Source organism: Klebsiella sp. BIGb0407, assembly GCF_024807845.1.
GTDB lineage: Bacteria > Pseudomonadota > Gammaproteobacteria > Enterobacterales > Enterobacteriaceae > JGM124.
In genome coordinates, this window is the sequence record NZ_JANUEQ010000004.1 from 403,700 (window position 1) to 519,042 (window position 115,343).

The 115,343-nt window shown below is 47.8% G+C and carries 97 protein-coding genes, 6 tRNA genes, 1 rRNA gene and 1 pseudogene; 49 read left to right on the forward strand and 56 right to left on the reverse strand.

Translation table 11 applies throughout. The features are described 5' to 3' along the window. The first annotated feature begins 216 nt into the window (after window positions 1-216). The 4 genes from mprA to leuA all read left to right on the forward strand — a co-directional run bounded on the left by mprA (window position 217) and on the right by leuA (window position 6,105). Window positions 217-738 (forward strand): transcriptional repressor MprA, encoded by a 522-nt coding sequence (mprA, locus tag M2387_RS14755; RefSeq protein WP_259050423.1) that lies wholly within the window; start codon window positions 217-219, stop codon window positions 736-738. Window positions 739-871: 133 nt separating this feature from the next. Further along, window positions 872-2,041, forward strand: a complete 1,170-nt coding sequence (gene emrA, locus M2387_RS14760; RefSeq protein WP_259050424.1) for a multidrug efflux MFS transporter periplasmic adaptor subunit EmrA — start codon at window positions 872-874, stop codon at window positions 2,039-2,041. Between the two features lie 15 nt (window positions 2,042-2,056). Continuing rightward, window positions 2,057-3,592, forward strand: coding sequence for a multidrug efflux MFS transporter permease subunit EmrB (gene emrB / locus M2387_RS14765; RefSeq protein ID WP_259050425.1), 1,536 nt, complete (start codon window positions 2,057-2,059; stop codon window positions 3,590-3,592). Between the two features lie 842 nt (window positions 3,593-4,434). Further along, window positions 4,435-6,105: a 2-isopropylmalate synthase gene (gene leuA / locus M2387_RS14770; protein WP_259050426.1), complete on the forward strand. Its 1,671-nt coding sequence runs from the start codon at window positions 4,435-4,437 to the stop codon at window positions 6,103-6,105. Here leuA and M2387_RS14775 read toward each other — a convergent pair. After that, window positions 6,092-6,856 (reverse strand): AraC family transcriptional regulator, encoded by a 765-nt coding sequence (locus tag M2387_RS14775; protein ID WP_259050427.1) that lies wholly within the window; start codon window positions 6,854-6,856, stop codon window positions 6,092-6,094. The genes leuA and M2387_RS14775 overlap by 14 nt on opposite strands. Before the next feature lie 89 nt (window positions 6,857-6,945). On the opposite strand from M2387_RS14775, the gene M2387_RS14780 reads away from it, so the two are divergent. Then, window positions 6,946-7,497, forward strand: a complete 552-nt coding sequence (locus M2387_RS14780; RefSeq protein ID WP_259050428.1) for a GNAT family N-acetyltransferase — start codon at window positions 6,946-6,948, stop codon at window positions 7,495-7,497. A 75-nt stretch (window positions 7,498-7,572) separates the two neighbouring features. On the opposite strand, the gene luxS is transcribed toward M2387_RS14780, so the two are convergent. The 8 genes from luxS to M2387_RS14820 form a co-directional block, all read right to left on the reverse strand. Continuing rightward, the gene (luxS, locus tag M2387_RS14785; RefSeq protein ID WP_259050429.1) at window positions 7,573-8,088 is read right to left on the reverse strand and encodes an S-ribosylhomocysteine lyase; all 516 of its coding nucleotides are present in this window, start codon (window positions 8,086-8,088) and stop codon (window positions 7,573-7,575) included. Window positions 8,089-8,241: 153 nt separating this feature from the next. Further along, window positions 8,242-9,798 (reverse strand): glutamate--cysteine ligase, encoded by a 1,557-nt coding sequence (gene gshA / locus M2387_RS14790; protein WP_259050430.1) that lies wholly within the window; start codon window positions 9,796-9,798, stop codon window positions 8,242-8,244. Window positions 9,799-9,872: 74 nt separating this feature from the next. Next, the gene (locus tag M2387_RS14795; protein WP_259050431.1) at window positions 9,873-10,301 is read right to left on the reverse strand and encodes a YqaA family protein; all 429 of its coding nucleotides are present in this window, start codon (window positions 10,299-10,301) and stop codon (window positions 9,873-9,875) included. After that, a complete protein-coding gene (gene yqaB, locus M2387_RS14800) occupies window positions 10,298-10,864 on the reverse strand; it encodes a fructose-1-phosphate/6-phosphogluconate phosphatase (RefSeq protein WP_259050432.1) in 567 nt (188 codons plus the stop codon). The genes M2387_RS14795 and yqaB overlap by 4 nt, the downstream gene beginning before the upstream one ends. A 259-nt stretch (window positions 10,865-11,123) precedes the next feature. Next, window positions 11,124-11,200 (reverse strand) — tRNA-Arg (locus tag M2387_RS14805). Between the two features lie 62 nt (window positions 11,201-11,262). Then, window positions 11,263-11,339: transfer RNA gene (locus M2387_RS14810), tRNA-Arg, on the reverse strand. A 62-nt stretch (window positions 11,340-11,401) separates the two neighbouring features. Continuing rightward, window positions 11,402-11,478: transfer RNA gene (locus M2387_RS14815), tRNA-Arg, on the reverse strand. A gap of 4 nt (window positions 11,479-11,482) precedes the next feature. Then, window positions 11,483-11,575, reverse strand: a tRNA-Ser gene (locus M2387_RS14820). Between the two features lie 232 nt (window positions 11,576-11,807). On the opposite strand from M2387_RS14820, the gene M2387_RS14825 reads away from it, so the two are divergent. Further along, a complete protein-coding gene (locus M2387_RS14825; protein WP_259050433.1) occupies window positions 11,808-11,966 on the forward strand; it encodes a hypothetical protein in 159 nt (52 codons plus the stop codon). 55 nt (window positions 11,967-12,021) lie between these two features. Here the strand turns inward: M2387_RS14825 and csrA are convergent, their stop codons facing one another. The 7 genes from csrA to M2387_RS14860 all read right to left on the reverse strand — a co-directional run bounded on the left by csrA (window position 12,022) and on the right by M2387_RS14860 (window position 19,419). Beyond that, on the reverse strand, window positions 12,022-12,207 hold the full coding sequence (gene csrA / locus M2387_RS14830) for a carbon storage regulator CsrA (protein ID WP_008458257.1): 186 nt from the start codon (window positions 12,205-12,207) through the stop codon (window positions 12,022-12,024). Between the two features lie 239 nt (window positions 12,208-12,446). Next, window positions 12,447-15,074 carry an alanine--tRNA ligase gene (gene alaS, locus M2387_RS14835; RefSeq protein WP_259050434.1) on the reverse strand — a complete coding sequence of 876 codons (2,628 nt, stop codon included), beginning with the start codon at window positions 15,072-15,074 and terminating at the stop codon, window positions 12,447-12,449. 152 nt (window positions 15,075-15,226) lie between these two features. After that, window positions 15,227-15,727, reverse strand: coding sequence for a regulatory protein RecX (locus tag M2387_RS14840; protein WP_259050597.1), 501 nt, complete (start codon window positions 15,725-15,727; stop codon window positions 15,227-15,229). A 119-nt stretch (window positions 15,728-15,846) separates the two neighbouring features. Next, window positions 15,847-16,911, reverse strand: a complete 1,065-nt coding sequence (gene recA / locus M2387_RS14845) for a recombinase RecA (RefSeq protein WP_259050435.1) — start codon at window positions 16,909-16,911, stop codon at window positions 15,847-15,849. 100 nt (window positions 16,912-17,011) lie between these two features. Beyond that, window positions 17,012-17,506, reverse strand: coding sequence for a nicotinamide-nucleotide amidase (gene pncC, locus M2387_RS14850; RefSeq protein ID WP_259050436.1), 495 nt, complete (start codon window positions 17,504-17,506; stop codon window positions 17,012-17,014). A 199-nt stretch (window positions 17,507-17,705) separates the two neighbouring features. Beyond that, on the reverse strand, window positions 17,706-18,761 hold the full coding sequence (gene mltB, locus M2387_RS14855; protein ID WP_259050437.1) for a lytic murein transglycosylase B: 1,056 nt from the start codon (window positions 18,759-18,761) through the stop codon (window positions 17,706-17,708). A gap of 115 nt (window positions 18,762-18,876) precedes the next feature. After that, entirely contained in the window at window positions 18,877-19,419 is a 543-nt protein-coding gene (locus tag M2387_RS14860; RefSeq protein WP_259050438.1) for a TetR/AcrR family transcriptional regulator, read from the reverse strand. A gap of 93 nt (window positions 19,420-19,512) precedes the next feature. Here M2387_RS14860 and M2387_RS14865 point away from each other — a divergent pair, with 93 nt between their 5' ends. Beyond that, window positions 19,513-21,024, forward strand: a complete 1,512-nt coding sequence (locus M2387_RS14865) for an MFS transporter (RefSeq protein ID WP_259050439.1) — start codon at window positions 19,513-19,515, stop codon at window positions 21,022-21,024. A gap of 96 nt (window positions 21,025-21,120) precedes the next feature. Here M2387_RS14865 and uxaC read toward each other — a convergent pair whose 3' ends face one another. The 3 genes from uxaC to M2387_RS14880 all read right to left on the reverse strand — a co-directional run bounded on the left by uxaC (window position 21,121) and on the right by M2387_RS14880 (window position 24,673). Continuing rightward, a complete protein-coding gene (gene uxaC, locus M2387_RS14870) occupies window positions 21,121-22,548 on the reverse strand; it encodes a glucuronate isomerase (RefSeq protein WP_259050440.1) in 1,428 nt (475 codons plus the stop codon). Between the two features lie 491 nt (window positions 22,549-23,039). Beyond that, complete coding sequence (locus M2387_RS14875; protein ID WP_259050441.1) at window positions 23,040-24,008, reverse strand: hypothetical protein; 969 nt, start codon at window positions 24,006-24,008, stop codon at window positions 23,040-23,042. After that, on the reverse strand, window positions 24,005-24,673 hold the full coding sequence (locus M2387_RS14880) for a YaaW family protein (RefSeq protein WP_259050442.1): 669 nt from the start codon (window positions 24,671-24,673) through the stop codon (window positions 24,005-24,007). The genes M2387_RS14875 and M2387_RS14880 overlap by 4 nt, the downstream gene beginning before the upstream one ends. Before the next feature lie 282 nt (window positions 24,674-24,955). Here M2387_RS14880 and tnaC point away from each other — a divergent pair, with 282 nt between their 5' ends. The 3 genes from tnaC (at window position 24,956) to tnaB (ending at window position 28,250) form a co-directional block, all read left to right on the forward strand. Continuing rightward, the gene (tnaC, locus tag M2387_RS25930) at window positions 24,956-25,033 is read left to right on the forward strand and encodes a tryptophanase leader peptide (protein WP_367275767.1); all 78 of its coding nucleotides are present in this window, start codon (window positions 24,956-24,958) and stop codon (window positions 25,031-25,033) included. Window positions 25,034-25,299: 266 nt separating this feature from the next. Then, window positions 25,300-26,718 (forward strand): tryptophanase, encoded by a 1,419-nt coding sequence (tnaA, locus tag M2387_RS14885; protein ID WP_259050443.1) that lies wholly within the window; start codon window positions 25,300-25,302, stop codon window positions 26,716-26,718. 281 nt (window positions 26,719-26,999) lie between these two features. Further along, a complete protein-coding gene (gene tnaB / locus M2387_RS14890) occupies window positions 27,000-28,250 on the forward strand; it encodes a low affinity tryptophan permease TnaB (protein ID WP_259050444.1) in 1,251 nt (416 codons plus the stop codon). Between the two features lie 71 nt (window positions 28,251-28,321). Here tnaB and M2387_RS14895 read toward each other — a convergent pair whose 3' ends face one another. The 3 genes from M2387_RS14895 to M2387_RS14905 form a co-directional block, all read right to left on the reverse strand. Then, window positions 28,322-28,942, reverse strand: coding sequence for a GNAT family N-acetyltransferase (locus M2387_RS14895; protein ID WP_259050445.1), 621 nt, complete (start codon window positions 28,940-28,942; stop codon window positions 28,322-28,324). 198 nt (window positions 28,943-29,140) lie between these two features. Further along, complete coding sequence (locus M2387_RS14900) at window positions 29,141-30,517, reverse strand: GntP family permease (RefSeq protein ID WP_259050446.1); 1,377 nt, start codon at window positions 30,515-30,517, stop codon at window positions 29,141-29,143. Between the two features lie 306 nt (window positions 30,518-30,823). After that, a complete protein-coding gene (locus M2387_RS14905) occupies window positions 30,824-31,603 on the reverse strand; it encodes an acetoin reductase (protein ID WP_259050447.1) in 780 nt (259 codons plus the stop codon). 188 nt (window positions 31,604-31,791) lie between these two features. Between M2387_RS14905 and M2387_RS14910 the strand changes: the two genes are divergently transcribed. Beyond that, on the forward strand, window positions 31,792-34,542 hold the full coding sequence (locus M2387_RS14910) for a LuxR C-terminal-related transcriptional regulator (RefSeq protein ID WP_259050448.1): 2,751 nt from the start codon (window positions 31,792-31,794) through the stop codon (window positions 34,540-34,542). Between the two features lie 209 nt (window positions 34,543-34,751). Next, window positions 34,752-34,961: a YdgH/BhsA/McbA-like domain containing protein gene (locus M2387_RS14915; protein WP_259050449.1), complete on the forward strand. Its 210-nt coding sequence runs from the start codon at window positions 34,752-34,754 to the stop codon at window positions 34,959-34,961. Window positions 34,962-35,090: 129 nt separating this feature from the next. Here the strand turns inward: M2387_RS14915 and M2387_RS14920 are convergent, their stop codons facing one another. Further along, window positions 35,091-35,810, reverse strand: coding sequence for a GntR family transcriptional regulator (locus tag M2387_RS14920; protein WP_259050450.1), 720 nt, complete (start codon window positions 35,808-35,810; stop codon window positions 35,091-35,093). Window positions 35,811-36,150: 340 nt separating this feature from the next. Between M2387_RS14920 and M2387_RS14925 the strand changes: the two genes are divergently transcribed. Continuing rightward, window positions 36,151-37,776: an alpha-glucoside-specific PTS transporter subunit IIBC gene (locus tag M2387_RS14925; protein WP_259050451.1), complete on the forward strand. Its 1,626-nt coding sequence runs from the start codon at window positions 36,151-36,153 to the stop codon at window positions 37,774-37,776. Beyond that, complete coding sequence (locus M2387_RS14930) at window positions 37,773-39,095, forward strand: 6-phospho-alpha-glucosidase (protein WP_259050452.1); 1,323 nt, start codon at window positions 37,773-37,775, stop codon at window positions 39,093-39,095. The genes M2387_RS14925 and M2387_RS14930 overlap by 4 nt, the downstream gene beginning before the upstream one ends. Window positions 39,096-39,169: 74 nt before the next feature. Here the strand turns inward: M2387_RS14930 and M2387_RS14935 are convergent, their stop codons facing one another. After that, on the reverse strand, window positions 39,170-39,556 hold the full coding sequence (locus M2387_RS14935; RefSeq protein WP_259050453.1) for a winged helix-turn-helix transcriptional regulator: 387 nt from the start codon (window positions 39,554-39,556) through the stop codon (window positions 39,170-39,172). A gap of 102 nt (window positions 39,557-39,658) precedes the next feature. On the opposite strand from M2387_RS14935, the gene M2387_RS14940 reads away from it, so the two are divergent. Continuing rightward, the gene (locus tag M2387_RS14940) at window positions 39,659-40,708 is read left to right on the forward strand and encodes an NAD(P)-dependent alcohol dehydrogenase (protein ID WP_259050454.1); all 1,050 of its coding nucleotides are present in this window, start codon (window positions 39,659-39,661) and stop codon (window positions 40,706-40,708) included. Between the two features lie 70 nt (window positions 40,709-40,778). On the opposite strand, the gene M2387_RS14945 is transcribed toward M2387_RS14940, so the two are convergent. Further along, window positions 40,779-45,002 (reverse strand): bifunctional nitrate reductase/sulfite reductase flavoprotein subunit alpha, encoded by a 4,224-nt coding sequence (locus M2387_RS14945; RefSeq protein ID WP_259050455.1) that lies wholly within the window; start codon window positions 45,000-45,002, stop codon window positions 40,779-40,781. A 611-nt stretch (window positions 45,003-45,613) separates the two neighbouring features. Here M2387_RS14945 and M2387_RS14950 point away from each other — a divergent pair. After that, on the forward strand, window positions 45,614-46,927 hold the full coding sequence (locus tag M2387_RS14950) for a CitMHS family transporter (RefSeq protein ID WP_259050456.1): 1,314 nt from the start codon (window positions 45,614-45,616) through the stop codon (window positions 46,925-46,927). Between the two features lie 72 nt (window positions 46,928-46,999). On the opposite strand, the gene proA is transcribed toward M2387_RS14950, so the two are convergent. Next, on the reverse strand, window positions 47,000-48,253 hold the full coding sequence (proA, locus tag M2387_RS14955) for a glutamate-5-semialdehyde dehydrogenase (RefSeq protein WP_259050457.1): 1,254 nt from the start codon (window positions 48,251-48,253) through the stop codon (window positions 47,000-47,002). A 10-nt stretch (window positions 48,254-48,263) separates the two neighbouring features. Next, complete coding sequence (gene proB / locus M2387_RS14960) at window positions 48,264-49,367, reverse strand: glutamate 5-kinase (RefSeq protein ID WP_259050458.1); 1,104 nt, start codon at window positions 49,365-49,367, stop codon at window positions 48,264-48,266. A gap of 294 nt (window positions 49,368-49,661) precedes the next feature. Here proB and M2387_RS14965 point away from each other — a divergent pair, with 294 nt between their 5' ends. After that, window positions 49,662-50,756, forward strand: a complete 1,095-nt coding sequence (locus M2387_RS14965; protein WP_259050459.1) for a porin — start codon at window positions 49,662-49,664, stop codon at window positions 50,754-50,756. 71 nt (window positions 50,757-50,827) lie between these two features. Here the strand turns inward: M2387_RS14965 and crl are convergent, their stop codons facing one another. Both crl and frsA read right to left on the reverse strand, forming a co-directional pair. Further along, window positions 50,828-51,229 carry a sigma factor-binding protein Crl gene (gene crl, locus M2387_RS14970; protein WP_259050460.1) on the reverse strand — a complete coding sequence of 134 codons (402 nt, stop codon included), beginning with the start codon at window positions 51,227-51,229 and terminating at the stop codon, window positions 50,828-50,830. A 44-nt stretch (window positions 51,230-51,273) separates the two neighbouring features. After that, on the reverse strand, window positions 51,274-52,521 hold the full coding sequence (gene frsA, locus M2387_RS14975) for an esterase FrsA (protein WP_259050461.1): 1,248 nt from the start codon (window positions 52,519-52,521) through the stop codon (window positions 51,274-51,276). Between the two features lie 370 nt (window positions 52,522-52,891). Between frsA and M2387_RS14980 the strand changes: the two genes are divergently transcribed. Then, window positions 52,892-53,491: a hypothetical protein gene (locus M2387_RS14980; protein ID WP_259050462.1), complete on the forward strand. Its 600-nt coding sequence runs from the start codon at window positions 52,892-52,894 to the stop codon at window positions 53,489-53,491. A gap of 178 nt (window positions 53,492-53,669) precedes the next feature. Beyond that, window positions 53,670-54,008, forward strand: a complete 339-nt coding sequence (locus M2387_RS14985) for a hypothetical protein (protein ID WP_259050463.1) — start codon at window positions 53,670-53,672, stop codon at window positions 54,006-54,008. Window positions 54,009-54,133: 125 nt separating this feature from the next. Here the strand turns inward: M2387_RS14985 and M2387_RS14990 are convergent, their stop codons facing one another. The 4 genes from M2387_RS14990 to gpt form a co-directional block, all read right to left on the reverse strand. Next, window positions 54,134-54,907, reverse strand: a complete 774-nt coding sequence (locus tag M2387_RS14990; protein WP_259050598.1) for an amino acid ABC transporter substrate-binding protein — start codon at window positions 54,905-54,907, stop codon at window positions 54,134-54,136. A gap of 35 nt (window positions 54,908-54,942) precedes the next feature. Next, window positions 54,943-55,710: an amino acid ABC transporter ATP-binding protein gene (locus M2387_RS14995; RefSeq protein WP_259050464.1), complete on the reverse strand. Its 768-nt coding sequence runs from the start codon at window positions 55,708-55,710 to the stop codon at window positions 54,943-54,945. Beyond that, window positions 55,688-56,344: an amino acid ABC transporter permease gene (locus M2387_RS15000; protein WP_409040068.1), complete on the reverse strand. Its 657-nt coding sequence runs from the start codon at window positions 56,342-56,344 to the stop codon at window positions 55,688-55,690. Before M2387_RS15000 ends, M2387_RS14995 begins: the two co-directional genes overlap by 23 nt. Window positions 56,345-56,702: 358 nt before the next feature. After that, window positions 56,703-57,164 carry a xanthine phosphoribosyltransferase gene (gene gpt / locus M2387_RS15005; protein WP_259050466.1) on the reverse strand — a complete coding sequence of 154 codons (462 nt, stop codon included), beginning with the start codon at window positions 57,162-57,164 and terminating at the stop codon, window positions 56,703-56,705. A 253-nt stretch (window positions 57,165-57,417) separates the two neighbouring features. Between gpt and pepD the strand changes: the two genes are divergently transcribed. Together pepD and M2387_RS15015 are read left to right on the forward strand one after the other, a co-directional pair. After that, window positions 57,418-58,875 carry a beta-Ala-His dipeptidase gene (pepD, locus tag M2387_RS15010; protein ID WP_259050467.1) on the forward strand — a complete coding sequence of 486 codons (1,458 nt, stop codon included), beginning with the start codon at window positions 57,418-57,420 and terminating at the stop codon, window positions 58,873-58,875. Between the two features lie 103 nt (window positions 58,876-58,978). After that, the gene (locus M2387_RS15015) at window positions 58,979-59,119 is read left to right on the forward strand and encodes a hypothetical protein (protein ID WP_259050468.1); all 141 of its coding nucleotides are present in this window, start codon (window positions 58,979-58,981) and stop codon (window positions 59,117-59,119) included. A 119-nt stretch (window positions 59,120-59,238) separates the two neighbouring features. Here M2387_RS15015 and M2387_RS15020 read toward each other — a convergent pair whose 3' ends face one another. From M2387_RS15020 to dinB, 4 genes are all read right to left on the reverse strand, one after another. Further along, complete coding sequence (locus M2387_RS15020) at window positions 59,239-60,678, reverse strand: glycosyltransferase family protein (RefSeq protein ID WP_259050469.1); 1,440 nt, start codon at window positions 60,676-60,678, stop codon at window positions 59,239-59,241. Window positions 60,679-60,883: 205 nt separating this feature from the next. Beyond that, the gene (locus M2387_RS15025) at window positions 60,884-61,846 is read right to left on the reverse strand and encodes a M29 family metallopeptidase (RefSeq protein WP_259050470.1); all 963 of its coding nucleotides are present in this window, start codon (window positions 61,844-61,846) and stop codon (window positions 60,884-60,886) included. 67 nt (window positions 61,847-61,913) lie between these two features. Beyond that, window positions 61,914-62,084 (reverse strand): hypothetical protein, encoded by a 171-nt coding sequence (locus tag M2387_RS15030; RefSeq protein ID WP_259050472.1) that lies wholly within the window; start codon window positions 62,082-62,084, stop codon window positions 61,914-61,916. A gap of 974 nt (window positions 62,085-63,058) precedes the next feature. Further along, window positions 63,059-64,114 carry a DNA polymerase IV gene (gene dinB / locus M2387_RS15035; protein WP_259050476.1) on the reverse strand — a complete coding sequence of 352 codons (1,056 nt, stop codon included), beginning with the start codon at window positions 64,112-64,114 and terminating at the stop codon, window positions 63,059-63,061. 178 nt (window positions 64,115-64,292) lie between these two features. Here dinB and dpaA point away from each other — a divergent pair, with 178 nt between their 5' ends. Beyond that, entirely contained in the window at window positions 64,293-65,033 is a 741-nt protein-coding gene (dpaA, locus tag M2387_RS15040; protein WP_259050478.1) for a peptidoglycan meso-diaminopimelic acid protein amidase, read from the forward strand. Here the strand turns inward: dpaA and M2387_RS15045 are convergent. Next, window positions 65,004-65,771 carry a class II glutamine amidotransferase gene (locus M2387_RS15045; RefSeq protein ID WP_259050480.1) on the reverse strand — a complete coding sequence of 256 codons (768 nt, stop codon included), beginning with the start codon at window positions 65,769-65,771 and terminating at the stop codon, window positions 65,004-65,006. The genes dpaA and M2387_RS15045 overlap by 30 nt on opposite strands. A 110-nt stretch (window positions 65,772-65,881) precedes the next feature. Then, window positions 65,882-66,463: a D-sedoheptulose 7-phosphate isomerase gene (gene lpcA / locus M2387_RS15050; RefSeq protein ID WP_259050482.1), complete on the reverse strand. Its 582-nt coding sequence runs from the start codon at window positions 66,461-66,463 to the stop codon at window positions 65,882-65,884. A gap of 227 nt (window positions 66,464-66,690) precedes the next feature. Between lpcA and fadE the strand changes: the two genes are divergently transcribed. Both fadE and M2387_RS15060 read left to right on the forward strand, forming a co-directional pair. Further along, complete coding sequence (gene fadE / locus M2387_RS15055) at window positions 66,691-69,135, forward strand: acyl-CoA dehydrogenase FadE (RefSeq protein ID WP_259050484.1); 2,445 nt, start codon at window positions 66,691-66,693, stop codon at window positions 69,133-69,135. Window positions 69,136-69,782: 647 nt separating this feature from the next. After that, on the forward strand, window positions 69,783-71,357 hold the full coding sequence (locus M2387_RS15060) for an ATP-binding cassette domain-containing protein (protein WP_259050599.1): 1,575 nt from the start codon (window positions 69,783-69,785) through the stop codon (window positions 71,355-71,357). 65 nt (window positions 71,358-71,422) lie between these two features. Here the strand turns inward: M2387_RS15060 and M2387_RS15065 are convergent, their stop codons facing one another. Beyond that, window positions 71,423-72,787, reverse strand: coding sequence for an LLM class flavin-dependent oxidoreductase (locus M2387_RS15065; protein WP_259050487.1), 1,365 nt, complete (start codon window positions 72,785-72,787; stop codon window positions 71,423-71,425). A gap of 268 nt (window positions 72,788-73,055) precedes the next feature. Between M2387_RS15065 and M2387_RS15070 the strand changes: the two genes are divergently transcribed. The 13 genes from M2387_RS15070 (at window position 73,056) to M2387_RS15130 (ending at window position 89,442) form a co-directional block, all read left to right on the forward strand. After that, on the forward strand, window positions 73,056-74,678 hold the full coding sequence (locus M2387_RS15070) for an ABC transporter substrate-binding protein (protein WP_259050488.1): 1,623 nt from the start codon (window positions 73,056-73,058) through the stop codon (window positions 74,676-74,678). Then, window positions 74,675-75,634 carry an ABC transporter permease gene (locus M2387_RS15075; protein ID WP_259050490.1) on the forward strand — a complete coding sequence of 320 codons (960 nt, stop codon included), beginning with the start codon at window positions 74,675-74,677 and terminating at the stop codon, window positions 75,632-75,634. The genes M2387_RS15070 and M2387_RS15075 overlap by 4 nt, the downstream gene beginning before the upstream one ends. After that, complete coding sequence (locus M2387_RS15080) at window positions 75,631-76,467, forward strand: ABC transporter permease (RefSeq protein WP_259050492.1); 837 nt, start codon at window positions 75,631-75,633, stop codon at window positions 76,465-76,467. The genes M2387_RS15075 and M2387_RS15080 overlap by 4 nt, the downstream gene beginning before the upstream one ends. Window positions 76,468-76,477: 10 nt before the next feature. Next, entirely contained in the window at window positions 76,478-78,121 is a 1,644-nt protein-coding gene (locus tag M2387_RS15085; protein ID WP_259050493.1) for a dipeptide ABC transporter ATP-binding protein, read from the forward strand. Window positions 78,122-78,150: 29 nt separating this feature from the next. Then, entirely contained in the window at window positions 78,151-79,569 is a 1,419-nt protein-coding gene (locus M2387_RS15090) for an LLM class flavin-dependent oxidoreductase (protein ID WP_259050494.1), read from the forward strand. Further along, the gene (locus M2387_RS15095; protein ID WP_259050495.1) at window positions 79,566-80,702 is read left to right on the forward strand and encodes an LLM class flavin-dependent oxidoreductase; all 1,137 of its coding nucleotides are present in this window, start codon (window positions 79,566-79,568) and stop codon (window positions 80,700-80,702) included. Before M2387_RS15090 ends, M2387_RS15095 begins: the two co-directional genes overlap by 4 nt. A gap of 26 nt (window positions 80,703-80,728) precedes the next feature. Next, entirely contained in the window at window positions 80,729-81,949 is a 1,221-nt protein-coding gene (locus M2387_RS15100) for an acyl-CoA dehydrogenase family protein (RefSeq protein WP_259050496.1), read from the forward strand. An 11-nt stretch (window positions 81,950-81,960) separates the two neighbouring features. Then, a complete protein-coding gene (locus M2387_RS15105) occupies window positions 81,961-83,169 on the forward strand; it encodes a GNAT family N-acetyltransferase (protein WP_259050497.1) in 1,209 nt (402 codons plus the stop codon). Between the two features lie 18 nt (window positions 83,170-83,187). After that, on the forward strand, window positions 83,188-84,942 hold the full coding sequence (locus tag M2387_RS15110) for an ABC transporter substrate-binding protein (RefSeq protein ID WP_259050498.1): 1,755 nt from the start codon (window positions 83,188-83,190) through the stop codon (window positions 84,940-84,942). 10 nt (window positions 84,943-84,952) lie between these two features. Further along, window positions 84,953-86,602 (forward strand): dipeptide ABC transporter ATP-binding protein, encoded by a 1,650-nt coding sequence (locus M2387_RS15115; RefSeq protein WP_259050499.1) that lies wholly within the window; start codon window positions 84,953-84,955, stop codon window positions 86,600-86,602. Then, window positions 86,583-87,524 carry an ABC transporter permease gene (locus M2387_RS15120; RefSeq protein ID WP_259050501.1) on the forward strand — a complete coding sequence of 314 codons (942 nt, stop codon included), beginning with the start codon at window positions 86,583-86,585 and terminating at the stop codon, window positions 87,522-87,524. The genes M2387_RS15115 and M2387_RS15120 overlap by 20 nt, the downstream gene beginning before the upstream one ends. Further along, window positions 87,521-88,516, forward strand: a complete 996-nt coding sequence (locus tag M2387_RS15125) for an ABC transporter permease (RefSeq protein ID WP_259050503.1) — start codon at window positions 87,521-87,523, stop codon at window positions 88,514-88,516. Before M2387_RS15120 ends, M2387_RS15125 begins: the two co-directional genes overlap by 4 nt. Window positions 88,517-88,674: 158 nt before the next feature. Further along, a complete protein-coding gene (locus M2387_RS15130; RefSeq protein ID WP_259050601.1) occupies window positions 88,675-89,442 on the forward strand; it encodes an amidohydrolase in 768 nt (255 codons plus the stop codon). A 58-nt stretch (window positions 89,443-89,500) separates the two neighbouring features. Here M2387_RS15130 and ptsP read toward each other — a convergent pair whose 3' ends face one another. The 5 genes from ptsP to M2387_RS15155 form a co-directional block, all read right to left on the reverse strand. Further along, entirely contained in the window at window positions 89,501-91,993 is a 2,493-nt protein-coding gene (ptsP, locus tag M2387_RS15135) for a phosphoenolpyruvate--protein phosphotransferase (RefSeq protein WP_259050505.1), read from the reverse strand. A gap of 4 nt (window positions 91,994-91,997) precedes the next feature. Beyond that, window positions 91,998-94,583 (reverse strand): glycoside hydrolase family 38 N-terminal domain-containing protein, encoded by a 2,586-nt coding sequence (locus tag M2387_RS15140; protein WP_259050506.1) that lies wholly within the window; start codon window positions 94,581-94,583, stop codon window positions 91,998-92,000. A 95-nt stretch (window positions 94,584-94,678) separates the two neighbouring features. Continuing rightward, window positions 94,679-95,794, reverse strand: coding sequence for a PTS fructose transporter subunit IIC (locus M2387_RS15145; RefSeq protein WP_259050508.1), 1,116 nt, complete (start codon window positions 95,792-95,794; stop codon window positions 94,679-94,681). Further along, window positions 95,787-96,101, reverse strand: a complete 315-nt coding sequence (locus tag M2387_RS15150) for a PTS fructose transporter subunit IIB (protein WP_259050510.1) — start codon at window positions 96,099-96,101, stop codon at window positions 95,787-95,789. Before M2387_RS15150 ends, M2387_RS15145 begins: the two co-directional genes overlap by 8 nt. Continuing rightward, window positions 96,040-96,498 (reverse strand): hypothetical protein, encoded by a 459-nt coding sequence (locus tag M2387_RS15155; protein ID WP_259050512.1) that lies wholly within the window; start codon window positions 96,496-96,498, stop codon window positions 96,040-96,042. Before M2387_RS15155 ends, M2387_RS15150 begins: the two co-directional genes overlap by 62 nt. A 532-nt stretch (window positions 96,499-97,030) precedes the next feature. Here M2387_RS15155 and M2387_RS15160 point away from each other — a divergent pair. Next, window positions 97,031-97,180: pseudogene (locus tag M2387_RS15160) on the forward strand (DUF5431 family protein); the annotation flags it as partial. Next, window positions 97,128-97,247, forward strand: coding sequence for a type I toxin-antitoxin system Hok family toxin (locus M2387_RS15165; protein ID WP_310572781.1), 120 nt, complete (start codon window positions 97,128-97,130; stop codon window positions 97,245-97,247). The pseudogene M2387_RS15160 and the gene M2387_RS15165, both read left to right, overlap by 53 nt. 179 nt (window positions 97,248-97,426) lie before the next feature. Here M2387_RS15165 and M2387_RS15170 read toward each other — a convergent pair. The 4 genes from M2387_RS15170 to ulaR form a co-directional block, all read right to left on the reverse strand. Continuing rightward, window positions 97,427-97,503: transfer RNA gene (locus M2387_RS15170), tRNA-Asp, on the reverse strand. A 131-nt stretch (window positions 97,504-97,634) separates the two neighbouring features. Next, complete coding sequence (dnaQ, locus tag M2387_RS15175) at window positions 97,635-98,381, reverse strand: DNA polymerase III subunit epsilon (protein WP_259050516.1); 747 nt, start codon at window positions 98,379-98,381, stop codon at window positions 97,635-97,637. Window positions 98,382-98,651: 270 nt separating this feature from the next. Continuing rightward, window positions 98,652-99,719, reverse strand: coding sequence for an L-ascorbate 6-phosphate lactonase (gene ulaG / locus M2387_RS15180; protein ID WP_259050519.1), 1,068 nt, complete (start codon window positions 99,717-99,719; stop codon window positions 98,652-98,654). A 239-nt stretch (window positions 99,720-99,958) separates the two neighbouring features. Next, complete coding sequence (gene ulaR / locus M2387_RS15185) at window positions 99,959-100,714, reverse strand: HTH-type transcriptional regulator UlaR (RefSeq protein WP_259050520.1); 756 nt, start codon at window positions 100,712-100,714, stop codon at window positions 99,959-99,961. A 401-nt stretch (window positions 100,715-101,115) separates the two neighbouring features. Here ulaR and M2387_RS15190 point away from each other — a divergent pair, with 401 nt between their 5' ends. The 7 genes from M2387_RS15190 (at window position 101,116) to rnhA (ending at window position 107,080) form a co-directional block, all read left to right on the forward strand. Next, window positions 101,116-102,876, forward strand: a complete 1,761-nt coding sequence (locus M2387_RS15190) for a PTS ascorbate-specific subunit IIBC (protein ID WP_259050522.1) — start codon at window positions 101,116-101,118, stop codon at window positions 102,874-102,876. A gap of 67 nt (window positions 102,877-102,943) precedes the next feature. Further along, window positions 102,944-103,411 carry a PTS sugar transporter subunit IIA gene (locus M2387_RS15195; protein ID WP_259050524.1) on the forward strand — a complete coding sequence of 156 codons (468 nt, stop codon included), beginning with the start codon at window positions 102,944-102,946 and terminating at the stop codon, window positions 103,409-103,411. A gap of 16 nt (window positions 103,412-103,427) precedes the next feature. Next, window positions 103,428-104,120, forward strand: a complete 693-nt coding sequence (locus M2387_RS15200) for an L-ribulose-5-phosphate 4-epimerase (RefSeq protein ID WP_259050526.1) — start codon at window positions 103,428-103,430, stop codon at window positions 104,118-104,120. 5 nt (window positions 104,121-104,125) lie between these two features. Continuing rightward, the gene (locus tag M2387_RS15205) at window positions 104,126-104,947 is read left to right on the forward strand and encodes a Cof-type HAD-IIB family hydrolase (RefSeq protein ID WP_259050528.1); all 822 of its coding nucleotides are present in this window, start codon (window positions 104,126-104,128) and stop codon (window positions 104,945-104,947) included. A gap of 4 nt (window positions 104,948-104,951) precedes the next feature. Then, complete coding sequence (locus M2387_RS15210; RefSeq protein WP_259050530.1) at window positions 104,952-105,599, forward strand: 3-keto-L-gulonate-6-phosphate decarboxylase UlaD; 648 nt, start codon at window positions 104,952-104,954, stop codon at window positions 105,597-105,599. A gap of 9 nt (window positions 105,600-105,608) precedes the next feature. Beyond that, window positions 105,609-106,493 (forward strand): L-ribulose-5-phosphate 3-epimerase, encoded by an 885-nt coding sequence (locus M2387_RS15215; RefSeq protein ID WP_259050534.1) that lies wholly within the window; start codon window positions 105,609-105,611, stop codon window positions 106,491-106,493. Between the two features lie 110 nt (window positions 106,494-106,603). Then, a complete protein-coding gene (gene rnhA / locus M2387_RS15220) occupies window positions 106,604-107,080 on the forward strand; it encodes a ribonuclease HI (protein ID WP_259050536.1) in 477 nt (158 codons plus the stop codon). Here the strand turns inward: rnhA and M2387_RS15225 are convergent. Beyond that, window positions 107,028-107,795 (reverse strand): class I SAM-dependent methyltransferase, encoded by a 768-nt coding sequence (locus M2387_RS15225; RefSeq protein ID WP_259050537.1) that lies wholly within the window; start codon window positions 107,793-107,795, stop codon window positions 107,028-107,030. The two genes, rnhA and M2387_RS15225, sit on opposite strands and share 53 nt — an antisense overlap. 39 nt (window positions 107,796-107,834) lie before the next feature. Here M2387_RS15225 and gloB point away from each other — a divergent pair, with 39 nt between their 5' ends. Both gloB and mltD read left to right on the forward strand, forming a co-directional pair. Beyond that, window positions 107,835-108,590, forward strand: coding sequence for a hydroxyacylglutathione hydrolase (gene gloB, locus M2387_RS15230; RefSeq protein ID WP_259050544.1), 756 nt, complete (start codon window positions 107,835-107,837; stop codon window positions 108,588-108,590). 70 nt (window positions 108,591-108,660) lie between these two features. Next, the gene (gene mltD, locus M2387_RS15235) at window positions 108,661-110,070 is read left to right on the forward strand and encodes a murein transglycosylase D (RefSeq protein ID WP_259050546.1); all 1,410 of its coding nucleotides are present in this window, start codon (window positions 108,661-108,663) and stop codon (window positions 110,068-110,070) included. A gap of 39 nt (window positions 110,071-110,109) precedes the next feature. Here mltD and M2387_RS15240 read toward each other — a convergent pair whose 3' ends face one another. The 3 genes from M2387_RS15240 to M2387_RS15250 all read right to left on the reverse strand — a co-directional run bounded on the left by M2387_RS15240 (window position 110,110) and on the right by M2387_RS15250 (window position 113,015). After that, window positions 110,110-110,877, reverse strand: a complete 768-nt coding sequence (locus tag M2387_RS15240; RefSeq protein WP_259050547.1) for a class I SAM-dependent methyltransferase — start codon at window positions 110,875-110,877, stop codon at window positions 110,110-110,112. Window positions 110,878-110,927: 50 nt separating this feature from the next. Continuing rightward, window positions 110,928-111,710, reverse strand: a complete 783-nt coding sequence (locus M2387_RS15245) for an endonuclease/exonuclease/phosphatase family protein (RefSeq protein WP_409040048.1) — start codon at window positions 111,708-111,710, stop codon at window positions 110,928-110,930. 141 nt (window positions 111,711-111,851) lie between these two features. After that, window positions 111,852-113,015, reverse strand: a complete 1,164-nt coding sequence (locus M2387_RS15250; RefSeq protein WP_259050552.1) for an MFS transporter — start codon at window positions 113,013-113,015, stop codon at window positions 111,852-111,854. A gap of 104 nt (window positions 113,016-113,119) precedes the next feature. On the opposite strand from M2387_RS15250, the gene yafC reads away from it, so the two are divergent. Then, entirely contained in the window at window positions 113,120-114,016 is an 897-nt protein-coding gene (yafC, locus tag M2387_RS15255) for a DNA-binding transcriptional regulator YafC (protein WP_259050556.1), read from the forward strand. A gap of 50 nt (window positions 114,017-114,066) precedes the next feature. Here yafC and dkgB read toward each other — a convergent pair whose 3' ends face one another. The 3 genes from dkgB to rrf form a co-directional block, all read right to left on the reverse strand. Then, on the reverse strand, window positions 114,067-114,873 hold the full coding sequence (gene dkgB / locus M2387_RS15260) for a 2,5-didehydrogluconate reductase DkgB (RefSeq protein ID WP_259050558.1): 807 nt from the start codon (window positions 114,871-114,873) through the stop codon (window positions 114,067-114,069). Between the two features lie 169 nt (window positions 114,874-115,042). After that, window positions 115,043-115,119 (reverse strand) — tRNA-Asp (locus M2387_RS15265). A gap of 54 nt (window positions 115,120-115,173) precedes the next feature. Beyond that, window positions 115,174-115,289, reverse strand: a 5S ribosomal RNA gene (gene rrf, locus M2387_RS15270). Window positions 115,290-115,343 lie beyond the last annotated feature (54 nt).

Genomic DNA, 115,343 nt, shown 5'->3' on the forward strand with positions numbered 1-115,343 from the left:
AATAGTTTGAAGACGTTAAAGCGAACTATAATAATGGTATGACGTTTATCTTTTGTGCCACAGCTTAACGCTCAGTGGCTGAATTTCTCGTGGAAAAAATCCACGGAACGAGAAGATTCAAACGTATATAAATGTATATTTTTGTATAAGCCAGAGATTTACTTTATTTGTAACTATCGTTACTATACCGGATGAAACTAATGAGGTCATATTAAGATGGACAGTTCGTTCGCCCCTATTGAACAGATGCTTACAACACGCGCACAGCGCTGTAAGGATTTTCCGTTTCAGGAGATTCTCCTGACCCGACTGTGTATGCATATGCACGGTAAGCTTTTGGAAAATCGTAACAAAATGTTGAAAGCTCAAGGGATCAACGAAACCTTATTCATGGCGTTAATCACTTTAGAGGCTCAGGAAAATCACAGTATCCAGCCTTCTGAATTAAGCTGTGCTTTAGGTTCTTCTCGTACCAATGCAACGCGTATCGCCGATGAACTGGAGAAGCGTGGCTGGATTGAACGTCATGAAAGTGATAACGATCGTCGCTGCCTGCATTTACAGTTGACGAAGCAAGGACTCGAATTTTTAAGCCAGTTACTGCCTCCGCAACATAGTTGCCTGCATCAAATCTGGTCATCGCTCAATGAAGATGAACAAGTACAGCTTGAAACTATCACTCGCAAGCTGCTCACTCGTCTTGACCAAATGGATGAAGAGTCGCTCACTGGTCGATAAACCCTGACCCTGTAAGCGGCATTTGTCACCTTAGAGCACAAATTTCCTTAGAACCTATACTGACAGGTCTGATAAGACTGACCTGTCTTGCCAGACTATTTCGGCCAGAAATCATCAATAAGTGGAGATTAACATGAGCACAAATGCGGAGATGAATCCCCCGCAGCAACCGAGCAAGAAAGGAAAGCGTAAAAGTATTCTTCTTTTCTTAACCTTGCTTTTTGTTGCTATTGCCGTGGCATATGGCGTCTATTGGTTTTTAGTTTTAAGACACTATCAAGAAACCGATGATGCCTATGTATCAGGTAACCAAGTGCAAATCATGGCACAGGTCTCCGGCAGTGTGACTAAAATCTGGGCGGATAATACCGGGTTTGTGAAACAAGGGGATGTACTGGTCAGCCTTGATCCGGCAGATGCCGAACAGAGCTTTGAAAAAGCACAAACCCAGCTGGCTTCCAGCGTACGCCAGATACATCAGCTGATGATTAACAGCAAACAATATCAGGCGAATATTGAGCTACAAAAGACAGCCCTGGCTAAGGCTCAACACGATTTGAACCGACGTATTCCACTGGGTCAGGCGAATCTGATTGGTCGCGAAGAACTCCAGCACGCCCGTGATGCTGTGGCCAGTGCCCAGGCTGAACTGGATGTCGCTATTCAGCAATATAATGCTAATCAGGCTATGGTATTAGGTACGCGTCTTGAAGAACAGCCTGCTATCAAACAAGCCGCAGCTGAGGTACGTGATGCCTGGATGGCACTGCAACGCACACAAATTATCAGTCCAATGACCGGATATGTTTCCCAGCGAGCAGTCCAGGTGGGCTCACAAATCAGCCCGACGACGCCGTTAATGGCCATCGTCCCCGCTAACGGTATGTGGGTCGATGCTAACTATAAAGAAACTCAACTTGCCAATATCCGTATCGGCCAGCCCGCAACAGTGGTCACCGATATGTACGGTGACAAAGTCGTCTTTACCGGCAAAGTCGTTGGTCTCGATATGGGTACCGGTAGCGCATTTTCTTTACTGCCAGCCCAGAACGCAACCGGTAACTGGATCAAGGTCGTTCAGCGCCTGCCGGTCCGCATCGAACTTGATGAACAGCAGATAACCGAGCATCCCCTGCGTATTGGCCTTTCTGCTCTGGTGAATGTGGATACCACATCTCGTGAAGGTGCCGTTCTGTCAACACAGATCCGTACCACCCCGGTTTACGAAAGCAATGCTCGTGTACTTGATTTGGCTCCAGTTAATACTCTTATCGACCAGATTATTCAGGCCAATGCGGGTTAATCAATTGGAGGCTGTATGGCACAACGAAAGCCGCTAGAAGGTGCACCGCTGGTCATTATGACCATCGCACTTTCACTCGCGACCTTTATGCAAGTGCTGGACTCCACGATTGCTAACGTGGCGATTCCAACTATTGCCGGTAACCTTGGCTCATCAATGAGTCAGGGAACCTGGGTTATTACCTCTTTTGGGGTCGCAAATGCTATTTCCATTCCTATCACCGGCTGGCTGGCTAAGAGGATCGGTGAAGTAAAACTGTTCCTCTGGTCGATAGTCCTGTTTGTGGTTGCCTCCTGGGCATGCGGGATGTCAAATAGCCTGGAAATGCTGATCTTTTTCCGCGTTCTCCAGGGGCTGGTAGCGGGTCCGTTGATTCCGTTATCCCAGAGTTTGTTACTGAATAACTACCCACCGGCTAAGCGCAGTCTGGCGCTGGCATTATGGTCAATGACCGTGGTTGTGGCACCGATTTTTGGCCCTATTCTCGGGGGTTATATCAGTGATAATTACCACTGGGGCTGGATATTCTTTATTAACGTTCCGATCGGCGTCATCGTAGTCGCACTGACGCTGAGAACCTTGCGTGACCGGGAAACGAAGACCGAACAGCGTCGTATCGATGCGATTGGTCTTGGGCTGCTTGTCATTGGGGTAGGCAGTTTGCAGGTTATGCTGGACCGCGGAAAAGAGCTTAGCTGGTTCGACTCTACTGAAATCGTTGTGCTCGCCGCAGTGGCGGTCGTCACACTGACGTTTCTGGTGGTCTGGGAGCTTACCGATAAAGAACCCATTGTGGATTTATCGCTGTTTAAATCACGAAACTTCACCGTGGGCTGTATCTGTATCAGTCTCGCCTATTTGATTTACTTCGGTGCCATCGTCCTGCTGCCACTGCTATTGCAGGAGGTCTACGGATATACCGCAACCTGGGCTGGGCTGGCTTCAGCACCGGTTGGGCTGCTACCGGTACTGTTGTCACCGATCATTGGCCGTTTCTCCCATAAGATTGATATGCGTCTTTTGGTGACATTCAGCTTTATTGTCTATGCCGTGTGCTTCTACTGGCGCGCCTATACCTTTGAACCGGGTATAGATTTTGCGGGCGTAGCCTGGCCACAGTTTGTTCAAGGTTTTGCGGTAGCCTGCTTCTTTATGCCATTGACGGCTATCATTCTTTCCGGCTTACCGCCAGAAAGACTGGCTGCGGCATCGAGCCTGTCGAACTTCCTGCGTACGCTTGCAGGTTCTATCGGGACCTCGATAACCACCACCATGTGGAGTAATCGTGAATCATTGCACCATGCGCACCTGACTGAATCGATTACCCCTTATAATCAAAATGCCGTTGAGGCGTATCAGCAGCTGGAAAGTATAGGTATGAATCATCAGCAGGCGTCAGGCTATATTGCCCGACAGATAACCGAGCAAGGACTGATTATTTCAGCTAATGAGATTTTCTGGCTTTCTGGCGGTATCTTTATTCTGCTGATTGCCCTGGTGTGGTTTGCCAGACCTCCGTTTGGTGCCGGGAAAGGTGGCGGCGCTCATTAATTAATATGCTTTAATATCAGAATGAATAAAACGGGAAAGCTATCGCTTTCCCGTTTTATTTTTAGCTATGGTATTGGCAATATCTGCATAACCAAGAGAATAGATCCTAACATTATCACTTCGGTATCTCCTTATTCCGGAGAGCACCACAGGCTGCAAGTGCTTTTACATTTCCCCTTACAGCCTGTATCAATAGTTAGTAGATACAAGCAGCACTCTTTCGGGTGGAAGCAGGCAAGGCAGCAGCACCTGTGACTTGTCGGGGGAAAATTTGGCTAAATTCAGGCCCACATCAAACAGGCTACAGCAATGAATAACGACTAACTGTGGCGAGTATAGAGCGCATAAGCGAGTGACACAATGTTGACGATTTAGCCAATCAGCGTTAATATTGACCGCAGTTAGTAGGTACAAGTAGCATCGTAATGGAACAGAATGAAATTCTGACCACTACAGAAAATAAACTCGACTTACCAGGTCGGGTTTTTTTCGTCTATAAAATAGATAACCTGATAGTTTTTATTCACTCACAATAATAAAGATATTACGCTCATTATTCCCCAGGTGGTTTTACTCTTTTTTATTTAGCCATTACCCTCAAGAATATATATTATTTTCTCTTATCTCGTTATTTTAAATCAGATAAAGTTTTCAGAATTTTGCCAAATAATACTCCCTAGATATATTTCAGCCACGCATGTTAATCATCTGCAAGAAACTTCACTCCCGAGCATTCATCTTCGTAAAAATGGCGGTTTCTCACGCTATGTTGTCAGTTTTTCGTGAGTATCTGTCAAGGCTCTCAGTCAGGATAGAGACAGACCTAACTAAGGAGAGTCAGTATGTTGCAAGTTCCATCACAAAAGTATCGCCCGCATACCCCTATTTCATTACCCGATCGTCAATGGCCGGACAAAGTTCTGACTCAGGCGCCTCGCTGGCTCTCCACCGATCTCCGTGATGGTAATCAGTCCCTGGCCGAGCCAATGGATAGCGCACGTAAACTGCGTTTCTGGGATCTGTTAATCGCCTGTGGTTTCAAAGAGATTGAAGTTGCTTTCCCGGCAGCCTCTGAAACTGACTTCCAGTTTGTCCGTACACTGATCGAAGAAAAACGGATCCCGGACGATGTTACCATTCAGGTGCTGACCCAGGCGCGTAGCGATCTGATCGATCGTACTTTTGCGGCTCTCGAAGGTGCAAAGCGTGCCACAGTTCATGTCTATAATGCGACCGCACCTTTATTCCGTGAACTGGTCTTCCGCCAGACTAAGGAAGAGATAGTCCAGCTGGCGGTTAATGCCTCGCGTCAGGTCAGAGCTTTATGCGAAGCAAATCCCAATACGGAGTGGAGCTATGAATACTCCCCGGAAACCTTCTGTTTTACTGAACCTGATTTTGCCCTGCAAATTTGTGAAGCGGTTGCAGATGTCTGGGTGCCATCAGCGACCCGACCGATGATCCTTAATTTACCGGCAACGGTGGAAGTCAACACGCCGAATGTCTATGCGGATCAGATAGAATATTTCTGTCGTCATTTCTCCAGACGCAGTGATGTTTGTATCAGCGTTCACCCTCATAATGACCGAGGCTGTGGCATTGCCGCGGCTGAACTGGCTATTCTGGCCGGGGCTGACAGAGTTGAAGGCTGCTTATTCGGTAACGGTGAACGTACCGGTAATGTCTGTCTGGTAACGCTGGCAATGAATCTCTATAGCCAGGGCATCGATCCTGAGCTGGATTTTAGCGATATTAAAAGTGTGGTTGAATGTGTAGAGCAATGTAACCAATTACCGGTTCATCCTCGCCACCCTTATGCCGGAAAACTGGCCTTTACCGCCTTTTCTGGTTCGCACCAGGATGCGATTAAAAAAGGCTTTACCGCACGTCAGACATCCCCTTCCCCACTGTGGGAAATGCCTTATCTGCCGGTTGATCCTGAGGATATGGGCTGTACCTATGAAGCGGTTATTCGCGTCAACAGCCAGTCGGGTAAAAGTGGTGCCGCCTGGATCCTTGAACAAAATCATGGTCTGGTGTTACCGCGTGGCCTGCAACAGGACTTCAGCCACCATGTTCAGGTTCAAACTGACCGCCACGGGAATGAAATGACCCTGACAGCCCTGTGGCAGCTGTTCCGTGATCTGTACGGCCCGCACCAGCTTGCTTCACGCCAGTTGCTGGACTACCGCAGTGAAAGTCATGCAGACGGCACCTTACAGTTGGTTGCACGAATTCAAACACCTGAAGGAATTATTACCTTACAGGGTAAAGGAAACGGTTTGCTCTCTGCCGCGGCTGACGCCCTGAAAAGTCGATTCAATGTTGCTCTGGCGATTGATAACTACCACGAGCACACTCTGGGACGGCATAGCGAGAGTCGTTCTGCGGCCTATATTCGCTGTAACTTCACTAACGGTGAAAGTCGCTGGGGCGTAGGCATCGACAACGATATCTCACGCGCCTCTTTACAGGCATTGCTGAATACCCTGCCTCCTGCTACTGATGCGTAAAGTAATCGCTGGGTGAAACCCCCAGCGTGCGCCGAAACATCGCACTAAAAGCACCGGGACTCTCGTAACCTAATTCGAGAGCCACCCGGAGCACGGATTGTCCCTGAGCCAGCAGGCTAAGAGCCTCCATCAGTCGTGCCCGCCTGACCCACTCACTGAATGCCAGCCCGGTCTGTTGCTGAAAATGACGCAGTAAGGTCCTTTCACTGACAGAAATTTTTTGGGCGGCTTGTGCCGTCGTCCAGGGAATACCAGGTTGCGCCTGAATCTGGCGACACAGCGACAACAACGCTTCTGACTGAGGTTCCGGTAAGTTAAAAGGTAAGGTATCCATCACCCGGATCTCATCGAGAATTAACTCATAAATTCGCTCTTCTCTGCTCCCGGCACTGTACCGTTCCGGAAGAGTCAGAACATTAATAATCAGTTCACGTAACAAAGCTGAAATCTGTACCACCTGGCAAACCGAGGGAAGATCCGCCCTGGCAAAAGGATCGATAAACAGGGTTCTGGCGGCAACATCTCCGGTCGCCTGCAAACGATGTCGCGTACCTGCGGGCAGCCAGACACCACGACTTGGTGGCACAACCCAATGCCCCTGGTCAGTTTCCACACGAACTACACCGCTGAGCGTATGCAAGAGCTGCGCACAGTTATGGCTGTGCCAGGGTTCCTTTTGCCCATGCCGATAATCCTGGGCAAAAGGCACCATCGGGCGGGTAGAGAAATCAAACATAAGCTCAGTAGACATAGTTAACCGATTGAATGAAATGCTGTCTTAGTATAACAATTACCGACCTGAGAAAAACGCTGAGAGATAGCAATAACGAGGATTTTCAAATGATAGAAACAGAACGCTTGATCCTCCGGCAATGGCAGGAAAGTGATTTACAGCCATTCGCAGAGCTGAATGCCTGTCCTGATGTTATGCGTTATTTTCCGGCCCCCTTAAGCCGTGAAGAAAGTGACAATCTGGCGAAACGCTTTAAAAATATTATTGATACTAACCAGGGCTGGGGGTTTTGGGCAGTAGAGTTAAAAGCAACCAAGGAGTTTGTCGGGACTGTAGGATTACTGTATCAAGCCGATCGCTTCAGTTTCTCACCCTGCACCGAGATTGGCTGGCGTTTAGCAAAGACCTTCTGGCATCAGGGGATAGCCTTGGAAGCAGCAACCCGTTCGCTGAATTTTGCTTTTAATCAGCTACACCTTGATGAGGTTGTCTCGTTTACCTCTGTGCATAATGCTCCTTCAGAGGGGCTGATGAAGCGTCTGGGCATGGTGAAACAAGCCTCATTTATACATCCTGCCCTTCCCGCCTCTCATAAACTGGCTGAGCATGTATTATATAAAATCACCAGAATGAGCCTGACTTCAAAAATCAAACGATAAGACCCCAGTCAAAAAAAAGCCCATTGCATACGCTGCAACGGGCCTCTAAGAATATCGTCAGTCAGAAGAACTGTACTAGATATGCAGTTCCTTCAATGTCTCTTTTGGCAGCGCCAGAGCTTCGTTGCTGTTAACACCGACGCCATGTTCAATAATATGACGGGCAATATCCTGCGCTTCTTCAAGAGAGTGCATATGCCAGGTTCCGCACTGATACACGTTCAACTCGGGGATCTGCTTCTGCTCTTTAACTTTCAGCACGTCTTCCATTGCAGCAAGCCAGGCATCTGCAACGCGCTGCTCTTCTGGTACACCAATCAGGCTCATATAGAAACCGGTACGGCATCCCATTGGCGAGATATCGATAATCTCAACGCCATTACCATTGAGATGGTCACGCATAAAACCAGCAAACAGGTGTTCCAGCGTATGGATCCCTTTTTCTGGCATCACTTCTTTATTTGGAATACAGAAACGCAGGTCAAATACAGTAATGGTATCGCCGTGAGGCGTATGCATCGTTTTCGCTACACGAACAGCTGGAGCATCCATACGTGTATGATCTACGGTGAAGCTATCCAACAATGGCATCTCATTACCTCCGATAAGTGATTTTTTTTTAAAATAAATGAACTATTCTTTCCAGTGCGAGTCTTAGTATGTGAAAGACGCGCATTTATTATCATCATCACTGGATTCAGCGATGAATTTTTGGCCACAAGTATGTGGCCTTTTCTTTTTCTATCAGCTGTTTCTTTCCAGCCAGCTTTCAAACGGCTCAGAATCACTGGCTTCAATAGCCTGTTGACGCTGCCATGACGCATCGCGTTCATTCTGTAACATCTCAAGCGTCAAAATTTCTAATGGCTCTGAAACCAGTTCCTGCTGATACTTTGCAGACAACTCCATCCCTGTGCCATCGATACCTTTTTCAATCATCGATTGTAGTATACGTGCAGAATAGGTTTGTGATGGGTCATCAAAACAGTTAACTAACTCGGCGCAAACCTGCTGATAATCCTGGTTTCCAGCAATACCATCAAGAACCTCGGCCACTCGGGTCAGGTCAGCAAATAATCCATGCCCAACTTCAGACAGTGGGTGCTGGGCTGTTTCACAGCCAATGCCAAGCGTCAGGCCAGGTTTACGTCCTTCCAGAATAACGCGATTCCAGTTAACGCGCGTACAGAGCAGTTCGTCACTGCTCATCTCAGGCGCATCAGCCAGAGCACACCAGATCATAAACAAATCAAGGAAGCGAATTTGCTGCTCATCAACGCCAATCGCCGAGAAGGGGTTAATATCCAGCGAACGCACTTCGATATACTCAATACCGCCACGCAATAAAGCGTCAGACGGCGATTCACCGTCACGCGTAACACGCTTAGGACGAATCGGTGCGTACAGTTCGTTTTCAATCTGCAGCACGTTGGTATTAATCTGCAGATGTTTGCCGTCTTTCATTAAACCGACTTTGGCATAATCTTCAGAAGGCGTACGAATCGCTGCCTTCAAACCCTTTACGTAGGTCTCAAGATTATTGAAGGTGATACCCAATGCACTCTGTGATTTATTGGTATAACCCAAGTCGCTCAGGCGCAATGAAGTCGCATAAGGCAGGTAATACATGCCTCCTGGCGTTTTTTCAAAGGGTAGCGAACTCGGTTTACCCTGCAGGAAAGAGGAACAAATTGCCGGTGATGCCCCAAACAGATACGGAATAACCCAGCCAAAGCGATAATAGTTACGGATCAGACGGAAATAGCCTTCAGAGATGGTCTCTTTACCGCTCTGGATATCTTCAACACCACATTTAGCCTGCCAGAACGACAGCGGTAGTGAGAAGTTATAATGCACGCCAGAGATGGTCTGCATTAACGCGCCGTAACGGTTTTTTAATCCTTCGCGATAGAGTGTCTTAAAGCGTCCGATATTAGAACTGCCGTACTGGGCTAATTCTATGTTCTGTCCGTCACCGATGAAACACGGCATGCTGAGCGGCCACATGCGCTCATCGCCTAGCTCACGTGCCGTATAGCGATGAATATCGCGCAGGAACGTCAGCATATGATCAATATTGTTATCGACCGGAGTAATAAATTCCAGGAGGGCTTCTGCGAAATCAGTGGTTATCCACTTATGCGACAATGCTGAGCCCAGACTTTCTGGATGCCCGGTTGTTGCTAGTTTCCCCGCAGGTGTTACACGAAGGGTTTCGCGCTCCAGGCCACGACCAATACCTGTCACTGCTTCAGGGTGTTTTTCCAGCCAGGCTAACGCCTGTGATACGTCCGGGATCAAATTGACCTCCCGCCTGTTGAATTTATTGTAATAAGCATAATTATTTGCCGGTTATAAATGAACATACCAAGCCATTATTGCCACCATGCCATCCCTTGTAAGGTTACCACTGCGACGATGATATAACGCAGCGCTTTACCCAGACACAAGAAAAAGACCACCGGCCCCATACTCAGACGTAACCACCCTGCCAGCAGGCACAGTAGATCGCCAATAAGCGGTACCCAGCTTAATAAAAGTGTTGCCGGGCCAAAGCGAACCAACCAATCTTTGGCTTTCCCCTGCCAGCGTGACTGTATACGCTCGGGGAAAAAGCGCCCCAGAATAACGTTAGTCATACCGCCAAGGCTATTACCTATTGTTGCTATTAAGACAAGTACCCATACCGGCCCCACTCCAGCAACCAGTAAGGCTACCAGCACCGCTTCGGAACTGCCCGGAAGCAATGTGGCACTCAGAAAGCTACTGGTGAAGAGCGAAGCAAATGACAGTATGTCTGTCACAGCACACGCACATCTACAGCATCCATACCCGCCCGGTGAGCCGCCTGAATACCAAAATCTGCATCTTCAAATACCAGACATTTCTCAGGTGCAACGCCCATCAGTTCGGCACAACGCAGGAAAGTATCCGGTGCAGGTTTATGATGTTGTACATCATCGGCCGTAACCACTGCGACAAAGTACTTTCGTAAGTCCAGACTCTCAAGCAGAGCTAAAGCAAGGCTACTGTCACTTCCCGTACCTATTGCCATCGGTCGACGGCCATACCACTGTTTAACAACTTCAATCAGGGGTAACGGACGAACCGTCTCCAGCAAGATACTACGCAATATTTTAGTTTTTTCATCTGCAAGATGATGAGCATCGAGGTCACTATCATGGCGGTCAATAATCGCCTGAGCAATACGCCAGGTTGGCGAACCATTCAGAGCTACCATTGCATCTTCATCGTAATCCATACCGTAACGGTCAAGCGTGATACGCCAGGCTTTACGGTGTGTCGGTTCGGTATCCAGAAGGGTGCCGTCCATATCGAAGATTAGCCCATCGTAGCGTTCGTACATCTCATCTCTCACATTATAAAATGCCGGGGTGCTACTTTAGCCTAAACGGCTAATATTGTCGCTTATTGTAACGAGAGGATTCGTCATCATCGAAAGCGGATAATCAACGGGATAAGGGCAAAGAGAGGCGTTGCGGGATGATACAGACCACAGATATGATGAATTTTGATAAAAGATAAAAAAGAGGTTTTCTGGTTGATTATTTGAATCTGGGAGGGTTTTATAACTTGAGATAAAAAGAATTGCTGATAAATTAAGATGGTGCATCCGGGAGGATTCGAACCTCCGACCGCTCGGTTCGTAGCCGAGTACTCTATCCAGCTGAGCTACGGATGCATCAGTTTACTTCTTTACTTCCCAAACAATGCTAAAGCACTTAACTTTATCATTGTTAAATATGGTGCATCCGGGAGGATTCGAACCTCCGACCGCTCGGTTCGTAGCCGAGTACTCTATCCAGCTGAGCTACGGATGCATCAGTTTACTGCTTTACTTCCCCAACAATGCTGAAACACTAAATTTCAACGTTGTTAAATATGGTGCATCCGGGAGGATTCGAACCTCCGACCGCTCGGTTCGTAGCCGAGTACTCTATCCAGCTGAGCTACGGATGCAAAATGGCGGTGAGGCGGGGATTCGAACCCCGGATGCAGCTATTAACCGCATACTCCCTTAGCAGGGGAGCGCCTTCAGCCTCTCGGCCACCTCACCACACGCCTCTTGCGAGACACGCCTCTTTCGAGTTGCTCTGAAGAACTTGATGCTGCTCTTCGTTGCTGCGTTGGCGCACATATTACTTTCCCCGGTTTATAAGTCAAACATTTTTTCCAGAGTATTATCTGATTGAACGTTTCACAGTCAATTAGTGCGATATGACGGCAAAAAGAGTGTTTTATCAACAGGGATGTTTGCATATAGAGGCTTAGCTGCGGCAATAAAAATAATGGCTATCAGGCAAATCAGTAGCCCAGAGACAGTCGTCAATGCAAAAAACGCTCAAAAAGTAGCAGCAAACAAAGAGTCAGGGCAGAAAGAAAAGACTAAAGGAGTTATGCAGACAGGTAAAATGACAGAGAAAAAACGGCAAGAGAGAGAGAAATAACAATGAGGGGGGGAAAGACGCGCCTCGCGATGTAATCGGGCGAGACGCTTTATGCTTAGAAGTTTGTTTGCTGAGACTTTTCAGCCTGGATGCGCTGGTAGATTTCTTCACGGTGCACGGAAACTTCTTTCGGGGCATTCACACCAATGCGAACTTGGTTTCCTTTTACCCCAAGCACGGTCACGGTCACCTCATCGCCAATCATAAGGGTCTCACCAACTCGACGAGTCAGAATTAACATTCTTTGCTCCTTGAAAGATTAAAAGAGTCGGGTCTCTCTATATCCCGGCATTATCCATCATATAACGCCAAAAAGTAAGCAATAACAAACTTGTCATCACTGCCTTACATTCTGCTATGAGTAAGTTTAGCCGATATATTCTATTGTGACCTGACTTTATTTTTATGAGTACTCTGTATTTGTTACGAATATGCCACAACAATTGTCAGTTGTGGCATATATTTACACAGTCATGATGCTCAGAGCTTAGCTGCAACCCAGGCTTCAACCCCAGCTAAAGCAGCAGGAAGAGCAAGGCTGTCAGTGCCCCCTGCCTGCGCCATATCGGGACGACCACCGCCCTTCCCGCCAACTTGCTGGGCAATCATGCCAACCAGTTCGCCAGCTTTAACTCTGTCAGTCACGTCTTTAGACACCCCGGCAATCAACGAAACCTTGCCATCAACCACTGTCGCCAGCACGATAATGGCAGAGCCAAGCTGATTTTTCAGGTCATCAACCATGGTACGCAGTAGTTTAGGTTCAACATTACTGAGGGTACTGACCAGTAACTTAACACCTTTAATATCAACAGCCTGATTAGAGAGACTGGCACTTTCCTGAGAAGCCTGTTGCTCCTTCAGTTGTTGCAGTTCTTTTTCAAGCTGACGATTACGTTCCAGCACAGCACGAACTTTATCGTTAAGACCCTGGGTATCGCCTTTCAGCATCTGGGCAATATCATGCAGTCTGTCACTTTGTTCGTGCAGCGCAGCCAGCGCACCTTCGCCCGTTATGGCTTCGATACGACGGACACCCGCAGCGGTGCCTGACTCAGCACTGATACGGAACAGACCGATATCACCGGTACGTGAAGCATGCGTTCCGCCACAAAGTTCAGTGGAGAAATCGCCCATGCTGAGAACCCGGACATTATCGTCATACTTCTCGCCAAACAGAGCCATAGCCCCTTTTGCTTTCGCAGCTTCGAGATCCATAACCTGAGTCTCAATCGGCAGGTTACGACGAATTTGCGCATTGACGATATCTTCAACGGCACGAATTTCAGCAGGCTTCATTGCTTCAAAGTGAGAGAAGTCGAAACGCAGGCCTTTATCGTTAACCAGAGAGCCTTTCTGCGCAACATGCGTGCCGAGAACCTGGCGCAGTGCAGCATGCAGTAAGTGCGTGGCTGAGTGGTTCAGACGAATGCGATTGCGATTCTCTTGATCGACTTCAGCCTGAATATTTTGCCCCACTTTCAAGCTACCGCTTGCCAGTTTGCCCAGATGACCAATTGCCTGACCATATTTCTGCGTATCAGCAACAACAAACTGTGCGCCTTCAGCGTTCAGCGTTCCGGTGTCACCCACCTGGCCGCCAGACTCGCCATAGAACGGGGTTTTATCAAGAATAATAACTGCTTCATCACCCTGATTAACCTGTTCAACAGATTTGCCATCAACAAAAATAGCGCTGATGGTAGCGTTAAAGGACAGGTTATCGTATCCCTTAAATTCAGAAGCGCCATCAACACGGATCATCGCGTTGTAGTCAGCACCGAAACCGCTGGCATCACGAGCGCGACGGCGCTGCTCTTCCATTGCAGCTTCAAAGCCCGCTTCATCTACCCTGATGTTACGTTCACGGCAAACATCGGCGGTTAAATCAACCGGGAAGCCGTAGGTATCATAGAGACGGAAAGCTGTTTCACCATCAAGCACGTCGCCTTTCAGATTAGCCAGCTCTTCGTCGAGCAGAGTCAGACCGCGCTCAAGCGTGCGGGCAAATTGCTCTTCTTCGGTTTTCAGAACCTGCTCAACCAATGCTTGCTGCTGTGCGAGGGCTGAACCTGCGCTACCCATCACGGCAACCAGTGGACCGACTAATTTATAGAAGAAGGTCTCCTGCGCGCCCAGCATATTACCGTGGCGAACCGCACGACGGATGATACGGCGTAAAACATAACCCCGGTTCTCATTCGATGGCGTCACGCCGTCAGCAATCAGGAAGGCACAAGAACGAATATGGTCAGCAATAACGCGTAGTGATTTACTCGACAAGTCTGTCGCGCCAGTCACCTCGGCAACAGCCTGAATCAGGCGTTTAAACAAATCGATATCGTAGTTAGAGTTCACATGTTGCAATACCGCTGCAATACGCTCTAAGCCCATACCGGTATCAACCGAAGGTTTCGGTAACGGCTGCATAGTGCCGTCAGCCTGACGGTTGAACTGCATAAAGACGATATTCCAGATCTCGATATAGCGGTCGCCATCTTCTTCGGGAGAACCTGGAGGCCCGCCCCAGATATGGTCGCCATGATCGAAGAAAATTTCGGTGCAAGGACCACAAGGACCCGTGTCACCCATCTGCCAGAAGTTGTCAGAAGCAAAAGCAGCGCCTTTATTATCACCGATACGAATGATACGTTCGCGCGGCACGCCCACTTCTTTTTCCCAAATCTCAAAGGCTTCATCATCACTTTCGTAGACGGTTACCCAGAGACGTTCTTTTGGCAAATTAAACCATTGCTCGCCGGTCAGTAATTCCCATGCGAAGTTAATAGCATCATTTTTGAAATAGTCGCCAAAACTGAAGTTACCGAGCATTTCAAAAAAGGTATGGTGACGCGCGGTGTAACCGACGTTTTCCAGATCGTTATGCTTACCACCCGCACGCACACAACGCTGAGACGTGGTGGCTCGGGAGTAACTACGCTTGTCCTGACCCAGGAAAACATCCTTAAACTGGTTCATTCCGGCGTTAGTAAACAGCAAAGTCGGATCGTTGTGTGGAACCAGGGAGCTGCTCGCTACGACCTGGTGGCCTTTACTTTGGAAAAAATCGAGAAACGCCTGACGGATCTCAGCGGTGCTCTTGCTCATAAATATCCTGAAATCAAGCTAACGAAGAGTTATAAACCAGCGCTGATGGCCTTTTTTCGCTATCAGAACTCGTTTACCTGGGAAAAAGTGGGAATAAGATAAGATTTCTGGCGAGGGAAGTAAAATCCCGTCTGACACTAATCGACAAAAATTCAGTAGATATTCTGAATGTCTTCCATAAAAAAGCCACGATAAAGCAGAAATCGCTGTACCTTAACCCGTTTTTGCCACTCGTCGGGCAGTGGAGAACCAAATTTACGCTCGGCCGTTTCTTTCGCTAACTGGCCCCAGTCAATTTCACAAACATACAGCACCTCTTCCCTGGTCTCCCTGTCTATCCCTTTTTGTTGCAGCCCCTGGCGAATAGACTGCGGCCCATAGCCTTTACGACTGCGACTGGCAATAAATCGCATGGCAAACTGCCTGTCATCAAGCCAGTTCTGCTGGTAACACCAGGCAATCACTTTTTCGATATCGTCGGCTGAATACTCTGTTTTCTCTTGTTGCTGACCAAAAGAGGCGGAAGGAGCGGGAGTCGTGAGCTTACGCCTGAGTTCCTGTTCGCTATGATCGCGCATGGCAAGAATACGAACCGCACGGTCGCATAACCGGGAAAAAATACTGCGGGAAGATGGGGATAACGGTTCAGACATCATAAAGCAGACAACGCTGGGTAGGGGTGGCAGATAATAAAAAAGACCGAAAAGGCCTCTGGTGTTATAACGAACTTCAAGGGGCATTATAATGCCCCTTGAATAACCTTTAAGATATTTTAGAAATCTTCGGAGGCTTCAACTGCGTTGCTGTCATTTTCATCAACAGTAAAATCGGGTTTGCCATCCGGATTATTCAGCAATGTCTCACGCAGTAACTTTTCAATTTCCACAGACATTGGCTTGTTTTCTTTCAGGAAGTTGCTGGCATTAGCTTTACCCTGACCAATTTTTTCGCCTTTGTAGCTATACCAGGCACCGGCTTTTTCAATCAGTTTATGCTTAACGCCTAAATCAACCAGTTCACCGTAGAAGTTAATCCCTTCCCCGTAGAGGATCTGGAATTCAGCTTGTTTAAACGGTGCAGCAATTTTGTTTTTTACCACTTTAACGCGGGTTTCGCTGCCAATCACGTTATCACCGTCTTTCACCGCACCAATACGGCGGATGTCGAGACGCACAGAGGCATAGAATTTCAGCGCGTTACCACCAGTGGTGGTTTCCGGGTTACCAAACATCACGCCGATTTTCATACGGATCTGGTTAATGAAAATAAGCAGGGTATTAGACTGCTTCAGGTTACCCGCCAGTTTACGCATTGCCTGGCTCATCATACGTGCAGCAAGGCCCATATGAGAGTCACCGATTTCACCTTCAATTTCAGCTTTTGGTGTCAGAGCGGCAACGGAGTCAACGATGATAACGTCCACCGCACCAGAACGTGCCAGTGCGTCACAAATCTCTAATGCCTGCTCACCGGTATCTGGCTGGGAACACAGCAGGTTATCGATATCAACGCCTAATTTCTTGGCATAGACCGGGTCCAGAGCGTGTTCTGCATCGATAAACGCACAGGTTTTACCTTCACGCTGTGCCGCAGCAATAACTTGCAGGGTCAGCGTGGTTTTACCTGAGGATTCTGGTCCGTAGATTTCTACGATACGGCCCATCGGTAAACCACCTGCACCCAAGGCGATATCCAATGATAGGGAACCAGTAGAAATGGTTTCTACGTCCATAGAACGGTCTTCACCCAGACGCATGATGGAGCCTTTACCAAATTGCTTTTCAATTTGACCAAGTGCTGCCGCTAACGCCTTCTGTTTGTTTTCGTCGATAGCCATTTCTACTCCTGTCATGCAGTATCAAGCGGGGTTCGCTATTCTGCGTTTTCAATACGATTTTGTTGAATTAATTATACTGTACAATCATACAGTATCAAGCTTATTTTTTGAGAAAATCATTCAACAGCGTTTGCAGCGCAAATTCCGTTGCCTGACGACGAACCGCATCGCGGTCACCCTTAAAGCAGGTTGTGATCGCGAAAGTCTGTCCCTGCTTATCCGCAAAACCAAACCAGACTGTGCCAACTGGTTTTTCGTCACTACCGCCGTCAGGCCCGGCAATACCGCTAACCGAAACCGCATAATCGGCCCGGGCGGCTTGCAGTGCCCCCTGCGCCATTTCGCGCACCACCGCTTCACTCACTGCGCCGTTAGCTTCCAGAGTTTGAGGGTTGACGCCAATTAATTGCTCTTTCGCCTGATTACTGTAAGTTACAAACCCGCGTTCAAACCACGCGGAACTGCCAGGGACGTCGGTAATCACTTTTGCTATCCAGCCGCCAGTACAGGACTCTGCAGTAGTGAGGGTTGCGCCGCGAAATTCAAGGGCCAGACCAATCTGCTTACTTAATTCAAATAATGTGTTCTCTGTCATAGGGGTTCCAATTTTAGGCATATCATCGGACGACCTGGTAGTATTTTACTCAAGTCTCAGAGGGTTGCATCCGCTTATACGACGGAGATTCCAGAAGGAAAAGTTCAGCACCAGCCACTCCCGGTGAAGAGACCTGACAAGCCGCCTTGGCTTACAAAAACTCCCCGAATCTCACCAGCAGAGTCGGGGAAATTAAGACTTATCTGGCCAGGGCTACTGCCTGACCGAGCTGCCACACCGCCATCGCATAATGGGTGCTGTGGTTATAGCGAGTAATGGTGTAGAAATTCGGTAAGCCGTACCAGTACTGATAACGATCGCCCATATCAAAACGTAACAGGCTTGCTTCCTGGTGGTTACCCAGTGGGGCTTGCGGACTCAAACCTGACTGTGTCAAAGCTGAGACGCTATATTTGGTTTTAAAGCCATTTGCCAGCCCGGGAACTTGCCCGTTTGCAGGAACAGCAACCAGATCGCCCTTCTTCCAGCCATGGGCTTTGAAGTAGTTAGCAACACTCCCTATCGCATCTTCCGCATTCCACAGGTTCACATGACCATCACCGTTGAAATCAACCGCATACTCTTTAAAAGAGGATGGCATAAACTGGCCGTATCCCATTGCTCCGGCAAAAGATCCCTTCAGTGATAGCGGGTCAACCTGTTCTTTACGCGCCATGAGCAGGAAGGTTTCCAGCTCACCAGAAAAGTACTCGGCACGACGAGGATAAGCAAAGGAGAGGGTTGCGAGGGCATCAATAATGCGCGTTTTGCCCATTACCCGACCCCAGCGTGTTTCTACCCCGATAATACCGACAATAATTTCCGGTGGTACGCCATAAATTTGATAAGCCCGGTTCAGGGTCGATTCGTATTGATTCCAGAATTTCACGCCGTTTTGTACGTTATCCGGGGTAATAAATTTACCGCGATAACGTAACCATGCTCCGTTAGGGCCTGGTGCTGGAGCCACGGAAGGGGCCTGGTTGTCCATCAGTCGTAATACATAGTCGAGTTTTTTTGTTTGCGACAGAATTTCATGCATTTGCTGTCTGTCGAAACCATGTTCCTTGACCATTTTATCAATAAATTTTTCAGCTTCGGGGTTATAAGCAAAATCCCCGGTGGCCATAAAAACAGTCTCAGAGGGTTGCAGCAAGAAACCGCCCGTTTGTGGCGTGACTTCGGCTACCGGTTTGCTGCTACAAGCAGAAAGCAGCGCAATAAGGGGAAACATCGCAAGTGATGAGTAGCGCATCTGATCAGGTATCCGTATCGTTTTCCAGAAATGCCTCTAGGGTTATCCAATGTTACCCGTTTGCCCGCCTTGTTTACACCCTGTAGTGTCCACTAAACCATTAGCCTGAGAATATTCAGCTCAGCAGTATATGGATAATATCATCATGGATTTCCTGCCATTCCTGGTCGCTGAAGTTATAAAATCTGAACCCTCGCAAAGTAAAAGCCCCTTCCGTTGCCAGTAATGCCAGACGCAGGCGACGCCCTGTCACGCTTGAGGTATCGAACATGGCAAACAGGTCTTTATAAAAAAGAGTTGTTTCAGCCTGGAATGCCGGCGCCCGAATAAAGCTGGCCATCAGCGCGACGGCACGGGTGATCACTTCTGCATCCTCATTTCGGTTGGCCTCAACGTGAGCCTGGATCCGCGTTTTTGGACTGTCACCCCATTTTGCTAAAAACTCGTCCACCATCCTGTCGTAATTGGCGACAACCCGACGCAGCATCGCATCAATTAGCGTGTCCTTATTGGTAAAAGCATAAAGCACGCCGCCCTTACTGACCTGTGCCTCTTTAGCTACGGCTTCAAAAGTCAGATTAGCCGCACCTTCACGAAGTACCACTGCTTCAGCAGCATCGAGTAATGCATCCCGATTTATTGTTTTGTGTCGCCCCATCACCTTACCCTTTTCAATCCGTCTGGACGGATATATATTGCTCTCTGGTTTACTTCAATACAATTGCACCTTCAGGCGCAAAGAGGTTTTAAAATGTTGTTCCTTCAGAATCGGTGGTTCGTACTGCTGTCAGCCCTGCTGGCATTTTTACCTATCATAATCGATATGACCATTCTGCACATCGCCGTTCCTTCGATTACCCTGGCGTTAGGTGCCAGCGGAAATGAAGTGTTATGGATCATCGATATCTACCCGCTGATTATGGCAGGGCTACTGGTTCCAATGGGCACATTATCAGACCGGGTCGGACATCGACGTATGTTGCTGGCAGGGCTGGTGATATTTATGCTTGCCTCGCTGGCTGCCGCCTTCTCGCCCACAGCTGGTCTGTTAATCGCTGCCCGTGTCCTGCTTGCTATTGGCGGAGCCATGGTGATGCCGAATATTCTGGCAATTATCCGACATACCTTCGATGACCCCAAAGAACGAGGTGTTGCTCTGGGTCTCTGGGGAACTGTGGGCTCAGCCGGAGCGGCTCTCGGTCCGTTGAGTGGCGGAGCGCTGCTCGAACATTTCTGGTGGGGATCGGTGTTTCTGATCAACGTCCCGGTCATTCTGGTGGTTCTGCTAATGGCTTATCTCAGCCTGCCACGTAATACTTCGACCATGAAGGGAGACTGGGCGCCAGGACAATCCCTGGTTCTGATTGTCGGCCTGATAGCGACTGTTTACGCGGTAAAATCGGGCTTCAAGGTAGACAGTTCTCCGCTTATCAGCTGTCTGATACTCGCAATTGGACTGGGTCTGCTGACGTGGTTCATCCGTAAACAACTTTCCAGTGCCGACCCAATGTTAGATCTTTCCCTGTTTAGCCGGCCCGCTATTTGCATTGGTATCATCATGGCACTGGTTGTCAGTGGCGCACTGATGGGCGTGGAATTGACCCTGGCTCAGGAATTGCAATTTGTGATGGGGTATTCGCCGCTCCAGGCCGGTATTTTTATGATTCCACTGGCAGTGGGTTCAGCTCTGGGTGGCCCTGTCGCGGGTTATGCCACGGCTTTATGCGGGCTGAGGGTTGTGGCTGCAACCTCACTGCTGGCTGCGGCAGGATGCCTCGCAGGGCTTAGCATCAGCGATCTCAGTCACCCAAGTATCATGGTTATTACTTTACTGACCATACTGGGTATTTCACTGAGTATCGGTCTGACGGCATCTTCGATTGCCATTATGGATAGCTCACCCGCCGAAAAAGCGGGTGCCGCAGGGTCGCTTGAGGTCACGGGTTATGAACTTGGAGCCGGTCTGGGTATTACGTTTTTTGGTGTTCTGCTTTCAACAACCTACTCGAATACCATTATTTTGCCAGATGGACTATCCGCGGACATGCAATCCACTGCGGCCAGTTCAATCAGTGACACAATGGTCATCGCAGATCAATTAGGTGGGGCCGGAGCCGCTCTTGCAGAGGCCGGTCGTGTAGCATTTTCCGATGCACACAGTATTGTGCTGCTGACATCGGCAAGCATGATAGCCATTCTGGCCGTGGCGGTGTTCTTTATGCTACGAAACTATCAGGTTTCAGCTACGCAACAGTCGCATTAATACAATGACTGATTAAAAAACGGGCGCAGAATAGTGCGCCAATTTTATGTTTTAATACAATCAGTTATGGAAAATTTAAAAAGGATGATTTCCCTTTCAGCGTTTTAACAAGGGCTTTCTGTCAAAATAGCCTTTGGCATTGTTAAAACACACATCCTGAATCAGCTTGCTCAGCATAGCTTCGTCGTCAGGAATTTCCCCATCGGTTGCCCATTGTCCTACCAGGTTACAGAGCAGACGACGGAAATATTCGTGGCGAGTGTAAGACAGGAAGCTACGCGAATCCGTTAACATGCCGACAAACTGGCTGAGCAGCCCCATCTGTGACAGCTGTGTCAACTGGCGCAACATGCCATCTTGCTGATCGTTAAACCACCAGCCCGAACCAAACTGCACCTTCCCGCCAACACCACTGCCCTGGAAGTTACCGCACATGGTTGCGAGAACTTCGTTATCTTTAGGATTCAGGCAATAGAGAATTGTTTTGGGTAATTCGTGAGTGACATCCAGAGCATCAAGCAGACGAGCAAGCGTCCAGCCGATAGAACTATCACCAATCGAATCAAAACCGGTATCCGGCCCTAACTGCCGATACATACGGGTATTGTTATTACGAATAGCGCCAAGATGTAGCTGCATCACCCAGCCACGCGCAGCATACTGCTGGCCCAGCCATACCAGTACTGAGGTAGAAAATTGGGCAATTTCATCTTCAGTGAGTGATCCCCCTGCCAGACGTTTTCCGAGAATAGCATCCAGCTGACTATCTTCCGGAACGGGTGCAAAGCGCAGAATATCAATGCCATGGTCAGCAGAGCGACAGCCACAAGCATCAAAGTGGTCAAGGCGACGAGTCAGAGCCTGCCGTAAATCAGCAAAGCGGGTAATATTCACATCCGCAGCAGCCTGTAATTTACCGATATAGTCGGCAAAACCGTCCAGTTCGATTTTAAACACTTTGTCAGGACGCCAGCTTGGTGCAACTTCAATCTCAAACTCACTATCTGCGGCTATCTGCTGATGATATTCCAGAGAATCTACTGGATCATCGGTGGTACCGACCATATTCACATTCATCTGGCGCATAATACCGCGGGCAGAAAACTCTGCAGTAGCCAGTTTCTCATTACATTGGTTCCAGATAGCTTCCGCGCTTTGTGGCCCGAATAGCTGACCAGTAATACCAAACGGACGACGCAGCTCCAGATGAGTCCAGTGATAAAGTGGGTTACCTAAGGTTTTTGGCACCGTATCCGCCCAGGCCAGGTATTTTTCCCAGTCACTGGTTTGCTTGCCGGTGATTAAAGACTCATCCACTCCGGCACAACGCATCGCACGCCATTTATAGTGATCCCCTTCCAGCCAAATCTGTCCGAGATTATCGAACTGACGATTTTCAGCAATATCTCTGGGATTTAAATGACAGTGGTAATCATAAATCGGCATCTCTGCTGCGTAGTGATGATAGAGCCTGCGACCCATTTCATTTTTAAGTAAAAAATCGTCTGTCATAAATGCTGCCATTGTTTCTCTCCTGCACTGGCGAATATATCGATTCTCTGAGAGTGTCATTTTTCACCATATCCAGAGAAACCTTTGCCATATTAACTACCGAAATAATTTCAACCAGCCGGTACAGACAAGTTACTTGCAGGGGCAAAACTCCGGGTGTCAATAAGCACAGACTAACGAGAAAATTCGGTGATCTGCGCGTCGGCAATGCCCTGGCAACTTGAAGTATGACGGGTATGTTGACCAAAAAAGCTGATGGCAATAGGTATCACAAAAAAGTGTGAGGTAGCACAAGGATTGTGGGAGATCTTGTAGTGAGTTCAAAAAATACAACACCAGCAAACCAGTTTAGAGATATGCATCACATAACTGAGATTACAGCCATTGATTTGAAACTTAAATATTGATAACAAAACAACGTTATTTTTTTAATGAAACACAGTTTCTTTTATAAAGTTGTTTATTATCATTTTATTAAAATAGCCACAGGCCGTTATCAAGCATCAGTCAGAGGAAATAAACCTGTCATCAGACTCCAGTACCGGATCAAGCATCTGAATCTGTGAAAACGGATTATTCAGCAAACTGCTATTCGGCACTTTGAATGTCAATGCCAGCTGATTCTGACTGGTCAGTAACAGAGACTGAGATTCGAGCTGTTTAAAGTTGTCGATATCTGATTTAAGGACTTCCAGCGACTCACGCGTCAGAATATGCGGGCTGAATGCTCCGGTCGTTTTTAATGCGCTAAGCCGTTGGCGCAGCAGTTCGTTTGACGCCGTATTACGTGCAAAATACCCCCCGGCAATATCATCCTCTGCCAGATGAATATGCGTCTGCCCGAGGATAAACGCCGCTTTATTTTTCAGCTCGGCTATCAGCATGGTGAAGTGTATATTTTCAATCAATTGCTTATTTGTCAGGTCGGTAAGCAAGCTAGTCAGTAACATTTCCAGATCGCTAAAAGCACGACGTAAAGGCACGATATGCAAGCGAATAAAGCGCGGGTCGTCCTGTTTTTGATTAGCGTAGATAGCTTCTTCAATGGCAGCAAGCGCCTGACTTTTTATCTCACTGAACTTAATCAAGTGGCTGAATCTGGCCGCTTCTAAAAGTAAGGTCGCTTTTTGATCAAGCCCGTCTATTTTACTGCCCAACTCCTCCAGCTGCTGGCTCAGAACTTCAGTACTTTTGCGCGCAGAAAGGATATTGACCGCCGAGAGTAACGATGTCTGCTGAGTTAGCTGACTGACCACTTCAGTTTGTGCCTGAGTTAAGGTACGATTTAACTCCTGCTTTAACATCTCAGATACCCCAACATCCCCCTCACCTGGAAACACCAGATGTTTCACAATACGTCCGCCAGCATCACGAATTGTGCCGCCAAAAATCTGTAGCGTTCCCGTTGCAATTCCTTCCAGAATTTCTGGTGAAAGAGGTAATGCACGTTCCAGTAATGCAGAAATATTCATAGATCCACCTCAGCAGCAAACTGTTCTGCAGCCAGTCTGGCCCGAATACTGCCAATCACTAATACTGCCGGAACGGTGACACTATAGGCTGTGCCAGTAAAAGCAAAGATAATGCCTATCACCCCGGTTAAAATACCTAAAAACTGACCAGCCACAGGAATAGCGGCTATCGCGCCTCGCTGGAGGATAAAGCCCCCCACCGCCAGTAAAGCGGGTGTCACTCCGCCAACGCCACGGGCCGCTGCATGCTTCAGCCCCATACGGCGTTTCTGATCGGCAAGATTGTCACGTAAGATTTGTTCAAACTCGGCCCGTTCGCTATCAGACAGTTTATTTTTGTAATCTGTTATCACCTTTTCGGCAATCTTCTCTTCTGTCTTCATCAAATCATCGCGGCTATCGTTTTCAATGGACACTTTACTGGCCACATCCGCAACAACTTGTCGATAATGCACGCCACGTCTGCGGAACAGATTCATAACCGTGTCACCCCCCATACTCTGGAGTTCCATCGTCAGCTTTAACGGGCAACGCTCATCTTTGGTAATACCAGAGGAGTATTTACCCGAAATAATCTCAGCCAGAAATGCTTTCTCTTCATCTGTCGCCTGCTGCAATAGTGGATAGAGATCTCCATCATCACGGGCAAAATCGATATTTTTCATTGTGAGTTAACATTTTCCAGAAAGTTGATGCCGATAGATGTCAGTAAGTGTACCTCTTTGTAGCAGGCATTTTAACCATGTAAGTGCTTTCTGGCGCTGTCCACAGAGTGCTCAAACGAAGGTACCCTACCTGTCAGAAATGCCGATATGTCTATTAATTGATACAATTGATGCATATGAAATCATTCTACCGTGAACCGAATCACAATTGTTGCCATTCTCCATAGACAATTTTCTTAATTCTAATAATGTAGCGTCATCTTTAATGGGAGACTATATAAAATGTTCCTTTGCTGTCAGACATCTTATATCTCAAAATGGTTTAATATTGACAACCGCATTGTCAATCACATCCCTTAATAGCCCCTGTTAGTTCATCTCTATACTCCAGAACAGGTTTATACAAATCTGTTTTGTCTCATGCATCATAAATTATTTTTGTTTCTGCGAAACTACTATAGCTAGATTCTTTGTGCATTTTATTTACACAAAGACTTTATTGTTACAGTTATGTCACGAAAACCTTAATAATGATGCGAGTATTTATATTAATTAACTCTATCGATGACATATCAATATCGGTAACGGCATTGCTATGACTCAATTAAAATATTAAGGGCTGTATCATGAATAACTTTAAACACTTACCTGAACCATTCCGCATCCGTGTTATTGAACCAGTAAAACGTACAACTAAAGAACATCGCGAAGAAGCGATTATTAAATCAGGTATGAACCCATTCTTACTGGATAGCGAAGATGTGTTTATTGATTTATTAACCGACAGTGGTACTGGTGCTATTACACAAAATATGCAAGCGGCCATGTTCCGTGGAGATGAAGCCTACAGCGGTAGCCGTAGCTATTATGCTTTAGCAAATGCGGTTAAAGATATTTTTGATTATCAATATACTATTCCAACCCACCAGGGTCGTGGCGCTGAACAAATTTATATTCCGGTACTGATTAAAAAACGTGAGCAAGAAAAAGGCCTCGACCGTAAGAAAATGGTTGTATTATCCAACTATTTCTTTGATACCACTCAGGGTCATAGCCAAATCAATGGCTGTACTGTTCGCAACGTTTATACCAAAGAAGCTTTCGATACTTCAGTGCGTAATGACTTTAAAGGTAACTTTAACCTTGAAGAGTTAGAAAGAGTAATTCTGGATGTTGGTGCAGCACATATACCTTATATCGTCGCAACTATTACCTGTAACTCAGCCGGTGGACAACCTGTTGCCCTGGGAAATTTAAAAGCAGCCTATGAAATCGCTCGGAAATATGACATTCCAGTAGTAATGGACTCCGCTCGCTTTGCTGAAAATGCCTATTTTATTCAGCAGAGAGAAGCAGAATATAAAGACTGGAGCATTGAAGAAATCACCCGTGAAACCTACAAATATGCTGATATGTTAGCCATGTCAGCAAAAAAAGATGCCATGGTACAAATGGGCGGACTGTTATGTATTAAAAATGACAGCTTCTTTGATGTTTACACCGAATGTCGTACCCTTTGCGTGCTCCAGGAGGGCTTTCCAACCTATGGTGGCTTAGAAGGTGGTGCCATGGAACGTCTGGCAGTCGGCCTTTATGATGCAATGGGCCAGGACTGGCTGGCCTACCGTATTACCCAAGTGCAGTATCTGGTGGATGGACTCGAAGCTATCGGTATCTATTGCCAGCAAGCAGGTGGCCACGCAGCATTTGTTGATGCAGGCAGATTGCTTCCACATATCCCTTCCGATCAGTTCCCGGCCCAGGCGCTGGCCTGCGAACTCTATAAGGTTGCTGGTATCAGAGCCGTAGAAATCGGTTCATTCCTGTTAGGCCGTGATCCTAAAACCGGCGAGCAGTTACCTTGCCCGGCGGAATTACTGCGCTTAACCATTCCTCGTGCAACCTACACCCAAACGCATATGGACTTTATTATTGAGGCATTTGAGAAAGTGAAAGAAAATGCCAAAAATATTAAAGGGCTGACGTTCACCTATGAGCCTAAAGTACTGCGTCACTTTACTGCAAAACTAAAAGAAGTCGAATAATCGACATAATTAACGGCCATGTTTACCATGGCCGTTAATGTTTTTATTTCAATTTTTGATAGTTCATCATAAAAATATATATCTATAATAATTCAAATAACTTGCTGACATTGCACTCAGTCAATTTAATAAATATTAACTCTGTCATTTACTGAGTAGCTTAAATACGGTAGCTATATTCTGAATGATTCGGGTGATGTACAGTAGCCAGAACATGAAGAATATGAATAATTTGAAATATACAGATATAACCTCTCTTTATTGATCTGTAAGGAAGTGCGATGGAAGAAAATACAAATGCCAAACACTCCTCCATTTGGGGCATAATGGTTATTGCCGGAACCGTAATTGGAGGAGGAATGTTTGCATTACCCGTTGACCTCGCTGGGGCGTGGTTTTTCTGGGGCGCATTTATTTTAATTATCGCCTGGTTTTCAATGTTACACTCCGGGCTATTATTATTAGAAGCTAATTTAAACTATCCTGTCGGTTCCAGTTTCAATACCATCACCAAAGATTTAATCGGTAATAAATGGAATGTTTTTAGTGGTATTACCGTTGCTTTTGTACTCTATATATTAACCTATGCTTATATATCAGCGAACGGTGCTATCATCAGTGAAACGATAGCAATGAATTTTGGCAGTCACGTGAATCCGCGGATTGTGGGTATCAGTACAGCCATTTTTGTTGCTGCAGTATTATGGGTGAGTTCATTAGCTGCCAGTAGAATTACTTCGTTTTTCCTTGGCTTAAAAATCATCGCCTTTGTTGTGGTATTTGGTTCATTCTTCTTCAAGGTCGACTATTCTGTCCTGAGAGATATCGGTGCCGTTGATAGCGGGGAAAGCGTCTATTTCCCTTATATATTTATGGCTGTTCCCGTTTGTCTTGCTTCTTTTGGTTTTCATGGCAATATTCCTAGTCTGATCATTTGTTATGGCAAACGAAAAGAAAAACTGATCAAGAGTATTGTTTTTGGTTCCTTGCTCGCCCTGGGGATTTATCTGTTCTGGTTATATTGCACCATGGGCAATATTCCGCGCGAGAGCTTTAAAGAGATCATCGCTTCTGGCGGTAACGTCGATTCATTAGTGAAATCCTTCCTCGGTACCAATACCAGCGGAGTGATGGAATTCTTCCTGTTATTATTCTCGAACTTAGCCGTAGCCAGCTCCTTCTTTGGTGTGACCCTGGGACTGTTCGATTACCTGGCGGACTTGTTTAAAATAGACAATTCAAACTCAGGTCGCTTTAAAACTATTCTGTTAACTTTTATTCCCCCTGCACTACTCTATCTGTTATTCCCGAATGGCTTTATCTATGCCATCGGCGGTGCCGGACTCTGCGCCACTATCTGGGCCGTTATTGTGCCAGCGATCCTTGCCTTGAAATCAAGACAACGCTTCCCGAATCAAATCTTTACCGTATGGGGAGGTCGAGTCATTCCAGGATTGGTGATAGCCTTTGGTATTCTGGTTATTGTTTGCTGGTTCGGTAGCATGCTGAGCATTCTGCCACGATTTGGCTAAGCAACGGTCATAAGCTTCATCACGAGGTTAAAGCGGTTGTTTAACCTCGTGATAAGTGACTAAGGCACCTGTTATTCAACAGGAACGATAACCGGGACATGAGAGGCCACATCCATCGACAAAATGCCGAGTAAACGAGGATCTCTTTGTACTTCGACCTGGTAAGAATAGGGAACGAACCCTGAACGGATATAAAAACGCAGGGCGCCAGGGCTGTCAAAAGTACAAGTATGAACCCAAAAACGCTTAATTGGTCTTGACCATGCAAGCTCGGAGGCATGGGACATCAGCGCCCTGCCCAGCCCTTTACCTGTCAGGTTGCCCACCAGTCCAAAATATCCCAGCTCGCACTCATCAACCACGCTAAAGTCGAGTTCCAGCAAGCCTATATCCTCAGCTCCATGACGAACGACATAGATATCAACGTTCTCATTGTTGAGGATAGCTGCGAGCTCATCGTCAGGCATCAGGATCCGTGAGGACCATAACCACTCGGTACCCACCTTACGATATAAGTCCCGAAAAGATGCTGGAGTCAGAGGGACTAAAGCTTCCAGGGTAATGCCATCCGGCAATGAAATCAGTCCGGTTGAGGGTCTTTCAAGCATTTCAAGATTAGTGACCACCGTCGCTATCATGCCGGGGGCAAGGTCAGAATAACCGAGAGGTAGAACATCCTGCCGCTCACGCATATTTTATCGCCTTCTTATGATTGTTTTCTAAAGTATAGAATGCAGGAGTAGTAACATACTAGAAACTTATTTAACTGAAAATAAAGAATTTTTTATGATATGAAAATCTAATGACACCGATAAATACTTGCTTTTTTACCCATAAAAAACCCCATCCGTTACGATGGGGTGAGTTCTATAACGCTGAAGAAATCGTGATTAGAAAATCATGCTACCCGCACATGCCAGCAGGAAGGCAATAGTGCCTATCAGCGTTTCCATTACGGTCCAGGTTTTTAAGGTGGTTTTCTCATCCATTTCCAGGAAGCGGCCAACCAGCCAGAAACCGGAGTCATTCACGTGGGACAAGACGGTTGCACCGCCAGCAATGGAAATAACAATAAAGCACAGGTCTAATTGACTCAGCCCGGTCGTTGCTTCAACCATTGGAGCGACCAATGCTGCGGTAGTCGTCAAAGCAACTGTTGCAGACCCTTGAGCGACACGCAGGGCGGTCGAAATAACAAAGGCTGCGACAATGACCGGCATGCCTGTATCAGACAAGACTCCCGCCAGCGCATCGCCGATACCGCTGGCGCGTAGTACACCACCAAACATACCACCCGCACCCGTTACCAGGATGATGCCGCAGATAGGCCCGAGCGCGCCGTCACAGACTGTTTCCAGGTGCTTACGGCTGTGTTTGCCGCTAAATACTATCAGACAGAAGAATACGGTTATCAATAGTGCAATTGGCGTTTTACCAATCATTCTGAGGAAGTTTACCAGCGTATTATCAGCTGAAACTAATCCCATGACCCTGGCGGTATTCAGGCCGGTATCAAGGAAAATCAGTACCAGTGGCATCAGCAGGATAGTCATCACCATACGGAATGACGGTGGCTTATTATTCTCATCCACCTCAACATTGCCGAGGAATGTCGATGGCAGTGGAATATGGAATTTTTTACCGGCGTAAAGGCCGAACAGATAGGCACCTAAGTACCAGGTTGGAATCGCAATAACCAGACCGACCAGCACCAGTAACCCAATATTTGCACCCAGCAGTTCACTCGCTGCAACCGGACCCGGATGCGGAGGTAACAGGGCATGCATTACCGCAAATGCACCTGCGGCTGGAAAAGCGTAGGTTAACGTTGAGCCGCCAAACTGCTTAGCAACACTAAAAATGATCGGTAGCATAACCACCAGACCCGCATCAAAAAAGATTGGAAAACCAAATAACAGTGAGGCAATACCGAGTGCGAAGGGTGCTCGATTAGCACCAAAAGTGCTAATCAGCGTATCAGCAAGAACTTTAGCACCACCAGAAATTTCCAGCAGACGACCAATTATTGCCCCCAGTCCCACTAACAGCGCCACCCCCGCCAGGGTACCACCAAAACCACTCAAAAGCGTCGGGACAATTTTATCGAATGGTACGCCGGTCACCAGTGCAACCAGGACACTAACCAGCGTTAACGCAAGGAAAGCATGCACACGAAAACGCATGATAAGTACGAGCAGGAGTAGTACAGAGCACACGGCAATCCCCAGAAGGGTGCCTACTCCATGGGGTGTGATTATTTCGGTCATAAATTTTCCTTTGCGGCCTGATGTCAGCTGATGATGTCAACTGACGTCATTCAGCCTTTCTGATAGCTGCGTTTATGATACCGGTAACAACCAAGTAAAAGTAAACAAACGGTAGAATAAATGCTAACGATTTGGGACGAAGTTCAAACTATTGAAATAATTTCTACAGCAGATGGCGTGATCAAATTCGAGTCAGTGACAAACAGACAGAGTGTCAGGGCGTCAAAAAGAATGGCCTGCGAGATGACTACAGAGGAGGGGGAAATAAGCCACCTGATTAAAACAGGCGGCTTGAGTGTCAGACGATTAACGGTAAACCAGACCGCCATCAATCAGAATAGACTGGCCGGTAACATAATCTGAGTCAGGGCCTGCAAGGTAAGAAACCAGGCTGGCAACATCTTCAGGCGTCTCCGGACGACCCAGCGCGATACCTTCAACGAACTTCTTATAGGTTTCACCGATTGGCGCACCGGTAATTTCTGAGAAACGCTGGTCTATCTCAGTCCACATCCCTGTACCGACGATCCCCGGGCAGTAAGCATTTACCGTAATGCCACGACTGGCATACTCTTTTGCCGCAGACTGAGTCAGAGCGCGAACCGCGAATTTCGTTGCAGAGTAGATACCCAGCAGAGCAAAGCCATCGTGCCCGGCAATAGAACAGGCATTAATAATTTTGCCCTTATGGCCTCTGTCGATAAATTTTTTCGCTGCTGCCTGAATCCCCCACAGCGTACCCTGTACGTTAATCCGCATAATGCGGTCCACTTCTTCAGGCGTCACATCCGCCAGGGCTTGAACCTGGGCAATACCGGCATTATTGACAATAATATCAAAACCACCCAACTGTTTTTCAGCCTGATCGATAGCTTCATAAACCTGTGCGCGATCGGCAATATTGGCGACAAATGTTGCAGCCTGACGTCCCAGGGCTCTGACCTCTTTCGCTACCGATTCCAGCGCTTCGGGATTCAAATCCACCAGCATCAGAGAAGCACCATCTTTAGCCAGGCGTAATGCGATACCGCGACCAATTCCCTGTCCCGCCCCCGTTACTAAAGCCACTTTATTTTCGATAGCCATAAACTGTATCCACCTTATTTTTATTAAATATTGGGTCTTAACACCGGCCCTACTGTATAAATGCCGCCCGGCGTAGCCTACCCCCCTGATGGGGGGTATACTGTTTAGCCATAGCAAATCAGGGTGATACAGGTCACAACTTTATTTATTTGGGGTTGTTCAGTGGCATCAACCTAAGGAGTAGCAATATGGCGTTTTTGCCCACGACAAAGACGGCGCCAGTAACGCTAATAAAAAGCGCGCCTTTGCAGGATGAGCAGAAATACCCGTTATTATTGACTAAATTTACGCCGCCACGTCCACCGGAAATAGGGCTGTCACGTGAACGACTCCTGAAAAGACTGGCTCCTGCTGAAACAACCGCCCTGACGCTTATCTGTGCTGCCGCAGGCTCGGGAAAAACGACGTTATTAACTCAGTGGTACCATGAATGTCAGCGGCAAAATCATGCTATTGCCTGGCTCAGCCTTGAGAGCAGTGACAATACTCCGCAGCGATTTTCTCGCTATCTGCTGACCGCATTACGCCCGTTATATCAGGGCTTAAGTAGCATTTTTGATGATATTCAGGAAGAAGAACATCCTGGCGATTTTTTATTATTTCTGACTAAACTGATTAATCAATTACATCACTGCCCTCACCCGCTGTATCTGATACTCGATGACTACCAGAATATTCACCATCCAGATATTCATCAGGGTGTGGACTATCTTCTCAACCATGCTCCCGGCTGTTTGCATTTGCTGATTAGCTCCCGTTACCGGCCGCCAATAGGGCTGGGCCGCTTACAGATAGCAGAGCAACTGATAGAGATTGATGACAATGAGCTTCGTTTCACCGCTGATGAAGCAACCCACTATTTTTCTTCTGCTCTCTCCACGCCACTCCATAAATGGGATATTCAGCAGGTACTGACAGCCACAGAAGGCTGGATAGCCGGAATGAAAATAGCGACGTTACCGTTATACCCGCATTCTGGTACTGGCAGGCTTGTCCGGAATATCAACAGCGGTTCACGCATCCTGACGCGCTATCTTGAAGAAATTGTTTTTTCGCCTCTCCCGGCAGATGTTCACGTTTTCCTGATGCAGACTTCAATACTCACCCGCCTGCATCCAACACTCTGTAACGCGGTGACCGGAAAAAATAACGGCGCAGAAATGCTCGCCTGGATAGAGCAGAATAATTTGTTTCTTTCAGCTCTGGATGAGAACCGCACTTGGTTTCGTTATCAGCCATTAATGCGCGATGCCTTAATTCGTCGTTTACAGCAGAGCGCTCCCGATATCATTCATCAGTTACATGAACGGGCAGGCCACTGGTTTGCGGCTCAACAACAATGGGCTGAGGCAATACGTCACGGGCTGGCCTCGGGGCAGGCAGCACCGCTTCATGCAGAAGCCAGCGCTCAGTCACTCGCCGAAGAGGGAGATATCGAAACTATGGTGCGCTGGATGCACTCCCTTCCGGCTCATTTAGATAGCTCGCGGGTTGAATTACAACTTAATCTTGCCTGGGCGCTGGCTCACCGTTTTCACTTTAATCAGGCCCGACAATTACTGGACGCCATAGAAAACAAACTGACAGATAGCAGAGAATATCTGCAACACAGCACCCACGTTAAATTACGTGTAGTTCGGGGGATTTGCGAAGCCTTTGCCGGTAATATCCCGGGCAGTATTGAGATAGTTGAACCCTTGTTACAAGAGATCCCCTGTGGAGATATTTGGGTCGACGGACTGGTGTGTAACATTCTCAGTTACTGTCATCTGGCCGCATTGCGCCCACAGCAAGCTCTGGATGTTCAGCGACGAATAGTGGGCAACCGGGAAGATAATCGCAATCTCTTTGTAAAGGTTTATCGTACCTTTGTGGTGGCTCAAGGCCATTTTCGCCAGGCTGATTTACAGCGAGCACAGCAACTGGCTAGTCAGGCATTAGAGGATGCGGAACCCTGCCCTGGCGCGAATACCAGTAGTGGTGCCACGCTCGCGCCGCTGCTCGCCGCCATCGCCTGGGAGCAAGGAAAAACAGAAAAAATCGATGAACTGCTCAGATCCCGCCTGCAAATGATCGATAATTTCGCGCCTGCTGAAGGGCTGAGCGACTGTTATATTTCGCTTGCAAGACAGGCTGTACTGAAGGGGCAGATATCAGAGGCAGAATCATGGTTAGACCATGCCGAACAGCTGGCTACCCAGCGAGAATGGTCAGGTGCTCTGGCCCCCCTGCTCGCAGAACGTGTCAGGTTATCTCTTCAGTCGGGCAATATTGCTAAAGCTCATCAGTTACTGAATCCATTACAAGAGCTCACCCGACAATACAACTCCACGAAAAACAGGCGGATGGTCTGGTATCATGATTTAAGTCGTAGTCGCTTATTGCTGGCAAACAACCAGCCACGGGCAGCAGTAGAATATCTTTCCGCCCTGATGACCGAACAAGAGCTTTGTGGTGAATGGTTATCCGCTCTTCATTCCCGACTATTACTGACAACCGCGCTCTGGCGAATGGGCGAAACTGACCGGGCAATCAACGTCTGTAAGCCCGCACTACAACAAATATTATCGCAAAACTTGCTACGCAGCCTGATGGATGCCGATGCTGAACTCCTTCTGGTCATAAATTATTTACGCAAGCAACAGGATAGCGATAATGAATTCAGCCATGTTATCGACCCTCTTTGGTCGATTCTCAGGGTCACAAAAACAGGCTTTGAAAAAGTTGATACGCCTGCTTCGTACTTAAAACTAACCGAACGAGAACAGCAGATATTACAGCTAATAGCCGAAGGCTACCCTAATAAGACTATCGCCCGCACAATGGGAATTTCAGCGGAAACCGTTAAGTGGCATCTGAAACATTTATATGAAAAATTAGAGGCAAGTAACCGAACTCAGGCGGTTAATCAGGCCCGAAAATGGCATTTGCTAAGTTAAAAATATAAGAGCTAACGTGAAAATACAGCCAGATGTGTTTTTCAGATGGCCGAAATTGATTCATCTGAAAAACACCTCCATTTATATCAATTATTTTGAACAACAAAAGCAAATACTTCTGATTTCAATCAATGCTCACATTGCCTATCATTTATCACATCAGGCCAGTAGCGCCACTTAATGAATAATGAAGCATAAGGAATACGACCATGAAATCAATCAAAACTTTAGTTGCAGTTACTGCTCTTTCTATAATGTCTTTCGGTGCTTTCGCACAAAGCATCAGCGCCACCGCATCCACACTGGACGCCGCAGAAGCTAAAATCTCTGCGATGGCAGAGCAGCAAGGTTCTCATTACACCATTACCAGCGCCCGAGTCGGTGACCGGGTACACATGACAGCGAACCTGGACAAATAAGAATGGTCGCAGAAGGAGCTGCCGGAAAGACCGTCAGAAATGGCGGTCATATTTCGACAACCCGCTGCTAAACAAAAAAAACCTCTCAGGAGGTTTTTTTTGTTTAGCAGCTTTTGTCAGGGACGCATTTTATCTCATAGACGGAACCACACTACGCCGAAGATGGTAGTCCACCTGGTATTCGCAAGTATTGCGATACATAACGGAGTAGTTAAGATAATCACCATTATCGTTATAGGAAAGCGAGGTGATACGCAGCAGAGGCATTTGCTCCGGTATATTCATCGCCTGAGCGAGTTGTTTATCAGCCAGTACCGGGGTCAACATTTCGCGGTTACCGCTGATAGTTATACCGCACTCTTTCTCAATATAATCAAACTTCGACCCTTCCAAATGCGCGAGCGAAAGATTACGAAACAACTTCAGTGGCATATAACTATCTTCAAGCATCAGGGGTTTATCATCCGCATAACGAACCCGCCGTGAAAAATAGATCCGCTCGTCTATTTCTATACGCAATTGGCTGGCTATTGATGGCGCTGCCGGCTGCACTTCGAAAATTAGCACCTCACTCGTCACCTTAATACCCTGCCGGCCAAGCACTTCGGCAAGCCCCACCAGATTGCTGGTTTCATGATGAATATCTTTACGCGCGACATAAGTCCCGGCCCCCTGACGACGAACAACGAGCCCCCAGCCCACCAGCAGATCAATCGCTTTACGGATGGTCATGCGCGCAACGCCGAACTCTTCGGCTAGCTTTTTCTCACCAGGAAGTGGACTGCCAATATCGAAATTGGAGGAATTCAGGCGTAAACGCAATTTGTCGGCGATAGATTTATAGATCACTGATAGACCTCTGTTATCTAAACTACAGGTTGTACTATTCCAATTTAATTAAATAAATATCATTTAATTACATCTGGATATGAAAAATTATTTTTCCTGAATTTTTCAGCCTAATTCATCATGTCTAACTTTATATTTTAAATTAGACAACAATAGCAAAATTAAAACCATGAATTAGGTCACGAATTACAGCAGATATACATCATGCTGAGCCTGAACCTAATTATCCTCATATCCGACCAGCACAAATATTTACCCTCAATCATTCACCAAAATATGGGAAATGAGCCGGGTATCAATAAGGTCACTTATCCTACAAGTTGTTAAATGAGGATTTAAAATGCTCAGTCAAATACAACGCTTTGGTGGCGCCATGTTTACCCCAGTATTGCTGTTTCCTTTTGCTGGGATCGTGGTGGGTATCGCCATAATGTTACGCAATCCAATGTTCGTCGGTGAAGCACTCACTGACCCTAATAGTTTGTTTGCTCAGATAGTTCATATCATCGAAGAAGGTGGCTGGACGGTTTTCCGTAATATGCCACTCATTTTCGCTGCGGGTCTGCCGATTGGCCTGGCCAAACATGCTCAGGGCCGTGCCTGCTTAGCGGTACTGGTGAGTTTCCTGACGTGGAACTATTTCATCAATGCAATGGGTATGACCTGGGGAGATTACTTCGGCGTCGATTTCTCCGCTGAACCGACCTCAGGTAGCGGTCTGGCGATGATTGCCGGGATTAAAACTCTCGATACCAGCATTATCGGCGCGATAGTGATTGCCGGATTAGTGACTGCGCTACATAACCGCTACTTCGATAAGCCGTTACCGACTTTTTTGGGTATTTTCCAGGGTTCATCCTTTGTCGTCATCATCGCTTTCCTGGTCATGATCCCTTGTGCCTGGTTGACCCTGCTTGGCTGGCCCAAAGTTCAGATGGGTATTGAGTCGCTACAAGGATTTTTACGCTCGGCTGGTGCCTTAGGTGTCTGGGTCTATACCTTCCTTGAACGTATTCTGATCCCGACGGGCCTGCACCATTTCGTCTACGGACCATTTATCTACGGCCCTGCAGTGGTGGAAGGCGGTATTCAGGTGTATTGGGCACAGCATTTACAAGAGTTCAGCAACAGCACCGAGTCATTAAAAAACTTGTTCCCGGAAGGCGGGTTTGCTCTGCACGGTAACTCGAAGATTTTTGGGTCAATCGGTATTGCGCTGGCCATCTACTACACCGCGGCACATGAAAACCGGGTAAAAGTAGCCGGGTTATTGATCCCTGCCGCACTCACCGCCGTGCTGGTTGGGATAACTGAACCTCTTGAGTTTACCTTCCTGTTCATTTCTCCACTGCTATTTGCGGTACATGCCATTCTGGCGGCGACCATGGCAACAGTGATGTATGTCTTTGGTGTAGTCGGTAATTTTGGCGGTGGTCTGATAGATCAGTTCCTGCCGCAAAACTGGATCCCGATGTTTCACAATCACTCAGCGATGATGTTTATTCAGATAGGCGTAGGACTCTGTTTTACCGTCCTCTATTTCGTAGTCTTCCGTGCCCTTATCCTCTGGCTAAAACTGAAAACCCCGGGTCGTGAAGAGAGTGAGATCAAGCTCTATAGCAAAGCCGATTACCAGGCTGCCCGCGGGCAAACCAGTAACCCAGGTGCTGCGACAGAACCTAAGTTAAGCCAGGCTGCCGCTATCCTGCAGGCGCTGGGCGGTGCCAGCAATATCGAGAGTATTAATAACTGTGCCACCCGACTACGCATTGCCTTGGTCGATATGGCACAGACCCAAAGTGACGATGCTTTTAAAGCGCTGGGGGCGCACGGAGTGGTGCGTCGGGGCAACGGTATTCAGGTCATCGTTGGCCTGCATGTTCCTCAGGTTCGCGATCAGCTAGAAACTTTAATCAGTGATTCTATTCAGACCGATAAATCCAATATGACGGAGGCAGTATCATGAAAAAATTCTCAGTAGTTATCGCCGGTGGCGGCAGTACATTTACTCCAGGCATAGTTCTGATGCTACTGCAAAATCAGGATCGTTTCCCGCTACGGGCACTGAAATTCTACGATAACGATGGTGCCCGTCAGGAAGTTATTGCCGAGGCTTGCAAGGTTATTCTTCAGGAGCAGGCTCCGGAGATTGAATTCAGCTACACCACCGACCCAAAAGCGGCTTTTAGCGATGTTGACTTTGTGATGGCGCACATTCGGGTAGGTAAATATCCGATGCGTGAAAAAGATGAAAAAATCCCACTACATCATGGCGTTGTTGGTCAGGAAACCTGTGGTCCTGGCGGGATTGCTTACGGAATGCGCTCGATCGGCGGTGTATTGGAACTGGTTGATTATATGCAAAAATACTCACCGAATGCCTGGATGCTGAATTACTCTAACCCGGCGGCAATTGTCGCGGAAGCAACCCGCAGGCTGCGTCCAGAAGCTAAAATTCTTAATATCTGTGATATGCCTATTGGCATTGAAGGACGTATGGCGCAGATAGTCGGCCTGAAGGATCGCAAACAAATGCGAGTGCGTTACTATGGCCTGAATCACTTCGGCTGGTGGACCTCTATTGAGGACTTACAGGGTAACGATCTGATGCCAAAACTGCGCGAATATGTAGCAAAACACGGCTATGTACCCCCGTCTAACGACCCGCATACTGAAGCAAGCTGGAACGATACTTTCGCTAAGGCAAAAGATGTTCAGGCTCTGGATCCAGAGACCATGCCTAATACCTACCTTAAATATTACCTGTTCCCTGACTACGTCGTGGAGCATTCCAATCCTGAGCGCACACGTGCGAATGAGGTGATGGATCACCGTGAGAAAAATGTCTTTAGCGCCTGCCGGGCGATTATCGAGGCAGGGAAATCATCAGCTGGCGATCTGGAAATTGATGAACATGCCTCCTATATCGTCGATCTGGCGGCAGCGATTGCCTTTAATACCCAGGAACGCATGTTATTGATTGTGCCAAACAATGGCGCAATTCATAACTTCGACAGCGATGCGATGGTCGAGATCCCCTGTTTAGTCGGTCATAACGGACCTGAGCCGCTGACCGTGGGTGATATTCCTCACTTCCAGAAAGGGATGATGGGCCAGCAGGTGGCGGTAGAAAAACTGGTGGTTGATGCCTGGGAGCATGGCTCTTATCACAAACTCTGGCAGGCAATCACTCTGTCAAAAACCGTGCCGAGTGCCTCCGTCGCGAAAGCGATTCTTGATGACCTGATCGCCGCCAACAAAGACTACTGGCCAGAACTTGTCTAACCTTGCTGACCGGCACATCTCTTGTGCCGGTCGTTTACCCGGTAAACATCTGAGGTTCACAGCCTGGCTCAGGCTTATTTATCCTTCGTATCTTGATAGTGTTTTTCCATTTCATCCAGCGCCGCCTGGTTTTCCAGTCCCCACTGATATAGCTGCTCAATAGGTTGCGCAAAAGTGCGACCTAACTCGGTCAGTTCATATTCCACCTTCGGCGGAACCACGGGATAAACATGGCGGATAATCAGCCCGCGCATTTCCAGTTCACGCAAGGTCTGAAACAGCATTTTTTTCGAGATGCCCTGCAGGCTGCGCTGCAGCTCTGAAGTCCGGCAACGGTGATTGGGCCAGTGCCACAGGGCATGAAGCACCATTGATGACCATTTTCCGGAAAAAAGATCCATCAATCTGCGCGGGGGAGAATCTGAGTAAAAATAGAGTTTTCCATCGACAATAACCGGCATTTTTGTTTTTCCTTCATGGTGGTAACCAAATGGTAACTACTACCAATAAAGAAACCACTTGTCTATATTGGACCACTCTTTACAGCCTGACCGGAGACAAAAATGAATATTCGCGGACTAATGGCCTTAAGTGCCGAACAGCCTCTTAAAGTCGGGGAGATAACCCTGCGTGAAGTCCAGGATAATGATGTATTGATTGATATCCTCTACTGCGGTGTCTGCCATTCAGATCTTCATATGGCACGTAACGAGTGGGGCGTCAGTCACTACCCGCTGGTGCCGGGCCATGAAATAGTCGGGCGGGTTGCTCAGCGCGGAAAATCCGTAACGGCTTTTGCTGTGGGACAACTGGTCGGCGTTGGCGTGATGGTGGATTCCTGCGGGCATTGTACCTTTTGCCGGCAGCATGAAGAGCAATACTGTGAGGCTGGATTTACCCCGACTTATAACGGCAAAGACCGCTATACCGGTGATTTTACTCGCGGCGGTTATGCAAAAAATATCATTGTCGATCAGAATTTTGTCGTCAGTGTACCCGATAATCTTGACCCCGCAGGTGTTGCCCCCCTGCTATGTGCTGGCGTCACGGTCTGGTCTCCCCTGCGCTACTTTGAGGTAAAACCCGGTGATAAAGTGGGGGTTGTCGGGCTGGGTGGTCTGGGTCATATGGCCATCAAACTGGCCAGCGCAATGGGCGCCGAAGTGACCTTATTTACCACCTCTCAGGGAAAGGTTGAAGACGCCCGCCGTCTCGGAGCCCGTCACGTGGTGATATCCAGGGATGGGGGCGCAATGGCTGAGTGTGCCGCAACGCTTGATATCATCCTTGATTGTGTTGCCGCGCCGCATCCCCTTGATGCCTATCTGGCGACCTTAAAGACCAATGGCAGGCTGGTACTGGTTGGTATTCCTGATAGCCCGCACCCGTCACCTGATGTAACCCCATTAGTTTTTCGTCGCCTTAGTATTAGCGGCACATCTATCGGCAGCATTGCAGAGACCCAGGAAATGCTCGATTTCTGCGGGCAGCACAATATCACGGCCGACATAGAGATTATCCCTGGCGAAGAGATAGAACTGGCATTCAGCCGAATGCTACAGGGCGAGGTTAAATATCGCTTTGTGATAGATATCGCGGCGACGGCCCTATAGTTTGCAATGTGTCCGCAAGCGGACACATTAGCTTTTAACCAGCCAGTTGCAGGAAGAGCGTTATCCTGCGTTAATAGACATCACGCACATAGCGTTTGTCCTTTGACATCTGCACGACATAATCACTTGCCGCATCGGCACTCAGGCCGCCATGCTCCTGTATTACGGCTCTCAGTACGGTATCTACATCTTTGGCCATACGCGTGGCATCCCCGCAGACATAAAAATGTGCACCATCCTGTAACCATGACCAGAGCTGGGCTCCCTGTTCACGCATACGATCCTGAACATAGATTTTTTTCTCCTGATCCCGGGAAAAGGCCAGACTGAGCTGGCTCAGGAAACCGTCCTGATGCATCGCCAGCAACTCGTCGCGGTAATAAAAATCTGTTTCAGCATGCTGTTCGCCAAAGAATAGCCAGTTTCGACCAGTATCTCCTCGCGCACGACGCTCGTGCAGAAATCCTCGAAATGGCGCGACGCCAGTCCCCGGCCCCACCATTATCATTGGAACATCTTTGCCTGACGGAGGACGAAAATAGGCTGACTTCTGAACAAAAATAGGAATATCGACGCTCTCAGATCTGTCCGCGAGAAACGTTGAACAAACCCCTCCGCGAGGTCTGCCTTTGTGCTCGTAACGGACGGTTGATACTGTCAAATGCACTTCATCGGTCTGAACCCTGGGACTCGAAGAGATAGAATACAGTCTGGGCTGTAATCGCCGGAGTGCCGCTATCCATTGCTGGGCACTAACGCGGATCGGAAATTCTTCCAGCAGATCGCGTATTTGTTTTCCCCACAACCATTGTTTAAGTTCTGCCGCATGTTCAGGTTTCAGCAACCCGGCCAGTTCCTGACTTCCCGAATGTTCCTGAATAAACCCCAGTACTTCAGGCGTAATTCGGGTAATTTCATGGTGGTGCAACATCGCGTCCGTCACTGACATATCGTCGAGATCTTTCACCGTAACGCTCGCCGCAGCGGGAATATTTAACGCGGTTAGCATATCCCCCACCAGCGTAGAGCAATTCGTCGGCCATACCCCCAGGGCATCCCCCGCCTCATAGCTCAGCCCGGACCCTTTGAGATCAAAGACGAGCTGGCGAGTTTCTTTACTCGCACCCGCAGTATTAAGCTCCCGGTTCTGTAGCAGACGGGCGCGCAGGGGGTTCTGCTTGCTGTAGGGCAATGGGCCTGTCTGTTTAATATCAGTGTTAACTGCCGCCACAAGGCTATCGGCAACCTGATCGGGCCTGGAAAAAGATTTTAGCGCTTGCCGGACGCTCGCCATCCAATCTGATGCATGTCGATGGTATTCAGGCTCACAATCAACGCGCGGGACCAGCCGTGGTGCGCCTAATGCTTCCATTCTGGCATCCAGTTTACGACCAAAACCACAGAACTGGTCATAGCTTGAATCACCAAAAGCGAGCACCGAGAACGGATTGGCATTCAGGCTGTTTGCAGTATCTGATGTAAGAGTCTGCCAGAACGATAGCCCGTTATCAGGGGGATCGCCGTCGCCAAAAGTACTGGTTAACAGTAAAAGAGGAGAATGAGGAGGCAGTTCTTCCGGTCTGCAATTATCCATACTTTGCACGTTCACCTCCCAGCCATCACTTTCAAGCTGAGTGACACACTCGCTGGCATAGGCTTCAACATTACCTGTCTGAGAAGCCCATAATACCGTGATAACAGCCTGATTAGACTCTGGTAAAAGAGAAGATGATGCCCCCTCTGCTGTCAGTGCCGGGTAATGGGTTACCTCTCCAGGAAGCCCGGCTCGGGAGAATAACCCGGCCAGGATACCATCAATAAATACCCGTTTGTCAGGAGCAAGGGGCGCTGTCACAGGCAATGCAGGTACTGCTCCCCTGTTTTGTTCTTGCTCACTACTGTGCAAACCGGTCAAGAACCCCTGAAGATACAGCTGTTCATGAGGATCGAAGTCTGGAACAGGCTTCGTATCAATATTAAGTAGTCGGCCCAGCGTATTGATTTGCATCATATGGTGTTCCCTTGAATATATGCTTGCAGGATCAGTACCTTCACTCACCGCAACCGTATCCAATGACGTGGATCCGCCTTCAGGGTGAGAGGCTTCTGTATCAAAAATGGGGGCTGATTCAGATTCAAGTGGGAAAAGCGCCACAGCGCTATACTTGAATTCAGGTTGCTGTGATAGAGGATCGATGGCATCACTGGTAACAGCATTGATAGCAAGATCCTCACCAAAGAGATCATTCCAGTGGAATGGCGCAAAGCAGTTACCCGCGCGGACACGCTCGGTCACTACAGCAGGTAATATTGCGCGGCCCCGACGGGAGCGGATCTCAATACGCTGTTTATTTTTGACTCCCAGTGCAGCCGCATCTTCCGGATGAATTTCAATAAAAGGCCCGGAATTGAGTTTCACTAATGCTGGGATCTTGCCGGTTTTGGTCATGGTGTGCCATTGATGCTGAAGGCGACCTGTGTTCAGTACAAAGGGGAACTCCGCATCGGGCATCTCAGCGGGATTGCCGTGGGGACGAGGAAGGAATACGCCTTTGCCACTCGTGGTGGCAAAGGTTATTGTTTGCGCGCTGCCATCATCTCTGACCCTGAGTTTCTGGCTAATACCCTCATTGAGATAACGAATAGGGTGGCGATTTTCCTCATCACCCGGCGGGCTGGGCCACTGTAAAGGGTTCTCACGCAGACGGCTGTAACTTGCGCCACGAATGTCATACCCGGTCTTGGGATTCCAGAACTGTTTTATTTCCTCAAATATCTCTTCGGCACTCGCATAACTGAAGGCGTCAGCAAATCCCATTTCGCAGGCAATACGAGCGATAATCAGCCAGTCGGGTAGCGCCTGACCGGGAGGATCGATAGCTTTCTGCATCAGTGTGAGGTTACGTTCCGAATTGATCATCACACCTTCGGCCTCGGCCCAGAGTGCTGCCGGTAATAAAATATCAGCGTAACGGTTTGTTTCGGTGTCGAGAAAAGCATCCTGAGTGATAACGAGCTCAGCTTTTTTTAGCCCTGCAATGACATTCTTACGGTTGGGAACTGACGCCACAGGATTGGTGCAAACGACCCAGCAAGCCTTGATATCGCCCGCCATCATACGTTCAAACATGGCAACCGTTCCCCCCACCAGACGCGTGTGCAGCGTTCCGCGCGGGATCCCCCAGACATCCTCAACGAAATCTCGTTCCTCCTCGACCAGTACGGTACGCTGCCCGGGCAATCCCGGTCCCATATAACCCATCTCCCGCCCACCCATCGCATTCGGCTGGCCCGTCAGTGAGAACGGCCCGCTTCCAGGCTTACAGATAGCGCCGGTTGCCAGGTGAAGGTTACAGATGGCATTGGTGTTCCAGGTGCCATGGGTGCTTTGGTTGAGCCCCATTGTCCAGCAACTCATCCAGGCACCAGACTCTCCTATCATCTGAGCTGCCAGACGAATATCCTCTTCGGGTATTCCGGTAATGGTACTGACTTTATCCGGGGTGTAGTCAGCCAAAAAATCCGGCATGGCTTCCCATCCTTCGGTGTACTCCGCGATAAATTCTGGGTCAGTATGACCGTCGGTATGCAGCAGATATAACAGCCCGTTGAGCAAGGCCAGATCTGTTCCTGGTTTTATCTGCATAAAGAGATGAGACTTATCAGCCGTGGTATTCCGCCTCGGATCGACCACAATGAGTTTTGCGCCAGCCTTAACCCTGTCCATCATTCTGAGAAAAAGAATCGGATGACAATCTGCCATATTGGCGCCAATGACAAAAAATACCTCGGCCAAATCAAAGTCCTCGTATGAGCCTGGCGGGCCATCCGATCCCAAGGACAATTTGTAGCCGCTACCGGCACTCGCCATACAGAGTCGGGAATTAGACTCGATCTGATTGGTTCCGATATAGCCTTTGCAGAGTTTGTTAGCCAGGTATTGTGCTTCCAGCGACATTTGCCCGGAGACATACAGAGCTATGGCATCAGGTCCTTCCCTGTCGAGTATTTCTCTTAACCGCTGCGCTGTCTGCGTAATGGCAATATCCATTGATGTCTGGCCAGGATCCTTTTGCCTGTCATTTCTCAAGAAGGCTGATTCCATACGGCCAGAATCCCGGAGAGCCTGGGCACTGGTGGAACCCTTGGTACAGAGTCGGCCAAAGTTAGTAGGATGCGTCTTATCGCCTGACACCTTGATGACTTTTTCCCCTTGAACCCCCAGAGTCATACCACAACCTACCCCACAGTAGGGACAAACGGTTTTCACCGAAATTGTCGGTATAATATTCATCCCAGTTTCTCCTTAATCACTGCCATTTACCGGATAGAAATACTTTGATGGCCTGTTCTGTCCGACTAAATGATAAAAAAAAACGCCCGTACCTCCCTGTATCGTGAAATTAATCGATACAAAGAAGTGCAGACGCCATTGTCCAACCCATCTCACGCCCGCCGTTAGGAATGATTAAGGTCTTTATCAGGAACATGAGGGTAATTAAGCAAAAACCATGCCAGTGATATATGTAGATATAATAAGGCTATTTCTCAGATAGCCTAGAAAGATTGCACCAGGACGTGGCAACAGAATGAATATCTGTTCAGGTTTAGTGCAATTAACAGCAATAACAATATTAATGAGCTTTAAAACAGATATCCTGCTCTGCAATACCTGTAGCGCACCAGCGTAATAATAAAAAGCCACATTTTATATATAAACGTTAATTAACATAGTTAAATAAAATATAAGCATTTAAATTTCACTCCAATTTGATCAGCGATCGCAAATAGTGAATTCATTAGTCACTCACATCACATTTAACTCTATTTCCTCAGCATAACAGAAAGTCATTGATATACATTTAGCCTGATATCATCGGGATGATTTATAAAAAGGACTATTTGATGCTAACAATTATTGGCCTTCTCATTATTATAACTATTGTCACCCTGTTAATGACGGGAAAAACCAGCCCCATTATTGCCATGTCTGTCACACCACTTTTTGGTGCATTATTAGCAGGTTACTCAATTTCTGAGATCTCCGGTTTTGTTGACTATGGATTTCAGAAAGTGGGAAACGTTGCCGCCATGTTTATGTTCGGTATTTTATTTTTTAGTCTGATGAAAGATCTGCATATTTTTAACCCTTTTATTCGTCTGATGATTGGCATTACCCGTGGAAACGTGATTATTGTCGCTATGGTGACGGCTCTGGTCGCCGCGGCAGTACATCTCGATGGCTCCGGTGCAGCCACCTTTTTAATTATTATTCCGGCCTTCCTGCCGCTTTACCGCAGGCTGAATATGAGCCCTTATTTGATGCTTTTGATTATGTGTACCAGTATGGGAGTCATGAATATGGTGCCCTGGGGAGGGCCTCTCGGGCGTGCCTCTGCGGTCACCGGGATCCCAGCGACAGCTTTATGGCAGCCACTGATCCCGGTACAAATAATAGGTGTTATGGCATCAATACTGGTGGCAGGCCTGTTTGGCTGGCGTGAAACAAGACGTATTTCCCGGGCCTCATTAAAAGGAACAACCCCCTTCGAGCAGGATTCTCTACTCAAGCCATTTGACGAAGTCGATGAGGATACCGGCTCGGAGAAACCACAAAAATTTCTGATTAATATTTCACTGGTACTGGCTGTCGTTATCAGCCTGGCCTTTGGACTACTTTCTGCACCCTATGTTTTTATGCTGGCACTGTCAGCAGCGCTTATCATTAACTTCCCGAAAGTAAAAGATCAAGTCAGTACTATCAGTCATCATGCCCCGCAAGCATTAACCATGGCGGCGATTATTCTTTCCGCCGGAGTCTTTCTCGGTGTACTAGGGAAAGGAGGAATGCTGGAATCAATAGCTCGTGATTTATTAATACTTATCCCTGCCAGCATGGTGCATTACTTCCATATCGCCATTGGTATATCAGGAGTACCGCTGGATATTTTCACCAGTACTGATGCTTATTATTTTGCCCTTTTGCCGATTGTTCAGAATGTTGCGGCAAGCGTCGGGATATCTGCTCAGGATGTAGTTTATGCGATGGCAATTGGCAATAATGCGGGAACTTTTGTTAGCCCGTTTTCTCCTGCTGTCTGGCTTGCAGTCGGTCTTGCTGGCGTCGATATGGGACGCCATATACGCTACTCCTTTTTATGGATTTGGCTGTTTAGCTTTATCACTCTCGGTGTCGGTTACGGACTAGGATTATTTTAATCGCGCCACTTAAAACGATTAACGGCGTCCAAATGGGCGCCGTTAATCGTTAAGACAGTCGCAAGATAAATATTACTCGCGGATAGTATCATCCCCGAAGCCAATCCACTTGTAGGTGGTCAGTGCTTCCAGACCCATTGGGCCGCGGGCATGTAGCTTCTGGGTACTCACCGCCACTTCCGCACCGAGACCAAACTGTGCGCCATCGGTAAAGCGCGTGGAAGCATTAACATAGACCGCCGAGGAGTCCACTTCGTTAATAAAGCGGTTAGCATTGCTCAGTGTGCGCGTCAGAATCGCGTCAGAATGCTGGGTACCGTATTCGCGAATATGGCCGATAGCCTCATCCAGACCGGCGACAATTTTCACATTCAGGTGCAGAGATAACCACTCATCGCGGTAGTCAGCATCTTTCACCGCTTCTACCGCTGCAGGACCACTTTGCAGCGCAGGCAGTGATTTTTCATCCGCATGCAGGGTGACGCCGCTGTCAGCCATACGCTGGCTCAGTACCGGCAGGAAGCTGTCAGCAATCGCTTCATGTACCAGCAAGGTTTCTACGGTATTACAGGTACTTGGGCGCTGGGTTTTCGCATTAACAATGATATTCAGCGCAGGTTCAAATTCAGCAGTATCATCGACCAGAATATGGCAGACACCGATCCCACCGGTGATAACCGGGATCGTCGATTGTTCGCGACACAGCTTATGCAGGCCGGCACCACCGCGGGGAATAAGCATGTCGATGTAGCGATCCATACGCAGCATCTCAGTAACCAGCTGACGGTCAGGATTCTCAATCGCCTGAACGGCCCCTTTAGGTAAACCACAAGCTTCCAGAGCCTGCTGAATCACTTTTACCGTGGCATTATTGGTGCGCCAGGTCTCTTTACCTCCACGCAAAATCGCGGCATTACCGGTTTTCAGGCACAGGGCAGCAACATCGACGGTAACATTAGGGCGTGCTTCGTAAATTACCCCAATCACACCCAATGGCACGCGGCGGCGTTCGATACGTAAACCACTGTCCAGTAATCCGCCATCGATAACCTGCCCCACCGGGTCTGCGAGATTACAGACCTGGCGAACATCGTCGGCGATATTTTTTAACCGTGCGGGTGTCAGTTGTAGACGATCCAGTAACGCTTCGCTCAAACCATTTTTGCGGGCTTCATCGACATCCAGCTGGTTCACAGTCAGGATCTCGTCCGCCTGAGTTTCAAGCGCTTCGGCAATTTTTTCCAGTACGCGGTTTTTTTCACGCGCAGAGAGTAAAGCTAACTGGTAGGAGGCCTCTTTAGCCGCTTTGCCCATTTCGTCCAGCATGTTCTGCTCCTTATTTAACAATCATGTCATCGCGATGAACAGCAACCGGACCGTATTCATAGCCAAGAATGGCACCAATTCTCTGAGAATGGTGTCCGGCGATACGCCGCAGTGCATCACTATTATAACGGCTTACACCATGGGCAATATCACGTCCATTCAGGCTACGAATTCTAATCACTTCACCTCTGGAGAAGTTACCTTCGACCGTTTTAATACCTTTTGGCAGCAATGAACTGCCACGTTCCAGTAGTGCCGTGAGAGCACCGTCATCAATCGTGATTTCCCCAGCCGGGGGCGCGCCGAAGATCCAGCGTTTACGTGTTTCCAGCGGCGATGTTTCGGCATGGAAACGTGTCCCAACCGCATAGCCTTTAGCCACATCACTAATTACACCAGATTTAGAACCCGCGGCAATGATGACATCAATACCTGCCCGGCAGGCAACATCTGCCGCCTGGAGTTTGGTGCCCATTCCGCCGGTACCCAGCCCCGATACGCTATCGCCCGCAATCGCCCGCAGCGCATCGTCAATAACATGTACATCGGTTATCAGTTCAGCATGCGGGTTGTTACGCGGATCGGCGGTATACAGTCCCTGCTGGTCAGTCAGTAACAGGAGTTTGTCGGCATCGGCCAGAATCGCGACCAGAGCAGACAGGTTATCATTGTCGCCGACTTTAATTTCAGCAGTGGCAACCGCGTCATTTTCATTAATCACCGGGACAATATTGTTATTCAGCAGCGCACGCAGGGTGTCCTGAGCATTAAGAAAACGCTCACGATCTTCCATATCAGCACGCGTGAGGAGCATCTGTCCGACATGAATACCATAAATCGAAAACAGCTGTTCCCACAGCTGGATCAGGCGACTCTGCCCGACGGCTGCCAGCAGCTGCTTGGATGCAATCGTCGCCGGAAGTTCCGGGTAATTCAGGTGTTCACGTCCTGCGGCAATCGCTCCGGAGGTGACAATAACAATGCGGTGACCATCAGCATGCAGTTGTGCACACTGACGAACTAATTCAACAATATGGGCTCGATTCAGGCGGCGCGAGCCACCGGTTAATACGCTAGTGCCCAGTTTTACCACTAGCGTCTGGCTATTACTCATTTTTTTGCCGTCTCAACAAAATGGGAAAATTTAAAAAAACTAACTGACGTTTTAACAGGACTGGCAGAGCTTGCCAACAGGTGCAGGGAAAAACAGAAAGAAAAAACAGAAGATCTCCTACCCTGAACTTTTTTTATGACGTTTTGATGATTCATAAAATTTTTTTCATAGATTGGAACTTTTTTTCACCCTGTCATAAATCTTTAATCTCCACAGGCTAAAAACTCCCATGAATTTTACTGGAATGCCGCAATTTGAACCAAATTGTCGGTTTTAACCATCTTGGGACAAAAAATGAAAAAGAGCACACTGGCAATATTGGTAATGGGTTTAGTTGCATCGCAGGCTTCTCTGGCTGCTGAAATCTATAATAAAAACGGCAACAAACTTGATCTGACCGGACGCGTAAAAGCTTTACATTATTTCACTGATAATCAATCCGATCGTGGCGATAAAACCTATGCCCGTATCGGTTTTAAAGGTGAAACTCAGATTAATGACCAACTGACCGGTTTCGGTCGCTGGGAATATCAGGTATCAGGCAACAAAGCAGAAAGTGAAATTGACGCCGGTAAAACACGTTTTGCCTTCGCTGGTTTAAAATACGGTAATTACGGTTCATTCGATTACGGTCGTAACTACGGTATTCTGTACGATATCGCGGCAGGTACTGACGTATTACCCGAGTTCGGTGGCGACGGCCTGGTTAAGACTGACAACTTCATGACGGGTCGTACTACCGGTGTTGCTACTTACCGTACTAATAACTTCTTTGGTGTGGTTGATGGACTGAAATTCGGTCTGCAATACCAGGGTAAAAATGAAGGTCGTGCTACCAGCAAACAAAATGGCGACGGTTTTGGTACTTCTCTGAGCTATGACATCGGCGATACTGGTGTCAGCATGGGTGTTGCTTATGCGAGCTCCAACCGTACTGCGGCTCAAAAAGCAGCGTTCCTGGGCAACGGTAACAACAAAGCACGCGCCTGGGGCACCTCACTTAAATACAACCAGAACGATATCTACCTGGCTGCCATGTATGCTGAATCACGTTATATGACGCCAGTATCAGGTACTGCGGTGATTAATAACGTATCCACCAGCGTTAGCGGCGCAGCAACCAAGAACCAGGTTTTCGAAGCCGTTGCTCAATACCAGTTTGATTTTGGCCTGCGTCCATCCATTTCCTATGTTCAGTCAAAAGGTAAAGAGCTGAACGGTATTGGTAGCGCTGACCTGGTTAAATATATCGATGTAGGCGCAACTTATTACTTCAATAAGAACATGTCTACCTATGTTGATTACAAAATCAACCAGCTGAAAAGCGATAATAAACTGGGCCTGAACAGCGATGATACCGTTGGTGTTGGTATGGTTTACCAGTTCTAATTATTCATAGCAGATAGGTAACAAGAAGGGGCTCAATATTTGAGCCCCTTTGTTATATATTGCCATCAAACTTAAACCGTCAGAGCTTTTGCCTTTTCGGAGAGTTTTTCTGAAGGAACCAGTTCAATATCTAAGGTCACAAGTAAGGCTTTCAGGCGCTTGAAGAAAGCCTGCAAGGTCTTTTCTACTTGCTCATCAACTTCCTGGCTACCTGATGGAGACACTTTCCAGTGGCCATTTTTATCAAATAAACCAAAATGATAATTGTAATTCAGCTGGTTATTATGTGCTTCCAGCTCCAGCCACCATCCCCAGAATTCACGTTTTTCGGGGGCAGGTTTGGCATTAACACAGACAGCAAGGCAGTCGAAGAAAAAGCGAGAATCCTGGCACTGCTCCTCACGAATATAGGGGCCAAGATCGGTAAACTTTTTTAATAACCGGCCTCTCGGATGTCCGTTCACTAATGTCATTACTTTCTCCTTTGTATTGTCTTACTCTGGAATACTCATTTAAATTAGCTCAATCGCTGCTTTATCCATTCGACAATATCCAGTAATGCTTTGTCGAAATTCTTATACACTGGGCTAGCAGGTATCGACAATAACTTACCGTCTGCAGATGACGAAGTGATTAAGCGTGATTCCTCTTCCGGACTAAAGAAATCATTTTGCCAGTAACCTGAAAGCATCGGTGTCGGGCAACGACGTCCTAATAACCCCTGCGTTTTAAGTGAGTAACGATTAAGTTCAATACTCAGAGTAGCATCAGAAACGTTATTCATCCCTAAACGACTGGCAAATACATCAATAAGCATATCCGGCACTTTAGCCTGACGATTAGGATCGGTCAGTAAAGTGTGAACTATCGGCCCAAGGCAGGCTACAGCCTTAAGACGTGGTGATTCAAGGTAAGCTAAACGCACCGCGACATTGGCACCAAAGCGGAAGCCAAATGCAGCCACCCGGGTATGATCTATCCAAGGGATATTTGGCAGCGCTTTCAGCACTTGCTGGTGCAAATAACTGGAATCTTGCGTCAGTTTCCATTTTGAGGAAAAGCCGACAGACGGCATATCGAGGGTGAGCATCGCAATACCAAGAGGTGCCAGATACTCAGCAAACAGGTTGTAGTAATCACTCTGTAAGTTTTCCAGCCCGCCACACATCAGCACCGTCGGGAAAGGACCACTGCCTTGCTGTGGTATATGCAGGAACCCGGTTACCGTTCCGCCACCCTCAACAGGGAATGACAGTTCGCGTAGCCCGCCTGACAGGCGTGGAGCGGCTTCTTCATAGGCCCGGTTAGCCAGAACCTGGGCTTGTTCAGCCAGGACATCCCCTTTGATATGAGGATAAGCGGCAATGCTGTAAAGGTTAGCGGCCTTAAGCCAGTATTGACCGATTTTCTCTTCATCTTGTTCATTGCAGGCTCTTTGCTGCCAGAGCATCGCCTGTTTGGACCATTCAAAAATCCAGTTACCGCCCCGATAACCGATAACCGTATCCAGTAATTCTTCATTTGTACGTTCAGATTGAGTACAGGCGATACGCGCCTGTACATCCAGGATGTCACGAGGATCCACCCCACGCCAAATCCATAACAAGCGATTAATCATGCGATACCAGTGAGGAACGGTATCGCCATCCAGTGCAGAATGGACAGCAGAGGTGGTGTTCGAGTGGGCCCTACGCACCAGCGTTGAAGTTTCCGGATGTTTAAAACGGGGCTTGAATAAGGTTTCACTAAGGTTGGCTTGCGACATCTGCTGCTCTGCCTCTGCAAATGAAAGAAATTACAGTTATTGTACTCTGATAACGACCAAATAGCATAAAGGTCGCGGAAGATTCCTGGCGAGAAAAAGCCAGAGATGGTTTCCAGGGGGGAGTGATAACCGTTTTTTCGCTCCGCACGGAGGGCTGTTCTTCCTGAAGGGTTATGACACTATTCGATATAAAGGTCGTTAACAGAACCCACGGTTCCGTGACACCCAATAGATTTCGCCTCTTTTTAACGTATGATCGCATAGTTAGCGTCATTACTGATAACCTAATCCGAAAGAAATATTTGCCGCAGGAGTATAATGTAGGGACTTGTGAGAATAAAAAAACAGCATGTCATGAGGGAGTAAAAAAATGGGTTATGATTTAAGTCCCACTTGGGAGCCTGGCGCTGGCTCTATATATACATGGTTCGGTATGGATAAGTATGGCAAGTTGAGCATTTTTATTAATAATTGTTGGGGTGAATTGCCTCAATGCCTGTTGGAAACGGAAGAGATTAACGTATTATCGAGGGACTTGGCTGATTTTCTAAATGAAGAGTCCGCTATTTATACTTCTATTCCTATGGATAAAAATGGCGATTATATTATTGATATGATACCTGCATGGATAGGCCCGAAAACAATAAAAAAGACCATAAAACATCAAAATGAGATTTATAAGTATAAAAAAACAAACAGCGATTCAAACTACTCTATAAATAAAGGGTTATTTATTTACCAGGCAGTGGAGGGTAATGCTCCCGGTGACGATTACCCTGTAGGCTATGATGGTGAAACAGAAATGGGTGACTACTATCGCTATATGTTACCCACTATTTATGGGCAAGTAGAAGATTTCCCTGAAGAGCTAAGGAAATGTGTCGCGGTATCTGATAGTTTAGATTTTACTCAAGACAGGTTGATCCCCAACGAAAGTATTAATAGTCACTTCAGGAAAATGTATAAGTGACAAAACTGAAGAGCCGTTTTTCATACCTGTTCTCTTCAGGTAAAAAGGTTTCCCTATCGCTAACAGCATTCGATGCCGAGTGTGTCACGATAACAGAGCCTGTTAAACCAGTAAAATCAAGACGAAAGAAATAAGATTAATATTTTAGATCATAGACTTAATTACGGTGATATTTAGCATGACAAAAAATGAAATTTATCTTGATATACTGAGTTCATCCCTACCTTATTTACGTAACATTGCCACTCATAGTTTATTCAGGAGAATAAGGGATCGTTCTGTATACTATGAGACGCAGTTGATTCATTCATTTTACCGTCTTCTGGCTCATGATGATATTGATGATGGTGATATTCATTTTTTGAATTACCATTGCAAAGATTATTTTTATAATTCCAATAAAAATATCAGCATTCTTTATGATAGTAATATCAAAAATATTTCAAAGCTTTTTTCTATTGTTCCCGAGAATTTAAGATCTCAGCTGATCTGGAATGGTCCTGGCACTAATAACTGAATGGATGATAAATAATAATTTTGATATTTCAGATAAAATAGAAAATGACACCCTTGATTACTCTCAGGTTAATTCCCAGTCTGCTCTCGCAACAGACCGGGATAAAATCTGTAACCTGTATGCGGTTATTTCGACACGTCCGCACCGAAATATTCATTGGAAATCCGCTGATAGGTGCCGTCGGTTTTAATCTCAGCGATAGCCGAGTTAATCGCCTGACGTAATTCCGGATTTCCTTTACGAATCAGCACCGCTTCCTGTTCAGCATCGCCTCTTTCAGCGACAATTTTTACCGGAGCATCGGGCTTATGTTTCTTAAAGTCGAGGAATGACAGGTTACTATTGATAGTCGCATCCGCCCGTCCCTGCGACACCAAGGCAATTGACTGGTCAAAGCCGTCCGTGCCGACCACTTCCGCCCCGTTTTCACGTGCCACTTGCGCATAGTTACTGGTCAGCGTATGTGCCGATTTTTTGCCTTTCAGATCAGTAAAATTATGAATGTCGCTATTTTTTTCATTCACAATCAGCACTGCTTTCAGTGTGATATAAGGCTCGGAGAAGTCATATTTGGCCTGACGCTCAGGCGTAATTGAAACCTGGTTAATCACCGCATCGTAGCGATTAGCATCCAGGCCCGCCACCAGTCCGTCCCATTTCCCTTCGACAAACTCCGCTTTGACTCCAAGGCGTTTTGCGATTTCCTGTGCAATCTCAACGTCAAATCCCACCAAGTCGCCAGCCGTATTATGGTAAGTAAAAGGAGGAAACGTCCCTTCGGTACCGACTTTAAATACCCCTGCTGTTTTTATTTTGGCTAAATCATCTTCAGCCCAGGCGGCATGTGCAACGCTTAATTGAATCGCCGTCGCCAGTAATGCGGTCATTAATACTTTCATCATTAACTCCTGATAAGAATTGCTCTGTTATTTTTTTAAATTTCCCAGGAATCCGGGAATGTTTCTGTCAGCGTGGAAATAAATAGCTGCGTGCGCGTTTTCTTCGCCCGGGTAAAAATCTCTTTTGCGCTTCCGCTCTCAACAATATGACCCGCCTCAAGGAATACCACCTGACTGGCGATATTGGCCGCCAGACGCAAGTCATGAGTTGCCATTAGCATGGTGGTACCTTCCTGTGCTAACTGGCGTAAAACGGAGACCACTTCCAGCGACAGTTCGGGATCCAGCGCAGAAGTAGGTTCATCGCAGAGCAATACCTTCGGTGAGGGAGCCATTGCCCGGGCGATAGCAACCCGTTGCTGCTGCCCGCCCGAGAGCATTGCCGGCCAGGCATTACGCTTGTGCAGCAGACCGACTTTAATCAGTAGCTCTTCTGCCCGCGCCTTTGCGCGCGCAACGGGCCACTTCTGCACTACAATCAATCCTTGAGTAATATTGTCCAGTACCGATAAGTGCGGGAATAACTGGAAATTCTGAAAAACCATGCCGGTTTGCTGGCAAATGCGACGAATATCTTTTCTTTTTGGCAACGCGTCAGGTAAAAAAGATATTTCCTCACTACCGATGGTTAAGCTCCCTGCCTGTGGAATTTCCAGTAAATTAATGCAACGTAATAATGTACTTTTACCGCTTCCGGATGGACCAATAAGCGCAGTTACGCTCCCTTCAACAAGGTTCAGAGAAATATCATGTAAGACTTTCTGATTAGCGAAACTTTTTTCAAGACCGAACACTGTTATCATGATATTCATCCTTTACTACGGTATTTCTTTCTAATCTTATTTCCAGTCTGGATTGTAAATAGGATAAAACAGAACTGATTAATAAATAGAGTAGCGCCGCTTCGGTATATAAAATCAGTGGCTGATAAGTCACCGCGGCAATTCTCTGGGCAGCTAAAAACATCTCAGGCACGGTAATGACCGAAGCCAGAGAAGTATCTTTTACTAGCGAAATAAACGTATTCGATAGCGGGGGAACGGCAACTCTTGCCGCCTGCGGCAGAATAATATAACGCAGTGATTGCGCCCAGCTCATCCCGATAGAGTGCGCCGCTTCCCACTGGCCTTTCGCCACCGAGAGCAAGGTTGCACGAATGACCTCAGAGGTGAATGCCCCAACGTTAAGACTAAAGCCAATCACCGCCGCCGGGAACGCATCGAGTGTGATACCGACCCCGGGCAGCGCGTAAAAGATCAGAAACAGCTGGACCAGCAACGGAGTGCCGCGAATAATCCAGACATAGAAGCGCACCACTAATTTTAGTGGCGCAGGCCCGTATAAACGAATTAATGCCACAACAAAGCCTATTAACAGGCCAAGCGAAAATGAAATTAACGTTATGGGTATAGTAAAAACCATTCCGGCGTAAAACATCGGCCAGAATGAACTTATTGCTAATGAAATAAATTCAGGCACAGTTCACCTTTACACGTCATCTTTATTTATTATCGAACTTCTATTAACGTTCGACTTATAAATTCAGCTTATCATGCACAGGGGACTATCAGCATATATCAATATTAGAAATCAATAATCGAATTTGTTATTTAAGATGGCGAATCTAAATTTATTTAATTAAAAAATGCATTGATTATTTTGTATTATCTTTTGCTGAAATAGATATAAAGCTCCCCCATAAAATAAAACACCCTGTCAGCTTATCGCTCACAGGGTGCTGGTAACTATTCAGGAATCCGCCAAATGACTTGGGTAGTCTCTTTTATCCTGAAAATTAATCGCGTCCGGCCAATGGCGGAACAAAGACAACGCCCATATCCCAAGGCTGTTCAATCCAGGTATTCTGCGGGATATCGATAACATAGTCATCGACCAGCGGCTGGCCAGCTGGTTTAGCAAAGATAGTCACAAAATGGGCTTTCGGATACATTTCGCGGATAGCAACAGCAGTACCACCGGTATCAACCAAGTCATCAATAACGATAAAGCCTTCACCGTCGCCTTCTGCACGTTTAATCACGGTCAGTTCGCGTTGGTTATTATGGTCATAGCTTGAAATGCACACGGTATCAACATGACGAATTCCCAGCTCACGGGCCAGAAGTGCGCCAGGCACTAAACCACCACGGCTAACAGCAATAATGCCTTTCCATTGTTCAGCAGGTAGCAGACGTTGTGCCAGCTTACGGGCGTGAATCTGCAACATGTCCCAAGTGACGACGTATTTTTCGCTCATGTGTAGTGCCCCGGCCGCTCAATCACGGCTTAAAGATAGGTAAAGAATTTTTGGTTGCGCGAGATTATAGATAGCTGGCGGCCTAAAAACCAGCGCCACGGGTTATCTGCAACAGTTTTTTCTGGCATTCAATCCACACAGAACAGAATAAAATGATATTCTCGAACTATCGCGTAAGTACTGCTTACAGTGAAAATCAACCGGATAACACCTTTTCCGGTCTGCTAAAAAATTGAATCCTGGGAGAGCCAACGTGTCTGAATTGTCTCAATTATCTCCGCAGCCACTGTGGGATATTTTTGCCAAAATTTGTTCGATTCCGCATCCTTCTTACCATGAAGAGCAGCTGGCAGAACACATTCTGTCCTGGGCCAAAGAAAAAGGTCTTTATACTGACCGGGATGCCGTCGGCAATATCTTGCTGCGTAAACCTGCAACGCCGGGTATGGAAAACCGTAAAACGGTAGTGCTTCAAGCCCACCTGGATATGGTTCCGCAGAAAAATAACGATACCCTGCATGATTTTACAAAAGACCCTATCCAGCCTTATATCGACGGTGACTGGGTAAAAGCGCGTGGCACCACCCTGGGTGCGGACAACGGAATCGGTATGTCTTCCGCACTGGCGGTACTGGCTGATGACAGCGTTGAACACGGCCCGCTGGAAGTGCTGCTCACCATGACCGAAGAAGCCGGGATGGATGGCGCATTTGGTTTACAGGCTGGCTGGTTAAAAGCTGACATTATGATCAATACCGACTCAGAAGAAGAAGGTGAGATTTACATGGGCTGCGCCGGGGGCATTGACTTTATTACTACCCTGCCGGTATCCCGTGAAGCCGTTCCAGCTGATTTTGAAACCTTTAAATTAACCATTAAAGGTCTGAAAGGCGGGCACTCAGGCTGCGATATTCATGTAGGTCTGGGTAATGCCAACAAACTGCTGGGTCGTTTCTTAGCCGCCCATGCAGCAGCCCTGGATGCGCGTTTAATTGCCCTGAGCGGCGGTACACTGCGTAATGCTATCCCGCGTGAAGCCTATGCAACTCTGGCCGTACCTAAGGCACAAGCGGCGACGCTGAAAGCCCTGGCAAGCGAGTATCTGGCAATATTACAAAATGAACTGTCAGCGGTTGAAAAGAACCTGACGGTTCTGCTGGAGCCAGTCAGTGCAGAGCAGCCTGCCCTGACATCCGCCAGCCGGGATACCTTTATCCGTCTGTTAAACGCCATGCCTAATGGGGTCATACGGAATTCTGATGCCGTTAAAGGGGTAGTCGAAACTTCCCTGAATCTGGGTATTGTGAATTTACATGAAGATAATGCCGAAATTATCTGCCTGATCCGCTCGCTGATTGATTCAGGTAAAGACTATGTCGTTACTATGCTTGAATCACTGGGTCAGCTGGCTGGCGCTCATGTTGAGGCTAAAAGCAGCTACCCTGGCTGGCAGCCGGATGCAGATTCGCAGGTGATGCATCTGGTGCGTGAAACCTATCAGAAGCTGTTCAATAAAACTCCGAACATTATGGTGATCCACGCCGGACTGGAATGTGGCTTATTCAAGAAACCTTATCCTGATATGGATATGGTCTCTATTGGCCCGACCATCACTGGCCCTCACTCGCCTGATGAACGTGTCCATATTGAAAGCGTTGGCCATTACTGGACGCTGCTGACAGCACTACTGAAAGCAATTCCGGTTAAATAACCCGCTTGTAATACCCAAAATACTTCTCACGGATTACCGTGGGAGGTATTTCTATAATAGAATTGTAAATACTGGCAAAATACCGCCGCCCTACAATATAACCGTGGTTGCGGTTGCACAGATGGAAGGAATATCCGAAGCTAGCCTCTATAGCTGGCGCAATCAGGCTAAATCAGAGGAAAAATCGTTGCCAGGAACAGAGAAAACAACAGACCAGTGGTCAGCAGGAGTGGCTTTACCGTAATGTTTGAAAATTCATCATATTGAGAGTGAAAAATTAACTCGTTAATTATTTTCAACAAGCCACTTATGGTCATCAGCTCAATCAACACCCACACCGCCGTTAAAACTTTGCAACCGTTCTCATTCTTCCATTGAATCCGTACTACAAAAATTTAATAACCAGGAATTAAGATTTTGGATAACATCTTCCCATACCCCCTCATCCGTTTGCCGAAAAATGATTGCATTTGAGATCCACGGACTTTCAGTACCTTTCATTCCCCACCTCCAATCTCCAGTTGTATGAGTAAGTACACATGTTGGTACTCCCATCATGGCAGATAAATTTGCCACACTTGAATCAACAGCAACGACAGCATCCAATTGACTTATACAAGCTGTTGTATCACTAAAATCATGAATACCATGAATATAATTACTGATGTTTTTCGAATTGCAGCCAGATAATGTGGTAATCGCAGAATGGTGTAAATTGACAAAATGTATTTTTTCTACCAAGAACGAACATTCAATTATTTTATTTACTACCGTAAGCGGTAAACTGCGTCGTTCAGCCCAGCAACGTATGACTGCTCCAACTTCATTCCAATATCGTTGTGCGCAATCCCAAAATAAGCCAACTACTTTTTTCCCTTGATGTTTTGCTCGTAGCTGTCGTGACCATTTGATTGCTGTTTGATGTTGGTTTTCGGGTACCTGTATATAGGGTTGGAATGATATTATTGAAGGCTCTGATCCTTTTGCTTTTAATAACGGCAGATGTAGTAATGTTGCATGGACATGTGGTGAAAAGCTGTTAACTTGCAGCTGGATCTTATCAGGTAACGGTGAGTGAAATTTTTTTGAATCTGGGGTACTAACAACTTCACAGTCAGGTAAAGATGTTTGTATCAGCTCATAGATATAAGAATTACAGGTGAGCATTATTTTTGCTCCTGCTTTTTGCCAGTCTTTTATACAACTCAACAATAAAAAATTATCACCAAACCCGAGTCCGTGAGTGATCAATACTCGCTTACCATATAAATCAGATTCTCCATCCCATACAGGGACACCAGCTGGACTATAACTGAAAGATAAACGTGGCACATCATTACGCATTAACCAATATACAAAACCTCGAGAGTCACTATTTTTTAGCATAGATTCTCCCAAAGTAAACCCAATTGATGGCGATAGCGCAGGCTCGCAAGATAGAGACATATTCCAGGCATCACTAAGTAAAGAGGTTGCCTTAATAAGATCTCCTGCCATCATAGTACTCATTCCTAACATAAACATATAATATATAGGGTTATCTAGTTTGTATGGATGATTTTCCCATGCATCAGCCGACTCTACATACCGGCCTGATAAATAAAGTGCGTTAGCACGTCGAGTCATTGAAATAATATCACAAGGGTTAATTAAAAGTATTTTCTCTGCCCAGGGAAGAACTTTTTCATCTTGTTTGAGCATTATTAAACATTCACAAATCTCATTTAAAATACCAATATCACCAGGATGGTGGTGATGTTTATTTAATGCGATAGTTAAGCGTTCTTCTAGAGTAACAGGCATAATCCTATCCTCTGAATATACAAATTAAAACAAACCATAACATAATATAAAAACATTCAATAAATAGCTAAAGCATTTTAATGCTGCCAGGATAAGGTTTTAATTTCATCTTTAACTATTTATAATAGTGAAGTTTTATATCATGTTAGGTTTGTATGTACGTACAATAGAGTATGGAGTGTTCAATGTCAGTAACTATAAAAAGCTAAATATGAAAATCTCCATCAAAGATAACCTGATCATCAAAGAGTAATATTCCTGATGAAAAAACCAAATCGAGATGATGGCTAGCTCTTTCTCCGCCCCCAAGGCCTAGATGCACTCCAGCATGACGCTCCTCAAAACTTGCGTTACGACCATGTAGATTAACATTTATGTTTGTACCGATTCCAAACTCCTCAATAACCCTATTCCCCTCACATTTATCTAAATATAAATTGATATCTTTTTCTAGTTTTTCATTTGTCGATTTAACAGATACAACTCTGCTCTGTTCTATTTCAATATCCAATATAGGATCAATGATGCCGTATTTAATGGCAAAAGGAACCGTGCTTAAAAATGTCCCACCAAATTTTATTTTCCCTGATAAATCCAATACTCTAGTAGCCACTTCACCAGGCATTAAATCATAGTGATTGCGACCATCCAGGCTTTTCCAGGATTGGTTATCAACGAGCGTTCCTTGTAACACGCCTCCAAAACCATCATGAAATGATATTTTCTTAGCATTCTTTGCAGCATGAATAATCTTTTCATTTCTAACAGATATAACTCCAATATCCTCAGAAAAGGCTTCTTTAAAAAACTCACCATATTCTCTAAGAAGTACAGATTTCTTCCAGTGCTCAGCCATTTTCTGTTTCAATGGCTGTATAAATTTAGGGCCATGAGGGCTTAAATCAGAACGAGTAGATGAATCATACATAAAAATAAATAAATCACTTAGTTCAATATAATTATTTATTAACTCGGGATCTGAATTCTCAATATTAGCATACGTAAAAGTGTATGGGAGTTTTTTTGGGCAAAACTGAATAATAGATTTTGCGATTTCTTCCTGAGAGCAATCTGAGCCAATGAAAATATTATAAGTATCTTCATTTTTTTCTGTCATGGAAGGATGATTACTAACGCACGCAAAAAAATTGCTAATACTATGTTCCATAAAATAACCTCAACTATAGAAATTTAACCATCAATATAAATGGCGGGTAATAACCCCGCCATTTTCATCAAGCCCAAAGTGATGTAGCAAATGGAATAACAGCACTCTCTTTCATCATATCAACCCAATCTTGATGTTGTTCCTCCTCCATCCATTCTGCGATTGATAATTCACTACTTTGACAGTTTTCATTATTTTGATGAGTTTCATTATTTTTACAGTTATCTTTATTTTCCATTTTATTACCTCTATCACAATTAACCACCGATTGGTTAATATCAAATTAATAATAAGGTATTTTTCAGATTACTGACAAAGAAGTAAAAACCGTGGTTTTTCTTCTTCGTAGTAATCGGTCGAAAATCAATGAATTGATTTGCCTTGTTTTTATTAGGTGAGCTACGTCTTGCTAGTGACAAAATAAGGATTGTCATCGCTATCAAAAATAAATCATTGTTTTATTATTACAACATAATAAAAAACCATTGCGTGATTGAGATCACAATTAAATATTATATGGCCAAAATAATTATAGTTGCATGAAGGTGGCAAGTGAAAGAATTCCGATGAGTTTATGAGGGTCAAGAATTCAGTCAGATAACCGGGAACAGGTTTTTTTCACGCTCAGATAAGTTGTATCCATCACCCATCATTGTCATCCAACAAACACCGTTATAAATATAAACAAACCAATTGTTACTATTGCGTAATAATCAAATGTAATTTTTAGCAACCTGAATGCTAAAACCCGCATTTGATTATTAAATATCTGATGAGATAATCATGACGGAAAAATAATAAAAAAACACCTTATTCAGTCCCCCCTTAATAAAACAATCAATATAAAAAGGAAAACCTGATGACAATATCAACTACACCTCCGTCTATCCCCGCGTCCCCAACGGGTTTATATGCAGATGACATTACTTCGAACTCCTATAGCATACACTGGGACTGCGCGGTAGATCACGCGGATGGCTCACAATATGTTTTGTACCAAAACGACAAAAAAGGTTTTGCTCTACTTCCAAATTCTCAAAACAGCATCACGCTGTATAGCAAGCCCGCACAGACATATATTATTTATGTCACACATATGACTTCAGAGGGTGTGGAATCTTTGCCAAGTAATAAAATAAGCGTCACAACATTAGATTAGATAATACATAGCATGACGGTTATACCTCTCATGGGTCGCCATAGGAGGTATTTCTACAATCCAAGTACTAATTGCCGTTCCAGCTGCGGATCAAGTAAAGAGACATGTAATCCTACCAATCGTACGCCTCTTTCCCCACGACGTTGCTGCCAGAGCTGATACGCCTGATGAAGTAACTGGGCTTTATCAAGGGATGGCCAGTTATGTTCCTGGGTTGTAAGCTGAAAATCACTGAATTTAAGCTTCACCCCCTGTCGTGCTACCCGTAAATCCGGCCGTACTTTTGCCAGTCGGCGCTCCAGTTCCAAAAAGAGTTTTTCGATTATCGGTTCGCATTCAGACCAGTGATGGATATCGTCAGACAGCGTCCTCTCCACGCCAATCGACTTACGCAGGCGGTTGTTGTTAACGCTGCGCTCATCAATCCCCATACAGCGCTCCCGCAGCACGCGGCCCAGTTTACCAAAGCGTTTTAATAGCATGGCTAAATCCGCCTGCTGAATATCCGCTCCGGTACGTAAACCTAATTCTTCGAGTTTTTTAACCGTCACCTGACCCACGCCGGGTATTTTCCCGAGCGGTAAATTCGTCAAAAAATCCGGAACCTCTTCTGGAGTAATCACATACTGGCCATTGGGCTTATTAAGGTCAGAGGCTATTTTGGCGAGAAACTTTACCGGAGCCACGCCCGCTGAAGCGGTCAGATTTAGCTCATCAAAGATGGTCTGGCGGATTTCACGCGCCATCAGGGTAGCGGAGCCCTGGCAGTGGGTGCTGTCAGTGACATCAAGGTAGGCTTCATCCAGCGACAGAGGTTCGATAAGCGAGGTATAACGGGAAAAAATTTCCCTGATATGCTGCGAGGCTTCTTTATAGGCATCAAAGCGGCCAGGAAGGAGTACCAGACCCGGGCAGAGCTTAAAGGCCATAGCCGTGGACATCGCGCTACGCACGCCATATTTACGCGCCGGGTAGTTCGCGGTACTGATAACACCACGCTGCCTGGCACTGCCGCCAATCGCGATGGGGACATCTCGCAACTTGGGGTTATCGCGCATTTCTACCGCGGCATAAAAACAGTCCATATCGACATGAATAATTTTACGCATATCCATCTCACCCACAATAATACTGGATAAGTATACAGCACGATTTTATAACCTCATAGTCTTGCTTGCGAAAATCAACAGCAGTGATAATGTGAGCGCAGCTCAGGCAATTTTCTCGCCCGGCCTCCTCTTGTCGTTCTGGCACCCAGTAACAGATTTATCAAGGAACCAACGTAGTATGCGCAAGATAGTACTCATTGCTGCGATGCTTTTGATGCCGTTTTTTGCATCAGCAAGCCAGCTTAATACTCCTGTTCCACAGACCACTAAAAGTAAAGAAATTCGCCAGCAGCTAATGGGCTCTCCGGTTTATATTCAAATATTTAAAGAAGAACGAGTCCTGGAACTTTGGGTAAAGATGGGTGCGCAGTACTCCCTGCTAAATAGCTATGATATCTGTAATTTTTCTGGCGGACTGGGGCCAAAAAGACGCGAAGGCGATTTTAAAAGCCCGGAAGGTTTTTATAATGTCGAACGTCGTCAGTTAAAACCTGACAGCCGTTACTATAAAGCGATGAACCTCGGCTTCCCGAATGAATACGACAAATTCCACGGCTATGAAGGGAAATATTTAATGATCCACGGAGCCTGTGTTTCCGTGGGATGTTATGCCATGACGGATACCGGAATTGATGAGATTTTCCAGTTTGTCACTGCCGCATTAATTTTTGGCCAGCCACAGGTGCAAATCGGTATTTTTCCTTTCCGTATGACCGATTCCAATATGGCTCGCCATAAATATTCTAACTACATTAAGTTCTGGGAAGAGTTAAAGCCGGGTTACGACTATTTTGCCGCACACCATCAGCCACCGGCTGTGGCCATTGAAAGCGGCCGCTATATCGTGACGCCACCAGCAGCCGCTTCGGTTATCCAGCCTCAACTGGTATCAAACTACCAGCTCCCCGAGACAAAATAGTACCGACTGACCTGGCTCGATTCTGTGCCAGGTTTCATTCGCCGTCAGTGGCTGGGTAGCGATAACGGTAACCACATCGTCCGGTGTGGTTTCTTCCTGGAAATTAATTTCTACATCGCGATCGATTAATTTTGCCGTGCCAAAGGGCGAACGGCGGGTTATCCAGAACAGGTTAGTGGAGCAGAATGCCATCACATAACGGCCATCGGATAACAGCATATTAAAGACACCTTTCTCCCGCAGCTCTGATGCCAGCTCAGCAATATAACGGAATACCGCCCCCATGTTACCTGGCGTACGTGGATAGCGCTGTGTGAGTTTATGCAATAGCCAGCAAAACGCCTGTTCGCTATCCGTCTCGCCTATCGGACGAAAGGAACCGGTATTAAGGCGGCGATAACCCTTTAACTGCCCGTTATGGGCATAGGTCCAGTTACGCCCCCAAAGCTCGCGGGTAAAGGGGTGGGTATTTTCCAGCGCCACTTTACCACGGTTTGCCTGACGGATATGTGCCACGACTGAGCAAGACTTAATGGGATAGTCCTGTACCAGACGCGCGATAGGCGAATGAAAACTGGGATTGGGATCTTTGAAGGTGCGGCAGCCTTTACCTTCATAAAAGGTAATACCCCAGCCATCTTTATGCGGACCGGTGCCTCCGCCTCGTTGTACCAGTCCGGTAAAACTGAAGCAGATATCCGTCGGTACATTAGCACTCATCCCGAGTAATTCGCACATAGCTCATCTCCCATCGCAATAACCCAAAGGGGGCAAAAATAAGACAGACCGACAATTTTTATGGCGGGTAGTAAACATAACTGCCCGCTCAATAACACCTGCCGCAGGTGTTAGTCTTTCGCCATCTCTTTCTCAATCAGCAAGATTAAGATGTGAATGACTTTAATATGAACTTCCTGAATGCGATCTGCATAGCCAAAATGTGGCACACGAATTTCAATATCTGCAGAACCGGCCATTTTTCCACCATCTTTGCCGGTCAGAGTAATAACTTTCATCCCCTTCTCACGCGCAGCGGTAATCGCTTTAATGACGTTAGCTGAATTTCCTGAAGTGGAGATCCCCAGTAATACATCACCTTTATGACCCACCGCTTCAATATAGCGGGAGAAGATGTGGTCATAACCAAAGTCATTACTCACACAGGAAATATGGCTGACGTCTGAAATGGCGATTCCCGGATAACCTGGGCGGTTTTCACGGTAGCGTCCGGTGAGTTCTTCAGCAAAATGCATTGCATCACAGTGTGAACCACCGTTACCGCAAGACAAGACTTTACCGCCAGCTTTAAAGCTTTCTGCCAGTAGCACAGCTGCCTGTTCAATATCCCGCAGATTTTTTTCATCATTCAGGAAATTCGACAGAGTTTCTGCTGCTTCATTTAATTCATTACGAATCAGATCCTGGTACATAGCGAGGTCCTTCAGCATTGATTGAAATTTACCGCGAAGAGTGTACCGGATCGCACCGAATGCGAGAAGCACCCAGCCCACAGTTCCTTCTGGTATCAGGAAATACCTGCACTAATTATGTGAGCAAGGTTGTAATTACTTTGTAAACAGATTGCTAAAAGTCGCCATTTCCACTAAAACAGGTACATTCAAAGTGGTCAGACCTCCTACAAGTAAGGAGCATCATTATGCTAATTCTTAGCCTTGTCCTCACCCTTGTTCTGTTGGGTGTTCTGTTCTATCACCAGGTTAACCTGGTCCTGAGTGGCCTGCTGTTACTTGCCTGGACGGGCGCTCTCGCCGGACTGGCTATTTGGTCTGCATGGGCCCTGCTTCCGGTGGCAATAATCCTGTTCCCACTGGTGGTTACACCGTTACGTAAATCGCTGATTTCCGGTCAAGTATTCCAGGGATTTCGCAAAGCTCTCCCGACCATGTCTCGTACCGAAAAAGAAGCCATTGATGCCGGAACCACCTGGTGGGAAGGTCATCTTTTTCGCGGTAAACCAGAATGGGAAACGCTGCACAATTATCCTCAGCCGCAATTAACCGCTGAAGAGCAAGCCTTTCTCGATGGCCCGGTTGAAGAAGCCTGCCGCATGGCGAATGATTTTGAAATTACCCATGAGCTAGCCGATTTGCCTCCTGAGTTATGGGCTCATCTGAAAAAACACCGTTTCTTCGCGATGATCATTAAAAAAGAGTACGGCGGCCTCGATTTTTCAGCCTATGCTCAGGCTAAAGTGCTGCAAAAACTCTCTGGCGTATCGGGCATACTCGCAATTACCGTCGGCGTACCTAACTCATTAGGTCCAGGCGAGCTGTTACAACATTATGGAACCGACGAGCAGAAAAACCATTATCTGCCGCGTCTGGCACGTGGCGAAGAGATCCCTTGCTTTGCCTTGACCAGCCCGGAAGCCGGTTCGGATGCCGGAGCAATACCGGACAACGGTATTGTCTGTATGGGTAACTGGCAGGGCCAGCAAGTGCTGGGAATGCGCCTGAACTGGAACAAGCGTTATATCACCCTCGCCCCTATTGCCACGGTGTTAGGGCTGGCATTTAAACTGTCTGACCCGGATAAATTATTGGGTGATACCGAAGACCTCGGCATTACCTGTGCGTTGATCCCGACACAAACACCGGGTGTTGAGATTGGTAAACGCCATTTTCCGCTGAACGTTCCCTTCCAGAACGGGCCAACCCGGGGTAAAGATATTTTCGTCCCGATAGACTTTATTATTGGAGGCCCGGCAATGGCAGGCCAGGGCTGGCGTATGCTGGTTGAGTGCCTGTCGGTCGGACGCGGCATTACGCTGCCGTCGAATGCTACTGGCAGCCTGAAAAGCGTAGCTATGGCCACCGGCGCTTATGCCCATATTCGTCGCCAGTTTAAAATCTCGATTGGTAAGATGGAAGGTATCGAAGAGCCGCTGGCGCGTATTGCCGGTAATGCTTATCTGATGGATGCCGCTGCCTCACTGATTACCTACGGTATTGTTCTGGGCGAAAAACCGGCCGTACTGTCGGCGATTGTGAAATATCACTGCACCCATCGCGGCCAGCGCGCCATTCTTGATGCGATGGATATTGTCGGCGGTAAAGGCATTATGCTCGGTAAGTCGAACTTTGTGGCACGAGCCTACCAGGGCGCACCTATCGCAATAACCGTCGAAGGGGCCAATATTCTGACTCGCAGCATGATTATCTTTGGCCAGGGGGCAATACGTTGTCATCCTTATGTACTGGAAGAGATGGCGGCTGCGCAAAGTAACTCACTGGATGCTTTTGATAAGCTGCTGTTTAAACATATCGGCCACGTCAACAGCAACCTGGTGCGTAGCCTGTGGCTGGGTATCACTAACGGCCTGACCAGCAGCAGCCCAACCCGGGATGCCACCCGTCGCTACTACCAGCACTTAAACCGCCTCAGCGCGAACCTGGCACTGTTATCGGATGTAGCCATGGCTGTGCTGGGCGGCAGCCTGAAACGCCGGGAACGCATTTCTGCCCGCCTCGGTGATGTCCTGAGCCAGCTCTATTTAGCCTCAGCGGTATTAAAACGTTATCAGGACGAAGGCCGTAACGAAGCGGACTTACCTCTGGTGCACTGGGGAGTCCAGGACTCGCTCTATCAGGCCGAGCAAGCGATGGAAGACTTACTGGATAACTTCCCTAACCCTTGGGTCTCAGGGGCACTGCGGGCGGTGATATTCCCGCTGGGTCGTCGCTATAAAGCGCCTTCCGATAAACTCGACAGTCAGCTGGCCAAAATCATGCAAACCCCTTCAGCCACGCGTTCACGTATCGGTCGCGACCAGTATCTGGCTGCAGTGGAAAATAACCCGGCTGGATTACTGGAAAGTGCGCTGCTGGATATTATGGCCGCCGAGCCGATTCATCGCCGTATTTGCCAGGAAGTGGGTCATAGCCTGCCCTTTACTAACCTGGATATTCTGGCCAGAGAACAGCTGGCCGCTGGCATTATCACCGCAGAAGAAGCGAAGATCCTGACTCAGGCGGAAACCAGCCGCTTACGCAGCATTAACGTTGAAGAGTTTGATCCCAATGCGCTGGCAACCAGGCCGGTTACGGAGCCAGAGCAGGAGAAACAAACCGCAGCGGCTTAATATCTACTGAATGGAGTACAAGCCTCAGTGGAACGAAGACTTACCTGAAAAGATTCAAACTAAACTAACAAGGGTCCATATAAGGATCCTTGTTAGTAGCCTCAACAGTTACCGAAGGGATATTTTTCACCTTTGATGAAATCCGTTATATCTTTGTCATATCCGTAAAAAATCACTCCTGGTAACTCCTTTGCAACACTCTGATTTATCCCCGGACACTGTTTTCAGTACTGATGGCGTTACGCGATAACTAAGTTCTCCCTAAGTTACCCCACCTGAGCACCGCCGCGAGCGGCACGCTACATCACTATCATTTTTTCACACCGACTGTTTAGCTCAGTTCACAGTGACAGATTATCATCTTCAAATGGTAATTAAATATTCTCCAAACATCAGCCTTCAGGATATTTGTATAAAATTACGAGCACTGATTAAATACCAAAAAACGCCAATAAAATGTAAAGCAGATTGATTTAATTTTATAATAATCTAGATTTTTAAACCTTATATCGTCAGAACATATTCCGCTGAAGCATGCCTGAAATCAATAATCGAAGGTAATGTATGATTTTAATTAAAGATTATATGTTTTTTTTAAAAAGCTATCTAATGTAAGTGGAAAAATAAAAACCATTTTCTTTTATAATATTCTCTCTGCTTTTCTGTTCGTTTGCGTCACGCTATCTGTGCCCTATATGCTAAAAGTCGTTGTTGAACACTTATCTCAGGAAAATTCGGCTGAAAACATATACAAACTATTCGGCGTTATTTTATTATACAGCGTCATCTGGACTACCAGCCAGTTGTTACAATGGGTTCGATCTTTACTGGCCGCACCATTAATCGCGAAATGCGATTCGATATCTCAAATGTTATTGTATCTTCATATTATCCAGGTGAAATATTATATAGTAAAAGACATGGATGTCGGGTTGCTTTATGCCACGATAACCCGATGCAGAGCAGCATTCAGCGCGCTTTCTTTTTCATTTATTTGGGCGATCATTCCTGTTTTTGTTCAAATTATACTTGGAAGCGCCCTGATATTTATTGTCATCGGATTGTATCAGGGCATAGTCATTCTTGTTTCCATTACTCTTCTTTTATTTTCATCGCTTTATTTTTCATCAAAAACTACCGAGTCACATCTTCAATCTTTTGATGCCCAGAATATTCTGTCAGTTCATTTCAACGAAAAAATAACCTCTATCATTGAAATAAAGACTCACAACGCCTGGGCCAGGGAGTATGAGGTTATCGAGAGTATTTCCGGACAGTATCAGGAGAAATACACCCAAAGCAGCAACAGAATTTCATTAACACTGATTAAACAGTCCATCGTTTCTGGTATTGTTTTTACTGTAACCCACCTTTTTGCAGCATGGTTTGTTTATACAAGGAGCATGTCTTTAGGTGATTTCATTCTTATGTCCGGATATGTTGTGTCACTGATAGCTCCTTTTGATGCTATCGCAGCATCATTTTCCGATCTTAAAAAAAATCATTTATCTTTACAGGAAGGACTAAATATCCTCAATCTGGAAAAAGAAAAAAGTATATTGATATCTCCGAACGATTGTTTAACCGTGCTTGAAGTTAAAAATTATAAAACACCCTATTCCCATGGAATCATTAATTTAAAAATTAAATCGGGGGAGTTGGCGCTTATTGCAGGAACATCAGGCCGAGGGAAAACCACGCTACTCCATTCCATTATCGGTCTCAATAAAGATTTTAGCGGATTAATTTGTCTTTATGGGCGTAACGTCAAAGCCCTATCACCCGCATCTATCAGCAGTGTAGCCTCATTTGTTCAGCAAGAACCGACTATCTTTACCGGAACAGTAAGAGAAAATCTACTGTATGGCACCGACCCTAAAGCAGAGGTTACTGATGACCAGTTAATGTCAGTCATTGAGGGTATATGTCTTTCTTATCTTAATGAGAGAGACCCGCTTAATTTTCATGTCGGACAGAAAGGAAATAAACTTTCCGGAGGGGAAAAAAGACGTCTGGCAATAGCAAGAGCCGTCATAAGGAAGTTACCCCTGATGATACTGGATGAGCCCACTTCCGGGCTCGATAGTGACACGGAGCAATCCGTTATGTCTTATCTTGCAGGCCTTGGGCTAACCCTACTTCTTGTCAGCCACAGTAACAATATCCACCGCTACTGTTCCCAACTGATTGATTTAGATAATAGCCAAGTGGTGAATAGCTAAACAATGCCAAAGAAACCGGGTCTTCGGATAATCTAACGACTAACCGCCAGCCCGGCTCCCTCTTTTTATGCCTGTTTCATCGCCGGGTGGCTGGCTGCTGGCTCCGCACCGCCCTCAGGAAATAAGCGCTGACGCAGCGTTGGCGAAGCGGTATTGTCTGGCCGCAGGCCACGCTGTTTTAACTCAGGTAACACCCACTGACAGAAATCCTCAAAGCATCCCGGTGAGATCCACTGCGCCAGGTTAATGCCGTCGGTATCACTCTCTTCCAGCCAGCGTTCAATTTGTTCCGCCACCTGAGCACCGCTGCCAATAAAGGTTTTTTGTCGCCCGAACCCCTCTTCTGGCTCAAAGACTTCGCGTAATGTTTTACGCGGTTGCCCGGGTTCGCCGGTAACCAATTTCAGCAAAGAACGGTTAGACTCGGTATGCTGCCATTCCAGCGGGGAGTCGACCGGGTGGCCTGATAAGTCGACGCCGGTACTGGCGGAATAGTGGATTAAAGCGCCCTGTAAATCATAATATTCACGACGTTGCTCAACTTTCTGTAGTGCCTCAGCTTCGGTCCGGGCGGTAATGACCGTGACGGCACTGATAAATTTAATACTTCCAGGCTCACGTCCAAATTCAGCCGCTCGCGCTTTGATGGCCGTCACCTGCCGTTTTACGCCGCTGGCATCAAGACCTGCCACAAACACCACTTCGGCATGACGAGCAGCAAAATCAATGCCCCGGGGTGAGCCACCCGCCTGGAATAGCACAGGAGTACGCTGTAAACCGGGTTCAGAGAGATGAGCATCGGGAACCCTAAACCAGCGTCCTTTATGGCCGACCGGATGGACTTTTTCTGGATCGGTATAAATCCCGGCAACTTTATCCCGACGCACCGCATCCCGCTCCCAGGAGTGCTGCCAGAGTTTATAGCTGACCTCGAGGAATTCATCCGCCCGCTCGTAACGCTCATCGTGGGGTATCTGGCTGCTCAGCCCCAGATTACGCGCAGCAGACTCAAGCTGTGAGGTGACAATATTCCAGGCGATACGCCCGCCGCTGAGGTGATCGAGGGTGGTGAATTTTCGCGTCAGTAAATAAGGCTGCTCGTAGGTGGTCGAGACGGTGACACCGAAGCCCAATTGCCTGGTTTGCGCAGCCATGGCTGAAATTAACAGTAGAGGATCTATCAGCGGGGACTGTATTCCTTGCTGGAATGAGGCCTCCGGCGTGCCTTGCCAGGTATCCAGTAGCCCAAGGGCATCGGCAATAAACAGACAGTCGAACCCATTTTCATCCAGTAACTTCGCAAGATTCACCCAGTATTCAAGACTGGTATAGCGGTAGCTTTGGTCCTGTGGGTCGCGCCACAGACCATAATTGATATGTGAAACCGCCGCCATCGTGAAGCCACTAAGAATAATATGTTTCTTTGCCATATCTGACACCCTGGGAAATCGCCAGGATAGATAAAGACTCGCGTTCTGGGAATAACAATATTCAGCTAAGTAATCCACAAAAACGCAAATGAAAAAATAAGAATACAAAATGTTTTTTATCTATTTAGAGCATGCCAGACAGCCTGTTAGGCTCCTCAGCAATAGCGATTACTCATAGATTTTAAATTAAACGTAACTGTTGATTAACTCGCCAGAAATAAAAATAACAATAACCTGCGCACTGAATATTTTTATAGCGGACATAACGATGAAAAATAAAAACCTCATTTCAAAGGTATTACTCTCCCGGAGAAAATTTTTACAGCTCGCCTCTATCTCTGCGGTTGTGATGGCAAGTCTCTATCTGCCGGGAACAGCACTGGCTGAAGAGAAAAATGAAGCAGAGCGTTACGGTAAGACATTGATAGTAGGACAATCTCTGGAGCCTACTCTCTATGATCCTAATCGTCAGTATTCTTATGAAACCTATCGTGTTGATAAGCATATCTATGAGTCTCTGGTCTCTGAGGATTTATCCGTTCCGGCAAGTCAGGGAACGCCACCGATTATTCCAGGCCTGGCAACAAGCTGGGAAGTCAATAATGATGCGACCGTTTACACCTTCCATTTACGCCCAAATGTGAAGTTTCATGATGGCACACCCTTTGATGCCGAAGCGGTAAAATTCAATGTCAGACGTTTTACCGATCCCGAGTTTGAATATTTTGATGCCCGCTCTAAAGCCACGATGGCACAGGTTTATAAAGATTTAAAATCTATTACCGTGACTGACCCACTGACCGTGGTTTATACCTTTAATAAACCCTTCCCGGATTTTCTGCGCTTTTTACCCCAGGGTAACTGGGTCTCGGGTATTTTTAGCCCGGCAGCCCTGAAGAAATGGGGCCAGGACGGTTTAGCTGACCACCCGACCGGCACCGGCCCGTATAAGTTTGTCCTGCGGGTGCGTAATGACCGTACCGAGCTGGTACGCAATGACGACTGGTGGGGTAAAAAACCCTACATGGAACGTATTATCTTCCGCCCTATTCTCGATGGCAGCACCGGTGTCAGCGCCCTGCAATCCGGCCAGGTGGATATTCTCTCGCGCACGCCAACCGACGCCGTAGACCTGTTAACGCAGGCAGGCTACAAGGTGCATGACAGTACCGAAGCCAACCAGGTTTTTCTCGGCTGGAATTTTGCTAACCGCTACACCAGCCAGCTGGCAGTACGCCAGGCCATTATCAAAGCCATTAACCGTGAAGAGCTGGTGAAGTCTTTGCTGAATGGCCATGCGGTAGCCAGCTATAACATTCTTAACCGCTCCAACGAAGCCTTTTTGCCCGATCAGAAAGACTATCTTTACGATCCGGAAGGGGCTAAAAAACTGCTCGCCGATGCGGGTTATAAGTCCGGTGAAGTCAATTTCACCATTATTACCTACGATCAGAACCAGCCGATTATCGAATGGATCCAGCGCGATTTGGCCAAGGTCGGGATCAAGGTTAACGTGGTTTCTCAAGAATGGATCACCTACAGCTCACACCTGGCTAATCTTGCCGAGGACACCGGTCTGTTTACTATGGAATGGGGGCTTCTGACGCCACAGTGGCTGAACGTCGCTTATAAAAACTATGTCGTGTCACGGGGTAAAGGTGAAAACGTCATTACCGATGTCGCACCATTAATTGAACAAGCTTCCGTGACCACCGACAGCGCTCAGGCGCTCGCCTTATGGCACCAGGTGAATCAGAAGTTCCAGGAACAGGCGGCCTTTGTTCCGCTGCTGGAGCTCAATCGGGTGTTTACCTCTGCCCCGAATGTGCAGGGCTTTAATGTCCCCGCCCAGAACTTCTACGACCTGACCCAAGTGTGGCTGAAAAAATGATCCGGGTGATTTTATTGCGTCTGGCTCAGACCATCCCGCTGCTGTTTCTGGTGTCACTGTTGGTATTTTTAATCGCCAAGCTGATCCCGGGTGACCCTATCAGCAATGCGCTGGCCGGGCAGCTTTCCGGTGAGGCTATCGAGCAGATACGTCAGGTTTATGGTCTGGATAAATCCGCCGTGACGCAATATTTCATCTGGCTGAAAAATTTACTCAGCGGTGACTGGGGGATGTCGCTCACCATGCGTACCCCGGTGGCACAAGTACTGGGTGAGTCATTTACCAATACCGTGATTCTCACCCTGGCCGCCGTGGTGCTTTGCCTGGTCCCCGGCGTGATTATCGGCGTCTTTTGCGGTTTATCCCAGGGCACCCGCCGTGACCGTTTAGTGATGCTGCTCGTACAGCTTAGCCACAATATTCCGGTGTTCTGGCTGGCGGTGTTTTTTATCTGGTTTTTCTCGGTCAAGCTCGGCTGGTTCCCGGTTTCCGGCATGTATGACATGCGCGGCGATCGTGGCCTCGGCGATTTACTGCATCACCTGTTTTTACCCGCGTTTTCAACCGCGCTGATCTCCATGCTGATTCTGGCGCGCCAGGTGCGTAACAGCGTGATTACCATTATGGACACCGACTATATCCGCACCTATCGGGCGCTGGGTTATTCCAGGCGCGTGCTGCTGTTCCGCCATCTAGGACGTAACTTATTAGCGCCGATCGTCGGTATTACCGGTTTACAGATTGGTTATCTGTTAAGCGGCGTGATTTTTATCGAAAAGATCTTCGCCTGGCCCGGCGTCGGTACTCAACTATTTAACGCCGCTGCCGGTCAGGATTATCCCACTATTCAGACCGGCGTCATGCTCATTGCCGTGTGCTTCCTGGCGGTAAATCTGATCAGCGATATCTTGCAGGACTGGCTGGATCCACGTCATTCAGGAGCCCTGTCATCATGAGACTGCTGACCTTTTTTCGCCGTCTGGTAAGACATAAACTCGCGCTGGCTGGTCTGCTGATTCTGCTAACCGCGGTGGTGCTTTCATTACTGGCTCCCCTGATTGCGCCTTATGACCCGTTACAGTCATTTGACGGGCTGCGTCTGGCTCCTCCCGGCACGCCTGGCCATCTGCTGGGGCTGGATAATCAAGGGCGGGATATGCTCAGCCGCATTATCTGGGGCGGTCGCAGTATTCTTATCGCTTCTATTTTACCGGTTATCTTTGCCGCGCTATTAAGCCTGGCATTGGGACTACTGGCGGGCTTTCGCGCCAGTGTATTCTCGGAAATGATTATGCGCACCATGGATATCCTGTTTGCCTTTCCTATGGTGCTGCTGGCGATTGGCCTGTCTGCCGTACTGGGTAGCGGCTATTCGACGGTGATTATTACCTTAATTTGCAGCGTTGTTCCCTATCTGACCCGCGTGGTCTACCGCGATACCCGAAGCGAAATCGCCAAGGATTATGTCGAGGCCTTACGCGCTCAGGGCGCCAGTAACGGCGATATTTTATTCCGTGAAATTCTGCCTAATGTCGCCACGCCGTTGCTGGTTTACACCACCTCTTTGCTGGGTGGCATGGTGGTGTTCCTCGCAGGATTAAGCTTTTTAGGACTGGGGATTCAGCCCCCCCAGGCTGACTGGGGACGGATGGTGGGCGAAGGCGCACAAATGATGATCCTCGGTGCCCCGCATATTGCCACCGCTCCGGCTGTCGCCATCGTGCTGCTTTCCCTGTCTTTTAACTGGTTAGGAGATGGCTTACGCGATCTTCTCGACCCTAACCGGTGAGGAACAGTCTATGAGCCTGTTACGCATTAATAATCTCAATGTCCGTTTTTCCCAGCAGAACGTCCAGGCGGTGCTGGATGTCTCCCTGAGTATTGAGCCGGGAGAAGTGCTGGCGCTAGTGGGTGAGTCCGGGTCAGGTAAAAGCGTGACTGCGGCAGCTATTCTTGGCCTGTTACCGGCCCGGCAAACCCAGATTGGCGGTGAGATCCTGTTTAACGATATCCCCTTATTACGTCAGTCGCCGCGGCAGTTAAACCGTCTCCGCGGGCATGATATTGCGATGGTATTTCAGAATTCACAGTCCACCCTTGACCCGGCCTGGCGGGTGGGGAAACAGCTCCAGCATAATTTGCGTCGGCTGAACCCGATGCTAAGCCGGGCAGAAGCTCAGCGTGCAGCCCTGGACTGGCTGGTTCGAATGAAGCTCCCGCATCCGCAACAAGTGATGGGCTTATATCCTCACCAGTTAAGCGGCGGTATGCGTCAGCGCATCCTGATTGCCCTGGCGGCCATGTGCCAGCCAAAATTATTGATTGCCGATGAACCGAGCACCGCACTGGATGCCACGGTTCAGCGTGAAGTGCTGCAACTGCTGAAAGAACTTTGCCAGCACAATAATATGGCGATGCTGTTAATTACTCATGACTTTGGCGTCGTCGCCGCCTTAAGCGACCGCGTTGCCGTGATGCGTCATGGCTGCATTGTTGAAACTGCCGCAACGCGTGAGATTATTCGTGCACCGCAGCACCCCTATACTCAGTCGCTGCTGGCAGCGGTTCCCTACCCTGATACCAGCCTGCCTGCTCCCGTCAGTAAAGAGCCGTCCCCACTGCTGCAAGCCAGGCATTTAGGGCGCGATTATATCCGCCGTGATAGCCAGGGATTCTGGGCGAAAAAGCTAATCAATACCGCGGTTGATGATGTCAGCCTGCATATTCAGCGCGGGGAAATTATCGGAGTTATTGGCGAGTCAGGTTCGGGAAAATCAACGCTGGCGCGCCTTATTGCCCAGCTAATACCTGCTGACCGAGGGGAAATACTATTTGCTGGTCGGCAAGTACGTAGCGATAAGCCCGCTGAAGTATTAGCGCTTCGTCGTCAATTACAGTGCGTCTTCCAGGACAGTCTCTCCTCATTTAACCCGCGTCTGACGCTGGAACAGCAGCTAATACGCCCGCAGTTTCGTGCAGGGCGAAATACCTACCCTAAGCAGGCCCAGCGCCTGGCGGTTGAGATATTTAAAGAAGTGGGTCTTGATGAGCAGTTACTGCAGCGCTATCCCCACCAGCTTTCGGGCGGCCAGCGCCAGCGCGCCAATATCGCCCGTGCTCTGGTGGTTAACCCACAATTCTTGCTGCTCGATGAGCCGACTTCAGCGCTGGATCTGACGGTTCAGGCTCAGGTGATGGCGCTGCTCACCCGTCTGCATCAGCAGCATCAACTGACCTGTTTATTTATCAGTCATAACCTGGCTTTGGTTTCCCAGTTCTGCCACCGCATCCTGGTGATGGCAAACGGGAAAATCGTCGATGACTTTTCTCGTCAGGATCTCTACCACACCGGGAGACATCCGGTTACTCAACAGTTACTGGCTGCCCACTATCCTCTCGAAACTGAGGATGAAGAGCTCCAACAGATTAAGCGGCGCGCCTAGCCCATTTTTACCGATTATTAAGGAAAACCATGGCCAGTACCGAGAACCAGAAAAAAACCTTGTTGTTTAATGGCTTTATGATGAACGTTGTAGGACATGTTTCTGCAGGGTTGTGGCGTCATCCTGATGACCGTGCCTCTGAATATACAACCATCAATTATTGGACATCTATTGCGCGTCTGCTGGACGAAGCCGGATTTGATGCACTGTTTATTGCCGATGCACTCGGACAATTGGATGTCTACCAGGGCAAACCTGATGCCGCTTTGCGTACTGCGGCCCAGTCTCCCGTCAACGATCCTATGCTACTGGTCTCGGCCATGGCGGCGGCCACCAGGCAACTGGGCTTTGGCATTACGGTATCGACCACCTATGAACATCCTTATCTGCTGGCGCGGAAATTCTCTACCCTCGACCATCTGACCCAAGGTCGCGTGGCATGGAATATTGTCACCTCGGTGCTGGAGTCTGCTGCGCGTAATCTCGGTCTGGAAAAACAGATGGATCATGATGAGCGCTATGAGCGGGCGCAGGAATTCCTCGAAGTCAGTTACAAGCTATGGGAAGGATCCTGGGAAGATGACGCCGTGGTTCGCGACCCACATCGTGGGGTCTATACCGACCCCGGCAAAGTTCATCCTGTTCGCCATAAGGGACGCTGGTTCAGCATTCCTGATGCCCATCTCAGCGAACCGAGCCCCCAGCGCACACCGGTATTATTCCAGGCGGGAACCTCAGACAGAGGCCGAATTTTTGCAGCTCTTAATGCCGAAGTGGTATTTCTCGGCGGTCCGAATACCAAAGTGATTAAAGAGAATATTAATAAGATCAAAGCGCTGGCGCGTGAACAGGGCCGGGGTGAGGATGCGATTCGCTTTATTACCGCTATTAGCGTGATTGTCGATGAAACCGATGAGAAAGCTCACGCCAAATACCAGGATTATCTCAGCTACACCAGCCAGGAGGCCGCTCTGGCGCTGTTTTCCGCCTGGACCGGCGTTGACTGGTCCGAATGGGCGCTTGATGCCCCGCTGAAATATATCGAAACCAACGCAGGCCGCTCTGCGCTCGCAGCACTGACCCGTATCGATGCCGACAGGCAGTGGACGGTGGGGGATATCAGTGACTATATCGGAATTGGCGGCCTGCACTCGACAATCGTCGGGAGTGCCAGAACCGTCGCCGATGCGCTGGAAGCTTATGCCGATGAGTCTGGCGTCGATGGTTTTAATCTGGCTTATGCCATCAGCCCGGGCAGTTTTGAAGATTTCGTGCGCTGGGTGGTCCCTGAATTACGCGCTCGCGGGCGTATCAAAATCCCGACCGAAAATCCGCTAACACTGCGCGAGCGTCTTCAGGGCGAAGGCCAGGCACGTCTGCGTGATGACCATCCCGGCGTTCAGTACCGCAATCTTCACACCCACTACGGGACTGAGGTTTCACAATGAGCATTCATCTGCACTGGTATTTACCCACCAATGGTGACAGCCGAGGCATCATGGGCTCCGGGGATGACTCTCAGCATATTTCGGGTATTGGCGGTCAGTATCGGGCTCCCAGCCTCGATTATTTAATCGATATTGCGCGCAGCGCTGACAAGCTTGGGTTTGAAGGCATTCTTACGCCCACCGGTAGCTGGTGTGAAGATGCCTGGCTAAGCACTATTGCCATTAGCCAGCATACCGAGCGGCTGAAGTTTATCGTCGCTTTTCGCCCGGGCTTTATCTCTCCGACGCTGGCTGCCCATCAGGCGGCAACCTATCAGCGTCTGACCGACGGGAGATTAATTCTCAATATTGTCACGGGCGGCGACCCGGTCGAACAGCGCCGCTACGGCGACAGGCTTAGCCATGACCAGCGTTACGCCCGCAGCGAGGAGTTTATTGCGGCTTTCAAAGGCGTCAGCCATGCGAAGGCTCAGGGACAGCCGTTTGATTTTCAGGGGGAGCACTATCAGCTTGAGCAGGCGACTTTGCTGCCCTCTCCCTGGCCGGTGCCTGAGGTCTTTTTTGGAGGCTCCAGCCCCGCGGCACAACGGGTTGCGGCCAATGTTGCCGATACCTGGCTCTCCTGGGGCGAGCCGCTTGAACAAGTGGCCGCTCAGCTCGCCACCGTGCGCGGCCTCGCCGCTCAGCAAGGCCGCACGCCAAGTTTTGGTATTCGTTTTCACGTTATCAGCCGGGATACGGAAGAGGATGCCTGGCTTGAAGCCGCTCGCCTGCTAAAGGGAATCAGCCCCGAGCGTATTAAAAGCGCCCAGTCGTTGCTAAGCCGTACCGAATCAGTGGGGCAGCAGCGCATGACGGCCCTGCTGAATGATATTCAGACCGACAAACTCACTCCTGAAAATGTTCGCCTGCTGGAAATAGCCCCGCATATCTGGAGCGGTTACGCCCTGGTTCGCGGTGGGGTTGGCACTGCCATTGTTGGCAGCCATCAGCAGGTCGCAGACACCATTCAGGCCTACCACGCCTTAGGGATAGACCACTTTATTTTATCCGGTCAGCCGCATCTGGAAGAAGCTTACTGGTTTGCAGAAGGTGCCGGAGCCTTGCTGCGCCGTAGCGGATTAGTTGCCTGAACCTCCCCAATAATAAGAGAGAAACCATGAGTCATAATGCAGATATTTACGCAGGTCTGAGCCACCAGGAATTCCAGCACTGGAAACAGGTCGCCCGGCAGGTTGCGGATAAATTACATGACACTTTGCAGGAACGAGACCGGGCTAATCAGCACCCGTTTGAAGAGATAGACTGGCTACGACAAAGTGGTTTGCTGAAAATCGCTGTACCGAAATCACTGGGTGGCGAGGGGGCAAGCCTGGTTCAGGCGCTGGAAATCAGCCGTATCATTGCCGCGGCCGATGGCTCTATCGGCCAGCTGATTGCCTATCACTACTCTAACGGGGTCTGGAGCTATATTCTGGGCACCCGCGAGCAGTGGGAGTTTATCGCCCGGGGCATTGTCGATGAAGGCTGGTTCCAGTCAAGTATCAGTAATCCACGCGACCCGCGTCTGAAACTGGAATGGGACGGGAGTGACGTGCTGGTTTCCGGACGTCGCACTTTTGCCACTGGTGCCGCCATTTCACAAGTGATGACTATCGCGGTCTGGGTTGAAGATAAGCTGGTGCAGTATCAAATTAAGGCAGACCGCCCGGGTATTACCTTCAATGATGACTGGGATAATCTTGGCCAGCGTCTGACCGCCAGCGGTACGCTGGAATTTAATCGACTGCGATTACAAGAAAAGGACCGTCTTACCGGGCTTGAAGAGACGCCTCACAGTGCCAGCCTGCGTAATGCTTTACGCAATCAGTTTAGCCAGCTTATTTTCGTCCACTTCTATCTGGGTATCGCCGAAGGTGCGCTGAAACATGCCGCCAGTTACTTCCGGGATACGGTACGCCCGTGGCCGGAATCCGGGGTTGAACAGGCAATTGATGATCCTTACCACCGTCTGAAAGCCGGTGAATTGTCGGCAGAAATAGCCGCCGGAGTCGCGCTGGCAGAAAAAACCACCCGCGCCTTTGAAGAGGCCTTTCACCTGGGCCATGACCTGACCGAAGCCTTCTGGGGTGAACTGGCCTTGTTAACTAACCAAGCCAAAGTCATTGCCGACAAAGTAGTGTTAAAAGTCACCCATGAGATTTTTGAACTGACCGGGGGCCGCTCCACCAGCAATCAGTACGGGCTGGATATCTACTGGCGTAATGCACGTACCCATACTCTGCATGATCCGGTGGCTTACCGTATTCGTGAAGTGGGGGATTATGTTCTCAGTGGCAAGCTGCCGACGCCACGCGTCTATGCCCCACCGAAACGCTAAGGGCTGACGTCATGCCAGATATCCGTTTAATTCTCGACCCACAGGAGCTACGTGCTGCCGCCAGCGTCTTTCGTCAGGCAATGTTTGGCCTGCCCGGCGGCGTCACGCCTGTAGAGCACTGGGTCGAAAAATATATCGTTCCCGGACGGGTGTACGGGGCATGGCTTGATGGCACCCTGGCCGGTACCACTAACAGTTTTCCCGGTGAGCTGACATTACCGGGTGGAAAATCGGTGGCGCATGCCGCCGTGACCCATGTCGGTGTTTTACCACACTTTACCCGCCGCGGGATTTTACAGAAGCTGTTTCGTCAGCAACTGGAAGACCTGTACCAGGAAGGTGTCAGCGTCGCGACTTTACGGGCTTCTCAAGGCGCAATTTATCCCCGCTTTGGCTATGGCGTTGCCAGTGCTTTTCAGGATCTGCGTATCGATAAACGGGAACTGACAACCTGGCCGAAACTGGAGGGTGAGGTTCAGCTGCTACCCGCTTCGGATGCCTGGCAAATCGTTCAGGAGATTGTTGGACGTTATCCGTTGTCACGCGCCGGAACTCTGACTCGCTGGCCCCAGTGGTGGGCCATGCAGCAGCATAGGCTGGCACACAGTAATCTCAATCACTATGTGGTGCTGGCGCTAAAAGAAGGTATTCCCCAGGCTTTTGCCCGTTATCACGCCCAGCCTGATGATAACTGGCTGTATAGCACTGAACGAACCCTGGTGGTTGATGATTTTCATGCCGCCTGTCCGGAACTGGCAGTGACTCTATTTAAGTTTCTGTTGCAGCTGGATATTGCGCGTTTTGTGCAACTTCCTCATCGCCCCACTGATGACGCGCTCCCTCTGCTACTGAATAACCCCAGAGCCATTGGTCAGCAGAGCACGCGGGATGAAACCTGGCTGCGTATTATTCACCTTGAACACACCCTGAATGCCCGTCGTTATCAGGATGCAGCAACCGTGGTCATCGCGGTGACCGATGCCCTGCTACCGGTGAACCAAGGGAACTGGCAGCTCTCCTCTGAAGGCGTCAAACGAACCACTGAACCTGCTGATTTATCCCTGGATAGCGCCACGCTTGCCATGCTGTTGCTCGGCGGACATAAAGTCTGGCAACTGATTCAAGCCCGGCGGATCCAGATTATTAACCCACAAGCTCCCAAACGGCTCGAACGCCTGCTGGCCTGCGATGAAGCTCCCTGGTCAGGGATTTTCTTTTAATTTTTTTGGAGATTTAGTATGCACGTCACTCATCGCGCCCTCTTCCGGCGGACACTGATTAGCCTGGTATTACTTGGGGCATTTAACCAGGCGATTGCTGCCGAAGAAACGCCACAGCCGGGCGGAACGTTACGTATTGCCTCATTACAACCTGATATGGATGCTTTTGATCCGCTGACCGGTTATTCCGTTGACTCCTGGGAAATACTCCGGGCGGTAACGCGCCAGCTAGTCACTTATCCGGGCTCAAAAGAGAGCCTGAAAGACGATACGAATCTGGTTCCTGACCTGGCGGAGTCCTGGGAAGTCAGCCCGGATGGGAAAACCTATACTTTCCACCTGCGCGACGGTATTAACTACGCAGGACCTACCACGCGCCCGATCGTTGCTAAAGATTTTGTCTATGCGATCAAGCGCTTCTGTGACCCTAATATGCAGGTGGCTGCGGTCAATTACTTTAACCTCGTCTTCTCTGGTTTTGCTGATTACTGCCACGATTTTTCCAAGGTGCCAAGCGGGGACTTAGCCGCCAGTAAAGCCTTTATCGACAGTCATGAAATTCCTGGCGTCAGCGCGCCGGATGATAAAACCCTGGTTCTGCGCTCAGACACTAAAAACTATGACTTCCTGAATATTCTGTCGATGTATTTTGTCACGCCGTTACCGGAAGAAGTGGCTTCACTCTACTTCCCGGACTCACAGGAGTTTCGTAAGAACTTCCCGTCCAGCGGGCCCTATGAAGTGGAAAGTTATGCCAGTGGGCAGAAGTTACTGCTGAAAAAAGTCGCGGGTTACAACCATGAGCAAGACCCGGCGCGTAAGGCCTATGTGGATAAAATAGAGGTCAGCTTTACCGGCAACAATCCGGACAGCATTATGCAGCGTATTCAGGCCGGTGACGCCGACCTCTCACTGTATCTTGATGTCCCGCCTCAGGCCGTTATTCGCCAGTATGTCACCCAGAATAACCCTGCCCTGCATGCCGCCAACAGCGGTGCCGCCAACTTTATTGCCATTAATGCCCAGCCACAGGCGAAAAGTGCAGGCGCCACCGCCTTACGTGACCTGCGCGTTCGTCAGGCTCTCGCTTATGGCATCAACAAAGCGCACCTGGTTCAGGCTCAAGGGGGCAAAATTGCCGCTCAGCCACTGGGGCAGATTATTACCAGCACCCTGTTAGGTCACGAGCCGTTTGATCCTTATGCCACCCCGGATAACAAAGGATCCGCAGAGAAAGCTAAAGCCTTGTTAACCGAAGCTGGGTTACCTGACGGCGTCACCTTCGATCTGGTTTATCGCGCCAATAATCAGTTCAGCACCCTGGCGGTGATCCTGAAAGAAGACCTGGCGAAAGCGGGCATTAATATCAATCTGATCCCGATTCCGGCCCCGCAGTTTATGGCCTATCTGCAAAGCCCGGAAAACCGCTGGGATCTGGCGTTAGGGCAGAACTCACCGGACTGGCAAGGACCGGCAACCCGTATGTTGCTGGGCGGCTGGCTGAACTCGGATGCCTCCCCTTGCGGACGCGGTAACGTCTATGCGGTTTGCTACAGTAATCCTCAGCTGAATGCGCTGGCAAAAGAGGCTTATGGATCCGACAACCCGGGCAAACTGTGGCAACAGGCGGATCAACTGGTCTCCCAGGATTTGCCGTGGATCCCACTGTTTGAGAAACGTCGTGTCGCGATAGCCTCCGATCGTGTGAATAACTGGACCTGGTCATCGCTCGCAACCCAGGCCGACATCGCCAATATCGCACTTAAGCCTTAACGGTATCTCTATGGCTCTACTGACAGTACGTAACTTAACTATTTCGCTCAATCCCGAGAACGCTTTGGTACGAGCGATTGATTTTCATGTGGAGCCCGGAGAGACACTGGCTATCGTCGGTGAGTCAGGCTCAGGCAAAAGCCTGAGCCTGCTGGCGGTACTCGGCTTGTTACCTGCAGAAATGCAGGTACAGGGCGAAATTGTCTTCAATGGCATGGCGCTGCATGATTTTACCCCCCGTCAAAAGCGCCAGATCCGTGGCGCACAGATTGGCTATGTCTCGCAAGATCCGCTCAGTAACCTGCATCCGCTGAAAAGTGTCGGCCGGCAGATAGAAGAAGCAATTCTCGCCCACCAGCGAGTCGGGCGAAAAGCACTGCGCCAGAGGGTGCTGGCATTGCTGGAGGATGTGGGGATCCGTGATGCCGCCCGCCGCTATCACGACAAACCGGCGAAATTTTCCGGAGGTCAGCGTCAGAGGGTAATGATAGCTATCGCTATTGCCCTTAACCCATCCCTGATTATTGCCGATGAGCCGACAACGGCACTGGATGCCACGGTCCAGGCGTCAATTATTCGCTTACTCAAGCGCTTACAGAAACAGCATGGCTGTGCGCTGGTGTTTATCAGCCATAACCTGCGCGTGGTCGCCGATATTGCTGACCGCGTGGTCGTTATGCAGCACGGCAATATTGTCGAGCAAGGCGAGAACCAGGCGCTGTTCCACCATCCACAGCAAGCCTATACCCGCGCCTTGTTGCAGGCAGGCTGGCACCAGCATGAATCCTCAGAACGCCCGTCGCTGGTCACTCCGTTACTAACCGTAGCGTCTCTTTCACGAAGTTATCCGCAGCCGGGATATTTTTGGTCACGAAAAGCACCCATACAGGTGCTGAACGATATCAGCTTTACGCTACATAAAGGTGAGATCCTCGGTTTGGTCGGTGAATCTGGCTCCGGGAAAACCACGCTGGGGAAAATGATTGTCGGTCTCGATAGCCCGCAGAGCGGCACTATTGATTTAGCCGGTAAGCCCTGGGCCGGACCCGATATTGCACGGCCTGGGCACCAGAATCCGCTGCGTCATGCGGTGCAAATGGTCTTTCAGGACCCTTACAGCAGTCTGAATCCGCGGCGAAAAATCGGCGATATTCTGGCTGAACCCCTGCAAATTACCGCGCATCGCGAGCAGGGAAAACCGTTGCAGCACGCTGAACTACAGCAAGCTGTCTCCGGCTTGCTGTCCCGGGTTGAGCTCGCACCGGAATTAATGACTCGCTACCCTTCCCAGCTCTCCGGAGGCCAGCGCCAGCGGGTGGTCATTGCCCGCGCCCTGGCGATGAAACCTCAGGTGATTGTCGCGGATGAAGCGGTCTCGGCGCTGGATATCACCACCCAGCACCGCATTATTCAGCTGTTCTCACGGCTGCGGGCGCAAACTGGATTAGCGATTCTGTTTATCTCTCATGATATGGACGTTGTCGCCGCCTTATGTGACCGCATTCTGGTACTGGAAGCCGGTAAAATTATTGAACAAGGCAGCCCGGAACAAATCTTCCAGAACCCCCAACAGCCATGGACTCGCCGTTTACTGGACGCTATTCCTGGAACCAAACAGCCCTTTAGTCAAGGAGGCAACTATGAGCCAGCAGTTACTTAGCGAATTACCTGAACTGGCGACCTCCTCCAGCCGTCTGTTCTGGCGCCGCCTGTGGCGGGACAAGAGTGCCCGTCACGGTCTGATTATTGTCAGCCTGATGATACTGGCGGCACTAGCAGCGCCATTGGTCGCTTATTTATTAGGCCATGGTGAAACGGAGCAATTTCGCGATATCGCCCTGTCGGATATGGGTATCCCAATAGGGCCGAGTGCGGCTTTCCCTTTCGGGGCTGACGATAATGGCCGGGATGTATTAGTGCGTACACTTTACGGTGTGCAGATCTCTCTGTTAGTGGCGATACCCGCGACTACGCTGGCCATGTTGATTGGCCTGTTTGTCGGACTGATGGGTGGATATCAGGGTGGGCAAATTGATGCGGTATGCCAGCAACTGATTAATTTAGTTCTGTCATTTCCTTTTGTGGTAACGGCCCTGAGCTTACTGGCCCTTAACCAAGGCGGGGAGAACGGCCCCCATGTTTCCCCCTCGCTGGTGGTTATCTTTGTTATTACCTTCTTCTCCTGGGGGTATTTTGCCCGACTCTCAAGGGGGCTGGTGCTCGACTTGCGTCAGCAGGATTTTATCCATGCAGCCAAACTGATGGGGGTTCCTTCATGGCGCATTTTATTACGCGATGTGATCCCTGCCGTGCTCCCGACCATTGGTGTTTTTTGGGCAATTCAGCTCCCGGCCAATATTGTTGCTGAAGCGACACTGTCATTCTTAGGTGTCGGTATTCCGGCACCTAATGCCAGCCTTGGTAATATGATTGCCGATGTACAGCGCTCAGCAATGTATCAGGTTCAGCCCTGGTTCCTGGCCACTCCTGCCCTGACGCTTTTTTTCATTGTTCTGGGCTTTAACTATTTAAGCAGCGGCCTGAGAAATGTGCTGGATCCACACCTGGAGTATCGCCAATGATGAACGTTGCTATGCTGTTCAAAACGCTGCTGCGTACTTTTCTGACCCTCTTTCTGGTGCTGCTGGTGGCCTTTTTTATGACCCGCGTCGCCTATCAGGATCCTGCGGTAATGCTGGCCCCACGTAATGCAACACCGGAGGCAATTGAGGCTATTGCCAGGGCACTGCATTTGAATGCCCCCTGGTATACGCAATTACAGTATTTTTTATTCCGCGGCCCTGATGTGCAAGGGGCCGCAGTAGGACTGATGAACTGGCCACCCGCCTTAGGCTACTCTTTTCGCTTTCAGGCTCCGGTCACGCAATTGATTCTGGAAAAAATACCCGTCACCCTCTCGCTGGCCTTAGGGGCCTTTGTTATCTGGAGTGCTCTGGCGTTAGTAACGGGTGTTCTGGCCGCGCGTTTTAAGGACCGCTTTGTCGATAAATTTCTCGGGCTCTTATCCTATATCTCCCTGTCACTGCCGACCTTTCTCAGCGGCATGTTGATTCTATTTTTTCTTTACTATCATCTGTCTTTGCTGAATATCAACTGGTTCCCTTCCAGTGGTTATGTGGCGTTTGGAGAATCTCCCTGGGAATGGTTCCGTCATCTGTGGCTGCCATGGCTCACCCTGACGCTGGCTGAAGTGGGGATTTTTCAGCGCGTGCTGCGTAGCAGTATGCTGGAAGTGCTACATAAAGATTATATCCGTACTGCCCGGGCGAAAGGTTTACCTGAATGGCGGGTTTATTTTGACCATGCGTTAAAACCGGCCCTGAGCCCGGTGTTAATGCTAACCGGTCTTGAGCTGGCTGCCGTGATTGGCGGCGCAATTGTGACGGAGAAAATGTTCGGTCTGGATGGTGTCGGTCGGCTGGCGATTGATGCCGCGTTAGAAGGCGATTTCCCGGTGGTGATTGGCACGACGATTTTCGCCGCCTGCGCCTTTATCTTCTGTAATTTCCTTACCGATATGATTCATCATCTGTTTCTACGCACCGACGCCTGACCTCTTACCCGCCCGACTAACCGCAAGCGTTAGTCGGGTCTGTCACCAACGGGAAGTGTCCTGGGTAACCAGGCAAATAAAATGCTGTTTGTATTCCCGCCAAAAGACGGCATTATCATGCTACAGTAAAAAAATCGTTAATGATGAGACCGTTAATTGTGCCCACTTTGAAAGTTTCCCTTTTGCAACAACCCTTAGTATGGATGGACGGTACCGCGAATCTGCGTCAATTTGATCTCTGTATTGAGAACATTACTGGCAGAGATTTGATTATTCTTCCGGAAATGTTTACCACCGGTTTCGCAATGGAAGCAGCGCTCCAGTCTTTACCCGAAGAACAAGTGATTGACTGGATGCATCAGAAAGCCCAGCTAACCCAGGCGATGGTAGCCGGTAGCGCCGCTTTACAAACTGAACGCGGGCCGGTTAATCGTTTTTTACTGGTTCAGCCTGACGGGACAGTGCATCGCTATGATAAACGCCATTTATTCCGTATGGCGGATGAGCATCATCATTATCAGGCGGGTGAAGAACGCGTGATTATTGAGTGGCGCGGCTGGCGTATTTTACCGCTGATTTGCTACGATTTACGCTTCCCGGTCTGGTCTCGTAACCGTGACGATTATGACCTTGCCCTGTATGTCGCAAACTGGCCTGCACCAAGGTCATTACACTGGCAGACCTTATTGCAGGCACGTGCGATTGAAAACCAGGCCTATGTCGCAGGATGCAACCGCGTCGGCAGTGACGGCAATGGCCACCACTATCGCGGCGACAGTCAAATAATCAGCCCGCAGGGCATTGTACTGGCCAGCGCCGATGCGCATCAGGCCACACGTCTGGACGCCTCCCTGTCTCTGCATACCCTTCAGGAATACCGTGAAGCCTTCCCGGCCTGGCAGGATGCGGACCCGTTTAATTTATAGTCAGATTCAGAGATAACGGCACTCGCCGTTATCTCTTTTTTATCGCTCCCCTTTATCGCTACCTCGCCATTTCCAGCTCAAGCAATTCAGCCACCTGCTGCGGTGCTCCACCGCTCATTAACTGCTGGCGAAATTCGACATGCATCAGCTTACGGGCAAGTCTGGAGAATATTTTCATATGGTCGCCTTTTTCCCGTTCGCTAACGGTCAGCATAATCACCAGCGAGACGGCTACTTCATCATTCCATGCCAGGGGCTCTGCCAGGCGCATCACCGACACTGAACTGCTGGAGACGGCAGAAGATTTGCAATGGGGAAGTGCAATCGCAAACCCCAGCGCCGTGGAGAAAACTTCTTCGCGCTGCCAGATAGCTTTTTCTACCTCGGCACCGGAAAAGGTTCGCTGTTCGACTTCCAGATTATCGGTCAGTACTTTTATCACCTCCGCCTTAGTGCTTATCTGGCTATCAAGCAGAATCAATGACGAATCAAAAACCGGCTTTGAGATATCAGCTGATAAATGCTGTAGTTGTTGTACAACCACGCCATCGGCGCTATCGCACTGCAAAGCCTGATTCAGTATCCGCTCGCTGTCCTCAATGGATAAGCTGGCTAAACGCGCTTTGACTGGCGCTATCCGGCTGGCTGACATACTGATTTGACGTAATCCGGCCCCCAGCAATAGCGTTAATGCTGCCGGATCACCGCCCATCTCTCCGCACAGGCTGATATCTATTTTCGCGTGATGTGCTTGCTCGGTTATCTGCTGCAACAGTTGTAAAAATGAAGGATCGAAGTAGTTATAGAGGTGACGCACCTTGCCGTTACCCCGATCGCAGGCAAGGAAATATTGCACAAGATCGTTACTGCCAATAGAGATAAAATCGATATAAGGTGCGGCCTTAGCCAGAAAATAGACCACCGACGGCACTTCAGCCATGATGCCAAGCGACCAGTCTCCGGTAGCAATGCCTTCTTTATTTAGCTGCTGTTGGGTAATGTTAAATTGCTCCCGAAGCCATTTAACTTCTTCAAGAGTGGTGACCATCGGCGCCATAATGTGTAGCGGACCGGTCTTACTTGCCCGTAATAAGGCGCGTATTTGTGTGCGGAAAAGACTCATAAATGCCGGATATAAGCGAATACCACGCCAGCCCAGAAACGGGTTTTCCTCTTCGGGAATATCCAGATAATCGCAGGGCTTATCACCGCCAATATCCAGGGTGCGGATCACGACTTTACGCCCTGCAGCCTGCTCCAGTACCAGCCGGTAGTCGTGATACTGCTCTTCTTCATCAGGAGGAGCTGAGCGTTCACAAAATAACATTTCAGTGCGAAACAGCCCTATCCCTTCAGCTCCCGCAGCAAATACTGTTTCGGCTTCAGCAGCAAGCGCGATATTGGCCAATACGGCCACAGGTATTCCCTCCCGGGTACGCCCCGGATGTTGAGTTAATGGTTGTAAACGTGCGGCAAGCCGATGCTGTTTCCTGGTCTCGAGCTGATACCAGCTCTCTGCCAGAGCATCTGGCGACAGCACCGCCACACCATAGCGAGTATCAAGCAATAACGTTTCGCCGCTATTAATCCGTCCCGATTCTGCGGCTTCAATACTTAACAGAGGAATACCGAACGAACGGGCGAGAATAACCGTATGCGACGTTTCCCCGCCCGCCCCCATAATGATGCCTTTCAGATACCTCCCCCTCAGAGCCAGAAACTGACCCGGCGTGAGCGGCTGCGGGCTGACAACGATGGTATCCCGTACTAACGCGGTCTGTGGCATTAGCTGCTGGGAGGTCAGATGTGCCGCAAGACGCAGTCCTAAGTCCTGTAAATCCAGCACCCGTTGCTGCAAATAAGCACTTTGACTCTCACGCAAAGGGCGGCTCAACTCATCCAGCGCCAGCGCCAACGACGCCAGTGCATTACGGGCGGGGCGTTGTGCCAGTAATGCCTCTTCCATTAAGCTGTCAGCCAGCAATTTGCTATGGGCCTGTAACACTGCGGCAGCATCACCTTTTGCCAGCCGCCACTCTTCATGAAGCTCGTGGCGAACTTTCTGCAACGCAGTCTGTATTTGCTGGTAGCGAATACCGTACGCTGTGGCATCCTCCTGTTCAGCCAGCTCTGACAGATCCGGCGCGCCCATATGTAGCGCAATACCCTGTGCGATCCCCAGACTGACACCCGTACCACGCAGAATTTCAGCCTTAGTCAGGCTCAGATAGACCGGTAACGGGCTTGAGATTTGCGGAGCTATACTGGCGGCAGGTTCATCGCACCCGGCAAACTCTTCATGGATAAACCGGGATAATGCCTGATGGGCCTGTGCCTCATCCTCTCCCTCGAGCAGCAGTTCACAGGGATCCTGATACAGGATATCAGTGCCAATCATCCCCAGAACGCTACGCGCATCGGCTTTACGCTGATTACGAAGGTTCAGGATATGAATATTTGCCCTGAATTCGTTTACACGCTGTTCAAGTGCGCTGGCGGGTCTGGCATGCAGGCCATTCTCCAGCGGGCAGTTAAAAGAGATGGTTAGCATGGCATTACCCTCTGGCCGATGGTGTTATACGCCACGAAACGGGGGCGCAAACAGGAACCGTTGATTGAGATTCAGAAACCGGACGTTCCGCCAGGGTGACCTCACTGATAATCGCCTCCATTTCTGGAGCATGATTTGCCTGTGAATACGAACCTGGGTTCCAGCCACGTAAAATAAGCGCCTCTTCCCCTTGTGCCTTTTTCAGGGTGCTAAAGTGCAGCGGCGTATCCCAGCGCAGCAGGCTGTAACTCGATGGGAACTGCAGTTGATGAGGATTGGTTTTAAAACGCGCCCAGCCAGAGTCCAGCCAGCCTGTTATTGGCGTACGCCAGCGCTCAACCTGCTGCCAGAAGTCAGCACTTTCACCCGCATGTAAAGGGATCAGTGCCAGACGGGTATGAAACTCACCGGGGATCTGTGATTCAGGGGAAGCCAGCGCCATGCCTGATGCCCGCCCGGGCCGCCAGGGCATACCCGCCCTTCCCAGCCAGCCAACGCTACGCAGCAGGGTAATAGCGATGGTCGACGGACGTTCTGCCGGGATTTCATATTCCCGGAGTCCGTCGGTCACCACGCTCATGCCTTGCTGACCATCGTGCATCATTACCAGGCTTTGCATCGGCCAGAGCGAAGCGGGAGCCTCATTCCATTGCTCCTGCTGCCAGACCTCAAGCGTTGACGGGCGGTTATCACGCTGGATCAGGCCGAATGGCTGATCGGCAAAGTGAATATCAGTCAATACTTCAGCTGGGATCTCGATTTGTAAACGATGATCTTCCAGGGTGTTATTGACACACACTTTGATATCCAGCCCCGGGCTTTGGTGCTCCAGCGTAATGATCGTGCTGACATCAAGCCGGGCATTACAGTGGCGGTTATTCCGGTCAGCCAGGGTACGAGGTGCGGTTATTGACCAGCTCAGGGTCAGGGTATCGGCCAGGGTTCCCTGTTGCCACTGCGCATCGTGCAATACACCCGTTACCCGCCAGTCATCTTCCGGGGGAGAATAGTTGTAGGTATCGCCCGCATCACCGCCGTCCACCAGCTGGATCAGGTTATTCCAGCGCTTACCGCTGCGCTTATCGAGCAATACCACTTGCCCATCTTCCAGCGTCAGTCGCAGCCACGAATTTTCCAGCACCGGAAGCATCGACGACCGGGCGAGAAAACCAGAGCTTCCTTCTTCCTGTAAATACAGAGTGGTATAGCCGCAGGCTTGCAGGCTCGAAACTTCCAGCAAGATTTCACATTTACGGTAAAATACCGGTTCTGTACTGTTAGAAAGCTCCTGCACAATCACCGACATATCCTGGGACGTTTCCTGCAAAATCTGCCAGCGACAAGGCTGTCCTTGCTCATCAACGATACGGAATGTTTCCCCTGGCAGATAAAGCGTCAACGCAACCAGTCCGTTGCGTGTTGCAGAAAGGGCATTAAAAATAATGATTTTTTTGCCATCCTGCTGAGCATGAATGCCCTTTGCCAGCATCTGCATATTCAGCTCATAAAGCTGGTTCGCCTTTTCCTGGCCCGCCAGTAGACGGTTCTTAACGATGGCGTTAACTCTGTCAGAGTTACAGCCGCCAATACTGTCGTGAGCGTGTGATTTCATCGCCTCACGCCAGATATTTTCGACCACGCGCTGAGGGTAAGGTAACCCGAGTATCCAGTTGATACTGAGCAGGGGCTCCAGCTGGCGACTGACAAAATCTTCCAGCCGGGCATTCGCCTGTTTGATATCCATGCGCGTTGAGAAAATACCGCGATGCACACGCATATATTTCGGACTTAATAATTCCCCTTCAAAGGTGTCCAGCGGCGTATCTACCAGCGAGTCAAAATAACGGGTGAAGTCGCTGCGCTCGAAACGGTACTCAGTTTGCCGGGCGTTCAGATTATCCAGCATATCCGGTACGCCATACTCAAAAGGTGACTGGTCGTTGCCGTTTGGCAACAATAGCTGCGAACTGCGGCTGAAAGCCCCCTGCTTTTCCAGCAATGTAGCCAGTCCTGGCCATGCCTGATGCGCGTCGGTGGGCAGCCATTTCGCAAAGCCGTAGCCCTGAGGTAATACGCTGGTGGTCACCGTGCTGCCATCCTGGCTGCGCCAGCGGAATTCGGTATAAGGCGTGTCGTACTCGCACCAGCCACGCCAGACCACGGCGCTATCAATTGCAAACTGCTTGAGGAACATAGGGAGCTGGGCACTCTGACCAAATGAATCAGGGACATAGCCCACTGCCATCCGGGGGCCAAATTCGTCGCAATCCGCCTGACCCAGCAATAAATTACGGGTTATCGATTCGGCCCCTACCACCAGGAAATCAGTCTGCGTATACCAGGGACCTATCAGTAACCGTCCCCTGGCCACTAATGCCTGAATACGCCCCCGGTTTTCGGGCGCAAACTGAAAATAGTCTTCCAGCATTACCGTTTGTCCATCCAGTATAAATGGACCTAATGATTCATCCGCTTCAAGGCGATTAAGAAGATCTGCCATAAAATAATAAAGCAGCACCTGCGAATCATTTTCTGTGAAATACCACTCCCTGTCCCAATGGGTATGTTGAATTAAATGGACAGTTTTCATTTTCTTTATTCCTGTATTCAGACATGCGTATCCCGCACAGATATTTACCTGCGCTAAAACATGGGGGAATTAATTAAACTGTATCAGCGATACATTTAACGACTCGCTTTAAATTTTGGTGCCTTGACTTCTTTTTTAAGCGCCGGAATTTCTGTTTCTCCCCGGAAAATAAGCAGTGAGCCAAAAGCAATAATTGCTGAGCCGCAGGCTATCGACAGGACATAAACAGGCCATTTTTCGACCGCCAGCCAGCCATAGAATCCAGAGATAGGCGCATGGTTAATCGATCCCAATCCAACTGCCATAGCAGCACCCACCGCAGATCCGATAACGTTAATAATAATCAGCCGGGGGTTTGACAGAGCAAACGGAATCGCCCCCTCTGAAACGCCGATGAGTCCCATCAGAGTTGAGGCTTTACCGGCTTCGCGCAGGGAGAGAGGGAAACGTGAAGACCAGATTAATGTCGCGACACCAATACCAATCGGCGGAATGATAATCGCCACCTGAGCCGCAGTATTCGGGGCGTAAATACCCGAGGCGAGTAATGCCATTGCGGTTGTCACCGCGGCTTTATTGATAGGGCCACCCAAGTCGAAACCGACCATGCCGCCAATCACTGCGGCCAGCAGAATCCGGTTAGTCCCGGACATCGACATTAACCAGCTTTCCATACTGTGGTTTAGCGCAGCCAGCGGGCTACCGATTAAAAAGGCCATCACCACGCAGGTGAGTAATGTTCCCCCAACCGGCAGGATAAAAATCGGCCCCGCAGAGGCCAGTGATTTTGGTAATTTGACATAACGGTTTAGCGCACGAACAATATAGCCCGCGACAAAACCCGCTGCCAGCGCGCCCAGAAAACCCGTCCCGAGGCTTCCGGCCAGCAAGCCACCTATCATACCGGGAGCCAGACCCGGCTTATTCGCGAGGGCGAAACTAATATAGCCCGCAACAACCGGGAGCATCAGGGAAAGCGCCATCCCGCCAAAGCCGTCAAATTTATGCAGCAAGCGAACCATCGTATCGGCCTGCTCGTAACTGGCATCCCAAATATTATCAATACCATAGAATGATGCACCAATACGGGCGATCCCCATCAGTACCGCACCGGCAATAATAAATGGCAGCATCCAGGAGACGCCGGTCATAATCGCGTTTTTGACTTCTATTCCTACCGACTGCTGGTTTTCAGACTGAAATTTAGCCATTTGACATCTCCTTCTCGACGGCTTCAAACACGGCATCAGCGAACTTAATCGGATCGGAAACGCTGCATTCAAGTTTCATCATGCCGTCAAAACGTTCTTTACCGCTAATAGCGACATCAGCGGCAATAATCACCGCATCGGCACGCGCCAGGTCGTCCGGGGTTATTTCATTTTCAGCGCCCATACTGCCCTGAGTTTCTACTTTCACCTCATGGCCCCGCTGCTTTCCTGTGATTTCCAGAGATTCAGCCGCCATATAGGTATGCGCGACGCCGGTGGGACATGCTGCAACACAAACAATATACATAATGCATCCTCTTAAATTCAGACCATAAAAAAAGCACAATGGCGAAAACGCGCATTGTGCTTTGTGCAAATAGCTTATGTTTAAACTGGCTCTCGCTGTCCGAACCACCCGCATGGCGGCAGACTAACAGCTGGTAAAGGTTAGAGTTACGAAAACTGAACACCAGTTCTTCACGTTTACGAGAATTCAGTCCGGTATCCCGAACATGTGGGCACAGGTGCTGCTGGTGATGGAAAGGCCGCCGAATACTGGCACAGAGTGTCTGACCTGCGCAGTCCCACAGCTGAGACCACTGTTTCGCCATTTGTGTATCCATGCATTCAGCTTCATCCGCTTCGCTTTCTGCGAGACTATTAACCGCGTTAAACCAGCATAAATCATCAAGCATAGTTTTCATTTTGCGATCCAAAGAAAGCAAAACAAAAAGTATATGTTTGATGATTAAATTTTCAGGCATAACGAAGCCGACCCCATCATGAATAATGAACAGCAAGATAAAATAAAAGAAACAATATAACTGTGATTGATTGCACAAACATTTAACATGATGAGAAACGGTTTTTTATTAACAATTGAAATTCACTCTATCCCGTTATATTCACCATCATATTTTTTGATTTATTTAAAAAAAGATAAGTTATAAAAAACGACTATCGACAATGATCATCCGAAAAAAAACACGAAAAATAGATAATATTTTCTAATCGATTAAGTCTCTTTTTTTTCACTCTGCGGCTGGCGTTTTTCAAATTGTTGAAAAACGCGTATTTACTAGTCTGAACCCTGATAGGAAGTATTGAAACGGATATAATGGGCATGGCGCTTGAGGCTTTCTGTCTCACAGCGTGCAGGAGTTTTGTTAACGTTGTTGTGCGGCAGAAAGAAGAAAGCCCCGTAGTTAATTATCATTAACCCACGAGGCTCACCCTATGTCTGAACAGCATCAGGATAGCCTCTTACTGCGCTCTGCGCAAGGAGAAGAAGGCTATGAAACGTCCACGTAGTACCCTAATCTGGTGCGTACTGATAGTGTGTCTCACACTACTGATATTCACATATCTGACACGAAAATCGCTTTGCGAAATTCACTACAGAGACGGAGAAAGGGAGGTGGCGGCTTTCATGGTCTACGAATCCGGTAAGTAGCAACCTGGAGGTGGGGGAAACCCCGTCTTTTCAGGGCTTCTGGCGCGATCGGTCATTGCCGCAAGCGCCTTTATGAAGGGGTTACCGGTTTGCTGGTAGCCCCTTTTTCCATCGTGCACTTTGATGGACTCATCAAAAGCAAAAAACCCACGCTTCTTTCAAAGCGTGGGTCTCGAATGTGGCGGAACGGACGGGACTCGAACCCGCGACCCCCTGCGTGACAGGCAGGTATTCTAACCGACTGAACTACCGCTCCACATTGTCCCCTTGCGGGAACGAGGCGAATATTACGATGAGCCTCTTAAACCGTCAATCATTTTTCTTCTAAAAAAGTGCGTTTGCGTTAAAAATAGTCTAAGTGCTGTTTTTTAACGCATTTAATCAGTATCAGCTACGCCACAAGCAGCTGCCGCCCTTCTTCTGTACTAAATCAAGACGTGATTCATGGGCCTGACACTCTTCTGCACTGGCAGGAATAACGCGCAATCCACCCGCACCACGAACAATGCGCTGGATACCGCTATTATCGGTTTGCTGCTGGCTATCCCCTTCCATAGAAAAGGTCAGCGATGTCTGGCCGCCGGTCATCATCAGATAGACGTCGGACAGGATCTGGGCATCGAGTAATGCGCCGTGCAGCGTACGCTTGCTATTATCTATCTCATAGCGCGAGCAGAGTGCATCGAGGCTATTACGTTTGCCCGGAAACATCTTCCGCGCCATCGCAAGGCTATCGGTCACTTTACAGAAGGTATCTGTTTTCGCGATGCCCCGATTCAGCATCTTGAACTCGTAGTCCATAAAGCCGATATCAAACGAGGCATTATGGATGACCAATTCGGCACCGCGAATGTAGTCGAGGAAAGCGTCAGAGATCTCGGCAAAAGTCGGTTTATCCAGCAGGAACTCATCCGCAATACCGTGAACGCCAAAGGCCTCTGGATCAACCAGCCGATCGGGTTTCAGATAAACGTGGAAGTTATTTCCTGTCAGACGGCGGTTGATGACCTCAACGGCGCCAATTTCTATAATGCGATGTCCTTCGTAGTGGGCACCAAGCTGGTTCATACCCGTGGTTTCGGTATCGAGGACTATCACCCTGTTAACATCAATTTCGTTAATAATAACCCCCATACTTCAGCGTTAAAGAAAGTACCTTTCCGTATTTTCCTTTTTTTTTGCGAAAGTGTACACCCAAAATCAATTGCGTACTTGTTGCAGCGGGGGTCGAAGGAAGACAACGCTAAGCCTGGTGAAAAGCCGCTACAAATGGTTTTTTTTGCCGGTATGCCTGCTTATCAGGCTAAGTGAAAATTCATGATTATGTATAAAAACAGCACCTTAATAGTTACTCATCAAACTATTAAGGTGCTGTTAATTTATTTCAGGCCGTCAGACCTAAATTTAGAGGAAGGCTTTATAAGGTAATTCGGGTTCATTTTTAAATATGTCGCTGAAGCCACGGAAGTGCTGGTAATGCATACGATTTTTATCTGTCGGATAGGTATATTTACCACCAACCTGCCAGAAGAAAGGGGCAAACTTATACTGCAAGCGATCTTTTTTCATATTCCACAGCACTTCAATTTCACGCGGGTCGCTTTGGAAATTAGCCCAAATATCATGGTGGAATGGAATCACAGTCTGGCAATCTAAAGACTCAGCGGCACGTAAAATATCTGAGGATGTCATTTTATCCGTCACGCCACGCGGGTTCTCGCCAAACGAGAAGAGCGCGACATCAATATCATAGCTATTGCCATGCGCTGCATAATAGTTTGAGTAGTGTGAGTCACCTGAGTGATAAACAGAACCACCGGTAGTTTCAATCAGATAGTTCACTGCGCGGGAATCCATACCATCAAGAATATCTTTATCCGTTGAGGAAACACCTGCTGGCAAGGTGACTAATGCTGTGCGGTCAAATGAGTCAAGTACGCGAATTTTCATGTCGCCTATCTCGATAATATCGCCCACTTTTGCGACAATACAGCGCTCTTGTGGAACACCCCATTTGAGCCAGAGATCGACGCAGGCCTGCGGGCCAATAAACTTAACGTGATCGCCGCAGTTTTGAATAACAGAAGCGGCAACATTGACATCAATATGATCCGCATGATCATGTGAAGCTAAAACCGCGTCGATTTCTTTTATTGCAAAGGGATCAAGCGGGAAAATAGAAGTGCGTAAATTAGGCTGTAGAGCTTCGACTCCCCCCATACGCATCATTTGGTGCTGTTTATTCATCAACGCATTTTTTTGGGTTTTTTTACCCGTTCCACACCAAAAATCGATAGATATATTAGTATTGCCTGCACTTTTTAGCCAAATACCGGTACAACCAAGCCACCACATTGAAAATGTATTTGGTTCAACGACTGTTTTTTCAATTTCTTCATTTAACCAAGTACCCCATTCAGGGAAAGTGCTAAGAATCCATGATTCACGGGTAACTTCATTCACTTTACTCATATTCATACCTGCTTTATAGAATTTTAAATGTAGGAAGCCTGATACCTTAATGATTAATTAAGGTATTTCAGCCATGAAATCTTTAAATTCAACAAATCATATCTATACCCAAAATAATTCGAGTTGCTCCCAGGCGGCAAGTTCAGACAGGCGATGAGCATAGACAAACTATGTGATTCGGCTGTCTGGACACAGGCAACACCCAAGCAACTTGAAGTGTGACGGGTATATGAATATCGTTATACGAGAATAACTTGAGTTCCTTGTTTTTCTATCGCATTAATAACATTGGGGTCGGCATTCTTTCCGGTAACTAAAATATCTATCTTGGTTACCGGACAAAATAGCATGCCGGTTCGATAACCCACTTTAGAACTGTCAACCACGACAACAAGTTTATCAATTTGGTCAAGCATCTGTTGCTCGGCAACGGCCGTTAACATATCCGTTTTGTAGAGTCCCTTTTCTGTTAACCCTTTTCCTGAGGTAAACATCCAGTTTCCTGCATAGCCGAGTAGAGTATTCAATGCCGGATTTAAAAAAATACTTTGCGCTTTATTGTACTGACCGCCAATTAAGATGACATCATCATGATCTTCTTCTATCAGATAGGCGGCCAGAGGGAAGTAATTTGTCACTATTTGAATATTTGTATTGCATAGCTGCTGGCCCAATAAAAATGCGGTCGAGCCACAGTTAATAACAGCACTTTCGCCTGGGGAGCAAAGTTGTGCTGCCTGTATAGCTATTCGCGATTTTTCATCATAATGATCGGTTGTAGTAATGTTTAGTGGCGACCATTTACTTTTAATCTCTTCGATTCTTTCAGCACCATTGCGAATTTTTCGAAGTTTTCCCTGTTCATCCAGCTTAGCGATGTCCCGCCGGGCAGTTGCAGGCGAGACATTAAATTTATCGGTGATACTGAGTACATCAATCACCTGATGCTGTTTAAGCAGCGAGAGTATTTTATGGTGTCTTTGTACTTCATTCATATTTGTCTCAACCTCTATCCTGTTGATAATCACTTACATGCATTTGCGCACTGTTTTTGATTCTTTGTGATTGAAAATGATTCTATTTGACGAGTTTGAAATTGTCAACTTACTGTTCATCAAAAATACACCCCCTCTAAAAAACCTCATTAGCGATTGATTTATATCTAATTTTAAGAAAATATGTGATCAACACACCAAAAATGTGGTCTTTATCTGGCAAATATCAGACAACTTGAAATAATCATATCCAAGCAAATCATGATCTCTTTTGACCATTACGATTTCGCCCCATGATTACTTTGGTTGTCTTAATGCTTACTTAATGAGACTCATTCGTAAGAGAATCCAAAGAAGTCGAATTGATCGATGATAAAAACAAATTCATTAAGGGTATGAATATGGATTTCTTTTATGACTCATTCTATATTTTTTACAGCCAGGTAATGACCAAGGCACCATTATTGTTGGGCTTAGTTACCTTAATCGGTTACTGGCTACTCCGTCGTGATGGCACAACGATTATCAAGGGTGCAATTAAAACCTGCGTGGGTTTTATGCTGGTGCAGGTAGGTGCTGAAACATTAGTTGCCAGCTTTAAACCTGTCATTGCAAAGATGTCTGAATATCACGGTCTTACCGGATCCGTGATTGACCCTTACACATCTATGATGGCGACCATCGAAACGATGGGGGATAACTACTCATGGGTCGGATATACGGTTTTATTAGCCCTGGCCATTAATATTATCCTCGTTTTATTCCGCCGTATTACAGGCATTCGTACCATAATGCTCACAGGCCACATTATGTTCCAGCAAGCAGGTTTGATTGCTGTGTTCTATTTTGTACTGGGCTGCGGCATGTGGGAAACCGTGATTTACTCAGCGATACTGATGGCGCTGTACTGGAGTATTTCGTCAAATATCATGTTTAAACCGACAGAGTCGGTGACAGGAGGAGCGGGATTTTCTATCGGCCACCAGCAGCAATTTGCCTCCTGGATTGCAACAAAAGTCGCCCCTAAATTAGGGAACAAAGAAGACAGCGTAGATAACCTTAAGCTCCCTAAATGGCTGCATATCTTTCACGATAGCATCGCCGCAACAGCCATTGTCATGACGGTTTTCTTTGGCATCATCATGCTTTCCTTTGGCCTGACTAATCTTCAGACTATGGCCGGTAAAACCCACTGGACTATCTATATTCTGGAAACCGGTCTGAAATTCGCAGTAGCCATTCAAATTATTGTTACTGGCGTAAGAATGTTTGTCGCTGAACTGTCGGAAGCATTTAAAGGGATTTCAGAGCGTGTGATTCCAAATGCAGTATTAGCTATCGACTGTGCGGCTATTTATGCTTTCTCCCCTAATGCTATGGTCTTTGGCTTTATGTGGGGAGCATTAGGTCAATTCGCAGCAGTGCTGGGCATGCTGGCATTCCAGTCACCCATTATGATAATTCCAGGCTTTATTCCGATGTTCTTTTCCAACGCAACCATTGGGGTTTTCGCTAACCATTACGGCGGCTGGAAAGCGGTAATGAAAATTTGCTTTATCATGGGAATCATTGAAGTTCTTGGCTCAGCCTGGGCTATTACGTTATTCAGTCAACAAGGTACCGAGTTCAGCGGCTGGATGGGAATGGCCGACTGGGCAATTGCCTTCCCGCCAGTGATGCAGGGTCTGTCATTCTCCAAATATTTTATCTTCGTCATTATTGCCCTGTCGTTTGTGTACATGTTCTTTGCCTCTAAAAAATTGCGCGCAGAAGAAGATGCCCAGGCTCATGCCGCTACTAATGTATCAATGGAAGAGAATGCATCTGCAGAACAAGTCACCCAGGTTGCAGGTGATGCCAGACCCGTCAGTATTCTTGCTGTATGTGGCAATGGGCAGGGGTCATCGATGATGATGAAAATGAAAATAGGAAGTTATCTCCAGAAAAAAGGCATTCCACATGTCATGGACTCCTGTGCGGTCTCTGATTACAAATCAAAGCTCGGCTCAACAGACATTATTGTCTCCTCTAAACATCTTTCTGCTGAGATGACCCCTGGGGAAGGTAAGTTCGTATTAGGCGTGCAAAACATGCTTAACCCCAACTCTTTTGGCGATGAACTAATTGATATAATTGATAAAAACTTCATCAAAATAAAATAACGTTACTTCATAGATTAATCAGTGGCTAGCGGCTCTGCCGCTATCCCACAGAAGAGGAATAATAACCATGAATTTTAAACAAGCACTGATCGACAATAAATCTATCAAGCTTCAGGCTTCCGCCAGCAATTGGCATGACGCCGTTAAAATTGGTACCGATATGTTAGTGAGTTCCGGTGCGATTTTACCTGATTACCATGACGCTATTATCAATAGTGTCAAAGAACTGGGCCCCTATATTTGTATCGCACCTAACTTAGCACTACCCCACGCAAGACCAGAAAATGGCGTTCTGAAGACAGCCTTTGCGCTCGTCACTCTCGCAGAGCCTGTTTACTTTGACGGTGAAAGTGAACCGGTAGATGTCCTGATAACACTGGCCGGTAGCTCTTCTGATGAGCATATGGAAGGACTTATGCAGGTCACCCAGGTATTGGATGATGAAGAGAGTGATACCGGTATTGACCTCGATAAACTGCGTCAATGCCGGACTGCAGAAGATGTTTATCGCGTGATTGATGAAGCGCTGGCCTGAAATAAAAGGAGCCATTATGTTCAGAGAATTGAAACAGCGTGTACTGGAGGCAAATCTCAAGTTACCCGCCTACGGTTTAGTGACATTCACTTGGGGAAATGTTTCTGAAATCGATCGTCATCAGGGGGTTATCGCGATTAAACCTTCGGGTGTGGAATATGATGATATGCGTGCCGAAGATATTGTCATCGTGGATCTTGATGGGAATATCGTTGATGGCCGGTTAAATCCATCAAGTGATACATCAACTCATATTGAGTTATATAAAGCGATACCTCAAATTGGCGGGATCGTTCACACTCATTCACGTAATGCGACCATTTGGGCGCAAGCTGGATTTGATATTCCCGCATTAGGCACTACCCATGCTGACTATTTTTATGGCGATATTCCCTGTACCCGGCAACTTTCTAACCAAGAGATAGCCAATGATTATGAAAAAAATACAGGTTTAGTGATTGTTCAGGAATTCATTGAACGTCATATCGACCCTATAGCAGTGCCGAGCGTTATTGTTGCCGGGCATGCCCCCTTCTCATGGGGGAAAAATGCCAGTGATGCAGTACATAATGCGGTGGTATTAGAAGAAGTTGCAGCTATGGCATTAGCAACACGTTGTTTAAATAGTGAAATTAAACTGAAGCACGCACTTTCTGATAAGCATTATCTGCGTAAACACGGCGAGAACGCTTATTACGGACAAAGGTGATTGCTATGTATAAGGTACTGGCATTAGATCTTGATGGCACCGTTTTGACAGATGAGCAGATAATTAACCCACAAGTCAAACAAGCCATTCAAGAAGCAGCCAAGCATTGGCATGTTATTATTGTTACCGGACGTCATCATACGGCAGCCTATCCTTATTATGCTGAGTTAGGTTTAGACACACCCATTATTTGCTGTAATGGCACATATATTTATGATTATGAAAACGACAGCATTATTACGCATACTGCTATCAGTAAAGATAATGCATTATTATTTATTGCCCTTGCACAACAAAAAAATCTTGACCTGGTAATGTATATTACAGATGCAATGGTCTACTCCGAGTATCAACCTGTTGCTTATATGAAAAAAATGGAGGAATGGGCAGGTAGGTCAAACTTATCTAAACCGCCGAAGATTTATCGAATTAAATCATTTAGCGATACAGTAAAGAATACGGAATTCATCTGGAAGTTTGTCGTAGAGGGTGAAATTACCCAATTAGATTCGCTCTTAAATGATAGCTGGGTGCAGACAACATTTAATGCCGAGCAGTCTTGGTCAAATCGTATAGATTTTTCAGCTAAAGGTAATACTAAAGGTAGTCGCCTCCGTGAATATATTTCTGGTATAGGCTATCTGCCTGAGCAAGTTATTGCTGCGGGCGATAATTATAACGATATATCAATGCTGGAATATGCAGGGCTGGGTATCGCTATGCATCATGCGGATGAAACAGTGAAATCATATGCCAATGTTATCTGCACTACAGATAATAATCAGAATGGGATCGCTCACTTAATATATGAAAAAATAAAAGGATAAAACAATGAAAAAGCCACTTATTCAAATTGCTTTAGATCAGACTCAGTTTGATAAAGCACTCACCGTTGCAAACAATGTTCATTCTTTTGTCGATATTATTGAAGTAGGAACTATTCTCGCCTTTGCTGATGGAATGAATGCGGTTTCAACTTTACGCCAAAAATACCCTTCTCATATTCTTGTCTGTGATATGAAAATAACTGATGGTGGGGCTATTTTATCGAAGATGGCATTTGAGGCCGGAGCCGACTGGCTAACCGTTTCTGCTGCCGCTCATATTGCAACCATTGCTGCTTGTAAAAAAGTAGCGGATGAATTTAACCGTGAAATTCAAATTGAAATCTACGGTAACTGGACTTTTGAAGATGCTCAGAAATGGGTCGACTTAGGTATCCACCAGGCTATCTATCATCGCTCTCGTGATGCAGAACTGGCCGGTATTGGCTGGACTGACGCCGATATAGAAAAAATGCGCCGCCTCTCGGATTTAGGCCTAGAGTTGTCGATTACCGGCGGTATTGTTCCTGAAGATATTAAGCTCTTTGCCGGTATTAAAGCGAAGGCCTTTATTGCTGGTCGGGCACTTGCTGGTGAGCAGGGCAAGCAAGCTGCCGAAGATTTGCGCGTGCAAATTAATCATTACTGGAAATAAGGGGGCGGTATGTATCAATTTCAGCAACATCGATTAGTTGGTCTTTATGAGAAAGCGCTCCCTAATGATTTGACCTGGGAACAAAAGTTGATGCATACCAAAGCATTGGGTTTTGATTTTTTGGAAATATCTGTTGATGAATCAGACGAGCGGCTCGCGCGTTTGGACTGGGACGATGACACTATTTATGGTCTGCGTCGCTTATGTGAGCAGCAGGGTATTCCGTTGCATTCAATGTGTCTGAGTGCCCATCGCCGCTTTCCATTTGGTTCTACAGACCCTGCGATTCGCCAGCAGGCCGCTGTCCATATGAAAAAAGCGATCACCCTTGCGTATAAACTGGGTATCCGAACTATTCAGTTAGCAGGGTATGATGTCTATTATGAACCCGCAAATGAAGAAACCCATCTTCGTTTTATTGAAGGGATGATCCTCGCCGCTAAAATGGCAGAGAAATCCAGTGTGATGCTGGCCGTTGAAATCATGGATACCGATTATTTAAACTCACTGAGTAAATTTGAGGTTCTTAACCGTGCTGTGAACTCCCCTTATTTTACGGCTTACCCTGATGTAGGGAATATCTCTGGCTGGAATTATGACGTTTGTACTGAATTAGCGCTGAGCCAGCCGCATATTTCGCAGATTCATATTAAAGATACATTAAAAGTGACGGCTGACAGTAAGGGCCAATTCAGGGATTTGATCATCGGTGAAGGTCAGGTTAATTTTGATGCTATTTTCGAAACATTGAAGAAAATAAACTGTGTGGTTCCACTGGTCATTGAGATGTGGGCGCAAGATGAACACTGGAAAGAAAATGTCCGGACGGCACAACGTCGATTAAACCAGTCCTGTGAGCGCGCCAGCATGCCAAAGCTGTTCAGTATGTCTTGATGACCCGACTCAGCTGAAGGCCTTCCAAATAGCCAGATGGCGACTATTGCTGGGTAAGACAGATTATTTGTGTCAGACTTGGTTTTTTACTCACAGGAAGTCTTCCAGCAATGCGAAAGAAGGTAGAAATATTCACCGACGGGTCCTGTCTTGGTAATCCAGGGCCCGGTGGCTATGGTGCGATTTTACGCTATAAACAGCATGAAAAAATCTACAGCGAAGGCTTTTATTTAACCACCAATAATCGTATGGAAATGATGGCCGCGATTGCCGCGCTTGAAGGTCTTATCGAACCTTGCGATGTGGTTCTCAGTACCGATAGCCAGTATGTCCGCCAGGGGATTACCCAGTGGATCCATAACTGGAAAAAACGCGGCTGGAAAACCGCTGATAAAAAGCCCGTCAAAAACGTCGATTTATGGAAGCGGCTTGATGCAGCCCTGAGCCACCATGAAATTGAGTGGCTGTGGGTCAAAGGCCATGCCGGTCATCCTGAAAATGAGCGTTGTGACGAGCTGGCACGTAATGCCGCGTCTAAGCCCGATCGCCAGGATGTCGGCTATCAGCCTGATGCTTCGGCACCTTGATACTTTCCCGATATTGTTTGGTCGCTCCGACAGCAGAGTGGATCGGTTTCTTTTTTTGGCGGCTTTTAAGTGGGTTAAGTGTCAGGGGAAGCGTCCGTTTACGGGCAACTATCACCTGCATCGTTCCCAGGGCGGGAAAATGGGTACTCAACATTTTTCCGCCCTGTTGATGCCAGGGTAAAACCTGAAACCCACGACGATACATCACTTCAAAGTTCAGCAGCGATAGCCAGTCAAGTAATCGCATTGAGGTAAACATGCGGCTATTAAAGGGTGGCCGTTTACGTAAAAAAGGAACCAGTTTGCCTGCCCCTGCCACGCTTATCGGATTATAACTACTGATGATTAACCAGCCATCATCAATCAATACGCGGTCAGCCTCGCGCAATAAGCGATGGGGATCTGCACACCAGTTTAGCGTGTGGGCTAACAAGCACGCATCAACCGATTTTTCGGCAAACGGCAAATACAGCGGGTTGGCTTGAACTTGCAGATTATCGCCTTGTTGCGCAATATTAACCTGGTGTGAAATGGCGCAGTCTCCAGTATTGATTTCTGTGCTCAGGTTACCGATTTTCAGCAGATGAAAACCAAAGATTTTGCCCAACCATGGGTGTAGCTCCTGTTCCAGCGCCAGTTTTGACTGTCGCCCCCAGGGCAATGTCTCCCACTGAGTTGGAGCAGTGAGATGGCCTGTGATTCTTGCTGGTTTCATCCATACCTTACTATCGAGTGGTTAAAGAGAGAACGATTCATGAAGCTTACCAGTATTTCCGCCTTTCAGGATAACTACATCTGGGTACTCTCTGATGAAGAGGATAAATGTGTGATTGTTGACCCGGGTGAAGCGGCTCCCGTTCTGAGTGCTATCGCGCAACATCAATGGCAACCCGTGGCCATATTACTGACACATCATCATCGGGACCACGTTGGCGGTGTTCAGCAGTTGAAAGAAAGCTACCCTGAGCTTGCGATTTATGGCCCGGCAGAGATTAAAATTCCCGGCCTGACTCAGATAGTTAAGGATGGCGATAACCTCCAGTTACTCGGTCATGACTTCAGTGTAATGGCAACACCGGGTCATACCCTTGGGCATGTCAGCTATTTTTCTTTTCCCTGGTTATTCTGCGGTGACACGCTGTTTTCAGCAGGTTGTGGTCGTCTTTTTGAGGGCACACCCGATCAAATGTATGAATCTTTTCAACGTATTAACCAACTCCCCCCTGAGACCATAATTTGCTGCGCTCATGAGTATACTGAATCAAATGTTACGTTTGCGTTAAGCTTGTTACCAGAGGATGAGCACATAAATAGATTTTATAAAGAAGTTAAGGCCTTACGTGCTGAAAACAAGCCTACTTTACCCTCAACACTGGCAAAAGAGCGTTTGGTGAATGTTTTCTTACGTACCGAAGATCCTGATTTACAAAGAAAAGCAAAAAAAGACATCTTATTTCAACAACCTAATAAAATTTTTGCCTGGTTAAGGGCGAAAAAAGATACCTTCTAAATATTTTGGTTGTGTTGCCGGGCGGTCGACGGTATTATCGCTCGTCTTTTAAGCAACCTTAGACACATATATGAAGGCAAAAGCGATACTACTCGCCTCTGTCTTGCTGGTTGGGTGCCAGGGCGCTAATAAAAATGATGCCCGCATTCTGCAGCATGCCCAGAGTATGTCTACTGGTAGTCAGGGTGAAGCAGGTAAATCTACGGGCCGAGAGGCCTATTCGCGATGGATGGATGACGGAAGTTTTCTTGCGCAAGATGATAACCTGTGGAGCACGATTGGCGACCAGTTAGAGATGGAAATACCGGATAACATCCGGATACGCGAACAGAAAAAGAAGTACCTGAGTAATAAGAGCTATCTCCACGATGTATCATTACGGGCTGAGCCGTACATGTACTGGATTGCCGGACAAGTTAAGCAACGCAACTTGCCAATGGAACTGGTACTACTACCCATAGTGGAGAGCGCTTTTGATCCCCATGCGACGTCTAGCGCAAATGCCGCTGGCATTTGGCAGATAATTCCAAGCACGGGGCGCAACTACGGGCTGAAACAAACACAGGCTTACGACGGGCGTCGCGATATAGTCGCGTCGACCACTGCTGCACTGGATATGATGCAGCGTCTGAATAAAATGTTTGATGGTGACTGGCTGTTAACCGTCGCGGCGTTTAATAGCGGCGAAGGTCGCGTTATGAACGCGATTAAAACAAATAAAGCCCAGGGTAAACCAACAGATTTCTGGTCACTTCCTTTACCGCAAGAGACCAAGCTCTATATCCCCAAAATGCTGGCACTGAGTGACATCCTCAAAAACAGCAAAAGATATGGTGTTCGTTTACCATCGACGGATGAAAACCGAGCTCTGGCGCGTGTTGAGGTTAATGATCCGGTTAAGCTGGCACAGATTGCAGAAGTGACAGGTATGTCACTGAACAAGCTTAAGACCTTCAATGCGGGGGTTAAAAATGCCACCGTGGGTCAGAGCAACCAACAGTATGTGATGGTGCCAAAACAGCACGCACAGCAATTACGTACCTCTCTTGCCTCTGGTGATATTCCTGTAGCACCGGTATCCAGAGAAGCAGAGAGCAGTAGTGGTGTCAGTACTGTCGCAAGCAAGGTTTACAAGGTTCGCTCTGGTGATACTTTGTCGACGATTGCCTCACGCCATGGCGTAAGCAGTAAATCGTTGCAAGCCTGGAACAAGCTGCCTAATGCACGGTTAAAAGTGGGTCAGACGCTGAAGCTTGAAAGTGGTAATAGTCGTGCAACTGTGACTAATACCAGTACGCGTCTTGCGGCTAACAATAGCATCACTTATAAAGTGCGTAAGGGTGATTCATTATCAAGCATTGCCAGACGTCATGGTTTAAACACCAAAGACGTGCTGCGCTGGAACAACGGCAAAGACTTGCTTAAGCCAGGCGATCAGCTAACGTTGTTTGTTAAAAATGGTAGAAAACCTGCCAGTTAAAAACAAAAGAAAGGCACCTGCACCAGGTGCCTTTTTTATTTAAGCTTTACTTGCTTCCAGCATGATAGTGTCGCTGGTAAAAGATCCATCACGCTGCAACTCGAAATAATGTTTAACCTCATCTGAAGCGCTTTTTTGATAGGCGCGAATCGCATCTGACAACACAATCGGTGTACGCATTCTGGCAATCCAGCTCGTAAACTCCAGATTCAGCTTGTCGCAGTTAACATAGTGAATCATCAGCCCCGCTTCATTAAACAGTCGTAACCACTCACCGCTGGCGTAATTACGCACGTGAGAGGTATCACGTAAGGCCTCTATGGTTTGTAACCAGATATCCAGCACCGGGTATCCGGGTGACAGCACATCCATAAAAATAACCGTTCCGCCGGGTTTCAATACGCGCTTTACTTCACGTAGAGCCTGACCGACATCATGCCAGTGATGTGCGGAATAACGACTGATAACGACATCGAACGTTGCCTCTTCAAAGGGAAGCGCTTCTGCGTAGCCCAGAGACGTTGTCAGATTGGTAATTCCCCGCGTTTGCGCAGTCTCAGCGACGACCTTAAGCATCTGGCTGGACAAGTCATATGCAACGACATTTTTTACTTTTGCCGCAGCAATAAAACTGGCATGCCCTGCCCCGCATCCCATATCCAGTACGGAAGCATTCTGAAAATCACTCAGACGTGCGCTGAGACGCTCGAGGTCACGTCCCGAGGCATGGACACTGCTGCTAAGATAAGCGCTGGCTTGGGAGCTAAATTGCTGATTCACTTTGTCGTGATGGGACTGAATTGCCATGGTCATATCCTTGCGATTAAGAAAAGAGAGGCCGCCGCGACAGACGTTAGCTAAGACATGCCGGGGTAAAACTCAACGAGCAGCGGGTTATGATCTGATGCTTTTGTCACCAGAACAGAAGCCTCGGCCACTTTAAGCCCCCGATAAAATACGAAATCGAGTGGTTTACCAAAAGCACGGCTACGATGGTCATCAATAAAACGGACTTGCCGCAAAGTCATTTCACGGGCAAATCGATAGAGTGCATTCATACGCTGGCGGCTCCAGGCATTAAAATCACCCGCCATAATCACCGGCCCACTGTGGTGTGCAATTTGCTCACCAATGGGTGCCAGCTGTTTACCATAGACATCAACCCCAAGGCTAAAATTTATCGCATGAATATTGATAACCATCAGCAACCGCCCATCAAATAATGGATAAACGGTGACTAACGCTGACTTCGCCAGACGCAAAATAGGTTCGCGTTCGCGCAGGGGATAACAAAATACCGGATGTGTGGCGGACAGGGTCATCACACCCGAAGGATGCTGCGGCAGAACCAATGCGGGAACCTGATCGGCCCCGAGATAGTTTTGTGTGGCAAACCCCACCAGTTCAGGCGTGGTTTGCGCTTCTTGCAATAAGACCAGCTGTGCATCTTTACTGAAAGTTTTGAGCACGGATAACCAGTCGGAGCGCTGTTGCTTAAAAATATTCCATACTAATATACGTAGCTTATCAGCACCGGGTAAAGGCGAGCCGGCTGGTAATGCATCACTGAGAGCAGAAAATGAACCTGATGCCAGGATTCGCTTTGCTGGCTGACCAGCGGTGTACCGCATGGAATACATTTTTTTATGCACGTTTAACTGATAACCCCTATCACCGAATATATCTAAAAATGTCAGAACTATTTTAGTTATAGGGATTCTAGCCTAAATTTTCAATTAACATGATAAAAGCATTGCTTGGATAAGGTATAAATCATGTATCTAACGCGACCGCTTATCCAGTTTACCGCTCAGAATAATCAGCACAACGGCTAGCGAGACAATAACTGCGCCAACCCAAGGAGTCTGAGCCAGGCCAATATGTTGTACAGTCTGACCACCAATGACGGAACCAACAGCTATCCCAATGTTAAATGCAGCAATATTCAGGCCTGAAGCCACATCCACCGCATTAGGTGTATAAAGCTCTGCTTTTTGCATTACATAAACCTGCAGCCCAGGGACATTACCGAAGGCAAAGACGCCCATTACCAGTACCGTCAGTAATGCAGGAACAGAAGAATGCACGGTGAACTGTAAAAGTAATAGCAGCACAGCTAATGCAGTGAAAATAAATGTGAGCGCTGGAACAGCCCCTTTTTTATCAGCAAGCTTTCCACCCCAGATATTACCAATAGCTACCGCAACGCCATATCCTAACAAGATCCAGCTGACTGATGATGCCGAGAAACCGGCTAAGTCCTGCATCATCGGCGCAAGAAACGTAAAAGCGGTAAAGACGCCGCCATAACCCAAGGCGGTTATAAGATAAATAAGAAGTAACCGTGGATGGGTCAGGACTTGCAGCTGCTCTTTAATGCCCGACACTGCACGACTTGGGATCTCTTTGGGAATAAGGATCATGCTACTGATCAGAGCGATAACGCTGATGGCAGAAACCACCAGGAAAGTTTCTCTCCAGCCAAACTGCTGTCCGATAAAGGTACCTAAAGGAACACCGGTTACCAGCGCCACCGTCAGTCCGCCAAACATAATCGCAATGGCTGAGGCCGCTTTCTCTTTCGGAACCAGGCTTGCCGCAATAGTAGAGCCAATGGAGAAAAAGACACCGTGAGCAAGCCCAGTCAGTAAACGAGCAATAACCAATGTCTGGTAATTCGGCGCTAACCAGGCAAGAAGGTTACCAATAGTAAAGAGTACCATTAAAGCGACCAGTAATTTCTTACGCGCCAGTTTTCCCGTTAAAGCCGTCAGCACCGGTGCGCCAATCGCTACGCCAAGAGCATAGATAGAAACCAGTAATCCGGCAGAAGGTACCGAAATAGCTAACTGATCGGCAATAGTGGGTATTAGCCCCACCAGAACAAACTCGGTGGTCCCGATAGCGAATGCACTGATTGTCAGTGCCAGTAGAGCCAGAGGCATAATTTTCTCCATAACAAGTGTCATTTGATGACAGGCAGTATGGCTTGGTGATTAAATAACAAAAATATGCAAAATCTCAATATAATTTTGCTCACGGAGCAATAATGAAAGCGACAACAGAAGAGTTAATTATTTTTGTAGCGGTGGTAGAAAGCGGGAGTTTTAGTCGGGCAGCCGAACAGCTAAACCAGGCTAACTCAGCAGTCAGCCGGGCAGTGAAGCGACTGGAAATGAAATTAGGTGTCAGTCTGTTAAATCGTACGACGCGCCAGCTCAGTCTGACTGAGGAAGGAAGTCGCTATTTTCGTAATGTGCAGCAAATATTGCAGGCGATGGCAGCGGCAGAAAATGAGTTAACGGAAAGCAAAAATACACCTCGTGGGTTACTGCGTATTGATGCAGCGACTCCGGTACTACTACATCTGTTAATGCCCCTGGTAAAACCTTTCAGAGAGCGGTATCCCGATATCATTCTCTCTCTGGTATCCTCAGAAAATTTCATCAACTTAATTGAAAGAAAAGTGGATGTCGCTATTCGGGCCGGCCATTTAACCGACTCCAGCTTACGCGCTCGTCCGCTACGAATCAGTTATCGAAAGTTGATTGCAACACCAGGCTACCTGGCGGAATACGGTACGCCAACAACAATCATGGATCTGAAAAACCATATTTGCCTTGGATTTACCGAACCTTCATCCTTGAATCAGTGGCCTGTTGCATTACCTGATGGGCAATTAATTGAGATAGAACCGGGCATTTCTTCCAACAGCGGAGAAACCTTAAAGCAGCTTTGCTTGCAGGGAAATGGCATAACCTGTTTATCAGATTTTATGATAGACAGAGAACTTGAGAGTGGTGAGCTGGTGGAGCTATTTGCCGGGCAGCGTCTGCCGGTAGAGATGCCGTTAAGTGCCGTTTATTACAGCGATCGGGCTGTGAGTACACGTATCAGAGCATTTGTTGACTTTGTCAGTGAACAGCTACAATCTCCAGGAAAGTAATCAGCAAAAAAGGAACTCTTGTTCCTTTTTTACATCATGTGCTTTGCTGATTAATTATCCCAGTCAGGGGCCAGGCCTTCCGGAGAAACCAAGCGATCGTTTTTTTCAAGAGCTGCAATAGCCCGCATATCCTCTGCATCCAGTTTTAACTCCAGCGCTTGCAGGTTACTTTCCAGATTAGCGCGTTGAGTTGATGAAGGGATAACGGCATAGCCAAGTGCCATTGCCCAGGCCAGAATCACCTGTGCAGGAGTAGCATTATGCTTCCTTGCAATATTGTTGATAGTTTCATCGTTCAGTGCTTTACCATAAGCCAGTGTCATATATGACGTGATATGAATATTATGCTGTCTGGCCCATTCAACCACAGTGCTGTTTTGCAGATACGGGGAAAGCTCTATCTGGTTAGTTGCAATATTTTCAGCCCCTACCGCATCAATCGCCTGCTGCATCAGTTCTATCGTAAAATTAGAAATACCAATCTGGCGCGTTAAGCCTGCTTCTTTTGCTGCCAGCAAGGCCTGCATAAACTCAGCCACCGGCACGGCATTCTCTGGTGATGGCCAGTGGATTAACGTTAAATCGACATAATCTGTTTTTAACTTTTCAAGACTGGCTTGCAAAGAAGGTAACAACTTATCTTTACCGAGATTTTCAGTCCAGATTTTGGTGGTAATAAATAGCTCGGAACGTTTGATATTACTTTCTACCAGCGCCTGGCCGATAGCGGCTTCATTACCGTAAATTTGTGCGGTATCAATAGCTCGATAACCCAGCTCCAGCGCTGTTTTTACCGATGTGATAACCACGTCATCTTGCAAGCGAAATGTACCAAGGCCGAATACGGGAAGAGTCATTTTTTACCTCATTAAGGGGAGTTTTCTGTACGAGGCGAATTATGACGAAAAGAGTTCTACACAAAAAGGTCGATAAATGCAGGATACTTTTGCTTTGAAAGCAATAATAATGATTCCCAGTGAAGAAATGCAAAAAAGCCCTGAGTCTATGACTCAGGGCTTAAATAGGTGGCGGAACGGACGGGACTCGAACCCGCGACCCCCTGCGTGACAGGCAGGTATTCTAACCGACTGAACTACCGCTCCACCGAATTACTTTACAACTACCGGACTGTACTCCGGTTCACTGCTTAATTTGATGCCTGGCAGTTCCCTACTCTCGCATGGGGAGACCCCACACTACCATCGGCGCTACGGCGTTTCACTTCTGAGTTCGGCATGGGGTCAGGTGGGACCACCGCGCTAAAGCCGCCAGGCAAATCTTGTATGCTCTGCTGTTCTGTGAACAACAAAACTAAATCTGTAAACTA

Excerpts from the sequence above, each read along its gene's own strand:
- emrA (WP_259050424.1), top strand. The coding sequence starts at position 872 with ATGAGCACAAATGCGGAGATGAATCCCCCGCAGCAACCGAGCAAGAAA.
- tnaB (WP_259050444.1), top strand. The coding sequence starts at position 27,000 with ATGGAAGAAAATACAAATGCCAAACACTCCTCCATTTGGGGCATAATG.
- M2387_RS14840 (WP_259050597.1), bottom strand. The coding sequence starts at position 15,727 with ATGTCTGAACCGTTATCCCCATCTTCCCGCAGTATTTTTTCCCGGTTA.
- fadE (WP_259050484.1), top strand. The coding sequence starts at position 66,691 with ATGCTAATTCTTAGCCTTGTCCTCACCCTTGTTCTGTTGGGTGTTCTG.
- M2387_RS15105 (WP_259050497.1), top strand. The coding sequence starts at position 81,961 with ATGCCAGATATCCGTTTAATTCTCGACCCACAGGAGCTACGTGCTGCC.
- yafC (WP_259050556.1), top strand. The coding sequence starts at position 113,120 with ATGAAAGCGACAACAGAAGAGTTAATTATTTTTGTAGCGGTGGTAGAA.
- M2387_RS15045 (WP_259050480.1), bottom strand. The coding sequence starts at position 65,771 with ATGTGCGAATTACTCGGGATGAGTGCTAATGTACCGACGGATATCTGC.
- proA (WP_259050457.1), bottom strand. The coding sequence starts at position 48,253 with ATGCTGGACGAAATGGGCAAAGCGGCTAAAGAGGCCTCCTACCAGTTA.
- M2387_RS15150 (WP_259050510.1), bottom strand. The coding sequence starts at position 96,101 with ATGTATATTGTTTGTGTTGCAGCATGTCCCACCGGCGTCGCGCATACC.
- M2387_RS15090 (WP_259050494.1), top strand. The coding sequence starts at position 78,151 with ATGGCCAGTACCGAGAACCAGAAAAAAACCTTGTTGTTTAATGGCTTT.
- M2387_RS15085 (WP_259050493.1), top strand. The coding sequence starts at position 76,478 with ATGAGCCTGTTACGCATTAATAATCTCAATGTCCGTTTTTCCCAGCAG.
- gpt (WP_259050466.1), bottom strand. The coding sequence starts at position 57,164 with ATGAGCGAAAAATACGTCGTCACTTGGGACATGTTGCAGATTCACGCC.
- M2387_RS15110 (WP_259050498.1), top strand. The coding sequence starts at position 83,188 with ATGCACGTCACTCATCGCGCCCTCTTCCGGCGGACACTGATTAGCCTG.
- luxS (WP_259050429.1), bottom strand. The coding sequence starts at position 8,088 with ATGCCATTGTTGGATAGCTTCACCGTAGATCATACACGTATGGATGCT.
- M2387_RS14990 (WP_259050598.1), bottom strand. The coding sequence starts at position 54,907 with ATGAAAGTATTAATGACCGCATTACTGGCGACGGCGATTCAATTAAGC.
- M2387_RS15200 (WP_259050526.1), top strand. The coding sequence starts at position 103,428 with ATGTTCAGAGAATTGAAACAGCGTGTACTGGAGGCAAATCTCAAGTTA.
- M2387_RS14860 (WP_259050438.1), bottom strand. The coding sequence starts at position 19,419 with ATGGGGCGACACAAAACAATAAATCGGGATGCATTACTCGATGCTGCT.
- crl (WP_259050460.1), bottom strand. The coding sequence starts at position 51,229 with ATGACATTAGTGAACGGACATCCGAGAGGCCGGTTATTAAAAAAGTTT.
- M2387_RS15120 (WP_259050501.1), top strand. The coding sequence starts at position 86,583 with ATGAGCCAGCAGTTACTTAGCGAATTACCTGAACTGGCGACCTCCTCC.
- mprA (WP_259050423.1), top strand. The coding sequence starts at position 217 with ATGGACAGTTCGTTCGCCCCTATTGAACAGATGCTTACAACACGCGCA.
- mltB (WP_259050437.1), bottom strand. The coding sequence starts at position 18,761 with ATGCGCTACTCATCACTTGCGATGTTTCCCCTTATTGCGCTGCTTTCT.
- M2387_RS14985 (WP_259050463.1), top strand. The coding sequence starts at position 53,670 with ATGACAAAAAATGAAATTTATCTTGATATACTGAGTTCATCCCTACCT.
- dpaA (WP_259050478.1), top strand. The coding sequence starts at position 64,293 with ATGCGCAAGATAGTACTCATTGCTGCGATGCTTTTGATGCCGTTTTTT.
- M2387_RS14930 (WP_259050452.1), top strand. The coding sequence starts at position 37,773 with ATGAAAAAATTCTCAGTAGTTATCGCCGGTGGCGGCAGTACATTTACT.
- M2387_RS14895 (WP_259050445.1), bottom strand. The coding sequence starts at position 28,942 with ATGCGTGAGCGGCAGGATGTTCTACCTCTCGGTTATTCTGACCTTGCC.
- M2387_RS14950 (WP_259050456.1), top strand. The coding sequence starts at position 45,614 with ATGCTAACAATTATTGGCCTTCTCATTATTATAACTATTGTCACCCTG.
- dkgB (WP_259050558.1), bottom strand. The coding sequence starts at position 114,873 with ATGACTCTTCCCGTATTCGGCCTTGGTACATTTCGCTTGCAAGATGAC.
- M2387_RS14965 (WP_259050459.1), top strand. The coding sequence starts at position 49,662 with ATGAAAAAGAGCACACTGGCAATATTGGTAATGGGTTTAGTTGCATCG.
- M2387_RS15155 (WP_259050512.1), bottom strand. The coding sequence starts at position 96,498 with ATGAAAACTATGCTTGATGATTTATGCTGGTTTAACGCGGTTAATAGT.
- leuA (WP_259050426.1), top strand. The coding sequence starts at position 4,435 with ATGTTGCAAGTTCCATCACAAAAGTATCGCCCGCATACCCCTATTTCA.
- rnhA (WP_259050536.1), top strand. The coding sequence starts at position 106,604 with ATGCGAAAGAAGGTAGAAATATTCACCGACGGGTCCTGTCTTGGTAAT.
- frsA (WP_259050461.1), bottom strand. The coding sequence starts at position 52,521 with ATGTCGCAAGCCAACCTTAGTGAAACCTTATTCAAGCCCCGTTTTAAA.
- M2387_RS14775 (WP_259050427.1), bottom strand. The coding sequence starts at position 6,856 with ATGTCTACTGAGCTTATGTTTGATTTCTCTACCCGCCCGATGGTGCCT.
- M2387_RS15075 (WP_259050490.1), top strand. The coding sequence starts at position 74,675 with ATGATCCGGGTGATTTTATTGCGTCTGGCTCAGACCATCCCGCTGCTG.
- M2387_RS15100 (WP_259050496.1), top strand. The coding sequence starts at position 80,729 with ATGAGTCATAATGCAGATATTTACGCAGGTCTGAGCCACCAGGAATTC.
- M2387_RS14865 (WP_259050439.1), top strand. The coding sequence starts at position 19,513 with ATGTTGTTCCTTCAGAATCGGTGGTTCGTACTGCTGTCAGCCCTGCTG.
- M2387_RS14880 (WP_259050442.1), bottom strand. The coding sequence starts at position 24,673 with ATGAAAAATATCGATTTTGCCCGTGATGATGGAGATCTCTATCCACTA.
- M2387_RS15245 (WP_409040048.1), bottom strand. The coding sequence starts at position 111,710 with ATGTATTCCATGCGGTACACCGCTGGTCAGCCAGCAAAGCGAATCCTG.
- M2387_RS15140 (WP_259050506.1), bottom strand. The coding sequence starts at position 94,583 with ATGAAAACTGTCCATTTAATTCAACATACCCATTGGGACAGGGAGTGG.
- M2387_RS14875 (WP_259050441.1), bottom strand. The coding sequence starts at position 24,008 with ATGAATATTTCTGCATTACTGGAACGTGCATTACCTCTTTCACCAGAA.
- ulaG (WP_259050519.1), bottom strand. The coding sequence starts at position 99,719 with ATGAGTAAAGTGAATGAAGTTACCCGTGAATCATGGATTCTTAGCACT.
- M2387_RS14780 (WP_259050428.1), top strand. The coding sequence starts at position 6,946 with ATGATAGAAACAGAACGCTTGATCCTCCGGCAATGGCAGGAAAGTGAT.
- M2387_RS14825 (WP_259050433.1), top strand. The coding sequence starts at position 11,808 with ATGGCTATCAGGCAAATCAGTAGCCCAGAGACAGTCGTCAATGCAAAA.
- M2387_RS15030 (WP_259050472.1), bottom strand. The coding sequence starts at position 62,084 with ATGGAAAATAAAGATAACTGTAAAAATAATGAAACTCATCAAAATAAT.
- M2387_RS15205 (WP_259050528.1), top strand. The coding sequence starts at position 104,126 with ATGTATAAGGTACTGGCATTAGATCTTGATGGCACCGTTTTGACAGAT.
- tnaC (WP_367275767.1), top strand. The coding sequence starts at position 24,956 with ATGTTCCTTTGCTGTCAGACATCTTATATCTCAAAATGGTTTAATATT.
- M2387_RS15250 (WP_259050552.1), bottom strand. The coding sequence starts at position 113,015 with ATGCCTCTGGCTCTACTGGCACTGACAATCAGTGCATTCGCTATCGGG.
- M2387_RS15225 (WP_259050537.1), bottom strand. The coding sequence starts at position 107,795 with ATGAAACCAGCAAGAATCACAGGCCATCTCACTGCTCCAACTCAGTGG.
- dinB (WP_259050476.1), bottom strand. The coding sequence starts at position 64,114 with ATGCGTAAAATTATTCATGTCGATATGGACTGTTTTTATGCCGCGGTA.
- M2387_RS15065 (WP_259050487.1), bottom strand. The coding sequence starts at position 72,787 with ATGGCAAAGAAACATATTATTCTTAGTGGCTTCACGATGGCGGCGGTT.
- ulaR (WP_259050520.1), bottom strand. The coding sequence starts at position 100,714 with ATGAATGAAGTACAAAGACACCATAAAATACTCTCGCTGCTTAAACAG.
- M2387_RS15125 (WP_259050503.1), top strand. The coding sequence starts at position 87,521 with ATGATGAACGTTGCTATGCTGTTCAAAACGCTGCTGCGTACTTTTCTG.
- emrB (WP_259050425.1), top strand. The coding sequence starts at position 2,057 with ATGGCACAACGAAAGCCGCTAGAAGGTGCACCGCTGGTCATTATGACC.
- M2387_RS15095 (WP_259050495.1), top strand. The coding sequence starts at position 79,566 with ATGAGCATTCATCTGCACTGGTATTTACCCACCAATGGTGACAGCCGA.
- uxaC (WP_259050440.1), bottom strand. The coding sequence starts at position 22,548 with ATGGCAGCATTTATGACAGACGATTTTTTACTTAAAAATGAAATGGGT.
- M2387_RS15115 (WP_259050499.1), top strand. The coding sequence starts at position 84,953 with ATGGCTCTACTGACAGTACGTAACTTAACTATTTCGCTCAATCCCGAG.
- M2387_RS15020 (WP_259050469.1), bottom strand. The coding sequence starts at position 60,678 with ATGCCTGTTACTCTAGAAGAACGCTTAACTATCGCATTAAATAAACAT.
- M2387_RS14905 (WP_259050447.1), bottom strand. The coding sequence starts at position 31,603 with ATGGCTATCGAAAATAAAGTGGCTTTAGTAACGGGGGCGGGACAGGGA.
- ptsP (WP_259050505.1), bottom strand. The coding sequence starts at position 91,993 with ATGCTAACCATCTCTTTTAACTGCCCGCTGGAGAATGGCCTGCATGCC.
- M2387_RS14925 (WP_259050451.1), top strand. The coding sequence starts at position 36,151 with ATGCTCAGTCAAATACAACGCTTTGGTGGCGCCATGTTTACCCCAGTA.
- M2387_RS15210 (WP_259050530.1), top strand. The coding sequence starts at position 104,952 with ATGAAAAAGCCACTTATTCAAATTGCTTTAGATCAGACTCAGTTTGAT.
- pncC (WP_259050436.1), bottom strand. The coding sequence starts at position 17,506 with ATGACAGAGAACACATTATTTGAATTAAGTAAGCAGATTGGTCTGGCC.
- M2387_RS15195 (WP_259050524.1), top strand. The coding sequence starts at position 102,944 with ATGAATTTTAAACAAGCACTGATCGACAATAAATCTATCAAGCTTCAG.
- M2387_RS14940 (WP_259050454.1), top strand. The coding sequence starts at position 39,659 with ATGAATATTCGCGGACTAATGGCCTTAAGTGCCGAACAGCCTCTTAAA.
- M2387_RS14945 (WP_259050455.1), bottom strand. The coding sequence starts at position 45,002 with ATGAATATTATACCGACAATTTCGGTGAAAACCGTTTGTCCCTACTGT.
- M2387_RS14935 (WP_259050453.1), bottom strand. The coding sequence starts at position 39,556 with ATGCCGGTTATTGTCGATGGAAAACTCTATTTTTACTCAGATTCTCCC.
- lpcA (WP_259050482.1), bottom strand. The coding sequence starts at position 66,463 with ATGTACCAGGATCTGATTCGTAATGAATTAAATGAAGCAGCAGAAACT.
- proB (WP_259050458.1), bottom strand. The coding sequence starts at position 49,367 with ATGAGTAATAGCCAGACGCTAGTGGTAAAACTGGGCACTAGCGTATTA.
- M2387_RS15080 (WP_259050492.1), top strand. The coding sequence starts at position 75,631 with ATGAGACTGCTGACCTTTTTTCGCCGTCTGGTAAGACATAAACTCGCG.
- yqaB (WP_259050432.1), bottom strand. The coding sequence starts at position 10,864 with ATGTACGAACGCTACGATGGGCTAATCTTCGATATGGACGGCACCCTT.
- M2387_RS14910 (WP_259050448.1), top strand. The coding sequence starts at position 31,792 with ATGGCGTTTTTGCCCACGACAAAGACGGCGCCAGTAACGCTAATAAAA.
- gloB (WP_259050544.1), top strand. The coding sequence starts at position 107,835 with ATGAAGCTTACCAGTATTTCCGCCTTTCAGGATAACTACATCTGGGTA.
- tnaA (WP_259050443.1), top strand. The coding sequence starts at position 25,300 with ATGAATAACTTTAAACACTTACCTGAACCATTCCGCATCCGTGTTATT.
- M2387_RS14915 (WP_259050449.1), top strand. The coding sequence starts at position 34,752 with ATGAAATCAATCAAAACTTTAGTTGCAGTTACTGCTCTTTCTATAATG.
- M2387_RS14980 (WP_259050462.1), top strand. The coding sequence starts at position 52,892 with ATGGGTTATGATTTAAGTCCCACTTGGGAGCCTGGCGCTGGCTCTATA.
- M2387_RS15000 (WP_409040068.1), bottom strand. The coding sequence starts at position 56,344 with ATGTTTTACGCCGGAATGGTTTTTACTATACCCATAACGTTAATTTCA.
- M2387_RS15215 (WP_259050534.1), top strand. The coding sequence starts at position 105,609 with ATGTATCAATTTCAGCAACATCGATTAGTTGGTCTTTATGAGAAAGCG.
- M2387_RS14995 (WP_259050464.1), bottom strand. The coding sequence starts at position 55,710 with ATGATAACAGTGTTCGGTCTTGAAAAAAGTTTCGCTAATCAGAAAGTC.
- csrA (WP_008458257.1), bottom strand. The coding sequence starts at position 12,207 with ATGTTAATTCTGACTCGTCGAGTTGGTGAGACCCTTATGATTGGCGAT.
- recA (WP_259050435.1), bottom strand. The coding sequence starts at position 16,911 with ATGGCTATCGACGAAAACAAACAGAAGGCGTTAGCGGCAGCACTTGGT.
- M2387_RS15025 (WP_259050470.1), bottom strand. The coding sequence starts at position 61,846 with ATGGAACATAGTATTAGCAATTTTTTTGCGTGCGTTAGTAATCATCCT.
- M2387_RS15190 (WP_259050522.1), top strand. The coding sequence starts at position 101,116 with ATGGATTTCTTTTATGACTCATTCTATATTTTTTACAGCCAGGTAATG.
- mltD (WP_259050546.1), top strand. The coding sequence starts at position 108,661 with ATGAAGGCAAAAGCGATACTACTCGCCTCTGTCTTGCTGGTTGGGTGC.
- M2387_RS14900 (WP_259050446.1), bottom strand. The coding sequence starts at position 30,517 with ATGACCGAAATAATCACACCCCATGGAGTAGGCACCCTTCTGGGGATT.
- M2387_RS15070 (WP_259050488.1), top strand. The coding sequence starts at position 73,056 with ATGAAAAATAAAAACCTCATTTCAAAGGTATTACTCTCCCGGAGAAAA.
- M2387_RS15145 (WP_259050508.1), bottom strand. The coding sequence starts at position 95,794 with ATGGCTAAATTTCAGTCTGAAAACCAGCAGTCGGTAGGAATAGAAGTC.
- M2387_RS15240 (WP_259050547.1), bottom strand. The coding sequence starts at position 110,877 with ATGGCAATTCAGTCCCATCACGACAAAGTGAATCAGCAATTTAGCTCC.
- dnaQ (WP_259050516.1), bottom strand. The coding sequence starts at position 98,381 with ATGGGGGTTATTATTAACGAAATTGATGTTAACAGGGTGATAGTCCTC.
- alaS (WP_259050434.1), bottom strand. The coding sequence starts at position 15,074 with ATGAGCAAGAGCACCGCTGAGATCCGTCAGGCGTTTCTCGATTTTTTC.